Origin of the sequence: Nocardia sp. CA-135398 (assembly GCF_050955845.1) — a bacterium.
GTDB lineage: Bacteria > Actinomycetota > Actinomycetes > Mycobacteriales > Mycobacteriaceae > Nocardia.
This window is the reverse complement of sequence record NZ_CP192084.1, coordinates 7,921,228-8,036,570: the sequence shown is the minus strand read 5'-3', so window position 1 is coordinate 8,036,570 and position 115,343 is coordinate 7,921,228. Positions and strand designations below refer to the sequence as shown.

Sequence of the window (115,343 nt, the reverse complement as noted above, 5' to 3'; positions counted from 1 at the left end):
GAGCAGCGCCGGGTAGTAGTCATTGGAGAACAGTCCGCGCTTACAGCCGATCGGATAGTCGGGGGTGAGCTCGGCGCGCAGTCGTGGATCCGGGACCTGCTTTTCCAGATGCTTCGACGCGATCCGCCCGACCAGCCTTGCGATCCACGGGAATTCGACCAGGCCGAGCGCGATGAATTCGGCGATGGCCCACCAGCCGAAGCGTTCGACGAGCAATGCGCCGGGCAGTCGCGCGAAGAGTTTGTGCTGGATCGGGGTGTAGTCGGTATCGAATTTGGGCAGCACCCAGGCCGGTGTGCGCTGGAACAGCGTGAGGTGTGCGACCTGCGGCTGGATCTGCGGAATGTATTGGATGGCGCTGGCGCCGGTGCCGATGCAGGCGACGCGTTTACCGGCCAGCTCGACGCCGTGATCCCATTGGGCGGAATGGAAGGCCTGACCGGTGAAGGTGTCGATGCCGGGAATGTTCGGCAGGGCTGGTCGGGACAATTGGCCGACCGCGGAGATGAGCACGTCGGCGGTTCGGGCCGTGCCGTCCTTGGTCCGTACGGTCCAGCGGCCGGAAGCGTCGTCGAATTCGGCATCGGTAACTTCCGCGCCGAAATGGATCGCCTCCAGCAGTCGGTGCCGCTGGGCGACCCCGCGCAGATAGTCGTGGATCGCCGCCTGTCCGGAATAGCGCTGCGGCCAGTCCGGCTTGGGCTCATAGGAGAACGAGTACAGCGGCGACGGCACATCGCAGGCCGCGCCGGGATAGGTGTTCTCCCGCCAGACCCCGCCGATGTCGGTGCCCCGCTCCAGGATGGTGATATCGTCGAAACCGTTGCGCCGCAATTCGATTGCCATCCCGATGCCGCCGAAACCGGCGCCGATGATGATGACCGATGGCCGCTCGCCAGCTGTCATATGTGGCACTCCTCACACCGCTGTAGATGAGTTCCACTCTAAGACTGCCGGTCGTACGGGTCGGCATATAGAGATTTTCGGCCATAATGTGCGCTGTGGAGCGGGTACAGGATCCGGGCATCCGCGACTGGAACTTTCCGCGCGGCATCGCCAGCGTGGCACTCATGGTCGGCTATGCCGGCGAGCAGGGCGTGCCGGTCGCGCGCATGCTCGCCGGAACCGGGCTGACCGAGGCCATGCTGCACGATCCGGACGCGCAGATCGACGCGCGCATCGAACTCGCCGTCATCCGCAATCTCGTCCGCGAACTCGCCGATAGACCCGCGCTCGGTGTCGAGATCGGCCGCCGCTATCGGATCACCACCTTCGGCATCTTCGGCTTCGCGTGCGTCAGCAGTCCGACGCTCGGTGAGGCCATCTCGTTCGCGCTGCGCTATCTGGAGCTGAGCTTCACCTTCTGCCTGCCCGTCGCGGAATGGGGGGAGGGCGAATTCATCGCCTGGGTGCACGACGAATCGATTCCGGCCGATGTGCGCCAATTCCTGGTCGAACGCGATGTGACCGCCATGCACCAGGTGATGAGCGATCTGATCGGTAAACAGCTGCCGCTCACCAGAGCCGAATTCCGTTTTCCTGAGCCGACTTACGTCGATCGGATCATGGAGGTCACCCAGGTGCTGCCGCGTTTCGGGCGGCCGCGCAATCTGTTCACCATCGATCCGGCAATGCTGGAACAGCCACTGCCGCAGGCGAATGAGCACACCCGGGCCATGTGCCTCGCGCAATGCCGGGATCTGGTGGACCGCCGCCGCGCCCGCACGGGTATCGCGGCCGAGGTGCGCGAACTCCTGGTGCCCGGTGGTGCGGACGGATTTGCCGCCCCACGCGGAATCGATTCCGTCGCACGCGATCTCAATATGAGCACCCGCACCCTGCGCCGCCATCTCGATGCCGCTGGCACCAGCTATCGCGCACTGCTGGACGAGGTGCGCCGCGCACTCGCCGAGGAAATGCTCACCGCCACACCGCTTTCGGTGAGCGATGTGGCCATCCGGCTCGGCTATGCCGAGTCATCCACCTTCATCTACGCCTTCAAGCGCTGGACCGGCGCGACACCGGCCGCCTACCGCCGCGAACGCGCCGTGCGGCGCTAACTCGGCTGCACGCCGATCCAGCCGTCCATCGCGACATTGCGGAAATGCGTTGTGATGCGGTGGTTTTCTTCGATGACATGCAGCGCGACGGCCGGATCCGGCGCGTAGTCCATGACGCGATGGGGGAGTTCGAGTTCCCACTCCCCGCCGAGTACGGAGGCGGTGCTCGGCGCGATCAGCAGCGGGCGGCCCGCGAAAGTGGTCGCGGCGGCGGAGTGCGCATGTCCGGTGACGACGCCGACAATGCGTTCGTCGGCGGCGACCACCTCGGCCAATTTCTCGGGTTCGGCCAGCGAGATCTCATCGACGACCGGACTGAACAGATGTGCGGGCGGATGGTGCAGTGCAAGCAGTATGGGTGCGTCGGCGGGTGCGGCGAGGAGTACGCCGCGCAGCCAGTCGTAGGTTTCCTCGCTGAGTCGGCCGCCGGGTTCGCCGGGGACGCTCGAATCCAGCAGTGCCACGGTCAGATCGCCGACCCGGTGTGCGTGGTTGATCGGCGCGGTCGATGCGGCTTCGCCGAGGAGGGTCGTGCGGAAGGCGGCGCGGTCGTCGTGATTGCCGGGCAGGGTGTAGACCGGAATATCGGCGTCGAGTGCGACGCGCGCCTCGGCGTACTGCTCGGGTTCACCCGAATCGGTGATATCGCCGGTCACCAGGATGGCATCGGGCCTGCGTCGCAGCTCGGCGAGATAGGCCATGACTCGCTCGGCGCGTTCGGCATTGCGGGTGCCGAGATCGAAATGGGTATCGCTGACCTGAGCCACCAGGATCATCGGCGTTCGCTTTCTCTGGGGGATCGCTCCATTGCGTCAGAGTGTGCCCGCATCGTGTGCCGGCACCTCTTCAGGCTAGATGACCTGCGGGTTCCGCGTCGTCATGAGGCTGGCCACCGGTAGAAGGCCGCGGGGTCGGAAGTGGTCGCGCGCACAACGGGTCAGCTCGACGGGTCGACGACCGAGGCCCACAGCGTCTGCAGGGACCGCAGGAACGACTTGCGATCGGCGGCGGGGAGCTGGGACAGCAGTCGGTTCTCCTGCTCCTGGATATCGCGTTGCGCCTGGTCGCGGCTGGTCCGACCGGCCGGGGTGAGCGATATCAGGCGTGCGCGCCGGTCGGCCGGATCGGGATCGCGGCGGATGAGGCCGCGCTGCTGGAGTTCGTCGAGCGTGCCGATGATGCGCGTCTTATCCGCACGGATCTTCTTGGCCAGCGCGGCCTGGGTGTAGACGGGTTCGTCGCCGAGTCCGAGCAGGACCACATAGCCCCACATGGTCAGGCCGTGCCGCTCGAGTATGGGCAGTTCCGCCGCGGCGAGGGCGCGGCCGAGCGGCGCGATCATCGCGGCGAGATCGGGGCGCTTTTCCGGCATAGATAGAAAATACCGCTTGGATTATGATAGGCATGAGCTTACGATAAGCATGAGCGTATTAATTTGGACGTATCGAGAGGACAGCGATGACCACCGATTCCGACACCGCCGCCGAGCTGCAAACCCTCAAATCGCTGGGGACACAGGTCGATCTGATCGCCCTCGATGCCAAGGCCGTGCGCACCAGCATCGAAGTTGTTTCCCAGCTGACCGCCGCCGATCTGGCCAAGCCGACGCCCTGCGCCGGGTGGACGCTGCACGGATTGCTGGCGCACATGATCACCCAGCACTACGGCTTCGCGGCCGCTTCCCGCGGCGAGGGCGACCTGTCGCTGTGGCGGTTGCGCCCTCTCGGCGCGGACCCGGTCGCGGACTACCGTGCCGCCGCCGAACATGTACTGGCATCCTTCGCCGAGGACGGCGTGCTCGACCGAACCTTCCCACTGCCGGAATTCACCCGCGCCTTCGAATTCTCCGGAGCCGAAGCGGTCAGTTTCCACTTCATCGACTATGTCGTGCACTCCTGGGACGTGGCCCGAACCCTCGGTCGCACAGTGCATTTCGATGACGATCTGCTCGCGGTCGCGCTATCGGTAGCCGAGGTCGTCCCGGGCGGTCCGGCCCGCCTGGCTCCCGGTTCGGCCTTCGGTCCGGTGATCACCTGGTCCGGTGACTCGGTGCTCGACGAGATCGTCGCCATGCTCGGGCGCTCCCCGAGCTGGCCCGCGTAGTCCATGCTCGACTGATGGAATGGCGGTTATTCCGTGCATGTCCCCTGAGACGTGCGCGGTGGTGAACCTGGGCGCGCGACTGCCCCTTCGCTTGCGCTCGGGTGATTGCCGCTCGCGCAGATCCCGCACGCCGTTGCTGCGGCACATCGGCTCGGCGCACCACTGATGCGACGAATATCGGTGCCGCCGATGTCGATTCGGACGGTTAGCGGTCGCGCTACAGGTTGCACGGAATTCGGGTGTTCGGTGCGGTCGGAAAGAGCGTGAGCAGCGCCGGACCGGCTGCCTGAGGACTGCTGCACGTGGCTGCTGTGCCACATCCGGTCAGGCGCATGGGCGGGGTACGGCTGGACGGGGGCCTATTCGGTTGGGGGGAACGGGGATTCGCTTGTGCGCAGCAGGTTGTCGGCGTGTTGGAGGAGGGCTTCGGCGTCGGGGTCGGGTTGGAGCGGATGCCAGAAGTCGAGGGTTGGGGTTGCGCGGAGGGCGAGGGTCGGGGGTGTGCGCCAGGGGGCGGCCAGGGCGAGTTGCCAGGAGTGCAGGTAGGTGCGGTCGAGTCGGGCGGATTTGTCGAATAGCGGGTCGCCGACGATGGGGTGTCCGATCCAGGCGAGGTGTACCCGGATCTGGTGGCGGCGACCGGTGATCGGGCGGACCGCGAGCAGGGTGTGGGTGTCGGTGCGCAGGACCGTTGTGAACCGGGTTGTCGACGGATAGTTCTTGGTGGCCAATAGATCCGCGTCATCGACGAACCAGCGACCCGTCTGCTCGCGAATGGACTCGCGGGGCGCGGCGATCCGCACCCGGTTCTTGCGGCCGACACTGAGCGGCAGCTCGATGACGCCGCGATCGGGCAGGCCGGTCGATTCGACGATCGCCAGATAGACCTTCTCGGCCGTCTGCTTATTGAACTGCCTGGTCAGCTGCCCGTGCGCGCCCAGATCCTTGGCCAGCAGCACCAGTCCGGAGGTCACCTTGTCGATCCGGTGTACCGGATACAGCTTTTCCCCCACCGCGGCCGCAGCCTCGACGATATCGCTGTCGTGCCGCTCCCCGGTGACCGAAATCCCGGCGGGCTTGTTCAACGCCAGCACCGCCGCGTCCTCCTCGATAACGCAGCTCTTCCGCAACTCGGCCCACTCGAACTCCACCGAATGAGCTTAGGTCGTGCGTTACCGGTGCTTGCCGTTGCGCAGCATGTGGGATGCAGGTGGCGAGCTCAGGTGGCGCGTTACCGGTGCTCGCTGTTGCGGCGGAGCCTGTGGGCCGCGGGTGGCGCGTTACCGGTGCTCGCTGTTGCGGCGCAGGGTGCGGGCCGCTGGCGGGAGCTCGGGTCGTGCGTTACCGGTGCTTGCCGTTGCGGCGCAGGGTGTGGGGGCGCAGGCGGTTGAACCCGCGGACGCGCACACTGCGCAGATTGCGAATATCGAATTCCGGATTGCCATCCAGGGCCGCGGCGGCCTCGTCGTCGACGAGTACGGTGCCGGGCCGGGCGACACCGGTGAGCCGTGAGGCGATATTGACCACCGAACCGTACAGATCGCCGAAGCGCTGCAGCACCGGCCCGTATGCCACGGCGACCCGCAGCTCCGGCGTGCCGCCGACCATCATCGTGCTCTCCTGGATGGCCAGCGCGATCCGGGCCGCATCGGTCGGATCCTCGGCCGCGAACATGACCTCGTCGCCGACATTCTTGATGACCCAGCCGCCGTTCTCGGTGATCGCGGCGGTGGTGGTGGATTCGAATGCCTCCAGCAGCATGGACAGTTCGTCCGGGTGCAGATGCCTGGTGAGCCGGGTGTAGCCGACCATATCGGCGAAGCCGACCGCCAACTCGCGCACCGCCTCGCCCGCGGTGGTACCCGGATCGAGGGAACGGGCCAGCGCCGCGGCGAGGTGGCGACGCCACGCATAGATATTGAGCTGTTCGAGCGTGGAGATGGCCGCCTCGGTGGCGGCGCGGGCGGTTTCGGCCGGGTCGGTGCCGGGCGCGGCCTCGGCCATCCGAGCGCTGATTTCGGCGAGCACCATGTCGACCTGCCATTCGGCCAGGCGTGCCATGCCCTGGCCGAGGGTGCGCGCGGTGGCGGCCTGCTGCCGGGAGTCCGCCGAGGCGAGCACATTGAGCGCGCGGAAGTTGCGCACCGCGGCGATATCGGCATCGGCATAGTCGACGGCGGCATCGTCGAGACCGGCCGGGAAACCGAGTGCCATCCACAGCCGCTTGGTCAGGTCGGTGCTGGCCCCGGATTGTTCGGCGACCTCGGTCCGGTTGTAGCGGCGCGGTCCGTCGAGCAGATACGACTCCACGACCGACTCGACCAGCTCGGATATCTCGGTGGGAACCATGATCGGTACCTTACGGGCCGAGCGCTCGCCCATGGCGGCAACGGACCAGGTGACAGTTACCGCGGTCCGGGACTGTGACCGGTCACAATCAGCTCAGGTGCAGCCACTGCCCGGTCGACGGCACACCCTGATCATTCACGACGAACACCAGGTACCAGCCCGGCGGCGCGAGCGCCGGATTCGACGGCAGCGTGATGGTCACCGAATCCGGTGCGGTGCTGGTGAATTCGAGATCGATCAGGCGTTGCTCGTTATCGGAGGAGTGGGTGCACGCACCGGGGCGGACGAGATTCACCTCGCGCAGGGCGGCGGCCGTGGTCGCGGTAACGGTCGCGCCATAGGCGACGGTGTCGGTCGCCAGCGCGAGCTGTGGCCGCCCGCCTTGGAAAAGGTAAGGCGGCCAATAGGTTTCGATGCGCAATTCCTCGGTCTTGCGCGCCGGATTGGAACCCGCGGTGATCACCTTGCCGTCGGGGGTGAGCAGGGCGACGGAGTGGTACAGCCGAGGCACCCGACAAGGTGCGGTGTGCATCCAGGTGCCCATCGCCGGATCGAAGATCTCGGCGTGTGGCGGTGCGTCGTGCGCCATCTCCTCCATGCCGGAACCGCCGGTGGCCAGCACCGTTCGATCCGGGAGCAAGACCGCGCTCAGATGCATTCTGGCATAATCCATCGGCGGCGCCGGTTGGTATTCCGGTGTCGCCGAGGTCAGATCGACGATCCTGGTATCGGCCAAAGCCGGTGCGGGACTGTGCATATCGTATCCACCGCCGCCGAGAATCATGACCCGCTGTTGCTGCGCGGGTGGCAGCAGCACGCTCGCCGACTGATTGCGCGATCCCGGATCGGTGAGACCGGGCACCTCGACGGTGCCGCCCGTTGCCGGATCCCAAATCGACGGCCGCATACCGTTATTCGCACCGTATTGGCTGCCGGTGTAGAACAACCTGCCATCGGCGAGCAGTACGAGATGGCCGTACATCGGGATCGGACCGGGAGATGGCAGCTGGGACCAGGTTTCGGTGGCCGCGTCGAAGAGTTCCGGAATGACGGATAGGAAGTTGTCGGCGCCCAGACCCGATACCGCGACGATATCGCCGCTCGGCAGCGGGGCCAGCGATGGATACCAGCGGCCGAACGCCATATCCGGCTCGGCATTCCAGGTCAGCGTCGCCGGATCGAAGATCAAGGCGTCCTTCAGTCCGTAGAACGGGTCGTAGCGTTCGGTGCCGCCCGCGGCGAGCAGTCTTCCGTCGGGCAGGAATGCCTGGCCGACGCAGAACAGGTCGATCGGTGTCTGGGGTGCGCTCAAGCCCGGTCGCGGGTAATGCCAGACGCGCGTGCGGAATTCGTGCGCATCGTGGCGGTCCGGATCATTGCCGGAACCGGCGAAGAACAGCACGTCACCGGTGTGCAGTACGGCGGCGTGCACCGGGTTGATCTCGGTGCCGAAATCGAGAATGCGCCACAGGCCCAGATGTGGCGCGTGTGTCAGATCGGTTTCCAGCTCGAGCACGCGCAGATAACCGGCATTGACGCCATCGGGTGCGTCGATGGTGAAGACGACCAGTTCTGGAAGTGAGCCGTCGTGCGGTAGCAAAGCCAGTGCCGCGCCTTGGTTTTCGCCGAATCCCCACTCGGTCTCGGTCCACCCGCTCCAACCGTCGACCGCGTGCCCGGACCCTTCCAGGCCCCAGCCGATGGTGTACACACCGGCATTCGCGCCCTCGGGATTGTCCACCGCGAAGACGATCAGTTCCGGCCTGCCATCGCCGTCCAGATCCGCGGCCGTGATGCCCGCGCCCTGGTTCTCCCAGCTGTACCAGTCCGGCACCGTCACCCACGGCGTCCATTCGTCGACCGCGCCGTCCGCGGTCAGTCCCTTGGCCAGCCGGAACTGTCCGCTGTTCTGGCCCGGCGGATTGTCCACCGTCAAGACGACCAGGGTCAGCTGCCCATCGACGGACGTGAGGCAGATATCGGCGCCCTGGTTTTCCCAGCCGTACCAATCCGGCACCGCGGTCCACGGCGTCCAGCCGCCCGTCACGGTGCCGTCGTCGGCCAGATCGCGCCCGATCCGGTAGCGGCCCTGGTTCTGGCCGGGTGGGTTGTCCACGACGAACACCACGAGATCGGGACGGCCGTTGCCGCTGAGATCGCCGATCGCGATGCCAGCGCCCTGGTTCTCCCAGCCATACCAGTCCGGCACCGGCAGCCACGGTCCCCAACTCTTCGTAGAGCCGTCGGGGGCCAGCCCCATGCCTACCCGATACGACGCGGTGTTCTGACCAGCCGGGTTGTCCACCATGAGTACGGCGACATCCAGCGCGCCGTCACCATCGATATCCGCGATCGCGATCCCGCAATCCTGGTTCTCCCAGGCGAACCAGTCGGGTACCGGAACGAATTGTCCTGCCACGCAATACATCGTCGTCCCGAACGCGCCATCTCGCGCGTCGTATGCCGAAGTTGTCCGTTGATGTGGGCTACGGCTGCTGGTAAGGCAGTAGGGATTCCCTGGACCAGGTGAGAGTGCCCGCAGCCAGATCGGCGATAACGGCGTCGAGCCAACGCAATTCGGCCTCGGTGACCGCGCGCTGGTACTCGTCCTCCAGCATCACCACCCTTGGCAGTCGCATCGCGGCGGCCTGCTTCGCATCGGCATCCATCTCGGCGAGCTTGGCGCGCACCGACTTTGCGCGCCGGTCCAGTTCGGTGCGGGCACCCTCGGGGCCGAGCAGCATCAGGAACGACAGTGCCGCAGGGAATTCCGGATACTCGTTGCGTGGTTCGCCGATCATCTCGGCCAGCCAATTCGCGCAGGCCGAACGGCCCGCATCGGTGATCTCGTAGACGGTCCGCTCCGGATATTGCTGGTCGCGGCCGGTTTCGCGGACAGTGACCAGTCCGGCCTCCTGCAGCCTGCCGATCGTTTTGTAGAGCGCGGCGCGTTGGGTGACATTGACGACCTTGTCCTTGCCCCACTCCTTGATCCGTCGCTGGATCGCATAGGGGTGCATCGGTTCGAGATGCAGGATGCCGAGCAGCGCCATCGCCAGGGGCGAGCGCTTGAACTGCGTCGATGCCGTCATATCACCATTCTAGTGGTGCTCCGGCAACTAGGTTCAGAAAAACTAGTTGCAAAGAAACTAGTGTGTATGCCACTATTGGTTCACCAGCGGAAAGCCGCCCGAGAGGATCAAAAAATGACCGCAAAGACCGCCACCCGGATCCACGTCGACCACGAGACCGTCAAGCGCCTCGGCAACTGGACCGCCGCCGATACCTTCGACATCACCGCCCGCTACGGCAGTGTGGTGATCGACCTGCGCTCGCCGCAGATCACCGGCGACGGCGAGATCGTCGTGCACGCCGATCTCGATCACGCCATGGTGAAACTGCTCGTCTCGGATGACGCCGTCATCGACCACACCGAACTGCACTGGACCGGCCGCGGCCGGGTAAAGGATTTCGCGCGGCCACAGGGTGCCGCGGGTCGCGTCATCCGCCTCGTCGGCACCAGCAACCGCAGCGAATTCCGGGTGCACCGTGCGGGCATCGCCGTGCTGTCGGCGATGTTCTCGCGGGAGTTCTTCGAGGATGTGCGGCGGGCGCATCGCGAAGGCACGCATCCGACCGTTGCCGATCCGGCCAACGCCCCGCGTTGATCGGCTTCAATTGCCGAAATCCGGTTGCCCCGACCAAGTGGTTGGGGCACTCGGCATTTCAGGCTCCGTCGAGCCCGATCGTCAGATAGTTCACGAAGAACTCGTTGTTCAGCGCGTAACGCGAGCGCCGCAGCCGGATCAGGGCGATGGCGTCATCGACCGAATGCCCCAGATCCAGCAGCGTCTGCGCGACCACCAAACCCGAGCGGTTGTATCCGTACTGGCAGCGCACCATGACGCAGCGATCGGCACGAACCGCGGCGGCGGCGATCCTGGCCAATTCGCGCGCCGCCGTCAGCTGCTCGGCGCGCAGCTCCGCATCCGGAATGGCCAGGTGATGGTGTTCGACATCCGGTCCAGGCCCGTGTCCGTCGGCCTGGAACAGGCTGATCACCACATCGAATTCGGTCCCGACGATGGCGGGCACCCGCACGCCATCGGCGTTCCCGTAATGGTGCCCACCCATCCACAGCTGTGGCACGATCTCGTGCCACGGCGCATCCGCATCCGGTGTCCGCGCCTTGGGTGGCCGCTCCCACTGGATCCCGGGCGGCCGCTCCAGCTGCACCATTGTCGCCTCCCCGCATTTCGGCCGAACTTCTACCACCGTACCGCCGTCATATGCCATCGCGAAGGCACCGGAAACGCGGACGCGGGCGGTGCCATCCGCTCTCGAGCGCCTGGCAATCTTCGAGTGAACAATGACCTTTAAGTGGTGCGAGTCCGGGTATGCGGCCGGTATGGAGCTTCTATTGGTACTCGTCGTGATACCGGTGGCCGTTGCCATATGGGTGCTACGACGTAAACGCGCAGGGAAACCGTCGGATCCGGAAATGATCACCGGCAATGAAGGGCGGCGCCATGTCGATGGATCCTGATCCGCGGCGCACTCCCGATCTCGAGGCGGGTGGCGGCGTCCGCCCCGGCTCGACTCCGCCGGAGACCGCCCAGACCTCCGGTCTGTCCGCCCCCGAACCGCGCACCAGCCGACGCTTTCCGCCCACCGGAGTCGGCTTCATCGCCATGGGCTCGGTGCTGGCGATCCTGTTCATCGTGGTGGCGGTGTTGCTGGTGATAACACTGCTCTGATCCGATAGAACACGTTCTAGACAGATATAGCATTTTGTCTTACTCTCGGACCATGACGACAGAGTTGTCTCACCGACCGCGTTTCGAATTGAGATCTGCGCAGACCTGGCGCGACCCGTGGCAGATGTATGCCGGACTGCGCGCCCATGACCCCGTGCATCATGTTGTGCCCCAGGATGATCCGGCGAGCGACTACTACGTCCTGTCCCGCTATTCGGATGTGTACGCGGCGGCGCGGGATGTCGCGACCTTCTCCTCGGCGGGCGGCCTGACCGTCGACTACCGCGACCTCGGCGAGATCGGGCTGCCCGAACCGCGGCCGTTCGTCTTCACCGATCCGCCGGATCACACCACCTTCCGCAAACAGGTCATGAAGGGTTTCACGCCGCGACAGGTGCGCTCGGTCGAACCGCAGGTGCGCGCGTTCGTCGTCGAGCGGTTGGAGCGGCTGCGCGCGGCGGGCGAGGGCGATATCGTCGTCGAACTCTTCAAGCCGCTGCCGAGCATGGTGGTCGCGCATTATCTCGGCGTGCCGGAACCGGATCGGCCGAAGTTCGACGAGTGGACCGATCTCATCATGACCGCCTCCGCGGGCGGCAGTCCGCTCGATGCCCAAGAGGCGATCGGCGAATTGATGCAGTACTTCACCCATCTCATCGAACGCCGTCGCGCCGAACCCGCCGACGATACGATCTCGCATCTGGTGGCTTCCGGGCTCGGCGCGGATGGCGACTATGCGGGCATCATCTCGATTCTCGGCTTCGCCTTCACCATGATCACCGGCGGAAACGACACCACCACCGGCAATCTCGGTGGCGCGGTGCAATTGCTGACCGAGCGCCCGGATCAGCGTCGGCTGCTGATCGAGAATCCGGCGCTCATCCCGGACGCGGTCGAGGAGTTCTTGCGGCTCACCTCGCCGGTGCAGGGTTTGGCGCGAACCATGGTGCGCGACGTCGAGATTCACGACACCACCATTCCGGCCGGACGTCGCGTGCTGCTGCTGTACGCCTCGGCCAACCGCGACGAACGCGAATTCGGTTCCGATGCAAGCGAACTCGACGTATTGCGGCGGCCAAAGCAGATCCTGACATTCAGCCACGGCAACCATCACTGTCTCGGCGCGGCCGCGGCACGGATGGTCGCGTGCGTCGCGCTGGAGGAATTGCTTGCACGGTGCCCGGATTTCGTCGTGGATATCGACCGCGTGCGTTATGCCCCCGGCAGCTACGTGCGCTGGCCGGATCGGGTGCCGTTCCGGGTGTCGCGATGACGAAGGCCGCGGGTGGGCCGGGAGATTGGTTGCGCCCCAGGCGCGCCGATATCGCGGCCGAGCAGATTCTCGATGCCGCCGCGCAGCTGTTCGTCGAGCGCGGCGTCACGAATACCGGTATGGGTGATGTCGCGAAGGCCGCGGGTTGCTCGCGCGCCACTCTGTATCGCTATTTCCCGAACCGCCAAGCGCTGCGAATCGCCTTCGTGCATCGCGAAGCTCGTCGGGTCGGCGCCGCGGTGGCCGAGCGGACTCGCGAGATCACCGATCCGAGCGAGCGCATCGTCGCGGTCATGCTCGCATCGTTGCGTGCGGTCCGTGCCGACCCGACGCTGATCGCGTGGTTCACCGCGGGTGATGCTGGCATCGCCAATGAAATCGGTCAATCCTCCGAGGTCATCGAGGCCATTGCCGCCGGGCTGCTGCCGCCGACGGCCGATCCGGATCGTTCCCGACTGGCCCGCTGGTTGGCTCGCATCATCATGTCGCTGCTCACCGCGCCCGGTCGCGACGAGGCCGATGAGCGGGTGATGTTGGAGCAGTTCGTCGCGCCGGTCGTCACGGGCGCGTTCGCGAACTGACCGCACCGCTGCGCACTTGACTTGGAGCGCACTCCAAGTCGTAGCGTCGATGACGAAATCGTCGACCAAGGAGGAAAGCCTCGCATGATTGCGACCAGGAAGCTAGGTCAGTTGACCGTTGGCGCACAGGGTCTGGGCTGCATGGGCATGAGCCAGGCCTATGGCGTGCGCGATAACGACGACGAATCCATTGCCACCATCCACCGTGCGCTGGATCTGGGCGTGACGATGCTGGATACCGCCAATGTCTACGGCCCGGAGACCAACGAGCGTTTGGTCGGCAAGGCCATCGCCGACCGCCGCGACCGGGTGGTGCTCGCGACCAAATTCGGCATCGTGTGGGGCGAGGACGGGAGCATGGGCGCCCGTGGCGACGCCGCGTATGTCAAGCAGAGCTGCGACGACTCGCTGGCCCGGCTCGGCGTCGACCATATCGACCTCTACTACCAGCACCGCGTCGATCCGAATGTCCCGGTCGAGGAGACCTGGGGCGCGCTTTCCGAGCTGGTGCAGGCGGGCAAGGTGCGCTACCTCGGCATTTCGGAGGCCTCGGCGTCGACCATCCGCCGCGCGCACGCGGTCCATCCGGTGACCGCCCTGCAGAGCGAATGGTCGCTGTGGACAAGGGATATCGAGGCCGAAGTGCTGCCGACCTGTCGTGAGCTCGGTATCGGTATCGTGCCCTTCTCGCCGCTCGGCCGCGGCTTCCTGACCGGCGCGATCACTTCCACGGCCGATCTGCCCGCCGACGATATGCGCCGCCGCCTACCGCGATTCGCCGATGACAACCTGGACAACAACCTCGCCATCGTCGCGGCGCTGCGCGAGTTGGCCGCCGAAAAGGGCATTACCGCAGGACAATTGGCGCTCGCCTGGGTGCAGAGCCGTGGCGCGGATGTGGTTCCCATTCCGGGCACCAAGCGCCGCACCTACCTCGAGGAGAATGTGGCCGCCGCCGAGATCACGCTGACCGCAGACGATCTCGCCCGCATCGATGCCGCCGCCCCCGCGACCGCCTTCTCCGGCGCGCGCTACCCGGAGCATCTCGCCAAGGCCGCTGGGCGCTGACATCGGCGGGCCGCGCAGAGCGTCCGCGCACCTCGCATAGCGACGCACCGGATGAAATGCCGTGCCTCGAATACGAGGGTCTGCGACGGCACTATTCGTCGGGGGGTACGCCCATGACGAGGCGGACCAGGGTGCGGGGGAAGCCTTGGAGGCGTTCGGGGGGATAGTTGACCGGGTCGCTGACTGCTAGTCGGCCGAGCATCTCGGCCACGGTCAGCAGCGAATTGGCGAGCAGCGCGGCATCCACACCGGCCCACCGGGGTTCGAGCGCCAAGCCCATGCGCACCAATGCCTCGGCGTGCTCGAGAATGATGGCGCGCGAATTGCGTAGTGCCTCACGATATTCCCGGGGAGCCCCGCCCGGGGTGGCGAGAATCAGCCGCCACCGGGTGGGATTCTCCAGGGCCATTCCGACGAATGCCTCCACCGTCGCCGATGCGGCAACGACGGGGTCGGAGCCGATCAGATCGGTCGGCATGGCCTCGACAACCTGGTCCAATCCGCGCTCGCGCTCGCGTTCCAGCAGCGCGGCGACCAACTCCGCGCGCGTCCGGAAAACGGTATAGAGCACCGGCTTTCCGACGCCCGCCTCTTGGGCCACCGCCTCCATGCTCAGCTCCGGCAATTCGATGCGGTGCAGCACTGCGAAGGCGGCATCGAGCACCTGGACGCGCCGCTGTTCGGGCGGTAGGCGCGGTGCATAACGTCGCTTCGGTCGGTTCGACGCGGTTCGCGATGTCGCCACTACCGCCTCACCTCCACCGGTTCATAGTGGCAGATCTTGTAAGTTATGTGGAATCGGTTCGACCGCACTACTTTTGGTGTCGAGAAGAAACATACCTGTTGTATTCGGCGGGGGAAATTGCTACGGTTGCGTTGTATTTGCTGCGACAGTGTACGGCGGCGGGCGCCAACGACGGTAGCCGCTCCCGACCTGTGTGGATCGAGCATCGGAAGATCTGGTACACGACGGAACGAGGCAAGTCGATGAGGCCGACGCCGACCGCGATCGGATACCTTCGTCAGGACGTGTCAGGCGATGCGATGGACTGGGACATTGCCCAGATCCGTAAGCTGGCAGCGCGATATGGATACGACCTCGCCGAAATCGTGCAACTGGACGGCGCGGGCACGCATATTCTCGCGGCATTGCGCGAAGTCATCCGCGAGACGGAAGCGGAAGCGGTGATCACGCCGAATCTCGCGCATTTGGACGATCGACCGGAAGAACTTGTGCGGGCGTGTGACGTAATCACCGTCAATCCGACGAATACCTATGCCCGGCGTGCATTTCCCGGGGAACGGGTGTGGGCTGATTAGCCTGCGCCGGACTCGGCGTTTACGATCTTCGCGTTTGCTTGTCGTCAGCTGCTCCATCAGATCAAGTTCGATCAAAAGGAGAAGGTATTCGTCATGGCAATTTCCCGGAAGATCGCGACAGCGTCGATCGCGCTCGCAGCGCTCGCCCCCGCATTCGCCGGTACTCAGCAGGCCGCGGCCGATCCGATTGCGGGAGGCTGCTCCGGCGGCCAATTCAGTTACAGCACAAGCCCGCTCGGTATGTCGGTCGCTCCGACCACCGCCACTTGGAACGGCAACCTTACCGGCTGCACAGGTACGCCCGCGGCCGGGGCGACCGTGAGCGGCACCTTCAACGGAAGCGGTAGCTGCGCCGATGTCGACGGGCAGATCGATGGCAAGGTCAACTGGTCCAATGGTGCGGTCAGCCGGATCAGCGGGCCGTGGCATGTGCCCGGTGGTGTCGGCACGGCGATGTCCAACACCGTGACCATTGTCGACGGGCCCGGTGCGGGTGGGCATATGGTCATCGAACAAGGTCCGATCGGCAATGTCATGGCCATGGCTGGGGCGTGTATCGCGGGCGAGGCCCGCGGTGCCGACGTGCCGATCCTCGCGGCGCGTTTCAGCTGAACCAACGGGTACCGGGCGCGCGCGCCCGGTACCCGTTTTCGCGCAAGCTCAGAAGCAGTAGGGGAACTTGCAGGTCGAGGGGTCGTTCGGGCCGAAGATGATCGCGATCAGCCCATTGATGACGGTGTCCGCAACGCCCGATCCGGTGCTGATCGCCACCTCCTGGGCGGTAGCAGACTGGTCGACGACGGCCACCTCGGCCGAGGCCGTCACGGGTGTGCTGATCAGGACACCGGCCGTAACCGCCAGCAGAACCTTCCGGATCATATTGCTACCTTTCGCTTTTCGGCTCATTACCCCCGCAGCCTATCGAGGACGTCGAGAAGACGAATCCCCGCCAGCGGTGGAGCGCTGCCGATCGAGCAGTGTCCGTTGGCAACCACGGGCCGCCGACGAATCCGGGTGGTGGACGGGGCGGTGGCCATTTCTGCGGTAGTATGCATTTCGTTGGGTAGTAGCCAACAATATGCATAGTTCCGGAGGTGGTGCTGGTGGCTGGGCGTCGCAGTACACCGCTGCCCAGTGAGCTCTGGCGGGCACCGCTTCGAACTGTGCGGCCCCAGGACTTGGCCGACGTCTACGCCCAACCGCGGCCCGAGATCGCGCGGCTCGTCGATCGGGGAGTGCTGCACCGCATCGCTCACGGCTACTACATCATCGTCCCACCGGACTACGTCGGCCGGCCCTGGCTGCCCGGTCTCGAGGCGGCGGCCGCGGGTATCGCGTCAACGATTTACGGGGCGGATCAGTTCGTCGTCATGGGCATCAGCGCGGCCCGCCTGCTGGGGGCCATACCTCGTGCATTGGCGACTGCGGTTGTCGCGGTTCCGAGTCAGCATCGGCCGATCGCATTGACCGATCGTTCGGCACGGGTTCGGTTCGTCCGCCGAGATACCGACGCACTCGACGCCGAGCGTATCGAAACTTCACTGGGGCCAGCGTTGGTCACAACTCCGGAACAGACGGTGCTCGATCTTGCCCGGCGCCCGGAGCTGGGCAATGCCGAGGCCGAGGTCCGTTCGGCGATCGAGACGCTCTACCGCCGGTGTGATTCGGCGAGACTCGCACAGCTCGCTACTGATCAGCGTCTGGGTGTGGCGCTTCGACGTGCGGAAAGTTGGGGCGGAGTATGAGCATCGGCGAACGTGACAGTGTCGCAATTCAATTCGGAGTTTCTCCGGAGCAGGTCGAGCGCGACTATCTGATCTCCCATCTGCTGGCTGCAGTCAGCCGAGGGTTCGGTGACCGGTTGCACTTCATCGGCGGAACTGCTCTTGCTCGTACGCATCTGGTGAGTGGCAGGCTCAGTGAAGACATCGATCTGGTTGCGTTGGACAATCGAACGGTACTGGCAGCCGAACTCGACGCAGCTTTGCCGCGATCCGTCGCGCGGAGCTACGGTCGGCTGGAATGGTCGCCGTCGCTGAGCGATGTCTCGGACACGGGGTGGCGGGCCCCGGGCGAAGACGACTGGAACACGCAGTTGGCCGGGCAGACCCGGCTGGTGATTACGGCTGAGACTGCGCTGGCCGCGGTTCGAGACGCCTGGGCCCGAGTTGCGGAATGACCGGTGCGTTCGACCAGCATCGGGAATGAGACTCGTGCGTCGGGGAGATTGATCCGTATCGCTGTCCCAACCTTTCGAGTCCCAACACGGTTGATCCCACTATCAGCACGTTCCCGAATCGGACGGGGGAGTGGCAACAGCGCTCGTGGATCGAGGCCTTCCGTGCGCGCCGAGGTCCGTTCGGTCCGAGGGGAATTCCGTTCTCCGATCCCTTGTCCGTGCTCACCGACGATTCCTTCACGCCATCAACGGATTTGCTACGCTTGCCGAACTTCCTGGGGAGGGTTCGACGCGTGCAAGAGATTGCGGAAACCGGTCGGCTCGGCTGGGCCTCAGTGCGGATTCTAACGCCCACCGGCGATGTGGTCGGCGCGGGATTTCTGGTGCGGTCCACTCTGATTGCGACGTGCGCGCACGTCGTATCGGCGGCGCTGGGTCGGGAACCGACGGACGAGAATATGCCCGAAGAGCCTGTGGCCGTGGACTTTCCGTCGGCCGATGCCGCAGTTCCGATACTCGCCCGGATCCGGCACTGGTCCCGCATCCGCGAGGACGGCCGCGGCGATATCGCCATCCTGGAGCTCCTCGCTTCGCCCCCCGATTCCATTGCGCCGCTGCCGTTCTGGCCCGCAGGCCAGCCTTGGGGTGGCGAGTTCCGGATGTTCGGCTTTCCTGCCGAGATGCCCGGCGGCGTCTGGGTGTCCGGTGAGTTTCGAGCCCCGCAAAGCCAGGGCTGGGTGCAACTGCAGGCAGCGACCGGCGGGCAGCCGATCACCGAGGGGTTCAGCGGCGCCGCCGTTTGGGACATCGAGGCGCATGCCGTGACCGGAATGGCGGTCGCCGCCGACCGTCGCCGCTACACCCGCACCGCGTTCATGCTTCCCATCGACGAGGTGCTGCGGCTGAATCCGGCGCTGCTGTCGAGCCCGTATCGCGGTATGGCGCCGTTCGACGAGGAGCACGCAGAGTTCTTCTACGGGCGGGAGGACGATATCGCGCGGGTACGGGAGACGCTGCGGCAGAGCGGTTTCGCCGCGGTGGTCGGACGTTCCGGTACCGGGAAGTCCTCGTTGATCCGAGCCGGGGTGATACCGCGATTGCGGCAGCAGGGGTGGCAGGTCGCCGCATTCCGGCTCAGCGGCGACGCCGCGACGGAATCCGGTGTGCGCGCGATCGGCTCCGGCATCGCCGCGGATGAGCCACTGTCGACCTGGTTGATCGAGCAGGCCGCGCCGGCGCCCGACGCCGATGACGTGGCCGTACTGCTGCGACAACTTCCGCCGCAAGGCACGGTGTTGTTCGTCGACCAGTTCGAAGATCTGGCGGTGGCGGCCCCGCGGCAGGCCCGTGCGCTATTGCAGGCGTTGCTCGAGCTCACCCGCGCCGACACCGAGGGACTCCTGGCGATCGTGCTGACGTTGCGTTGGGACGCACTGGACGACCTACTCGACGCTGAACTCGCCGAATTCCTCAGCAGCACAACGGTTGCGGTGGCCCCGCTGGGCCGTAGCCAACTGCGCGACGTGATCAGCCGCCCCGCCGCGCGTGCCGGAGTGGTGCTGGACGATGCGGTGGTGCAGCGGCTGATCGACGCTGTTTTCGACCAGCCCGGCGGGTTGCCGTTGCTGGCGTCGGTGCTGTCGGATCTGTGGGTTCGGCACACCGGCGGCCGGATCACCCTCGCCGATTACGAAAACGTCGGCAGCGTGGAGGTTTCCATCGCCCGCCGGGCCGAGCAGGTCATGGCGCAGTTCACCGATCCCGCCGAGCGGGCCGACGCGGAACGGCTCCTGAAGCTGCTCGCGGTGCCGACCTCGAGCGGCGCCGGATTCCTCCGAGTGGTGCTGCCGATGCGGGAGTACCCCGAACTCCGTGGTGTGGCCGGGCGGCTGGCGCTCGACCGCCTGGTCGTCGTCGGCCGCGACAAGAACGGCGCGGACACCGTCGAGCTTGCGCACCAAGCGCTCATCGACAACTGGGAAAGGCTGCACGACCTGCTGCAGTCCGACCGCGACTTCCGTGCCTGGCAGCAACACCTCGCGCAGGACCTGGACAACTGGGAACGGCGCGGTCGCGAGCACGACGCGTTGCTGCGCGGTACCGCTCTCGAGACCGCGGAGGACCAGCTCGAGGCTCGGAAATCCGATGTACCGCAAGCACATCGGGAATTCATCGCGGCCAGCCGCCGACTGCGTGGGCGGGAGGTGCGGCGCCTGCGGTTGGTGGCCGCAGCGCTCACCGTTCTGGTGGTCGTGGCCACGTCGATGGCGGTGGTCGCCTACCGGAGCAGTGCGGCTCGTGCGGCGCAGTTGCGGTTGCAGGCGGCGCGCAGCCTCGCGGCGGAATCCATGCGGGTGGCCGACTCCGACCTGGACAAGGCGCTGCAATTCGCGCAAGCCGCAGCGCGGTATGCGCCGGACGACGACATGGTGCGGACGGCACTGCTGAATCAGCAGGTGCGGTTGTCGTCCGTGACGGATTACCGGACCGGGCTTTGGCACGACGCGACATTCGGGGCGGCAAGTGGCGACGGGGCCGAGGTCGCGGTCGCCGAGGGCCGCGACGTCACAGTCTGGGCCGGTCTGCTCGGTGATGAGCCGATGCCGTGGCGACTTCCACCGACCGCCGGGAAGGTCGCCTCGCTGAACCTGAGCCGGAACGGGTCCGCACTCGCCGTGGTGACCGATGATGGTGCGGTCGCCGTCTGGGATGTTCGAAACCGCACCGGTCCTGCGTTGGTCCGTCCGCCGGAGCCTGCGCCACTGCTGCCCAATAGCGTGTCGACCGGCTGGGATCAGAGCGGGCGCTGGCTCGCGGTGCGACTCAACCGAGCGCAGGTCCAACGGGCAGAGCTGCAGCAGGTCCAGCACACCGACCTGCTGGAGGTATACGACATGGCGGGTGCCGGGCCCGTTCTGGTCTCTTCCCCGCCTCCGCTGGCGGATTTCGCCCAGTTTCCGGACTATGTCGACCCGACCGGCACCATGATCGCGATGCGCGAGTTGAAAATCGGGGTCACGCGCAACGTCGTGCGCGACGCCAAGACCGGACAGCCGATTCGGGAATTGCCGGCCGGTAAGATCACCTCGACCGGCCTGATCGCCGGATGTTCCGATGACCAACTGGTCGTCTCGGACGCGCTGACGGGGGCCGAACGTCTGCGGACGCCGCGCGGTTCCGGCTCGACGAGCGAGAACTGCAAGTGGGCCGTCGATAGCAGTGGGCGGTACGCGTGGTCGACGAGTATTCTCGCCGGCGATACGCTCGGCCAGACTCACCTCATCGACCTACGGACCGGCCAGGCCTTCGTCGTCCAAACAGCCAGCCTTCGGGACATGTCGGCCACAGTACTGGTCATCCCTGCCGACGACGGCCCGAGGCTGGCCCAGTTCACGCCGAGCGGCCTGCTCCGCTTCGCGCCTGCCGTGGCGATCTCGGACATGAACGTGTTCGCCGGATCGGTCACCGAACAGCGGATTGTCCAGTGGGGCCCCAACGGCTCGTTCGTTGTGGAAGTCGAATGCGGCCCAGAAGATGAGAATGCGACGGTGCGCGTCGTCGAAATGACCCCCGTCATAAGGGAAGTCGGGCGCATGACGGTCGGCCTTGCCGTGCGTGGGTCGATTCCGCCCGCGTCCGCCTACCGCATCACTGCCGACGGGAAGCATTTCGTCCTGTCGGGTGCGACGGGTGTCATGACCATCTTCTCGTTGCCCGGATTCGCTGTCGAGCAACGTATTTCGCTACCTGTCCCGCCCGAACTCGGACCTGGTCTGCGGCGACCGACATCCATCATGCAGCCCGGCGACGACGAGTTGGCCTTCTTCCATGCGGGCTCGGTCACCCGGTGGCGGATCAGCGATGGGAAACAGCTCGGCCAGACCGTGCGAACTTGGCGCGACACCGACGAATTGGTGTGGATGGTACGGTCCGGCGCGCAGGCGGCCCTCGTCCCGACGCACAACGACCAGCTCTTCACCGAGAACATCGACGGCGATACTGTCCGGGCCCTGGATGACGGACGAGTGCTCCGCACAGTACCCGTCACACCGATCGATCGCGGCAAGAGACAGGATGCCTTCGTCAGCCCTGCCGATCCACAGATATACATCAGGTACGAGTCCGGGGACGACGCCGTGGAGAATTTCGACAGCGGTGTGGAAACTCGTGCCGCACAACCGTTTCCGTCGGGCAATGGGGTCGGACTGACCGCCGATGGTCTGCTGGTGGTCGACAACGTCGGGACACTGGAGATCTGGGACTTCGATCGCGCCGCGAAGATCTTCGATGTGAAGATCTCGGACCAGCAGTACGAGGATATCTCCGGAGATACGCTGTACGCGCTGAATCCCGGTAGGTACTCCGGCAGTGGAGGTGTCGCGCGGTACTCGATCAATCTCGACCGCGATGGCGTACTGGGACGGCTCTGCGCGATCAGTGACCGCGAGTACACCCAGGCGGAACGGGACGAGCTGCCGGTGGGTGCCGAAACCACCCCACCCTGCCGCGGGATCTGACGATCATGCGACTGCCTCTTCGAGGTATTTTCGGACGCGCAACAGCCCGTCGTGGACGTATCCCTTGACGGTGCCCTCCGCCACGCCCATGACCTGAGCGGTCTCTTTGTAGGTGTTTCCCTCGTAGGTGTAGATGATGACCGCCTGGCGTTCCCTCGGCGGCAGTGCGTCCAAGAGCCGGATCAGCATGTCCCGCAAGGCGATCATGTCGTCGAACGGCAGGCCGGCATCGTCGGCGAGGACCGAGAGGCGTTCGTGTCCATCGGAATCCAGCCGTTCCCGGTCCTTCGCGGCCCGGACCATGGCATCCTTCACCAGGTTTTCCGCCGTGGTCCACAGGTACTTCCGGAGCCCTTCGACGTCGGTGATGTGGTCCGGCCAGCGCGCGTACACCCGCATGAACGCGGTCTGCACTATGTCGTCGGCGTCGGCACCGTTGCGCGTCAACTTGGTGATGCGGGCCAACAGCATCTCGCTTGCCGACTCGTATGCCTCCACCAGCATTTCGGTGAATGCTTGCTCCCGCTGCTCACCACCGCGGGCGATTCGGATGACGGCCGGTTCGGTATCGGCGGTGAGCAGCGTGAGTGGAGCCTGCGCACATTCGTGCAACACCACACGCAGCAAGGCGGCAAAGGAAATATCTCGGGCCTTGGCGGGATCGAGTGGCGCGCTCATGTGGTCTGGCTCCCTGTCGTCGCTCGGTATCTTATGCCCGATACGCGAGCCACCGCGTGGTCGAGGTCGCCGAGGTCAGGATGATCGTGGCGATCGGGAACACGGCCACGAATATGGCGAACAGCGGGCTGCCGACCACACCGTAGTCATCGGAGGCTCCGGCAACGGCAAGCACGACCACTGCCTCGATGATGCAGTAGGCGATGTCGACCGCAGAGCCGATGACGATCAGCCGACGGGCCGAGGCACGCTTGCGAAACATCTGGATGCCACCGGCGAGCAACATTGAACCGGCGAGCAAGAAGATCGGGATCGAGACCGCGAAAAGCAGTTGCGCCCCATTGGTTTCGCCCTCCGCGTCGAGATCGCTCAACATCGCTATCCCGGCGATGAGCACAAGAACACTCAGCAGCCGGTGCGTGCCGCCGAGGCAGGCGAGCACCCCGGCTGTGATGGCGGTCCCGCCGCTGGGCGGCGGCACCGGGTGTGAATGGGCAAAGTCGCCAGGGGCGGTGGGGCTCTGCATCATGGCGGATTCCTCCTTATCGAACTGGGTGTTCGTAGGGATCAACTGCCGTGGGTCACGAAACGTTGGGTGCTGCCGGTCTGGAGCTGTTATCCGGTCTCGGCGGATCTGCGTGATCGCTCGTCTGAATCCCACCTGGGTGATGTGGTCGTCGACGAGTCGGAGGGTCCTCATCCGATATGGTGGGGATGGAGGACCCTCCCGTCGGTAGGGGGTCAGCTCACGCCGCGGCCGCGGCTCATTGCGCAGGCGCCAGCACCGGGCTGTTGTGATAGGCGGCGATCAGCCACTGGCCGTCCCGCTTCTCGAAGACCCAGGTCGCGTTGACCTTTCGTGCGTCGTCCGGAACCTCGGTCTCGCCGGCGAACAAGATGGCGGATTCGCTGATGACGATCGCGGCGTCCCTACCGACGAAGCGGATGCTGAGCTGCTTGTTGTAGGTCGAACTACCCGCGAGTGGTCCCTCGAAGGCCAGGGCCATGTTCTGACGGATCACGTCCCGGCTGTCGCGGAGCGAGCCGGTCATGATGGCGGTCGCGTCCGCGGTGTAGTTGGCGACCATGCCATCGGCGTCGCCGGCTTCCCACGCCTTGTAGGAATCAACCAGTACGGCCTGGATTGCGGCAACGTCGGCCTCGCGACTGTTCGACATCGGATTCTCCCTTGTGACCGGTTCGCCCGAGGTGTTCGGGCGAACTCGTCAATACATACCGGCGGCGGGGTCGGAACTAATCGCGCCCGGCGGCAAGAGATCTGGAGGTGCGCTCGAGCGAGAGGCTGCCGCAGCAGCGGCCGCGTCAGCCCCCGATGGTCAGCCCCTGAGAGTCGAGGCGGGCTGCCAGACCGAAGACCGCGAAGACCTCGGAATCCTGGAACACCGAATTTCGGCTGATGCCCTCGGCCGTGACGGTGAAGATTTGGAGGGTGTGCAGCTGGTATCCGTCACCGACGCGCTGATAGGCGGCGAATCCGGGCTGACCGCCATTGGCCACGACTTCCCTGAGAAGCCAGTCCTTCCCGGCGACTTCGAAGACCCAGTTCATGAACAGGCCATAGTTGCCGCGGCCGGCGAACCAGTTGAGCATCGGCGGCATCTCCATGATGACGTCATCGGTGAGCAGCCGTTTGAGGGCCTCGACGTCGGCGAGCTCGAATGCCTTCATATAGCGCTCGACCCACGCGCGCTGTTCGGCTTCGGACGGCTCGCTGACCCCTTCCTGCCGGACCTCGGCCTCCTTCATGCGGGCGCGCGCCCGCTGCAGGGAACTGTTCACCGATACGACGGTGGTGCCGAGGATTTCTGCGGTCTCGGCTGCGGAGAAGCTGAGCACGTCACGCAGGACCAGGGCACCGCGCTGACGCGCTGACAGGTGCTGCAGGGCGGCGGCGAACGCCAAGCGCAGGCTGCTGCGGTCGATCACGGTCCCCGCCGAATCGCCCACGGCCAGCGACGAATCCGGCAAGGGCTGGAGCCAGGCGGCGTGCTCCCCCTGCACGAGCGGCCCGAGCGGATCCGACGCGGCCACCAATCCGGACGGCAGCGGTCGCCTCCCGCGCACCTCCAGGGCGGTCAGGCACGTGTTCGTCGCGATCCGGTAGAGCCAGGTGCGCAGTGAACTGCGAGTGTCGTCGTATTGTTCCCGCGCCCGCCACGCTCGCAGGAACGTGTCCTGGACCAAGTCCTCTGCGTCGTGAGCCGAGCCGAGCATTCGGTAGCAGTACGCCACCAGCTCCGCCCGGAACGTTTCGATCCGACGATCGAAACCTTCTTCCTCAGTCATCACGCACGCCCCATCTCCACTGTCGCCAGAATGACCATACGTAGCACGAGTTCCATGAAAGTGCCTCAGGTCTGACCGGCCTTGCCCGCCAGCACCTTCAGCCCAGCCTTCCGCCGACGCTTCAGTCAGTCCCCGCGACATCCGCCAGGGGTGAGTGGGAACCATTGACCCCGTTCATTGTGCGTGCGGGCGAAGGTGTGATCCCCTTCGGCAGTGGCCGCCTCGCCTGGTGCGGCGGCCCGTCGGTCGATGCATACTGGCGCCCGTGCAGTTCGGGATCCTGGGACAGGTGGAGGTGCGGGGAACCGATGGGACTCCGGTCGCGGTTGGCGGGCCGCAAGTACGGTCGCTGCTGGCGGTTCTGGTGTCGCAGGCCGGGCGGGTGGTGTCGCGGGATCGATTGATCGACGACCTCTATGGGCAGGAGCCGCCGGGCGATGCCGGGCATGCGCTGCAGTCCCAGGTGTCGCGGTTGCGGCGCGCGCTGCGCGCGGCGGGAGCCGATGGTCTGGTGGAGTCCTCGGCGGCGGGCTACCGGCTCGCGGTCGATCCGGAGCTGGTGGATATGCATCGGTTCCTTCGCCTCGCCGAGGAGGGGCGAACCGCGTTGCGCGACCGGGATTGCGCTGCCGCTGTCGCGCTGCTGGACCAGGCCGCCGGGACGTGGCGTGGCGCGGCGCTGGCCGATGTGCGGGACGCGCCGTTTGCCGCCACGGTGGTCGCCCGCCTCACCGACGCGTGGCTGGCGGCCCAGGAGGATCGTGCGGAAGCCGCACTGGCGCTGGGTGATCACCGGGCGGTAGTCGCTACGCTGCCGGAACTCGTTGCCGCGCATCCGCTTCGGGAGCGAGCCAGGGCGCTGCTGATGCGCGGGCTCTACGCCGGCGGGCGGCAAGGCCAGGCATTGGAGCTGTTCGAGCAGGGCCGGCAACTGCTCGCCGACGAACTGGGCACCGACCCCTCGGCGGAGCTGACGCAGGCGCACTTGACGATCCTGCGTGCGGACACCGTCGCCGCTGCCGCGGTGCGCCGCCTACCCGCCCAGCTCACCAGTTTCGTCGGCCGAGACGACGAGCTGGAGCAGGTCGCGTCGTTGCTTACCCTGGCTCGCCTGGTCACGCTCACCGGTCCGGGCGGTACCGGTAAGACCCGGTTGGCGATGGAAGCCGGCGCTCGGGTTCGGGGCGATGTTTGTTTCGTGGATCTGTCGCCATTGGTGGACGGTGCACAGGTGGCGCCGGAGATTGCGGTGACGCTCGGTGGTCGCGCGACCGGCGACCATGAGGATGCCGAAGCCCGGGTGCGCGCCATGCTCGCCGACCGGTCGCAGTTGATCATTCTCGACAACTGCGAGCATCTGGTCCTCGATGCGGCCCGGCTGGTGCACCGACTGTTGCGTGACTGTCCGGGCTTACGGGTGCTGGCGACGAGCCGGGAAGCCTTGCGCATCACAGGCGAGACCGTGCTCGCGGTCGGGCAGCTGCCGGTTGCGGCCGCGGAGGCGGCACTGGCCGACCAACTCGGCTGCACCGCGGTCCGCCTGTTCGCCGATCGTGCCGCCGCCGCGCGGCCGGGATTCACCGTCGACGCGGGCACAATCGCGGCCGTGCGGCGCATCTGCGAGCGGCTGGACGGGCTGCCGTTGGCCCTGGAACTCGCCGCCGCCCGGCTGCGCACCATCGACATCGGCGAGATCGACGCGCGGCTCGCCGATCGGTTCCGGCTGTTGGCGCGCGGGGATCGCACTGTCGAACCACGACACCGGACCCTGCAGGCGGTGGTGGAATGGAGCTGGGAACTGCTGGAACCGTCCGAACGCCTCCTGGCCCGACGCTTCGCCGTCTTCGCGGGCGGGGCCACCGCCGCCATGGTCGCATCCGTTTGCGAACTCGACGACGCCGACGAACTATTGGACAGTCTGGCCGATAAATCGCTGGTGAAAGCGCACAACGGCCGTTACCGGATGCTGGAGACCATCCGGGCCTACGGCTTCGCGCGGTTGACCGAGGCCGGTGAGCACGAACGGTTGCAACGTGCACTCGCCGTTTTCTTCACCGAGCTGGCCGAGCGGGCTGATCCGCTGCTGCGCGGGCCCGAGCAGCTCGACTGGCTGGCGCGGCTGACGGCCGAGCACGACAACGTGCAGGCGGCATTGCGCTGGGCTTCGAGCATGGATCCCGCACTGGCACAGCGGTTCATCGCCGCTCATGCGTGGCACTGGTGGCTATGCGGTTATTCGGGCGACGCCGTCGAACTGGCAGGCAAACTGCTGCCCGCCCTCGACCCGGCGGCGGACGTCGAAGAATACGCCTTCTGCGTAGCGGTCGCCGCGCGCGCCGGAACCGGGCCGCCGGTGCCGGTCACCCGGGCCGCCGCGGCCCTGTCCGGCCTCGAAAGACCTTTGCGGCGACCACATCTGGTTTTCCTGCTGGCAACTGCCGGTGGACTGCTCGACCTGCCGCCGCAGCGGCAGCGTGTGCTGTTCGGTCCTGATCGCTGGTCGCAGTCATTCCTGCGGCTCGGTACCGGACTGCGGCATCTGCTGTCCGGCGAGCCGCTGCAGGCCGAGCCCGAATTACACTGCGCCCTAGCGGATTTCCGCGCGACCGGCGACCGGTGGGCAATCGCGACCACGCTCGACAAACTCGCCGCGGTCGCCGACTGGCGTGGTGAACGAAAGGCCGCCCTCGACCTCATAGACGAGGCCGTAGTCCTGCAGACCGAGCTGGGCGCCGGCGATGACGCCGCTGACCTGCTCAACCGGCGCGGTGACATTCTCGCCCGCGGGTCTGCCGCGTGTCGTGACGATGCGAGTGTCGCCTACCACCGCGCCGCCGAACTGGCCCGCGCAACAGGCGCAACGGATATTTACGCGAACGCACTACGTGGGCTCGGCGATCTGGCCCGGGTAGCTGGTGATCTGTCCGTCGCCCGGGAGTACTACGCCACCGCCATCGCTCTGCCCGGCAACGACACGTTCGGCATGGCCGAGGCCCGGGCCCGTAGCCTCATCGGATCGGGTTGGATCTGGCTCGCCGAGGCGAATATCGAGCGTGCACTGGCGGCGCACCGCGAGGCGTTCGCACTGACGCGCGACCGGTCCCGTCCGGTGGCCGCGGCAGCGGTAGAGGGCATGGCTGGGATCGCGGTGGCACTCGGTGCGCCGGCGCGGGGTGCGCTGTTGCTCGGCGCTGCCGACTCGCTGCGCGGCATTCCCGGGGTACGCGACGGTGCGGCGGCCGCCACCGCCGCACGGTGCCGAGCCGAACTCGGTGAACCGGAATTCCGTGCCGCCCTCGAGCGCGGCGCCCGATACTCGGCCGAGGAGGTCACCGAGTTGCTCGGTGAGCGGTGGTGAGCCGATGGTGAGGGCACGGTGATTGCCGTGCCCGACGCTGTGTGCATGACAACGAGACAGCAGTTCACCAGCAAGACCGTCCTCATCTCCGGCGCCAGTGTCGCCGGGCCGGCGCTCGCCTACTGGTTGGCCCGTTACGGGTTCACCGTCACCGTCGTCGAACAGGCGCCCACTCTGCGCGAGGGCGGCTATAAGGTCGATATCCGCGGTGCGGCGATGGAAGTCGTCGACCGAATGGGTCTGATGCCGCAAATCCACGAAGCGTCTACGGCGATGCGGGGCGGTGCCTGGGTCGACGGTGTGGGCAAGGCGCTGGCAACGCTGGGACCCGAACTCATCGGCCTGCGCTCACCCGGCGATGACGAGGTCTTGCGCGGCGATCTCGCCCACATCCTGTTCGACGCAACCAAAGGCGAGGTCGAGTACCTGTTCGGCGACTCGATCACCGGCCTGGTGCAGCAGGCCGATGGTGTGACGGTGCGGTTCCGCAACTCCCCGCCACGCGTATTCGACCTGGTGATCGGGGCCGACGGCATGCATTCGGCGGTGCGCAGGCTGACATTCGGTCCGACCGAGCAGTTCGCGCGGCACACCGGCATGGCGGCCTGTGTGATTTCGGTGCCCAACTACCTGAACCTCGACCACTGGGAACTGGTGCATCCCACACCCGGGCGCGTGGTGCAGGTGTACAGCACCCAGCGGACCACGGCCAAGGCCCAGTTCATCTTCCAGGCGCCGGAACAACTGCCGGACCGGCGCGACCGGGCCGCCCAGCAGCAGCTGGTGACCGACGCGTTCGCCGATGCCGGTTGGGAGACACCGAACCTGGTGCGCGCCATGCCGGAATCCCCGGATTTCTACTTCGATTCGGTCAGCCAGATCCATCTGGACCGGTGGTCCGAGGGCCGCGTCGCGGTCGTCGGTGACGCCGCCTACTGCCCGTCGCCACTGTCCGGGCAGGGCACGAGCATGGCACTGGTCGGAGCGTATGTCCTTGCGGGCGAACTGAAAGCGGCCGCCGGTGATCACGTCGTCGCTTTCGAGCGCTACCAGCGCGCTATGCAGGATTACGTCACCGAGAACCTGACCCTGGGCTGGAACAATGCCACCCAGATGGTGGCCGCCGACCGTCGTGCGATCCGGACCCAGACCACCATGTTGCGCATGCTGCGGCACATGCCGTGGAAGGGGCTGGCCCTGCGGCCGATCATCAAGCCACTGGAGCACGCGGCCAATGCCATCCGGCTCGCGGATTACTGAACCCGTGCCACCTGCGCTGTTCCCGCCTGCGGGACCGCATCCCCAACTGATGTGTGAGGAGTACCGAAATGAGTATCACTTCCGGCCCGATCTTCCAGGTGGCGTGGGTTGTCCACGACTTGGACGCAGCCGAACAGGAATTCACGAACAGCTACGGCGTCGAAAACTGGGTCCGCATGCCCCGCATGCATTTCGGCCCGGAGTCGTGCAGTTATCGCGGTGCGCCCGCCGACTACACGATCGACACCTCGCTCGGCTATGCCGGCGGACAGCAACTGGAATTGATCGCGCCGGTCTCGGGCACGAATCTGTATACCGAAACGCTCGCGCGGTCGGGCCAGGGACTGCACCATATCGCTTGGGTACCAGACGATTTCGATGCCGCTCTGGCAGCGGCGCGAGCACGGGGCACCGAGATCGCGCAGCATTGCACCGTTGCCGAGATCGGCATGGAGTTCGTTTATCTCGACGGTGGTCCGCTCGGCTCGTACATCGAGTTGCTGCGGCTGCCCACGGACGCACGCGCGATGTTCGACAGCATGATTCCGTTCGGATACCGCAACCCGTGGGCGCACGGATAGCCGCCGGTGTCGATGGCGAATATCGTGCCGTCGATGACAGCGACCACTCCATCCGATGTGGCACGTCGTGATTCTCGTTGCGACCTGGGTGACGCCGTGGCTGATGCGGCGCGTCGACGTCGCGAAGAACCTGGACCAGCTTCGTATCGGCTGGCTTGCGGATTCGGACACGCCGAAACGCCCGGTAGCCGCTGACAGGGTGGTTGTCCCCTGATCACCGAGTGTTTGGCCGGTTGGATTTGTGTCGGGGTACCGACACGGCGGGCATCAATCGTGGTAGCGGCGGCAGCGGCGCGGACCTGGGGGAGGCCTCGAACGCTTGGATCATGAGTGCGGCGAAGCGCCGGGAGGCCGCGAGGCGTGCTGCCGGCGTGCTCGCGTGGATGCCGTTGTTGGCCATGACCATCAGGATGATGTCGTCGAGCATTATGTCGGGGCGCAGGCGCCCGGTGTCCTTGGCGCGGCGGATCAGTTCGGTGGCGGCGGTCAGCGAGGATGTGCGTATCGCGGCGAAATCCAGCGCGTGGGGAGGCACAACATATCCGACGACAGCGCCGTCGAGTTGCGCGCTGTTCCCGCCATCGCTGCGGCCGCGATCACCGAGCTCGTCGACGCCACCGACAGCGTCACCTGGCTGCAAGGCGCGCTCGGAGAACTGTATGCGACCCTCCTCGCCCACCACCTGCCCCGACTGGTCCGGTCGGCGGGATCCGCGCTCGGAGTCGATCGCGTTGCAGCAGAAGGTCACCGAACTCAGCGCGCGCCAAGCCGAAGCACAGCGGGCCTACGCCGCGAACCTGGCCGATGCGATCGCGAAGAATGTGGCCCAGAAGACGGAGAATGAAGATGTGCCCTCGGCGGGGCACATCGAACATGGGAACGGGGATGAACTGCGGTTTTCGGGTGGGCGGTTGGTGATCGAAGCGGACTATCAGTTATAGGCGGGTGGTGCCATCGTCTTGCTGGGCCGCTTGCCATCGTGCGATCTCGTGGAAGATGTTGGCCTGTTGCCGGGCGAGTGTCTCCTCCTCGGCTCCGTCGGCGAAGATGATTTCGAAGTCTGCTTCTGGTCCGTTTGTTCGTCGAGGCTGGCGGTCGGCATGGTGTGGCTCGACAGTTTCGGGTTGCACCGGCGGCATGCGGGGGAGTATCTCGTATCAGCTGGTTTGCGAGGAAGGACACGCTCGAACACTCGGTAATGCCGAGTTGAGTGAATTCGGCTATGAGTGTGACGGATCCGTCCGGCGCACTGACTTCGGTGGCGGGCAGTGTCCACTCACGGACAGGTTTAAGCTCGGGCTATGGCGCCGTGAGTTCCATTTTCGACAATCGGTCCTCGTCCGCGACCGCGTCGATCCCTGCTATGCGCTCGCCCGCGAATCGGATAGTCATCACCAGCATCAGTGTGCCGCGCGGGGCCAGCACTAGGCCCGGCTCGCCGTCGAGCATGATCGCGCGAGCAACCTGCGCCTTTCCACAGAAGTTTTCGGCCAGGACTCGACCACCGTCGAAGTCGGTCCCCGCCCCCAGCAAGCGTGCGGCCTCGTCCGTGCGGTAGGTCGCGTCGGGGTCGAGCATCGCCAGCAGCTCCTCGAACTCGCCGTTTTGTGCGGCGCGCAGGAACACCTCGACGGCGCGGTATCGCCGCATGCGGTCGTCGCTGCCCGTCCCGGAGTTGCCGCGCACTCGTCCACGCGCCCGGCTGGCGATCCGTTGTGTCGTCTCTGGGCTGCGGTCGACGATCGGGGCGATGTCGGTGAACGATACGGCGAACAGGTCGTGCAGGACGAAGGCGATCCGTTCGGTCGGCGAGAGCTTGTCCAAGACCACCAGCAGCGCCAAGCCGACAGAGTCCGCCAGCAGAGCCTCCTCCTCGGGATCGGTCCGAAGGCGCTTCTGGAGACCTGCGCCGTGTTCGTCGAGGGAGTCCTCGCGGCGCGATTCGCGGGACCTGAGCATGTCCAGGCACACCCGGCTCACCACGGTCGTCAGCCAGCCAGCCAGGTTCGAGACGCCACCGGTGTCTGCCCTGGCGGCCTTGAGCCAGGCCACCTGGAGGGCGTCGTCGGCCTCGCTGAGCGAGCCCAGCATCCGGTAGGCCACCGCCCGCAGGTGGCTTCGATGCTCCTCGAAGCGCGTCGCGAGCAATTCGTTTCCGTTCATCTGTCTGGTTTCCTCGCCGTCACGCGTCAGAGAAGCAGCAAGCCATTCCGACATGAATAGTGGAGGCAGTCAATCATGAACGTCGCTCTGTGGATCGTCACCGGGTTGCTGGCAGCCGTGCTCCTTGCCAGCAGCGCCAAGATCGTGGTCCCCAAAGAGAAGATTCTGGCCGCCGGCAAATATGCGACGTGGGCCGACGCTTTCAGTCCGACCGCTCTGAAAGCTCTTGGGGTCGTAGACCTTCTGGGCGCGGCGGGGTTGATCTTGCCCGCCGTGCTCGACATCGCACCGATCCTGGTACCGGTGGCGGCGACCGGCACGGCCCTGCTGTTCGCCGGGGCGATCATCGTGCGGATCTGGCGCGGTCTGTGGGCCACGGCCGTCGCCGAGGTGCTCTACCTGGCCATGGCCGTCTTCGTGGCCTGGGGGCGTTTCAGCCTCGAACCCTTCGCCTGACTCAGCTTCGATCCGACACCCGGCCGCGCGCCTTCGTGCGGGAACCATCACAAAGGAGAAACCATATGACCTCGCAACCGACCTCGGCGCTCATCACCGGAGCCAACAAAGGGCTAGGTCTGGAGACCGCCCGCCGACTCGGAGAAAAAGGCTGGACGATCTTTCTCGGCTCGCGTGACCCCGGACGTGGACACGCAGCCGCCGACCAGTTGACCGCCTGCGGCATCAACGTGACCATGATCCCGCTGGACGTGACCTCGGACCAGTCCGTGGCCGATGCTGTGGACCTCGTCCGCCAGCACACCGACCGACTGGACGTACTCGTCAACAACGCGGGCGCCGCAGGCAACATCGTCACCCCCGCTGAGGTAACGGTCGAAGAAGTTCACGCCGTCTACAACACCAACGTCTACGGCCCCATCAGGGTCACCAACGCGTTCCTGCCCCTGCTACGAGTGACCGACCACCCACGAGTTGTGATGGTGTCCAGCGCCATTGGATCCATGACGATCGCGACCGACCCCACACAGCCCCCCACCAAATTCCACGAGCTCGCCTACAGCTCCTCGAAAGCAGCACTGAACATGATCACCATCAGATACGCCAAAGCCCTCCCGGAGATCAAATTCAACCTCCTCACCCCCGGAGAAATCGCCAACGGCAAATACACCGCCACCGACATCAACAATCACACCGGCCAACTGACCGTCACCGAAGGCACCGACCCGATCATCGAACTCGCGACTATCGACGCCGACGGACCGACCGCGACCTTCATCGACCGCCTCGGCCCCATTCCCTGGTAACCAGTCCCTCACCCGCACTGTGCGCACCCCGCATCGACGGAGTGCGCACAGCGACTCATCCACTGCCAGTGGCTATCCAAACGGTCTTTGTAGTTCGTCCGTCCCGGGACCCTCGTCATTCGAGGCTCTGATCGAATGAACCGACAAGCACGGCCCTGCCGATCGCAATCGAGCTGAGACGCTCTCGTGCAACGCACGCTCATGCCGCTGGGCGCGCGATCGGTGGCGGTCGAGAGCGCAGGTGAGTAGAAGCCCGGCGCGGCTCAATGTTGTTGTTTTGTAACAAGATGTGCCCTACAAGAGCCGCGTCTGACCTGGGGTTTCTCAATGCGGCTATTCCGGGATTGTCCGGAAAATCCTGTTGACCTGCGGAAACGCTGTCGCAGGTCGGTGCCCTCGGCAGGATTCGAACCTGCGACACCCGCTTTAGGAGAGCGGTGCTCTATCCCCTGAGCTACGAGGGCTGAACTCTGGTGCCGGGGGCACCGATTGGGACGTCGGGGAGTCTACCGGGTCGGTGGCGGGTGGGCCGCATCGATTTGGTCGGGCGCCGAGAAAGGGTAGGGTTGACCGGGAGCGGTTGCTGTCTGAGACTGTTGGTGGGCTTGTTGGTTCGGGAGGTCGGCGGGCATGCGTAAACGCAGGCTCGGGAAGTGCGTCGAGTGTTCGACTCCGGAGATGTCGACCCCGCGGTCGCCTCTGGGGCGGAGCCGACCTCCGTCAGGCGTCGGCCCCTGGCGTGAGGTCGGCTTCTGCCATTCGTTTCGCGAACCTTTCGGGTTCCGAGAGGATGCGTCAGGACCGTTTGATGGGCCTCTGTATCGCTAATGAACTGCATCCTGCAGCTCCGTCGACAGCCCCGGATCGGTGTGGAAGCCGATCAGCGCTTATTCGCATGGTGCGGCCAGTATCGCCGCGATGGAACGGCATCGGGTGCGTTGAGTCGCCGTGGTCAGACCGAGTAGCGGCGTCGTCTCAGACAGTTGAACTCGAGGGCTCGGTTAGGCCGCTCGAATCGGTTGGGCGGTCAGAACCCGCCGTCGAACCCGCCCCCGTCGAACCCGCCCCCATCGAACCCGCCCTCATCGAACCCGCCCCCATCGAACCCGCCCCCATCGAACCCGCCGCCGTCGTAGCCGCCGCCCGAGTCGAACCCACCGCCCGAGTCGTACCCACCCTGATCGTCGGAGTACCCACCCTGATCCCCCGAGTCGTATCCCTGATCCGGACCCGCCGTATCGAGCGCGTCCTGATACCCCTCGCCGTAACCACTTTCGAACCCCTGCACGTCATATCCCACCCCGGACATCCCGGAGAACAGTGACGAGAACAGCAGCGCCGACCCCAAACCCCAAGCGCCGCCGATCAATGCGGGCCGCCACCACGGCTCGGAGTACCAGCCCGCGGGCACCGGTCGTCCCGCGACGCGCCCGCCCGGGTAGTAATTCGGCGTCTGCGCGGAGGGGTTCGGCGATGCGGCGACCTCGCGGCCCTCGTATTCGACGACCCGCTGCTCGGTGACTCGACCGGCGGTGTCCTGACCGTCCAGTGCCGGAATCACCGGACCCGGATCCATCAACATCGCGGTGCGTGCCGCCCGGATGTAGTACATGCCCTCGACCGCGGTCTGCTTGGCCAGCCGCGCCTGGGCGGGCGTGCGCGCCTGCTCGATCTGCGAGCCCGCCGCGATATGCCGCTCGGAGGCGTCGGCGAGTGCCTGCTTCGCCGCCTCGTTGCTGCCGTTGAGGTTGTAGACCTGACCCGCGAGTCGCTCGATCATCTGCCTGGCGTCGGCGGCCGCATCGTCGAACTCGCGTGCGGCGCGCTGCTTGGTCTGTTGCGTCTGGTAGATGACGTAGGCCGCCGCGAGCAGGATCACAACGCCTATCAGTATCCACAGCATCGCGTGCGCCCTTTCGTCATCGACCCAGGTCAGCCCGAGTTTACTGGGGGCTTGCTGAGACTCGGCTGAGCTTCACGGCGGGCGGTGTCCGCCGTGTCTATTGTCCGGCGAGCTGGCGGGCGATGACCAGACGTTGGATCTGATTGGTGCCCTCGAAGATCTGCATGACCTTGGCCTCGCGCATATAGCGCTCCACCGGGAAATCCTGGGTATAGCCGTAGCCGCCGAAGACCTGCACCGCGTCGGTGGTGACCTTCATCGCGGCATCGGTGGCGATCAGTTTGGCGACACTGGCCTGGCGCGAGTAGGGGAGTCCGGCATCGCGGCGGCGGGCGGCGTCGAGGTAGGTCGCGCGCGCCGAATCCACGGCGGCGGCCATATCGGCGAGCACGAAGCCGAGGCCCTGGTGGTCGATGATGTGGCGGCCGAAGGCCTCCCGTTCCTTGGCGTAGGCGACGGCGTCGTCGAGGGCGCGCTGAGCCAGGCCCGTCGCGACCGCCGCAATGCCGAGCCGACCCGAGTCCAGAGCACTGAAAGCGATCGAAAGTCCTTGTCCCTCAACGCCTATCAGTCTTTCGGCGGGTAGAAAGGCGTCATCGTAGGCGGCGGTGGTGGTCGGAATCCCGCGCAGGCCCATCTTCTCCTCGGGCTTGCCGAAACTCAGGCCTTCGGTGTCGGCGGGCACCAGAAAACACGAGATGCCGCGCGACCCCTCGCCGGTTCTGGCGAAGAGGGTGTAGAAGTCGGCGCGGCCGCCATTGGTGATCCACGCCTTCGAACCGTTGATCCGGTACCCGCCCTCGACCGCGGCGGCCCGACAGCGCAGTGCGGCCGCATCGGATCCGGCATGTGGTTCGGAAAGGCTGTAGGCGCCGATGGTTTCGCCCGACAGCATGGTCGCGAGCCAGCGCTGCTTCTGCTCGTCGGTGCCGAAGGCGAACAGTGGATGGCAGGACAGGCTGTGCACGCTGACCGCGACGGCGACCGCGGCCCACCGGCTGGCCAACTCCTCGAGCACCTGCAGATACACCTCGTAGGGCTGATCGCCACCGCCGAATTCCTCCGGATACGGCAGGCTCAGCAGCCCCGCCGCGCCTAGTGCCGGGAAGACGCCGTCGGGAAACGTTCCGGTCTTCTCGGATTCGACCACGCGCGGCTCGAGCACCTTGTCGGCGATATCGCGAGTGAGCTCGATCAGGTCGCGGGCCTCGGGCGTCGGCAGCATCCGGTCAACAGGCATGTCACCTGTCTACCCGGTCGGTGTCGGATCGCGACAGGGTGGTCGGGTGTGTCCAATTGGACACAGCTTCGCCGCCCACATCGCGCACAACGCACGCGCGCGCGTAAATGGCCCGTCGGCAATCAGCGGTAATTCATCTTCGCTGTGCGAAACTTGGCCCCGCCACAGTTATGCACTCCTCACCCTCGGAGGATTGTCCATGAAGAATTCTGTTGCGCTACTGGAGCTACCCGAGCCGTTGGTCATAACGCTCGGCAATCTCAAAGGCGGCGTCGGCAAGACGACATCAGCGTTTTTCTTGGCCGCATATTTCGCGCAGGTCCACGAATTGCGTGTGCTCGTCATCGATGCCGACCCGCTCAGTCAGACCGGATATTCCTGGTATCGGCGCCTGCTCAGGGGCGGGATCGAGGTGCCGTTCAAGCTGATTGCCTTCCCGTCGCGACATGTCGACGACTGCATTACCGACAATGCCGGGAAATTCGACGTGATCATCATCGATGCCGGTGGTGAGTCGGCCGAGATATTCAAGGCGGCCATTCCGCAGAGCGATGAGCTGATTCTGTTGACCAGCGTCAGCCCATCGGAGGTCAAGCGGGTGCCGAGCACCTATAAGGCCGCCGAGGAGGCTGCCGCCGATAGCGGCCGCGAGATCCGGGTGCGGGTATTGATGACCAAGGTGCCGGTGACGATGAAGAACGGCGTGAACGTCTCGACCGAATACCGTACGCAGCGTGGAAATCTGGAGGATGCGGGCTATGACGTCTTCGCCTCCTATTTGAGCGCGTGGAAGTGGTATAGGGAGGCGGCCGATGGGGAGGTCAGTGAGGGCGCCGAGAATCCGATCGTGGACCTGGGCGAATATCGGCAGGTCGGCGAGGAGTTGGTGAGTCCGTACCGGGTCGCGGTGGAGGTGCCCGCCTGATGCCTCCGCAGCGTAGGAAGGGTTCCATCGGTAAGGGGTCGATCGGCGGTGCGAATCCGCTGGCCGACAGCGCCGAGCACACGCCGCCGGTATCCCCGCTGCGGGATGCCGAATGGCGAACGGTCCCGCTGAGCGCGGCGTCGCTCGAGGTGATCGCGCCGCCTGCCGAGGCGAATGTCTTGACGATGCCGCTGCCCGCGCCGAATGAAACCGAGCCGGACGGTCCGCTCGACGAGCGCGAGCAGGCCCAGTTGACGGCGTGCGAATCCTCGATCGACGGCCTGCGGGTCGCCTTCTGGTCGGCCGGACGCGCGCTGCAAATAGTGCGCGATGGTCGGCTGTATCGGGCTCAGTACGCGAGCTTCGACGAATATGTGGAGCAGCGCTGGGATATGCAGCGCTCGTACGCGCACAAGCTGATTCGGGCCTGGCCGCTCGCCGCCAAATTGCATCCGGTAGCGCCCGCCATCAATGAGGGACAGGTTCGCGAGTTGCTGCCGGTGGCCGCACAGCACGGCGAAGACGCGGCGGTCACCGTGTACACCACGATTGCCGGTGTCGACGATGTGAAGGTCACCGCGGGCAAGCTTCGCGAGGCCGTCGCGCTGCTGCCCGAGCGATTCGACAAGGCCGAAGTGGTCGAATTGCTGCAGGCGTGGCTGCGCGGGGATTTGCGCGACCGCTCGAATGAGCGGGCGGTCGACCTGTTCGCCGCGGTGGAATCGCGGTTCGCCGCGCTGACCCGACGAGTTGTCAAGGGCTCGAACAATGATCCGGCGGCGGCGCGCGAATTCGCCGCGAAACTGCGCACTCTCGCCGAACAGATCGAGGAGCAGATCATCGCCTGAGCCGATTCGAAGGTCCGGAATGCCCCGTCGCGGAAGTGGTTCCGCTGCGGGGCATTTCATTTTAGTTACACTTTTGTTATCGTTAATGCGCGTGTCGTGTCGTGTAATTGGTGATTATTGCGCGAAATATGGCGATCGGATCCGCTGGACTACAGATCACCGTGATGGTTTTCGAATTCATTCGAGGTCTTGGTGAAGTCCTACACGCCAATGCAGTTCGGCGTCGCACGGCCAGCCAGGAACTTCGATACGAGCATCGGAGGACCGGATCATGGCATCAACTACGGAGGGTCGATATTCTCGTTTCCTGCGGCGCGCGCTCCCATGGGCCGTCGGCGCGGGAGTCATCGCAGGCGCGGCAATCGCCGCGACACTGCTCGCAGGAGGTCAGGCGTCAGCGCAACCGCTGACCATTCCGGGTGTCGGGACATTCGAAGTCTCGGACCAGTTTCCGATTCCCAGCACAGCGGTCCCGACGGATGGGCGAGCGTTGCCCGCACCGATTCCCGCGCTAGCGGATTCCGTCGCGCTCTCGGAAATCGCGCCCGCTGAAGTTCTGGGGAAGGAACTTTCGGCACCCCCCAACGTTCCCGATGCGGAACTCGATACTCCTCTCGGGGTTCCGGGTAATGAACTTTCTATTCCACCAATGATTCCGGGCGCGAAGTTCTCGACGCCCCTTGCATTTTTGAATATCGAGCGTTCGGCACTTCCATTGGTTTCCACTATTGAGTGTGTTCCTTCGAGTGAGGCACCGGTCCCGATGCGGGGCAAGGAGCTTTCGGAGCCGCTGGCTGTTCAGAGGCCTGCGTTCGCGGTGCCGCTGCGGGCTCTGGGTGTTGAGCGTTCGTTGCTTCCGTTGATTCCCGCGGTCGAGAATTCGGTTGTTGCTTCGAGTGAGGCACCGGTCCCGATGCGGGGCAAGGAGCTTTCGGAGCCGGTGGCTGTTCCGGGTCCGGAATTGGGGGTGCCGCTGCGGGCTCTGGGTGTTGAGCGTTCGTTGCTTCCGTCGATTCCCGCGGTCGAGAATTCGGGTGTCGCGCCGGTTGTGGTGCAGGGCAAGGAGCTTTCGGAGCCGCTGGCTGTTCCGGGTCCGGAATTGGAGGTGCCGCTGCGGGCTCTGGGTGTTGAGCGTTCGTTGCTTCCGTCGATTCCGGCGATCGAGCATCCGCTGGCTGTCTGGGAGGTCGCGCCTGTTGAGGTCCGCGGGAAGGAACTTTCGATTCCGCTGGCGATTCCGGGTGCGGAAATCTCGATACCCCTGGGTGTGCTCGGGTTGGAGCGGTCGGCTCCGCTCGCGATACCGGGTCCGGAACGGTCCGCGCCGCATGCGGTTCCAGGAGTGGAACGCGCACTGCCCTTCGTGATTCCGTGGGGCGAACGTTCCTCGTCTCCGGCGCCCAATGGGGTTCCCGGAGCCGAGCTTCCAGCGACCATTCCGGGAACCGGGATTACGGTGCCCGCTGAGTTCCGCGCCGAACTTGCCTACCTCACCGGAGTTCTCGGCATCAAGCCGCCTGGCACGACACCCGCGCCCACGGTGTCGCCGGAACGCACGCACGGCGCGGTCGCCGTCGACGCGGCACGCGGCAAGGTCGGCACCGCGTACATCATGGGCGCGACGGGGCCGGATGCCTTCGACTGCTCCGGGTTGGTGCAGTGGTCGTATCGGCAGGCCGGGGTGAAGGTGCCGCGCACCAGCTATGAGCAGCTGTCCTCGGGTACCCCGGTTTCCCGGGACGAGCTCGAGCCCGGTGACGTGGTGTCCTTCTACGGCGGCGGCCACTCGGCCCTCTATGCCGGTGACGGGAAGGTCATCCACGCATCCACCTATGGGACCGGCGTGATCATGTCGCCGATGTCCTCGATGCCCTACGCGGGCGCCCGTCGGTACTGACGCTGAATCAATGAGCTGGGGCGGACCGGTCTGTCGGCGATCGTGCAGGGGTGTCGCTGTCGGGCCGGTCCGAAGGTGACAGTTCCATCGAAGGCGGCATAGTTCTATTATCTGCGTATGAATGCAGATAGTGAGCCGCTGCGACCGCCCATCGCGGAGGACCAGGTCGGGCTGGTCGTCGAGGTCTTCCGCATGCTGGCCGACTCGACCCGCGTACAGATCCTGTGGGCGCTGGTCGACCGGGAGCTCTCGGTCAACGATTTGGCCGATCACATCGGCAAACCCGGCCCGTCGGTATCGCAACACCTGGCCAAACTGCGCATGGCTCGGCTGGTCCGGACCCGCCGTTCCGGAACCACCATCTTCTACAGCCTGGAGAACGAACACGTCCGCCAGCTGGTCGTGGATGCGGTGTACAACGCAGAACACGCAGGTCCCGGCGTACCCGCACATCACCGCGGCGAGGGTTCGGTACGTCAACTGCCTACCCGCGATCAGGCGGTGGCGGAATGAGTCACGAACGCAATCCCGAACGCTGGCAGAGCATTTCGCACGATCAGCACCATCGCCATACCCCCGGCGCTGGCGACGCCAACGGTCACGCGCACGGCGTGGGCGATGAGTATGGGCACTCCCGCCGTGCGGGCGATGACCGTGGATATGCGCACGGTGCGGGCGATGATCACGGGCATGTGTGGAGTGCGGGCAATGATCACGCGCACGGCACGGGCGATGACCATGGACTCGCGCACCGCGCGGAACATGACCACGGTGCGGACCATGATCACGGGCACGTGCAGGGTGCGGGCGATGACGGTGGACATGCGCTCGGCGTGGGCCATGATCACGGGCACGTGCACGGTGCGGGCGATGACCGCGGGCGCGCGCAGAGCGCGGGCGATGACCATGGACTCGCGGGGCTCACGGACCATGATCACGACCACGGTTCGGGCCATGGCCACGACCACGCGCACGGTGCGCACCATGACCACGATCATCCGGGGGGATTGCGGGGTGCGCTGCGTGAGATTTTCGTGCCGCACAGTCACGATGCCGCCGATAGTGTCGACGATGCGTTGGAGTCGAGCGCTGTCGGGATCCGCGCGGTCAAGATCAGTCTTGCGGTGCTCGGGCTGACTGCGGTGCTCCAGGTTTTGATCGTGGCGGTTTCCGGTTCTGTTGCGTTGGCGGCGGACACCATTCACAACTTCTCCGATGCGCTGACCGCTGTTCCGCTGTGGATCGCATTCGCGCTCGGTCGGCGGGCGGCGACGCGGCGGTATACCTATGGGTTCGGGCGGGCCGAGGATCTTGCCGGGTTGTTCGTGGTCGGGATGATCACGCTGTCCGCGATCATCGCCGGATACGAGGCGGTGCGCAGGTTGATCGATCCGGTGCCGATCCAGCATCTCAGTTGGGTTGCCGCGGCGGGGGTCATCGGGTTCGTCGGTAACGAGACCGTCGCGCTGTATCGGATCAGGGTCGGGCGACGGATCGGCTCGGCGGCACTGGTGGCCGACGGATTGCATGCGCGGACAGATGGTTTCACCTCATTGGCGGTGCTGATCGGTGCGGGCGGTGTCGCGCTCGGTTTCCCGCTCGCCGATCCCATTGTCGGACTGCTGATTACGATCGCGATTGTGGCTGTGCTGCGCACGGCGGCGCGAGATGTGTTCCGCCGCTTGATGGATGGCGTCGAGCCTGCGCTGGTGAGCACCGCCGAGCGGGCCCTGGTCGCCGAACCCGGGGTGCTCGGCGTGCGCAGCCTGCGAATGCGCTGGATCGGCCACCGTCTGCACGCGGATGTCGAATTGGATGTCGCTCCGACCATTACCTTGGCCGACGCCCACAGCCTGGCCCACGGCGCCGAGCACACCCTCACGCACGCCGTGCCCAAGCTCGACAGCGCCCTCGTGCACGCCTACCCCGCCCATTCCGCCGTCTGACCGGCCGTTGAGCGTAGTCGAAGGGGCTGCCGTTCGACTCGCCTCGCGAGATCGGGCAACTGATGGCGGCTGCCTTCTGATGGTATCGGCCGTCAGCGCAGTTCCGCGCCCTACTCTTGGGTAGCATCCCGGTGTGATGTGGCTCATGGTCGGCAGGCCGCCGTAGCCACCGAAGAAAAGGAGTACCGATGTTGAGCACCATGCAGGACGAGCCGTTGTCGCTGGCGACGTTGCTGCGCTACGCATCGACGTTCATGGGCGATTCCACCGTATCGACCTGGACCGGCACCGGCGTACGCACCATGACCTACCGCGAGCTCGGCGCCGAATCGGCTCGCCTGGCAAATGCGTTGCGCGGCTTGGGAATTGGTGATGGCGACCGGGTCGGCACCTTCATGTGGAACAACAACGAGCATATGGTCGCCTATATCGCGGTACCCGCGATGGGCGCGGTGCTGCACGCGCTCAATATCCGGCTCTTCCCGGAACAGCTCGTCTTCGTGGCCAATCACGCCGAGGATCAGGTGGTGATCGTCGACGGCACGCTGGTGCCGATGTTCGCCCAGTACCTGCCGAATCTGAAGACCGTGCGCCACGTCATCGTGGCCAATGGCGATGCCGCCGCGCTGCAGGCGCCCGAGGGCGTGCAGGTGCATTCCTACACCGAATTGCTGGCCGCGCAGCCGGATACCTTCGACTACCCGGAGATCGACGAGCGAACCGCCGCCGCAATGTGTTACACCTCCGGCACCACCGGTGACCCCAAGGGCGTGGTGTATTCGCACCGCTCCAACTGGTTGCACGCCATGCAGGTGTGCCAGCCGACCAGCATGGGCTTTTCCAACCGCGACTATGTGCTCGCCATCGTCCCACTGTTCCATGCCAATGCCTGGGGGCTGCCGTACGCGGCGCTGATGTCGGGCGCGAATGTCCTCATGCCCGACCGTTTCCTGCAGCCCGGTCCGCTGCTGGAGATGATGGCGGCCGAGAAGCCGACCTTCGCCGCTGCCGTCCCGACCATTTGGGGCGGTGTACTCGCCGGACTGGCCGCCAAGCCGCAGGACATCTCGCATCTGCGCTCTGTGGTCGTCGGCGGTTCGGCGGTGCCGCCGTCGATGATGCGCGCCTTCCAGGAAAAGCACGGCGTGCGCATCCTGCACGCCTGGGGTATGACCGAGACCTCCCCGCTCGGCAGTGTCGCGCATCCGCCCGCCGGTGTGGAGGGCGAGGATGAATGGGAGTACCGCTTCACTCAGGGCCGTTTCCCGGCGAGTGTGCAGGCCCGCCTGATCGGCGATGACGGCAGCGTGGTCCCCAATGACGGAGAGTCGCTGGGCGAGTTGGAAGTTCGCGGGCCCTGGATCACCGGGTCGTACTACTCGCCGGACGGCGCAGTCATCGATCCCGATAAGTTCGACAATGGCTGGCTGCGCACCGGCGATGTCGGCAAGATCAGCCCGGACGGCTACCTGACGCTGGTCGACCGCTCCAAGGATGTCATCAAGTCCGGCGGCGAATGGATCTCCTCGGTCGATCTGGAGAACGCGGTGATGGGGCATCCGGCGGTCGCCGAGGCCGCGGTTATCGGTGTGCCGGACGAGAAGTGGGATGAGCGCCCGCTGGTCGCGATCGTGCTCGCCGAGGGTGCCGAGACCAAACCGGAGGAACTGCGCGACTTCCTCGCCGACAAATTCGCCAAATGGCAACTGCCGGAGCGGTGGACCTTCATCGCGGAGGTTCCCAAGACCAGCGTCGGCAAATTCGACAAGAAGCGCCTGCGCGCCCAGTACGCCGACGGTGACCTCACCGTCACCACGCTGTCCTAGAACGATAGGCCCCGCGTCACCACTTCAGCATCGGCAGTGGTGACGTGGGGTGCGTCCGGATTCGTTTCGCGGCCAGCTGGACCAAACGGCGGTGGAAGCCTTTGTCAGGGTAGCGCTTCGCCAATTCGCGGTAGGTGGAGCGAGGTATCCCGAAGCGACCGAGCAGGCCGTATTCGACATCGATCGCATCGGCCCGACGGAAGATTTCGATCGGGTCGGTGGGCGAGCCCGCGGATCGGATTTTGTGGTGCTCGTCGATCATCGCGACGACCAGGTCCGCCAGGTCTGCACGGTCGATCTGGTCGAGCCATTGCAGGGCTAGGTCGGCGGATGGCGCCAGATAGTCGAAGGTGCCCGCGGTCCAGATGCCCAGATCATGGAAGGCCGCGGCGGTGCGGAACTCCTCGCGGGTGCTGGGCAAGGCGCCCGTGCCGCCGTCGAGCAGATCGCATAGCTCCAGCACGCGTAGCACATGGTTGGTATACGCACCGCGATCCGAGCCGAGTTGTGGCAGCCAGGGTTTCAGCCGCCGATCGATCTCGTCGCGAAGATCGTTGCCGCTCATGTCCGCTCACACTACGCGCGGAATCGGGTGCGACGTTCTTCCACTTCGAGGATCGAGAAGTCGATCTCGTCGTTCGCGACCAAATGACCAGACACACGTCGGCGCGACCGAAATCTCGGCCGCGCCGACCCGTGCGCTGATCAGCAGTTGCGGAGTTCGGGGCTCTGGTTCAGCAGTTGGGCGCGAGTCCCGATGAAGGTGGTGTAGGTTTCGCCGCCGACGGCCGCGATCGGGAAGGCGGCGACGCGGTGGCAGTTCTGGAAGGCGAGCTTCACCTTGAAGTGGCGTTCCAGACCGCCGCGGATGGCATCGGAGGCCATCGCGCGCAGCAGTTGTCCGCGGGCCACCTCATCGGGCGGCGGAACGACATTGTCGGCGAATTCGGCTGTGCCGGAATGCAGCTCACCGGTCACCCGGCTGACGACCTCCCAGGCGTACGGGAGGGAAACCCGCACTACCTCGACGAAGTCGGCGTCGTCGACCTCGCCGCGTTCGGCGCGTTCGAGTAAGGCGGTGGGAACATCGAGGGACATAGCGCTCTCCTGACCTGGATGGCTGGTGCGATGCCTCTCGATTCTAAACGGAAACTGTTGTCAACAAGACTGGATTCGTCCCGAAAGTGCTGTGGTCAGCGCGGTTTTCGCATCTGCGGCCAAGGTGCGGACCAGTTCACCAGCCGGTAGCTCCGGTGCCAGCGTGTGGGTCTGGCCAGCCCACATGTTCACATCGTCCGGATTGCCCGCTGCTCGCGCGGCGGCCCGCAGCGGCGCTGTGGCGTAATGGATTTCCGGATAGGCGACCGGTGCCGTCGCGGAATGTTCGTCCATGAACCGATTGCGCAGGCCGCGCGCCCGGCGGCCGGTGAAGGCGCGGGTCAGCATGGTCGGGGTGTCGGCGCCCTGTGCGGCGTGTTGGAGCGCGGCGCGATGCACCGGATTGGTGCCCGCCTCCGGCGAGCGCAGGAAGACCGTGCCGAGTTGCACGGCGGTCGCACCGGCCGCGAGCGCCGCCGCGATCCCGGCGCCGGTGGTGATGCCGCCGGTGGCCACGATCGGCCGGTCGACGGTCGCGCGCAGAATCTGCAGCAGCGCGAGCAGGGTGAGTGGATCGGTGGCGTCATCATCGACGCGATCGATGAAGGTGGCCCGATGTCCACCGGCTTCCGCGCCTTGCGCGACCAGCACATCGGCACCGGCCGCGACCGCGATGCGAGCCTCGGCGGCCGAGGTGACCGTCACCCACACTTCCGAACCGACCTCGTGCAACCGCGCGACCTCGGCCGCGCTCGGACAGCCGAAGGTGAAGGTGACCGCCGCGACCGGCGCTTTGACGAGCAGCTCCAGCTTGGCGTCCCAATCATCGGTGTCGTACTTCGGGTTGCCGATCTCGTGGGTGTTTCCCAGCTCGGCGAGGTAGTCGGCGAAATCCTCTGGTGCGGTGGCCGGACCCGGGGTGAACAGGTTCACGCCGAACGGCGCGGTGGTCAGTTCGCGGGTGGCCGCGAGTTTCGCGGCGGTATCGGTCGCGGTCAGATATCCGGCGGCCAGCAGGCCGAGCCCGCCCGCCGCGGAGACCGCCGCCGTCAACTCGGGCGTGGACGGCCCGCCCGCCATCGGCGCGAGCACGATCGGAACACTCAATTCGTTGAGGATCACCGGTCCAGTGTGGCGCATCGGTCACGGCTCGGCGATCGCGGCCTAAGGGTCTGACCAGGCCCTAAACAGCGATTTTTGCCGAGAAGGTTGCGGAATGGTCACGACGCGGTAGAGTTCCCGTCACAACGGATGCCGAAACGTTACAAACGCCGAGGCCCGTTCAGCCACTGTAGGTCGAGCGCAAGGACCAGCTTTGTCGCAGCATCGGGTAGGCCCCAGTTCCATAACCGTCATGAGCCTCATCGGCGACGGCGTTGCGGGTCGGCCGACGCGGCATCGCGCCGAGCCGACGACCACCGAGCGGGTGAAGATCGCGGCCGGTGTCGCCGTCGCCACCGGCGCCCTCATCGGCACCGCGGCCCAGGTCGCGCCCGCCATTGCCGCCCCGCTCCTGCCGGGTGCGCACGACGGGGACGAGGAAGCCGCCGCGCCCATCACGTTCCAGGGCACGGCCGAGTTACCAGTCGAAGAGATCAAGGCCGCGGCGCCGATCGCCGCAGCCGCGCAGGCCGACGCGGTCACTCCGGTGGCCGCGCCGATCGCGGACGCGGTCGCCAATCCGTTCGGCATCAGCAATCTGCCGCCGGAGATCGCGGGCCCGCTGGCTCAGGTCGAACAGATCCTCAAGGGCGCGCAGCAGCAGTTCGCCCCGGCACCGGCGGTGCGTCCGGTCGCCGGCGAGATCAGCTCCGGATTCGGTTCTCGCTGGGGCGAATTCCACTACGGCCTCGACTTCGCCGATCAGCTCGGCGCGCCGATCCACTCGGTGAGCAGCGGCACCGTCATCGAGGCGGGCCCGGCCTCCGGCTTCGGCCTGTGGGTGCGGATCCAGCAGGACGACGGCACCATCGCGGTCTACGGCCACGTCAACGAGATGTTCGTGCACGCCGGGCAGCATGTGAACGCGGGCGATGTCATCGCCACCGTCGGCAACCGCGGCAATTCGACCGGACCGCATCTGCACCTGGAGATCTGGGATCAGGGCGGCAACAAGGTCGACCCGATGCCGTATCTCGCGGCGAAGGGTGTCCCGCTGCAGTGGGGCCCGTCGGCGCACTGATTTTCTTGCCCGGCTTGATATTCCGACAATCAACAGTCCCCCGTGGGGACCGTACGGTCGTTAGGCTCGGTTCGTGACTTCGCTGGGCGATATCTTCGAGCCTGGATCACCGCATGGGCGCACCTACGCCGTGCTGGTGCATCATCCGCGATCGAGCCTGGGCGAGGTCGCCGAATATCTGGGCGTCTCCAAGGAGACCGCTGCCACATCGCTCGAGGTTTTGACCGAACTGCAGGCCGCGGTCAGTCAGCTGTCCGTCGATGGCGAGGCCATCTGGGACGCGCACGCCCCCGAATCGCTATCCGAGGCGGAGGCGCGACGCAGGCAGCACGAAATCAACCAGATGCACGCCGCGGCCGCGCGACTGAGCGAAACGTTCCGCTCGGTGCGCCGCTCACCGCGCGCCAATGGCGCGATCGTGCCGGTGTTCGAACGCCTGGAGATGCTCGCGGATTTCGAGGAGGTCCAGACCTCGGCCCGGAACACGGTCAAGGTGATCGAACGCGGCCCCTACCTCAGCGATCCGGAACGCGAGCGACAGCTGTTCCTGCTCAAGCGCTCTCGGATCGGTGACGGCATCCGCTACCAGACGCTGTATCAGGACACTATTTACCAGGATGCTGAAAGGTTGCAGCACGCGCTGTCGACCAATGCCAGTGGGGCGCAGGCGCGCACCCTGCCCGAGCCGCCGTTCAAGCTGATCATCAGCGATGACGAGCGGGCGAGCCTGGTGCTGCACGCGGACGAGCGCCGCCCGGATCCGATGGGTTTGCGCATTACCGGGTCGCCCGGATTGCGGTTGCTGGTGAAGACTTTCGATGTGCTGTGGTCGCTGGCGGCGCCGATTTCGGTGAATTCGGCCGCCGACGAACTCGACGAGCGGGATAAGGCGATTCTGACCCTGATGGGCCTGGGTGCGACCGATGACACCATCGCTCGCCGACTCGGCATGTCCCGTCGAACCGTGGTCCGGCGCACCGCGCGGCTGCTGGAGCGGCTCGGCGCGAGCACCCGGTTCCAGGCGGGTGTGCAGGCGACCAGGCGTGGATGGCTGTAGCTCGGACAGGTGAACGCTCGAGTGGACAACATGGGACGAATGCTGAACGATCAATGTCCCGGGAAGTTTGAGGGCTTGTGTCACAACGGATTCGGAGCTAGCACCGTGCGCTCCGTGTTCGCGGATAGTTAGCTCTCTTGAAGACGATTACCCGATTGCATTGCGCGGGAGCGAATGCGCCGGCGGAATTCCGTGCGTGGCGGTTCGACCCTGTCGTATGTTCGATGTGAAAGGCGAATGGTTGAGAATGGATAGAGCGAGTCGATCTGTTCGGACCAACCGTCGGCGCCGTGCCAGCGCCCCACTCTTCGGCCAACTGCTAACCGCCGCCGTCGAATCCGCCGCCGACGCGGTCGCGGTTCGCTTCAACCCGACCGGTGATCCGGCCGACCAGCGCGAGTTGACCTATCGCGAATTCGACGAGGCGTCCTCGCGGCTGGCCTGGGAATTGATCGCGCGGGGCATCGGGCCCGGTGACATCGTCGCGACCGCGTTGGCCCGCTCGGTCGAGTCCGTCCTCGCGGTGTGGGCGATCGCGAAGACGGGTGCGGCCTATGTCCCGGTGGATCCGGCCTATCCCGCGGAGCGGATCGCGCATATGGTCGCGGACTCCGGCGCTGTGCTCGGCCTGACCACCGCGGCGCATCGCTCGACGTTGGGTACATCGGTCGATTGGATCGAGCTCGATGATCCGGTGGTTGCCGGGCAGATCGCCGCGCGGCCGGAGCGCCCGGTCTCCTATGCCGATCGGGTGCGGCGTCTGGACGAGCGGCATCCGGCCTATGTCATCTACACCTCTGGTTCCACCGGGCGGCCCAAGGGTGTCGTGGTGACCCATGCCGGGTTGGCCGGGTTGGCCGCGATCGGTCAGCGGTATGCGCTGACCGGAGATTCGCGGGTGACGCATCTGAGTTCGCCGAGCTTCGACTTCTCGCTGATGGAGCTGCTTTTCACGTTCTCGGCGGGTGCGACGCTGGTGATCGCGCCGCCGACGGTATTCGGCGGTGCCGAGCTCGCGGATCTGCTGCGCCGGGAACGGGTAACCCATCTGCTGATCACTCCGGGTGCGCTGGAATCGGTCGATCCGACCGGGCTGGACGAACTGCGGGTCGTGGTGGCCGGTGGCGACAAGCTCGGTACCGAACTCGTCGAGCGCTGGGGGCGGGACGGGCGGGCCGTTTTCAATGCCTATGGCCCGACCGAGGTGACGGTTATGGTCACGACCGGTCAGATGGAACCCGGTGCACCGGTCACCCTCGGCGGCATTGTCGCCGGGGTCGGGGCCTTTGTGCTCGATTCGCGCTTGCGGCCGGTGCCATCGGGAGTGGTCGGCGAGTTGTATCTGGGCGGACCCGCGCTGGCACAGGGCTATCTCGGACGTCCAGGGCTGACCGCGGAAAGGTTTGTTGCCAGCCCATTCGGCGCGGAAGCCGGTGCGCCGGGAGCTCGGCTGTACCGGACCGGAGATCTGGTGCGGCGCAACGAAACCGGTGTGTTGGAGTATCTGGGCCGATCCGATTTCCAGGTGAAGATTCGCGGTCTGCGCATCGAACTCGGCGAGATCGATAACGCGCTCACCGCGCATCCGGATGTGGATTTCGCGGCCACGGTCGGCAAGACATTGCCTTCGGGCACGACCGCGCTCGTCTCCTATGTGCTGCCACGCGCCGATGCCGTCGTGGATACCGCCGAACTCGTGGCCACGCTGGAGCGAAAGCTGCCCAGGTACATGGTGCCCACCGCCATTGTGGTGCTCGACGAACTGCCGTTGACGCCGGTCGGCAAGCTGGATCGTGCCGCGCTGCCCGATCCGGTTTTCGAGGCGCGGGAATTCCGGGCGCCGTCCACGCGGGAAGAGCGGATCGTCGCCGAGGTGTACGCGGACCTATTGCGCGCCGACGGTGTGCAAGTAGGTGTCGATGACGATTTCTTCGAACTCGGCGGCAACTCGCTGCTGGCCGCGCAGGCCGCCGCGCGCATCGGCACCGCGCTGGGCACACGGGTTCCGGTGCAGTTGGTATTCGAGGCGCCCGGAGTTGCCGAACTCGCTCAACGGGTGACGGTACTTGCGACGGCAGGACATGCTTTGCGCGCGCAGCGGCGCCCGGATCGGATTCCGCTCTCGTACGCGCAGCAGCGCATGTGGTTCCTCAACCGTTTCGACCCGACCAGCGGTGTCAACAACATTCCGCTCGCGGTGCGGATGTCCGGGGTGCTCGACATCGAGGCGTTGCGTGCGGCGGCCCGCGATCTGGTGGCGCGGCACGAGGTGCTGCGGACGGTGTATCCGGAGATCGATGGCGAGGGCATCCAGGTCGTCTTGCCGATCGATGATGTTCGTGCGGTGCCGGAGCTCGAGATCGTGTCGGCGAGCGCGGACGAGTTGCCCGAGCTGGTCATCGCCGCGGCGGTCGCCGGTTTCGATGTCGCCGTCGCGCCGCCGATCCGGCTGCGATTGGTACGGCTCGATGCGACCGAGCAGGTGCTGGTGTGCGTGGTGCACCACATCGCGGCCGACGGTTTCTCCATGGCGCCGCTGGCGCGGGATCTGATGTCCGCCTACTCGATTCGGGTGGGCGGTGCGCTGCCGCAGTGGCAGCCGCTCGACGTGCAGTACGCCGATTACGCGATCTGGCAGCGGGCCGTGCTCGGCGCCGAGGACGACGCGCAATCGCTGCTGGCTCAGCAGATCGCCTTCTGGCGCACCGAATTGGCGGGACTGCCCGAGCACTTGGCGCTGCCCACCGATCGGCCGCGTCCGGCGGTGCTGTCCAGTCGCGGCGCCGTCTTCGCCTTCGAAATCGATGCCGGAGTGCATACCGCACTCGAACGGATTGCCCGCGAACATCATTCGACGCTGTTCATGGTGGTGCACGCCGCGCTCGCGGTGCTGCTGTCGCGGCTGGCCGGAACCACCGATATCGCGGTCGGGACACCTGTTGCCGGTCGTGGGGATGCCGCACTCGACAATGTGATCGGAATGTTCGTCAATACGCTGGTGCTGCGCGGCGAGGTCGACCCCGAACTATCGTTCGACGACTTGCTGCGCAACTTCCGGCGAGCCGATGTGGCCGCCTTCGGACATGCGGATGTGCCGTTCGAGCGACTGGTCGAGCTGCTCGATCCGGCGCGTTCGATGGCGCGGCATCCGCTGTTCCAGGTGATGTTGACCTTCCAGAACATGGAGCGCCCCGAGCTGGAGCTGCCCGGCCTCACCGTTTCCGGTATCGATCTGGGCGTTGTGCAGGCGAAGTTCGATCTCGAGCTGACCGTCGTGCCGCGCGAGGACCATGGTGCGGCGAACGGTCTCGCGGCCTCGTTCACCTATGCCACCGACCTTTTCGACGAGGCTACGGTGGCCGGTTTCGCGCAGCGCCTGAATCGGGTGCTCGCGGCGGTGGCCGACGATCCGCAGCGGGTGGTCGGGGAGCTCGAACTGCTCGCGCCCGCGGAACGGCAGCGGATGCTGCGGGACTGGAACGACACCGCGCACCCGGTTGTCCCGGAACTGCTGCTGGACGGATATCGCCGTGCCGTTGCGGCACATCCGGATGCGATCGCGGTGGCCTACCAGGGCGCCGAACTTACCTATCGGGAATTCGACGAGCGCGTCAATCGGCTCGCACGGCTGTTGATCCAGCGCGGCGTCGGTGCGGAAGCCCTGGTGGGACTGGCGGTTCGGCGTTCGATCGACCTGGTCGTCGGCATGTACGCGATCGTCACGGCCGGTGGTGCGTATGTGCCGCTGGATCCGGATCATCCGAGGGAGCGGATCGCGCACATCCTCGAAACCGCCGCACCCGTCTGTGTGCTGACCACGACCGCGGATGTCGTCGAGGTATCGGATACGCCGCTCGTTTACCTGGATACCGTTGAGCTGACGTCATTCTCGGGCGCCCCGGTGCTGCCGTCGGAACTGCTCCGGCCGATTTCCGGGGACAATCCCGCCTACGTCATCTTCACCTCGGGTTCCACCGGTCGTCCGAAAGGTGTCGCGGTCACCCACGCGGCCATCAATAACCAGATCGAGTGGATGCTCGCGCACTACCCGCTCGGTCCCGATGACGTATATCTGCAGAAGACCGCCACCACATTCGACGTATCCCTGTGGGGATACTTCATGCCGCTGCGCGCGGGCGCGAAGCTGGTCGTCGCCACGCCCGACGGTCACCGCGATCCGGCGTACCTCGCGGAAACGATTGCCGCGCAACGGGTTACCGTTACCGACTTCGTGCCGTCCATGCTGACGGTATTCGCCGCACATCTGACCCCGGGGTCCTGCCCGACGCTGCGCGACATCTTCGTGATCGGCGAGGCCCTGCCGCCGGAGACGGTGACAGCGCTGCGTGCGGTATCGGATGCGGCGGTGCACAACCTGTACGGGCCGACCGAGGCGGCGGTGTCGATTACCGCGTGGCGCGCGTCCGCGATCGAGCAGACCACCGTGCCGATCGGCCTGCCGCAGTGGAATTCGCAGGTCTACGTGCTGGATTCGCGATTGCGGCCGGTGCCCGCCGGTGTGGTCGGTGAGCTGTATCTGGCGGGGACGCAGCTGGCGCGCGGGTATGTCACCCGACCGGATCTCACGGCCGATCGCTTCGTCGCCGACCCGTTCACCGCGGGGGCGCGGATGTACCGCACCGGTGATCTCGTTGTATGGCGCGAAGATCCGCGCCGATTGGAGTACTTGGGCCGCAGCGACTTCCAAGTGAAGTTTCGCGGTCAGCGCATCGAACTCGGCGAGATCGAAACCGCGCTGCTCGCCCAGTCCGCGGTCAGCCAGGCGGCGGCATCGGTCGCACAGTCGGCGACCGGTGATCAGCTGGTCGGATATGTGGTGCCGCGGCCGGGACAGCAGGTCGAGGCGCAGGAACTGCGGACCGCCGTGGCAGAAGTGCTTCCGGCGTATATGGTTCCGGCCGCCATTGTGGTGCTGGACGCATTCCCGCTCAACACCAGCGGCAAACTGGATCGCAAGGCACTGCCAGCGCCGACCTTCACCGCACGCGAGTTCCGCGCCCCGATCACCCCGACGCAGGAGATCGTCGCCGCCGTCTTCGCCGAGGTGTTGGGCATCGAGCGGGTCGGCCTCGATGACGACTATTTCGAACTCGGCGGTAATTCACTGCTGGCCACTCGGGTCGTCGCGCGAATCAACGATGCGCTGGATACGAATGTCGCCGTGCGCGATCTGTTCGAGACCTCGACCGTCGCCGCACTTGCCGCCGGAATCATCCCCGGTGCGGGCCGTTCCGCTGCCGCGCGGATACCGCTCACCCGAACCGAGCGCCCCGAGCTGGTGCCGCTTTCCCTTGCGCAGCAGCGCATGTGGGTGCTCAACCGGATCGATCCGGAATCTCCGGCATACAACCTGCCGTTCGCGATCAGGTTGACCGGCGAACTCGATGTCGCGGCATTGCGTCAGGCGGTCGAGGACGTGTTGGCTCGGCACGAAGCGCTACGCACCCGGTTCCCGACGGCGGAAACCGGCGGGCAGGCGTATCAGGAGATTCTGCCCACCGCCGAGGTACTTCCCAACGGACTCGAGGTCGAGACCGGCACCGATGTGCTCGGTCGGGTCGTCGAGCTGGTATCGGCCGGATTCGATGTGACCGAAGAGGTTCCGGTGCGGGCGCGACTATTGGCCGACGGGGACGAATATGTGCTCGTTGTGGTGGTGCACCACATTTCGGCAGACGGCGCCTCGCTCGCGCCATTGGCCCGGGATCTGGTGGCCGCGTATCTCGCCCGGGTCGGCGGTGCGGCCCCCGGCTGGTCGCCACTGCCGGTGCAGTACGCGGATTTCGCACTCTGGCAGCGCAAGGTCATCGGCACCGACGACGAGGAAAACTCGGTGGCCGCAGCGCAATTGGCGTACTGGCGGCAGCAGCTCGCCGGTCTGTCGAGTGCACCGGTGTTGCCGCTGGATCGTCAACGTCCGGTGGTTGCGTCGGGCCGTGGCGCGTCGGTCGGCTGGACCGTGCCGGCCGACGTGCACGAGGGTCTGGTCCGGATCGCGCGCGAGCATCGGTCCTCGGTGTTCATGGTTGTGCACGCGGCGCTGGCCGTCTTGCTCGCCCGACTGTCGGGTGGTTCGGATATCACCATCGGTACGCCGATTGCCGGACGTGGTCAGCGGGCGCTGGACGAGTTGGTCGGCATGTTCGTCAATACGCTGACGCTGCGCACATCGGTCGAGCGCGGCATGGCATTCGACGAATTGGTCGAGCAGACGCGGGCGACTGATCTTGCCGCATTCGCACATGCGGACCTCCCGTTCGAGCGGGTCGTCGAGGTGGTCGCTCCGGGGCGGCCGTTGTTCCAGGTGATGCTCGTCTTCCAGAATCTCGAACAGCCCAGTCTGGAACTCCCGGGGCTGACCGTCGCGGCATTGGATGCGGGCGATGTCGTCGCGAAGTTCGACTTGCAGGTGGTGGTCGAACCGCGGCTGCGGGGGGACGGGACGCCGGACGAGATGGTCATGGTATTCACTTACGCCACAGACCTTTTCGAGGAATCGACGGTGCGTGGTCTCGGGCGCATGCTGGAGCGCATTCTGACCGCGGTGGTGGCCGATCCGGGTGTGCGCATCGGCGGCATCGATATTGTCGACGAGCAGGAGCCGGTTCGCGCCGCGACCGATGCCACGACGGCCACCGACGGCACCGAGCTGACCCACCTGTTGACCGCCGCGGTGGAGGACGATCCGGACGCGCCCGCGCTGGTGTGGGGCGAGGAGGAAATGCCCTACCGGAAACTCGATGCCAAGTCGTCTCAGCTGGCCAGGGTGCTGATCGGGCGTGGTTGCGGTCCCGGGACGGGTGTGGCGATCCGGCTGGACCGCGGCGCCGACTGGGCGGTGGCCGCGTGGGCGGTGCTCAAGGCGGGGGCGGCGCTGGTGCTGCTGTCCGCGGCGGAGTCCTCGATACCGGCTGAGCCATCGGTGCGGGTCGGGCTGACCACCGGTGCGAGTCCGATCGGTGACAGCGTCGAATGGCTGCGCCTCGACGATGCCGCGACCAGCGCCGAAATCTCCGCGCAATCACTGCGACCGGTCAACCACGCGAATCGGACCGGGGTGCTCAGCGGGTCCGATCCGGCCCTCGTCATTGCCGCGACCGGGGTGCGGATGAGCTACGACGAACTGGCCATCGCGGCCGATCGGCTGCGGGTGCGCACCGGCCTGACCTTCGAATCGCGCACCTTCCAGCACGGCCGGTCCGATTCGGCGGCGAGGCTGCTCGAGGTGGTGAGCGCGGGTGCGACCGGGGCCGGGCTGATCGTCGTGCCGAGTGCCGAAGACTTGGGGGCGTCGCTCGCCGATGAGTGGGTGACGCATCTGATCGTCGATCGGGTCGCGTTGGCCGCCATCGATACCGCCCCGCTGGCGGATCTGCGGGCCGTGGTGCTCGAGCAAGTCAGCTCCGCCGAGGTCGTGGTGCCCGAATCGGCCGAGATCGTGCCGTTGGATGAACTGCTGCCGGTGGTGTCGAGCTGAGTAGATGACGGTGCATTGGGGGGTGGTTGAGATGTAACGACAAACGCTAGGAAGTAGTCCCGGAAATGCTCGGCTTGTTCGAAGGTGTGTTGGCGTTCGCGCGCGGTGCGCGACAGGTGTTCGGCGCATGACGCGGCCGAATCGCGAGCGGCCCAACCGGACTCGACGCCCGCGGATCAAGACCCTGCCGCAATTGCTCACCACCGCCGTGGAGGCCAATCCGGCCGGACCCGCGGTCGTGTTCGCGGATGCCACGACCACGTTGGCGCGGTTGAGTTACGCCGAACTCGACGATCGGTCGAACCGCTTGGCGCGCTTGCTGATCGAACGCGGTATCGGCCCGGAGGATCTGGTCGCGGTCGGTATTCCGCGATCGGTGGAATCGGTGGTCGCGGTGTGGGCGATCGCCAAGGCGGGTGCCGGATTTGTGCCCGTCGACCCGAACTATCCCGCCGATCGCATCGCCCACATGCTGTCGGATTCCGGTGCGGCGCTGGGGCTTACCGTCGCTTCGGTGGATCTGCCCGACGGCCCGGAGTGGCTCGCCATCGATACCGCAGACATCGCGGCATATTCGCCGGAACCGATCACCTACGCGGACCGGATCGGGCAACTGCGTGCCGAGCATCCGGCCTATGTCATCTACACCTCCGGGTCGACCGGGACCCCCAAGGGTGTGGTCGTCACCCAGGCCGGGCTGTCGAATTTCTGTGATGAGCAGCGCGAACGCTACACACTGACCTCCGATTCGCGCACACTGCATTTCGCCTCGCCCTCGTTCGACGCGTCGGTATTGGAGTTGCTGCTCGCGCTGAGTCGGGGCGCCACCATGGTCGTCGCCGCGCCGACGGTGTACGGCGGCGCGGAACTGGCCGCATTGCTGCGCCGGGAGCGGGTGACGCACGCCTTCATCACTCCGGCCGCGCTCGCCTCGCTGCCCGTCGACGGGCTGGACGAGCTGCGCGTCGTGGTCGCGGGCGGTGAGGCCTGTCCGCCGGAGTTGGTGCAGCGCTGGGTATTGCCGATCGTGGATGGCCGAATCCGGGAATTCTTCAATGGCTACGGCCCGACCGAGACCACGATCATGACGAATATCAGCGCACCGCTGGTGCCGGGCGAACCGGTGACCATCGGTGGGCCGATCCGCGGGATCACCGAATATGTGCTGGATGAGGAGCTCACGCCGGTGCCGGGCCGGGTCGTCGGCGAACTCTATATCTCCGGTGCGCAGGTGGCCCGCGGCTATCACGACCGACCGGGACTGACCGCCGCTCGGTTCGTGGCCGATCCGTTCGGCGAGCCGGGCTCGCGGCTCTACCGCACCGGCGATCTGGTGCGCTGGACGGCCGAGCGCGAGTTGGAATACCTGGGGCGCAATGATTTCCAGGTGAAGATCCGTGGTTTCCGCATCGAACTCGGTGAGATCGATGCGGTGCTCGCCGCACATGACGGCGTCGATTTCGTGGTCACCATCGGACACGAACAGGACAGCGGCGCAACGATTCTGGTGTCGTATGTGCGTGCCGTCGATGGATTCGCCATCGATACGACGGAACTGACCCAGTTGGCCGCGAGCAAACTGCCAGCCCATATGGTGCCCAGCGCCATTATGGTGCTCGACGAGATCCCGCTGACCCCGGTCGGCAAGTTGGATCGTCGGGCACTGCCCGCGCCGCAGTTGCGCACCAAGACTTTCCGCCCGCCGTCGGGTGCTATCGAGCCGGTAGTCGCCGAGCTCTTCGCCGAGGTACTCACGCTCGAAGTGCCGGTCGGTGCCGATGACGACTTCTTCGAACTCGGCGGCAATTCGCTGATCGGCACCCAGCTGATGGCGCGCCTCGGTGCGGCGCTGGATGCCCGAATTCCGGTGCGTCTGCTCTTCGAGACGCCGACCGTCGCCGGGCTGGCCGCCGCGGTGGCGCGACATGCCGGTGCGGGTGACCGCAAGGCATTGGTTGCCGGTCCGCGTCCGGCGGCGATTCCGTTGTCGCTGGCTCAGCAGCGGATGTGGTTCCTGAACCGGTTCGATACCGGATCGGCGGCCTACAACATTCCGGTCGCGGTGCGGTTGAGCGGTGCCCTGGATGTCGCCGCGCTACGGGCGGCGGTGGCGGATCTGGTTGCGCGACACGAGGTCCTGCGGACGGTGTATCCCAACACCGATGCTGGCCCGGTGCAGCTGATTCTGCCCGCGGATGAATCGGTGCCCGAGCTGACGGTCCGGGCAGTCGCGGCCGAGCAGCTCGAATCCGCTGTGCGCGAACTGCTTTCGACAACGTTCGATGTGACCGCCGAGGTGCCGCTGCGGGTCGGCTTGTTCGAGGTCGAGGACGCGCCTGCCGAATTCGTACTGGCACTGGTGGTGCACCACATCGCCGGTGACGGCAGCTCGATGGGGCCGTTGACGCGCGATCTGATGACCGCCTACGCCGCTCGGTCGGCCGGTTCCGCGCCGGACTGGGCGCCGCTGCCGGTGCAGTACGCGGACTACAGCATCTGGCAGCGCGAGCTGCTGGGCAGTGAGGACGATCCGCAGTCGTTGACGGCCGGGCAGATCGCCTACTGGCGCGACGCACTCGCCGAGCTGCCCGATCAGCTGGAGCTGCCGACGGATCGGCCGCGGCCACCGGTGCAGTCCTTCGCCGGTGGCAAGGTGCCGGTGCATATCGATGCCGAAACCCACCGCGCGCTGGTCGAATTGGCGCGTGCCGAGGGTGCGACGCTGTTCATGGTCGTGCACGCGGCCTTGGCGGTATTGCTGGCTCGGTTGTCGGGCACCGATGACATAGCTGTCGGTACGCCCATGGCCGGTCGCGGTGAGGCGGCGCTGGACGAGCTGATCGGCATGTTCGTCAATACCCTGGTGTTCCGGACCCGGGTCGATGAATCCGCGCCGTTCACCGAATTGCTCGCACGGCAGCGTGAGACGGATCTCGGCGCCTACGCCAATGCCGATGTGCCGTTCGAACGACTCGTCGAGGTGCTGAATCCGGTCCGCTCGACCGCACGGCATCCGCTGTTCCAGGTGGGATTGTCGTTCCAGAATCTGGCCGCGACGAGTCTGGAGCTGCCTGGACTGACCGTATCGGCGGTGGACTTCGATGCCGCGGTATCGCAGTTCGATCTGCACTGGATCATCGGTGATCAGTACGACGAGACGGGTCGGCCCGCCGGTATCCATGGTGCTGTCACCTATGCCCATGATCTGTTCGACGGTCCGACGGTGCAGGGCTTCGTAGCTCGGTTCGCGCGCCTGCTCGGCGAGATCGCCGCCGCACCGGGCACGGTCGTCGGTGAGCTGCGATTGCTCGACGCGGTGGAACGGACCGAGCTGGTGTCCGGCCGCAATGCGACCGACCATGCGGTGGATGCGACGGCGACGCTGGTATCGCTCTTGGATGCGACCGTGGCCGCGACACCGGGCGGGGTGGCGCTGATGGGCGCGGACGGCGAACCGGTGACCTATGCCGAGCTGGATGCCCGGGTGAACCGTCTTGCGCGGCACCTGATTTCGCGAGGTGTCGGTCCGGAGTCGCGGGTGGTGCTCGCATTCCGACGGTCGGTGGATCTGGTTGTCGCGATGTACGCGGTGGCCAAGGCCGGTGCCGCATATGTGCCGGTGGATCCGGACCAGGCGGCGGCGCGGACCGACTACATTCTGGGTACCGCCGCACCGGTCTGCGTATTGACCAATGCGGTAGCGGGTTTCGAAACCGAGCTGGCACCGGTGGTGCGCCTGGACCGGCTCGATCTCGGTCGGCTTGCCGAGACGCCGATTACCGATAGTGAGCGGGTGCGGCCGCTGCGCGCGGCGAATACCGCGTATGTGATCTTCACGTCGGGTTCGACCGGGCGGCCGAAGGGTGTCGCCGTATCGCATGCCGCGATCGTCAACCAATTGCTCTGGAAGACAGCCGAATTCGCACTCGGTCCGGGCGATGCGGTGTTGTTGAAGACCGCCGCGACCTTCGATCTGTCGGTGTGGGAGTTCTGGTCGGCGGCCGTATTCGGCGGGCGATTGGTACTTGCCCAACCGGACGGGCATCGGGATCCGGCCTACCTGAACGATCTGATGGCGCGGGAGTCGGTGACGACACTGCATGTGGTGCCGTCGATGCTGGACGCGCTGTTGACCGGACGGCTGCCGTTCACCTTGCGGCGGGTGCTGGTGATCGGTGAGGCGCTGCCCGCGGGGCTGGCACAGCGATTCCGGGAGATCTATCCGCAGAAGGAACTGTTCAATCTGTACGGTCCGACCGAGGCGGCGGTGTCGGTCACCAACCATCGAGTGACCGACGCGGATACGGCCTTGGTGTCGATCGGTGCTCCGGAGTGGAACAGTCGCGTCTACGTGCTGGATTCGCGGTTGCGTCCGGTGCCGGTGGGTGTTTCGGGTGAGTTGTATTTGGCCGGTGCGCAATTGGCGCGCGGATACTTCGGGCGGGTCGATCTGACGGCGGAACGGTTCGTCGCGAATCCGTTCGAGTCGGGTGCTCGGATGTACCGCACGGGTGACCTGGTGGCCTGGAATGCCGCCGGTGAATTGGAGTATCGCGGTCGCACCGACTTCCAGGTGAAGATCCGTGGGTTCCGGATCGAGCTGGGGGAGATCGAGGCGGCCTTGATCGCGCTGCCGGAGATCGCGCAGGCCGCGGTGATCGCCGATGTCGATCGGCGGACCGGTGATCGGATCGTCGCATATCTGGTTGGCGTCGATATCGATGTGGCACAGGTGAAGTCGGCGCTGGCCCGTGCGCTGCCGTCCTATATGGTGCCCGCCGCCTACGTGGTGCTGCCCGCGCTGCCGCGCAATGCCAATGGGAAGCTGGATCGAAAGGCCTTGCCCGCGCCGGAGTTCGAGACCCAGGTCTTCCGTGCGCCGACAACGCCGATCGAGGAGATCGTCGCCGGGGTGTTCGCCGATGTGCTCGGTTTGGATCAGGTCGGGATCGATGACGATTTCTTCGCGCTCGGCGGCAATTCGCTGATCGCCACCCAAGTGGCGGCGCGGCTGGGCGCGGCGCTCGATACGCAGGTGCCGGTGCGGGTGTTGTTCGAGGCGACCACCGTCGCGGCGCTGGCGGTTCGGGTCGAGCAGCGGGTCGGCTCCGGTCGACGGCCGCCGTTGACCGCGGGGATGCGACCGGACCGGGTGCCGTTGTCGCTGGCACAGCAGCGAATGTGGTTCCTGAACCAGTTCGATACCGAATCGGCCGCTTACAACGTGCCGGTTGCGGTGCGACTGACCGGTGCACTGGATATCGATGCGCTGCGATCGGCGGTCGCCGATGTGGTGGGCAGGCATGAAGTGCTGCGCACCGTGTATCCGTCTCGCGACGGTATCGCGTACCAGGTGATTCTGCCTGTGGGACAGGCGGTTCCGGATCTGACTCCGGTGGATGTCGCTGCCGATGAGCTGCGGGATCGAATCGTCGAGCTGGTCGGTGCGGGTTTCGATGTCACCGCCGAAGTGCCGGTACGCGCGGAATTGCTGTGCTGCGACGGCGAATACGTGCTGGTGCTCGTGGCCCATCACATCAGTGCCGATGGCTGGTCCATGGGTCCGCTGACCCGTGACCTGATGCTGGCCTATATCGCGCGCACCGGCGGATCCGCTCCGACGTGGACGCCATTGCCGGTGCAGTACGCCGACTTCGCGCTGTGGCAGCGGGCCGTTCTCGGCTCGGAATCGGATCCGGATTCACTTGCCGGACAACAGGTGTCCTATTGGCGGCAGGCCCTGGCCGAGCTGCCGGATGAGCTGAACCTGCCCTCGGATCGGATTCGGCCCGCGGTCCCGTCGTTCATCGGCGGCCGATGCGATATCCCGATCGATGCGCAGTTGCACGCGGCGCTGGTGCGATTGGCCCGCGAGCACAATGCCACCCTGTTCATGGTGGTGCACGCCGCGCTGGCGGTACTGCTGGCGCGCCTGTCGGGCACCGACGACATCGCCATCGGTACGCCGGTCGCCGGGCGTGGCGAGGCCGAACTCGACAATGTCATCGGCATGTTCGTGAATACGCTCGTGCTGCGCACCGAGGTATCGGGCGGCAGCACCTTCGCCGAACTGCTGGCCCACGCCAAGGATGTGGACCTCCAGGCCTTCGCGCACGCGGATATTCCGTTCGAGCGTTTGGTGGATCTGCTCGAACCGGAACGCTCGACGGCACGGCATCCGCTGTTCCAGGTGGCGCTTACGTTCGAGAATCTGCCGGACAATTCCTTCGAGCTGCCCGGCTTGCAGGTCGCCCCGGTGGATTTCGATCTCATTATCGAGAAATTCGATCTGTCCCTGGCGATTCGCGAGTCGAGTTCGGGCATGTTCGCGGCGTTCACCTATGCGCGTGACCTTTTCGACGGCGAAACGGTGCGGGTATTCGCGGATCGGTTCGTGCGGCTGCTCACCGCGATCGTCGCGAATGCGGAAACTCCGGTGGGTGATCTGCCGCTGCTGGCCGAATCAGAGGTCGAATTCCTGACCCGGGTGCAGCCGGATCAGGTGATGGCGGGTGGGCTGCTGCCCGATCTGCTGTTGCGCGGGTTGCGCCTGGGGGCGGACCGGGTCGCGATCCGGTATGCGGGCCGCTCGATCAGCTACCGCGAACTCGACCGGTACTCGTCGCGGTTGGCCAGGGTGCTGATCGAGCGCGGCGTCGGCCCGGAAAGTCTGGTCGCGCTGGCCTTTCCGCGCTCCTACGAGATGGTTGCCGCTGTGCTGGCCGTCGCGAAGGCCGGTGGCGCACATGTGCCGATCGATCCGAACCATCCGCTGGAACGGATCCGGTACCTACTGACCGACTCGGCCGCGGTCATCGGACTGACCTCGGTCGGACACCTCGGTGACCTCCCCGATGACGTGCCGTGGCTCGCACTCGGCGATCGCGCGACGGAGGCGTTGTGCGCCAACCGATCCGCCGCCCCCATCACCGATGTCGACCGGATCGCCCCACTGCGCCTGCACAACCCGGCCTACGTCATCTACACCTCGGGTTCGACCGGTATGCCCAAGGGCGTCACGGTGACCCACGCCGGACTCGGCGGTCTACTGGAACACGCGATCGAGCTCTACCGTTTGGCGCCCAACCGCCGCTTCCTGCATATCTGCGCGCCGAGCTTCGACCCGTCGGTATTGGAATGGCTGTGCACCTTTTCGGTCGGCGCGACCCTGGTGATCGTGCCGTCCACCGTTCCGGGCGGGCACGAACTCGGTGATCTGCTGCGCACCGAACAGGTCACGCACGCGATCATCACACCGGCGGTCCTCGGCACGGTCGATCCGACCGGCCTCGAACATCTCGAAATGCTCTCCGTCGGTGGCGATGTCACCACACCCGAACTGCTGGCCAAGTGGCAGCCCGGTCGCAGGTACTACAACGGCTACGGCCCGACCGAGACCACCATTATCTCGTCGTATGCGAAATTGACCGCGGGACAGCACATTACGATCGGCAGTCCGGTACGCGGCATGTCCGCACTGGTGCTGGACACCCGGCTGAATCCGGTACCGCCCGGGGTGACGGGTGAGCTCTATCTGGCGGGCGGTGCACTTGCCCGCGGTTACCGCAATCGAGCCGGACTGTCCGCGGAACGTTTTGTGGCCAACCCGTGGGGCGAGCCGGGTGCCCGGATGTACCGCACGGGCGACCTGGTCCGCTGGTACGCGACTCCGGCGGGGCGATGGGAGCTGGATTATGTGGGGCGCAGCGACTTCCAGGTGAAGATACGCGGCTTCCGTGTCGAACTCGGGGAGATCGACGCGGTGCTCGGCGGCCACGAGGATGTCGAATTCGCGGTAACCCTCGGGCGCGAAACCGCCGCTGGCGCAACGGTGCTGGTGTCGTATGTGCTTCCGGTGGCCGATCGGATCGTGGACCCGGACCGACTCACCGAATTCGCGGCGCGCGTGCTGCCTTCGCATATGGTGCCCTCGGCCGTCGTCGTTCTCGACGCGGTGCCGCTGACCAGCAATGGCAAGCTCGATCGCACCGCGTTGCCCGAACCGCATTTCACCGCCACGGTGTCGCGGGCACCGTCCAGCCCGTTGGAATCGCGGATCGCGGAGCTGTTCGCGCAGGTGCTCGGTGTGCGGCAGGTCGGAGCCGATGACTCCTTCTTCGCCATCGGCGGCGACAGCATCGTTTCGATCCAGTTGGTTTCCCGGGCCAAGGCGGCCGGAATCGGCTTCACCCCGCGCGATGTCTTCGAGCAGAAGACTGTGGCCGGATTGGCCAGGGTCGCGGTGCTCGGCACGGATCCCGCGCCGGTCGTGCTCGCCGAGTTGCCCGGTGGCGGTGTCGGCGATATCCCGCTCACACCGGTGCTCGCTGGCTTCCTCGAGAACGGGTCGTTCGGCCGATTCGCGCAGACCCTGGTGCTCACGCTGCCGGAGGGTATCGATCGCAGCGGATTGGCCGCCACGCTCGCTGCCGTACTCGACCACCACGACATGTTGCGGGCCCGGGTGTGGCAGGTCGACGGCCGATGGTGGCAGCAGGTGGCCGCGCCCGGCACCCTGGACGTGTTGTTGTCCGAGGTCGACGTGCCCGACGAGGCCGAGCTCAACCGAATCGGCAATGCCGCTGTGGCTTCCGCGCTGGCGGAATTGGATCCGGCCGCGGGCCGGATGGTCGCGTTCAGTTGGCTGCGCAGGTCGAACGCACGCGATCTGCTCATTGTCGCGGCGCACCACTATGTGATCGACGGGGTGTCGTGGCGGATTCTGATCCCGGACCTCATCACCGCATGGGCCCAGCGCTCCGCCGGGATGGCCATTGCCTTGCCGCCGGTCGGAACATCGTTCCGGCGATGGGCGCACGGTCTGGTCGAGGCGGCTGGTTCGCCGTCGCGGATGGCCGAACTCGACTACTGGCGCACTGTGCTGGCCACACCCGATCCCTTGCTCGGTTCGCGTGCGCTCGATCCCGCCGTCGATACCCACGCGACGGTGCGACAGTTGACGGTCGAGGTGCCGGTCGATGTCGCCGATGCGGTACTGACCACGGTGCCCGCGCTGTACCGGGGCGGTGTCAACGACGGTCTGCTCGCGGCGCTGGCCACGGCGGTGCGCACCTGGCGGGCGCGCCGCGGTATCGACCTCCCGGTCACCAGGATTCGACTCGAGGGCCACGGACGCGAGGAAGCGACCGTGCCCGGCGCCGATCTGACCCGCACGGTCGGCTGGTTCACCAGCGTGTATCCAGTGGCGCTCGATCTCACCGGCGTTGCCGACGAGACCGCGGCGGTACTGCGGTCGGTGAAGGAGCAGTTGCTCGCGGTTCCGGATCGGGGTATCGGCTTCGGGCTACTGCGCCAACTGAATTCGGGTCTGGGTGGTGATATCGGGCAGATCGGTTTCAACTATCTGGGCCGGGTAACCACCGGTGGCGCGGCGGAGTTGACCGATCCGGCCTGGCTCCCGTCCGGCGAGCTGGGTGATCTCGAGGACGGCCAAGATCCGGCACTGCCCGCCTCGGCCGTGGTCGATATCAATGCGGTCGTCGTCGATACCGATGCCGGACCACGGATGGACGTGGTGTTCAAGTACGCCGGTGAAATCCTCGACGCGGCGTCGGTGCGGGAACTGGCCGACGACTGGCTCACCGCGCTGACGGCGGTGGCCCGGCATGTCGCTGACCCGAACGCCGGTGGTCTCACCCCGTCGGACGTGCCGCTCGTGTCGACCACCCAGCACGAACTCGACATCTGGCGGGCGAACTACCCAGGCCTGGTCGAGGTACTGCCGCTGTCGCCACTGCAAACCGGCCTGCTGTTCCTGATGGAAATGCTGGAGTCGGTCGACCCCTATGTCATTCAGGTGGCCGTCGAACTCTCCGGCGAATTCGAACTCGACCGCCTGCGCCGCGCCGCACAGGCGGTGCTTGACCGGCACGCGAATCTGCGCAGCGCCTTCACTTTCGGCGCGAACGGCAAACCGGTGCAGCTCATCGCCGACGGTGTTCGGGTGCCGTGGCGCTTGGTCACCGAGGTGTCCGACGCCGACCTGCCCGAGCTGCTCACCGCCGACCAGCGCACCGGATTCGATGCCGCCTCGGCGCCGCTGCTGCGATTCACGGTGTACCGCACCACATCCGGGCGTACACACCTGGTGCTGACGGCGCATCACATCCTGCTCGACGGCTGGTCCATGCCGCTACTGATGAAGGATCTGCTGATCCTGTACGCGACCAGGAGCGATACCGCGCTGCTGCCCGCCGCGCGGCCGTATCGCGACTATCTGGCGTGGCTGTCGCGCCAGGACCGCGAAGCCACCCTGCGCGCGTGGGAAACCGCGCTGGCCGAGGTCGCGCCGACACTGCTCGCGCCCGCGCTGGTGCGACCCGCGGTGCCGGACAATGGATTCGGCAGGTCGGTATTCGAACTGTCGGCGACCGAGACGGCCGCGCTGACGTCCTTCGCGGCGGCCACCGAGGTCACTGTCAATACGGTGCTGCAGGCGGCGTGGGGCGTGGTGGTCGCCGGTATCACCGAACGCGATGATGTCGTCTTCGGCGTCACCGTTTCGGGACGTCCACCGCAGCTCGACGGTGTCGACGCGATGGTCGGACTGTTCGTGAACACCATCCCGGTGCGCGTCCGATTCGATTCGGCCACAACGGTTTCGCAGTTGCTCACCGAGCTGCAAGGTGAGCAGGCGGCGCTGCTGGAGCATCACTATCTCGGGCTGGCCGATGTCCAGGCGATCGCGGGCGGCAGCGAGTTGTTCGACACGCTGGTGGCCTACGAGTCGTATCCGATCGATGCCGATGGTCTGCGGCAGGCGGGCAGCGCTGTCGACGGGCTGGTGGTCGGCGGAGTGAGTTCGGTCGACTACACCCACTATCCGGTGACCGTACGGGCCGAACTGGGGGCCGAGCTGCGGGTGGAGGTGCTGTATCGCGGCGATGCCGTCGCGGATTCGGCGGCGCGGGCGCTGACTCAGCGGTTGCGCTCCGCGCTCGGTGCCTTCGTCACGGCGGATTCGGTTGCGGCCGTGCGTGATAGTGCGGAGTCGGACGTACTCACCCAGGTTCGATACTGGCGCAGCACGCTGGCAGGACTGCCGGACGAGTTGACGTTGCCGATGGATCGTCCGCGCTCGACCGTACCTTCTTATAACGGCGGGCAGGTCGAGCTGAAGATCGGTGTGCACCTGCACCACGAACTGCGTCGGCTTGCCGAGGCCAGGAATACCTCGATATTCGTGGTGGCGCATGCGGCTTTCGCGGTGCTGTTGGCGCGATTGTCCGGCACCACCGATATAGCCATCGGCGCACCGGCCTCGGGGGCAACCTTCGACAACACGGTGATGCCGCGCACCGATAGCAATCCGACCTTCGGTGAACTAGTTGCCGCGGTCGATCCGACCGACGCGGCCGGGATCTCTGGGACAACCTTCAACAACGCGGTGATGCCGCGCACCGATAGCAATCCGACCTTCGGTGAACTGGTCGCCGCGGCCGGTCTGACCGACGCGGCTGCGGTCTCTGGGACAACATTCAACAACACCGTGGTTCTGCGCACTGATTACCACCCGGGTGCGACCTTCGATGACCTGCTCGCCTCGGTCGTCGCGGCCGATGCCGCCGCATTCGCGTCCGCCGATGTGCCATTCGCGCAACTCGTCGAACTACTCGATCCGGTCCAGGTGCCCGGCAGGCATCCGCTGTTCCAGGTCGCCATGGGGCACCACACAACGGATCCGTTCACGGTCGATCTGCGGCTTTCGCTGAACGAGCGGATCGGTCCGCGCGGTGAGACCCAGGGCGTGCGGGCCGAATTCACCTATGCGACAGACCTGTTCGACGCCGTGACGGTACAGGGCTTCGCCGATCGGTTCGCCCGCATTCTCAGCGCGGTCGTCGCCGATGCCGCGGTGACCGTCGGCGATATCGAACTGCTCGGACCGAACGAGCGCACCAGGGTGCTGCACGAATGGAATTCGCGCGGTGCGTGGGTGCCCGCCGCGACACTGCCCGAGCTGATCGCCGATCAGGCCCGGCGCAGGCCCGATGCGGTGGCGGTTCGCTTCGGCGATACCGCGCTGAGCTTCGCGGAACTGCGGCGGCGGGCGAATCGGGTGGCCAGGGCGCTGATTGCCGCCGGTGCCGGACCGGAATCACTGGTGGCCGTCGCGGTTCCGCGCACCGAAGCGCTGCCGGTCGCGTTGCTGGGTGTGCTCACCGCGGGTGCGGCGTATCTGCCGATCGATATCACCTATCCGGCGCAGCGGCTGGCCTTCGTGCTGTCGGATGCGGTGCCGGTCTGTGTGCTCACCACGGCGGAACAGCGTGCCGATGTGCCGGTCGGCGAGCTGCCGGTGATATTGCTCGACGAGACAATGGAATTCGATGATCGCCCGGTCAGCGATGCCGATCGCATCGCACCGCTGTTACCCGATCACCTCGCCTACGTCATCTACACCTCGGGGTCGACGGGTGTGCCGAAGGGCGTTGGGGTGGCGCATCGCAATGTGGTCGAGCTGTGCGCGAATACCCAGCCGCTGTTCGGTTTCGACGAGACGGATGTGTGGACGCTGTTCCACTCCTTCGCCTTCGACTTCTCGGTGTGGGAGCTGTGGTGTGCGTTGGCCACCGGCGGTGCGGTGGTCGTTGTCGACTACGCGACCTCGCGGGCACCGGAACTGTTCCGCGAGTTGCTGATTCGCGAGCAGGTCACCGTGCTGAACCAGACGCCGTCGGCCTTCTATCAGCTCATCGAGGCCGATCGAGCGGCCGATGGGGATCGCGAGTTCGCGCTGCGGCATGTCGTATTCGGTGGTGAGGCATTGGATCTGCGGCAGTTGCGGCGCTGGTACGAGCGCCATGACGCGGATGCGCCGCGCCTGGTGAATATGTACGGGATTACCGAAACCACGGTGCACGTGTCGTTCCTGGCGCTGGACAAGCAGATCGCGGACAGTCCGGACAGCCTGATCGGACGTGCGCTGCCCGGTTTGGACGGCTATGTGCTCGATGAGCGCTTGCATCCCGTGCCGGTCGGGACACCAGGGGAGATCTATGTGGCCGGAGCCCAGCTGTCCAGGGGATACCTCGGCAGGCCTGGACTTGCGGCGGCGCGTTTCGTCGCGAATCCCTTCGGCGCGCCCGGATCTCGCATGTACCGCACTGGTGACCTCGGACGTTGGGGCCATTCCGGACTCGCCTACGCCGGGCGCAGTGATCAGCAAGTTCAGTTGCGCGGCTTCCGAATCGAACTCGGCGAGATCGAATCCGCGCTGCTGCGCTGTCCCGGTGTGAGCCAGGCGGTGGTGCTGGTGCGCTCGAGCGAACGTCTCGGTGATCAGCTCGTCGGCTATGTGGTGCCTGCGGCCGGTGCCAGCATCGATTCAGATGAGTTGCGCGTCCAGGTGGCCGAATTCCTCACCGGCTATATGGTTCCCGCCGCCATCGTGGTGCTCGATGTCATGCCGCTGACGCCGAACGGCAAGCTGGACCGACGCGCACTGCCCGAACCCGCATTCGAGGCACGGCAGTACCGCGCACCGGCGACGCCGACCGAGGAAACCGTCGCCGCGGCCTTCGCGGAGGTGCTCGATCTCGACCGATTCGGTATGGACGACAACTTCTTCGAGCGCGGCGGCAATTCGCTGATCGCCACGAAGCTGACCGCGCGGCTGAGTTCGCTGCTCGGCGAGAAGATTCCGGTGATGCGGATATTCACCGCGCCGACCCCGACGGGCTTCTTGGCCGAGCTGGCCCGCCGGGCGAGTGGGCAGGTCGAGGGCGAGGCGGCCTTCGATGTGGTGCTGCCACTGCGTGCGACGGGTACCGCTGATCCGCTGTTCTGCATCCATCCGGTCTCCGGGATCGCATGGTCGTTCGCGGGGCTGGCGGCCTATCTCGATTCCGACCGGCCGATCTACGGCATCCAAGCGCCGACGCTGGCCGCATCGGCGGCGCTGCCGGACACGATCGAGGAGTGGGCCGCGATCTATGTCGATGCGATCCGCTCGGTCCAGCCGAAGGGGCCGTATCACCTGATCGGCTGGTCGATGGGCGGTGTCTTCGCGCACGAGATCGCGGTGCAGTTGCAGCGGGCCGGTCAGCGGGTGGCCACGCTCGCGGTGATGGACAGCTATATGGCCGATCCCCCCGACGAACGCGCGCAGGGCGCGGGCTCACCCGTGCCGGTCGCCGAGCTCATCGGCGGCCTGCTCGGCGAACAGGCCGGTGACCTGGGCTTCGCCGCCGATATCGACCTGGCGCAACTGGCCGAGCGGCTGGTCGAGCTGCCGGAACCGTTCGCCTCCTTCGGCTCCGACCGGTTCACCCGGGTGCTCGATACGGCCGTGCATTCGGTGGTGCTGCGCAATGACTATCAGCCCGTTCGATTCCACGGCGACGTCATCTACTTCACCGCGGCGTCGGACGATGCCACCGGTTCGATCGGTGCGTCGATCTGGGCCGACGTGGTCGACGGCACGGTAGACAACCGTGCCGTACCGACCACCCACTGGCAGATGACCGCCGCCCCCGGACTCGCCGAAATCGGCAAGGTGCTGATAGACGTCTGGCGGAAACCCGCAATGGAGACTGATGACTGAAACATGCCGCGTGTCAATGCATGTCGTCGGGTAGCAGCCGAAAATGCACATGCTCGTCAAGTGGGCGCATGGCCCGAAAGTCGCGCCGGTCCAGGGTGAGGATCGCGTCGGTTTGGTATTCGGCGGCGAGGCACACATTGAGCGCGTCGGCGAAGTCGAGTTGCAGGTCGGCATAGCGCCTCTCGACCATCCGTGCGGCGCGCAGCACCTCGATCCGGGTTTCGGGGATCGCGAACCTGATGCGTTCTACCTGCGTGAACAGGTAATCCATGAGGGTGTTGCGTGCGTGGTATCCGAAACGTTTGCGAGCCAGGTGATCCACTTCGGTCAGCACCGGCGCGGAGACTACGACCAGGCTCGCGGTGTCGAGCACCTTACGGCAGAGCGCCGATTCGGGCGCATTGCGGTCGGTGGCCGCGATGATGCCGGAGGTGTCGGCAATGACGATCAACGCTCGCCACTGTCAGACATGGCGTCGGCAATATCGTCTCGGGTGACGGGCGTACCTGGTCCGTCGAAGGTGGGCCAGTTCAGCGGTTCTGTCCACACCCGCGTGCTCATCGCCGCCAAGTGAATGCCGTGGCGAATGATCTCGGCCTCCGAGATGCCGCGTGCGGCGGCCGCCTGCTTGATCAACGCCAGGTCAGCCGGGTCGGCGTATACGTTAGTCCTCTTCATCGACATGTACCAATGCTACTACATGTACCTACATCGGCGAGATCGCGGTAGGAGTTTGCTGGCCGCCCTCTGATGCCGTACCCGGCTTACCTTCCGCAGTCAGGGTTCGTGAGAGACACCTGGTGGCAGTGCCTTTGCTGTGCGCCAGACTCGCGGTGTTCAGTCGCCGAACGTGGCACCAGACTAATTGTTGGCGCGTTGGATGGAGCGTCGGACCAGGCCGCGGATGCCGGGGAGCTGGATGGCGCGGAGCATCAGTTCGCCGGCCCAGACATGTGTGCGTGACGGCGGGGCGAATCGGCTGATTCCTTTCCGGGCCAGTGCCTGTCGTTTGTGTACTTCCGGGCGCAACGCCCTCTCCCAGGTGTCGAGTGCGGTGGGAATGTCATCGCCGTGTGCCGCTACGGCGGTGCCGAGCTGGTCGGCGCCGTCGAGGGCAAGGGCGGCACCGTAGCCGGCGAATACCGTTACGCACCATGCTGCGTCGCCGAGCAGGACGACTCGGTCGTGACTCCAGCGGTCCATCACGATTTGGCCGACCGAGTCGAAGTAGGCGGGGGCGGGGGCGGCCTCGAGTTGGTGGAGGGCGTCGGCGACACCGCCTCCGAGGTCCCCGAACGCTCGGGTGAGGGCGGGTACGGCACCGAGAGCCAGTTCGGCGGGCGGGTCGGGGCAACGGTAGGTGAAGAACGACGAGGACCGTTGCGGTCCCAGGTTCATTACCGCGGCCGTGCGTCCGGGGCCGATAAAGGTGGTGCCGACGCCTTCGGGTACGTGGTCGGGAACTGTTTCCAGTGGAAATGCGCCGACCATGTGGCCCAGGTCCACGAAATATTCTGGCTCGGCGCCGAATACGAGCTCGCGGACTCGGGAGTGCACGCCGTCGGCGCCGACGAGGAGTTCGGTGTGCAGGTGGGTGCCGTCACTGAGGGTGACCACGACTTCCCCCGGGGTCTGGGTGACGGCCTGCACAGTGGTGCCGAAACGGATCTCGGCGAGGTCGGCCACGGCGTCGTATAGTGCCGACTCCAAGTCGCCGCGGAACAAGCTCAGTGCCCGTTTCCCGACAGCAGCCTCGGTGACAGCGGCTGGAATCCTGAACTTCTCCCGACCGTCCGCGTGGACGAGCTTCGAGGTGAAGAATCCGATATCGCGCGGAGTCAGCGCCGGTACCAGCCCGAGCCGCTCGGCGGCGGCATATCCGGGTCCGTGCAGGTTCACCAGGTAGCCGCTGCTGCGACGAGTCGGCGCGCGTTCGACCACGATGACGTTCCAGCCTTGCTGTTGCAGCCGCAACGCGGCGGCCAAACCAGCGATACCGGCGCCAACGACCGTCGCTCGCCTGCCCGGTGTCTTGGCGCGCTGGTGCGCGGCGTTCTCGAGAGCTTCCATGTGCAACTCCTGGATCGATCCATTGTCGGCGAAAGCCATCCACGAGCTATCACCATGCCGTCAACTAATAGTTGACGAACATGCGATCGTCAACCTATGGTTGACGCATGGATCGGCAGGTGCCACTACGCGACGTGATCGTCACGATCGAGCGGGCCCACCCCGATAGCAGCCTGGATCAGTTGGTAGCAGCAGTGATTCACGCTGCGCATTGGTTGCGGCTGGCCGATCAGCTGCTCGACTATTTCGTGGACCAAGCCCGGTCCGCAGGCACGTCCTGGGTGGAAATCGGCGCCCGCCTCGGCGTCTCCAGACAGGCCGCGCAGAAACGATTCGCGCCCCGCGTCGCAGAGCGCCATGCGGCTACCACGCGGCCGTGACGAGCCGAATCATGGTGGCGCGGCGGACAGGAGGAACCAAGATGCCAGAAGCACCCATTGTTACCGGCGCCGCGGCCAGCCGTGGTGTTGTCGCCGGTCCGGTCCGGCTGGTACACAGTGTTGACGACTTCGACGCGGTTCGGCCGGGCGATGTCATTGTCTGTCGCACGACCGATCCGTCGTGGACAGTGCTTTTCGGCGTCGCCGCCGCGGTGGTGACCGAAACCGGGGGAATTCTGTCCCACGCGGCAATCGTCGCCCGCGAGTTCGGGATTCCAGCCGTGGTGGCGGCCAAGGGAGCGATGGAGGCCCTGGCGAATCATCAGATCATCTCGGTCGATGGAACCAATGGACACGTTCATGCCGCTCGCTCAACCCAACATTGATGTCGCTTCACCAGGCATGGCTACTCCACACGAAAGGGAGGTCCGCGATGACGCAAGTTTCACACAGTTCGTTGCTCGCGCTGCACGCAATCCGCCTCGGCGGATTCGTTGATACGCAGGCGGTGGGCGACAGATACCGAATGCCTGTCGGGCTCGCCGAGTCGCACGTGCGGGACTTCCGGGAGTGTGGTTGGATCAGCCGCTTCCGTTTCGGGACGGACGCAGGGTGGTCGCTCACCGAGAGCGGACGTGCGGAGAACGAGCGGCAACTCGCCGACGAGCTTTCCGAGTGTGGGGCAAAAGCGTTCGTGGAAGACGTCTATCGCATGTTTCTCCCGCTCAACGCACGGTTGGTGCAGGCTTGCACCGCCTGGCAGTTGACCATCCTTCCTGATGGCAGCATGCAGGACAACGACCACCAGGACGCGCAGCGGGATCGGCCGATCCTGGCCGAACTGGAAAGCCTCGCAAAGGAATTGGCTCCGCTGACAATTCAGCTCACCGAACGACTCGCCCGGTTCTCCGGTTACGACACTCGCTTCGCCGCGGCCCTCTCCCTGGCCGCCGACAATCCCGAGATGGTTACCGGCACCAAACACGATTCCGCCCACCGAGTTTGGTTCGAACTGCACGAAGACCTGATTGCCACCCTCGGTATCGACAGGGCACTCCCCTCCTACCCCTAGCCAGGTTCTCCCAAGCCCGGTGGTTCGGGCTGTAGGAAAGTGAGCAGCCGTGCTCTGGAACGGCACCATCGGCACAACTCCTCTCCGACGCAAAGCGCCCCGGTTGATCGCCAGGAGGAATGCCGAGGGCGGCCAGACACAGCCCACGGCGATTGCTGCGGTCACCGCACGAGCCGAATGCCCATTGGTCTGTAGAGAGCGGAATCTCAGAATGACGGCGGATCCGCCACGTCACCGCCGATCATTCTGAGATTCCGCCACGAGTTCTGAGACCCTACATGGGAGGGGTGAGGTTATGCGGGGTGGTTGAATTCGCCAGTCTGGATGCTGGTGGTGAAGGTGTCCCACTCGGCGGGGGTGAAGATCAGGGCGGGGCCGGTGGGGTTTTTGGAGTCGCGGATTCCGACGTGACCGGCTGCGAGCCAGGCGACTTCGACGCAGTCGTTGGCCGGACCGCTGCGCGACGACTTGAACCACTGTGCGCCGGTCAGGTTGATGGTCACGAGCCGTATCTCCTTGCTACCTGCCTGAGCAGGTCCCTCGATGCTTGCTCATCCAGTGTGGCACGCAGGAGGGCTTCGTGAATGTCCCGGTATCGCCGCACGTCAGCGGCGTCCTCGAAGAACATTGAGCCGATAGGGTTTTCGCAGTAGACGACAGGTGGCTCCGCGTCGAAACCTCGACCCGTTACCGGGAAGTCCAGGATGGTGTACGGCTGCACCGGAATCCCCGCCGCCGGAAACCCCGCAGAGGACGGCAGTATCCGCAATGTGATGTTGACCCGGGTGCTCATGTCCGCCATGTGTCGGCATTCGTTGGCCATCACGGTGCGCGATCCCACGACCGTATGCAGGACACTCTCGTGGAGGATGAAATCGGCGGGGACGGGATTGCGCTGCCGAGTCAGGATTGCTGCCCGGCGCAGCCGCAGGCTGACACGGCGCTCGAGATCTTCTGGTGTATCACTCGGCAGTTGGGGTTGCTCGATAGCTCGCGCGTAATCGGCCACCTGCAACAGGCCAGGGACGATCAAGGGCTGATACGAGAACAGTTGTGACGCTCCAGATTCAAGCCCGATATATGTGCTGTATCTCGGCAGAATCAGGTGGCGGTCTGCTTGCCACCACGATTTCGTCGCCATCTGCTGCGCAAGGGCTTTCAATTCATCGATCCGTTGATCGCTGAGGCCGTAAAGGCGGCCGAACCCGTCTACGTCACGCTGCTTGACTTTCTCGTTGTGCCCCTTCTCGATTCGTATTACGGAGGTCTTGCCTATCTCCATCTCGCGCGCGGCCTGCTCGAGCGTGAACCCGGCACCCTCGCGCGCATCACGAAGTGCTCGCCCCAGTTGCCGACGCGGCAGCGTCGAGTCCGGCTGATCATCCCTCGGCATTGGTTCCCCTTCCCCTGCTTAGTCCGAAACGGCCCAGGTTCCGGTCCGGTTCGGACGTAACTCCAGATGTAATCGGTCCGGATACTGCGGGTACGGACGATTTCAATCGGACTGTCCGTTCGAGACTCGGCGGTGCCGTGTAGGGGAGCAACATAACCACATGGTCGAGCAACACGGAAGCTTCAACAACGCGAAACGCCCTGGCTGCGAAGGTATTCGGGCTCGGGAAATCGAGAGTGCGAAGCAATCGCGCCCGATACTCGTCACCGTGCCGCCGCTGTGCGATGCCGTGGACGTGACGTTGGCGCACGAGCTATGGCAACGGCATTGCGCGTGTCGAATCAATCGGTGCGTGTGGAAGTCGGCGGCATATCAGACGCTGGTTCTTGCCGGACGGCTGGTTCCGCAGTCGATGAGCCCGCGTGAGCGCGCCGCCGCCAGGGGGATCGATTTTCCGAGAGCGCCCGCAATCGACGCGCTACCGCCTCTCGGCCATTCGGCGGGGACCTTGCGTGAGGTGCTGGACAGGCTGGAGTCGCTGGCATGCGATCCGTACGGGCAGGGGGAGGTATGGGCGAGCGCCGCACCGAGGTAGACGGCTGGCTGGCGGAGTGGCGGATAGACCACCACGACATTCGAATGATGCTGGTACGCAACGGGTCCGAGGAACCTGTGCTTTCGTGCACCGCGGCTTCGGCGCCGGATCTGGCACAGATGCGAGAGCGATTTCCGGAGCTGTCTCGGCTGTGGGACGCGATTCGGCACGAATACTGGGCGGAATTCACTCCGCCTCCGAGAAATTCACGAGGACGGTTCGGCTAGTGGACGACGACAGGCGGCTTCGATCGGTGCCGACCGAACCTACGGCGGTGCGGATTCGACAACTCACCGCGCGAGCGAGGCGCGGGGGATATCGGCTCGAACGCGCTTCCAAGGCGCCCTACGACTGGATGCTCCTCGACGCCGAAGACGATACGACCATCTACTCGGCCGCGGACCTCGATCAGATCGAGCGGTGGCTGGACGAGTGAGGCCGGAAAGTCCGAGAATGTGACGTAAGTCACATCGATCTGGCCGGGCCGCAACATCGACCGTCTGAGACCGATACACAGCTGTGACGTCTGCGTCCTCTGGGCGGAGGCGTGACAGCGCGTGGCTTATATGATGACTCGGACTGGTTTGGCCCCCGGCGCACGACGCCTTTGGCGGGGTCGGGGGCAGGTCTTAGCTCGACCCGAGAGGTGATTGCACCCGAATGGAAACTGCTCGTCGTTCCGCCCGAGGTAGTCGCCGACGTAGGTCGGGCAGCCCGCTGTTGGCTCAGCTGCTCACGGCCGCGGTGGAGTCCGCGGCCACCTCGGTCGCACTCCGGTTCAACCCCACCGGTGATCCCGCGGATCAGCGTGAACTCACCTATCGCGAGCTCGATGCCCGCTCGTCACGGGTCGCGCGGGAACTGATCGATCGCGGGATCGGCGCGGGCGATTACGTGGCGATGGGCATTACCCGCTCGGTCGAATCGATCGTCGCGCTGTGGGCGATCGCGAAGACGGGTGCGGCGTATGTGCCGGTCGATCCGAATTATCCGGCGGAGCGGATCCAGCACATCGTCACCGATTCGGGTGCCGCACACGGCCTGACCACCTCGGCGCATCGCGCCAAGCTCGGCACCTCGGCCTATTGGATCGAGTTGGACGATCCGGTGGTTTCCGAGCGCATCGCCGTCCGGCCCGATCACCCGGTCTCCTATGCCGATCGGGTGCGGGCGGTCAACGAAAACCATCCGGCTTATGTCATTTACACATCGGGTTCCACCGGTAAGCCGAAGGGCGTCGCGGTCACCCACACCGGTCTGGCCGGGCTGGCGGCGATCGGCGAGCACTATCTGATCGACGCGGATTCCTGCGTCGCACATCTCAGCTCGCCCAGTTTCGACTTCTCGATGATGGAGACGCTGTTCACCTTCTCGGTGGGCGCGACGCTGGTCATCGCGCCGCCGACGGTATTCGGCGGGGTCGAACTCGCGGATCTGCTGCGTCGGGAACAGGTCACCCATCTGCTGATCACTCCGGGTGCGCTGGAATCGCTCGATCCCGCCGACCTCGATGACGTGCAGGTCGTGGTGGCGGGTGGGGATCGGCTGCCAACGGAATTGGCGGCGCGCTGGGCGGATAGCGGCCGCGCGGTATTCAATGCGTACGGGCCGAGCGAGGCGACTGTCATGGTCACCACCACCGAGGCCATCGCGCCCGGTGAGCCCGTCACCATCGGCACCGCCATCGCGGGCGTCGGCGCCTTCATCCTCGACGCGCGGTTGCGGCCGGTGCCCGCGGGTGTCGTCGGTGAGCTCTACGTCTCGGGTGCGGTGCTCGCCCAGGGCTATCTCGGTCGACCGGAGCTGACCGCGGAACGCTTCGTGGCCAGCCCGTTCGGTGCGGAGGTCGATAATCCGGGTGCGCGCCTGTACCGAACCGGAGATCTGGTGCGGCGCACCGAAACCGGCCAGCTGGAGTACCTCGGGCGGTCCGATTTCCAGGTCAAGATCCGCGGCCTGCGCATCGAACTCGGCGAGATCGATAACGCGCTCAGCACCCATCCGGATGTCGACTTCGCGGCCACGCTCGGCAAGACGCTGCCCTCGGGTACAACCTCGCTGGTCGCATACGTGCTTCCGCGTGACGGCGCCACCATCGATACCGGTCAGCTCGCCGCGCATATCGGAGAATCGTTGCCGGACTACATGATTCCGGCCGCCATCATGGTGTTGGACGAGATTCCGCTGACCCCGGTCGGCAAGCTGGACCGGGCGGCACTGCCCGAACCGGTCTTCGCCGCACGTCAGTTCCGTGCTCCGGCAACGCCGGTCGAGGAGATCGTCGCCGATGTCTTCGCGGCACTGCTGCTCGGTGCCGGTACCGACGCGCGTGTCGGCGTCGATGACGACTTCTTCGAACTCGGCGGCAATTCGCTGCTGGCCACCCAGGCCGCCGCGCGCATCGGTTTCGCACTCGGTCTCCGGGTGCCGGTGCAGCTGATCTTCGACGCCTCGAAGGTATCGGTACTCGCCCAGCGTGTCGAGCAGCACGCGGGTTCGGCGGTCGGCCGAGCGCTCACGGCGCAGATCCGGCCCGATCGGATCCCGCTGTCGTATGCGCAGCAGCGGATGTGGTTCCTGAACCGTTTCGATACGGCCAGCGCGGTCAACAATATTCCGCTCGCGGTGCGGCTGTCCGGGCGACTGGATATCGCGGCGCTGCGTGCGGCGGCACGCGACCTGACCGAGCGGCACGAGGTGCTGCGCACCATCTATCCGGACATCGATGGTGAGGGCTTCCAGGTCGTCCTGCCTGTGAGCGATGCCCGCGCCGTGCCGGAAATTCCGGTGACCGCCGCTGTGACACAAGAACTTTCGGATCTGATCCGGGACGAAGTGCTGGGCGGCTTCGATGTGACGACCGCGCCGCCGGTGCGCCTGCGGCTGTTCCAGCTCGGCGAATCCGAGTATGTGCTGGTGTGCGTGGTGCACCACATCGCGGCGGACGGCTTCTCGCTCGGCCCGCTGGCCCGCGATCTGATGGCGGCGTACTCCGATCACGTGCGCGGCGGCCGACCCGAATGGCCGCCACTGGCGGTGCAATACGCCGACTACACCATCTGGCAGCGCGAAACCCTCGGCAGCGAGTTCGATCCGGAATCGGTGTTCGCGCAGCAGATCGAATTCTGGCGCGCCGAATTGGCCGCGCTGCCGGAACAATTGGATCTGCCCGCGGATCGGCCGCGCCCCAACACGGCATCCAACAACGGTGCCGTCGTCGCCTTCGATATCGATGCCGAGATCCACGGCCGACTCGATCGACTTGCGCACGAACACAATTCGACGCTGTTCATGGTCGTGCACGCCGCGCTCGCGGTACTGCTCGCCCGGCTGTCGGGCACCCGCGATATCGCGATCGGCACCCCGGTGGCGGGTCGCGGCGAGGCGGCGCTGGACGATCTGATCGGCATGTTCGTCAACACCCTGGTGCTGCGGACCGAGATCGATCCCGCCATGACCTTCGACGACCTGCTGCGTGCCGTGCGCAAGGTCGATGTGGCGGCCTTCGGACACGCCGATGTGCCGTTCGAGCGGCTGGTCGAGCTGCTCGATCCGGTGCGCTCGGCGGCGCGGCATCCGCTGTTCCAGGTGATGCTGGTCTTCCAGAATCTGGCGCGCACCGAACTGGAGTTGCCCGGGCTGACGGTCGCGGGTGTGCAGCACGGGGTGTCGCTGGCCAAGTTCGATCTGCAACTCGAGGTCGCGGAGAAGCCTGCGGCGCAGGGCATGTCGGCGACGTTCACCTACGCCACTGACCTCTTCGACGCCGCCACCGTGCAGGACTTCGCCGATCGCTTCCTGCGAGTGCTTTCGGCGGTGGCCACCGATTCCGATGCGGTGCTCGGCGATATCGATCTACTCGCCCCCGGCGAGCGTGATCTGGTACTGCACGAATGGAATTCGGCCGGGGCCACCGTGCCGGATGTGACGCTGCTCGATCTCATCCAGACACAGGCGCGCCGCCGTCCGGATGCGATCGCGGTTCGATTCTGTGATACCGCACTGAGTTTCGGTGAACTCCAGCGGCGCGCGAACCAGGTGGCGCGGGCGCTGATGGCGCGCGGTGCGGGCCCGGAAGCGCTGGTCGCCGTTGCCGTCGGGCGATCCGAGCAGTTGCCGATCGCCCTGCTCGGCGTGCTCACCGCCGGTGCCGGATATCTGCCGATCGACATCACCTATCCGGCGCAGCGACTCGAGTTCATGCTCACCGACGCGCGGCCGACCTGTGTGCTGACCACCTACGATCTGCTGGGCGACCTTCCGTCGGCGGACCTCCCGGTGGTGCTGCTCGACGAAACCGCGGGCTTCGGCGAATCGCCGATCACCGATATCGAGCGCACCTCCCGGCTGCGTCCGGACAACCTGGCCTACGTCATCTACACCTCGGGCTCCACGGGTGTCCCGAAGGGTGTCGGCGTTTCCCATCGCAACGTGGTGGAGCTGTTCGCCAACACCCAGTTGATGTTCGAATTCGACGAGACCGATGTGTGGACGCTGTTCCACTCTTTCGCCTTCGACTTCTCGGTGTGGGAACTGTGGTGCGCGCTCGCCAACGGCGGCACCGTGGTCGTGGTCGACTACCTGACCTCCCGGTCCCCGGAACAGTTCCGCGACTTGCTGATTCGCGAACAGGTCACGGTGCTGAACCAGACGCCATCGGCGTTCTACCAGCTCGCCGAGGCCGATCGCGCCTCACATGCCGGAGGCCAGGGCAAATTCGCGCTGCGCTACGTCGTATTCGGTGGTGAGGCACTGGATCTGCGGCAGTTGCGGCGCTGGTACGAGCGGCACGCCTTCGATACGCCGTGGCTGGTCAATATGTACGGCATCACCGAGACCACGGTGCACGTGTCGTTCCTGGCACTGGATGAGCAGCTCGCCGAGAATCCGGCCAGTGCCATCGGTCGTGCGCTGCCCGGCCTGGAGAGCTATGTGCTCGACGACCGGCTGCATCCGGCTCCGGTCGGGGTGGCGGGCGAAATCTATGTCAGCGGTGGCCAGCTGTCCCGTGGTTACCTCGATCGGCCCGGGCTGGCGGCGACCCGCTTCGTGGCGAATCCGTTCGGGGCGCCGGGCTCTCGCATGTATCGCACCGGTGATCTCGGTCGCTGGGCCGGTTTCGCGGGCCATGCGAATCTCGAATACGCCGGACGCAGCGACCAGCAGGTGCAGTTGCGCGGCTTCCGCATCGAACTCGGAGAGATCGAATCGGCACTGCTTGCCCAGCCTTCGGTCAGCCAGGCCGTCGTGCTGGTGCGCTCCGACGAGCACGCCGGTGACCGCCTGGTCGGATACGTTGTGGCCGAAGCGGACGCACAGGTTCATGGCGCGGACCTGCGCGCCACAATCGCCGAATTCCTGCCCAGCTACATGGTTCCGGACGCGATCGTCGTCCTGGACGCGTTGCCGCTGACCCTGAACGGCAAACTGGACCGAAAGGCGCTGCCCGCACCGGAATTCGTCAGCAGCGCCACCTTCCGCGCTCCACAGACCCCCATCGAGCAGGCCGTCGCCGGGGTATTCGCTGGACTGCTCGGGGTCCGCGATGTCGGTCTGGACGACGATTTCTTCGTCCTCGGCGGTAACTCCCTGCTGGCCACCAGGGCGGCCAGCCGGATCAATGAGGCATTGGACGCGAATGTCTCGGTGCGCGAACTGTTCGAGGCATCGACCGTTTCGGCACTGGCCGGGCGAATCGTGCCGGGCTCCTCGACCGGAACCCGTGCCCCGCTGGTCGTCGCGGCGCGCCCGGAACGGGTGCCGCTGTCGTTGGCGCAGCAGCGCATGTGGGTGCTCAATCAGTTCGATACCCGCTCGGCGGCCTACAACATCCCGCTCGGCATCGGCCTGACCGGTGCGCTCGATGTGCAGGCGCTGCGCGATGCCATCGCCGATGTGCTCGAGCGGCACGAGGCGCTGCGCACCCGTTACCCGTCGACCGGACCGGGCGGGCTGCCGTACCAGGAGATCCTGCCGGTCGCCGAGGCCTGGCCGGGCGGGCTCGCGGTCGAGTCGAGCACCGATCCGATCGTCCGCATCACCGAGCTGATGTCGACCGGATTCGATGTGACCCGCGAGGTTCCGGTGCGCGGTGTGCTGCTGCGCGGGAACCCGGAGCGTCATCTGCTCGCGATGGTGGTGCACCACATTTCCGCCGACGGCGCCTCGATGGCACCGCTGGCCCGTGACCTGATGCTCGCCTATGCCGCGCGCTGTGCCGGTGATGTCCCGACCTGGACGCCGCTCGAGGTGCAGTACGCCGACTTCGCGATCTGGCAGCGCGAGGTCATCGGCACCGATGACGACGAGAACTCCATCGCCGCACAGCAATTGGCCTACTGGCGCGAGCAATTGGCCGGACTGTCCGGTGCGCTCGAGCTGCCGCTGGACCGGCCGCGCCCCGTCGTGCCGTCCATGCGCGGTGCGTCGACCGCCTTCACGCTTTCACCCGAGGTGCACGCCGGACTGATTCGCATTGCCCGGGAACACAATTCGTCGCTGTTCATGGTCGTGCACGCGGTGCTGGCGGTGCTGCTGGCGCGGCTGTCCGGCAGTTCCGATATCACGATCGGCACCCCCATCGCGGGCCGAGGTGAGCGCGCGCTCGACGATCTGGTCGGCATGTTCGTCAATACTTTGGCGCTGCGCACCACGACCGAATCGGGCACCACCTTCGACGCACTCGTCGAACATGTTCGCGAGACCGATCTTTCGGCCTTCGGCAATGCCGATATCCCGTTCGAGCGGGTGGTCGAGGTGGTGCTGCCGAACCGCGCGACCTCGCACAACCCGCTGTTCCAGGTGGTGCTGTCCTTCGACAATCTCGAGCCGCCGAAGCTGGAACTGCCCGGTCTGACGGTCGCGGCACTCGATACCGGTGCGGTCGCGGCGAAGTTCGATCTGCAGCTGACCGTCGAGCCGCGCCACGGCGCGGACGGCACGCCCGGCGAGCTGGTCGCGGTATTCAATTACGCCACAGATCTTTTCGACGCGTCGACGGTGCAGGCATTCGGCCGCAGGCTGACCAGGATCTGCACCGCCGTCGTGGCGGACCCACAGGTCAGCGTGGGCGATATCGATATTCTCGATGCCGACGAACGCGATCGCGCGCTGGCCGCGCCGGAGAGCGCGCCGCAGCCCGCCGCCGACGGTGTGCCGGTTACCAGCGGCGCGGCGCTGACCCAGGCGCTGGCCGCCGCGGTGGAGGAGGATCCGGACGGGCCCGCGGTGGTCTTCGGCGAGGACGCGGTGTCCTTCCAAGATCTCGACGCGCGGTCATCCCGACTGGCGCGGGTGCTGATCGGCCGCGGCTGCGGTCCGGGCACCGGTGTCGCGATCCGGCTGGATCGCGGTGTGGACGCGGTGGTCGCCACCTGGGCGGTGCTCAAGGCCGGTGCCGCGTTGACCCCGGTGTCCGCGCTCGACGGACCGCTGCCCGTCGGCTTGGAAGTCAAGGTCGGACTGACCACGGGTGCACGGCCGGCCTATCGCGACAGCATCGACTGGGTGGTCTTGGACGATTCGGACGTGCTCGCCGAGATCGCCGCCGAATCGCCGCGACCGGTGACCTACGCCAATCGGACCCAGGCGCTGCGCGGCGAGGATCCGGCCTTCGTCGCCGGGGTTATGTTGTCCTACAACGATATTTCCGTAGCGACCAAGCGGCTGCGGGCGCGCACCGAGCTCACCTTCGAGTCGCGGCTGTTCCGGCACGGCCGCGCGGATTCGGCGGCGGCGCTGCTCGAGGTGGTCGCGGCCGGTGAGAGCGGCGCGTCGGTGGTGGTGACCGCCGGTGACCTGGACAACGTAACGCTTTCGGCATTGTTGGCCGACGAATGGGTGACGCATCTGTTCATCGATCGGGCCGGGCTCGGGCCGGTCGATGTGACGGGGCTGGAGGATCTGCACGCGGTGGTGCTGGATTATGGCGCGCCCGCACCGGAATTCGGGGCTGTCCCCGTTGTGATCGACCTCGGAACACTATTGGACGTCCAGGACCCGAGTTGATCTTCCACCCGGAGGTTCCCGCGGCCGGTGCTCGCACGGGCCGTTATCGGTGGCAACCGGTCCGGGTAGTGACGATGAACGAGGGGAGGAAAGTTCCTATGCCGGGATACCGGTCAGTGGGACAGGATCGGGCGCGGCCGCGCGGTATCGGAGGGGGGTCCTTCGCGTGACCCGGCCACCCCGGGGCCGTCCGGCCCGGACCCGCCAGTCGCGGGTCCCCACGTTGCCGCAGCTGATGGGTGCCGCGGTCGAGGCGAATCCGGACGGTATCGCCGTCGTCTTCGCCGATACCGGCGCGACCCTCGGCCAGCTCAGCTACGCCGAACTCGACGACCGGTCCAGCCGGTTGGCCCGGTTGCTCATCGAGCGCGGTGTCGGCCCGGAAGACCTTATCGCCGTCGGTATTCCGCGCTCGCTGGAGTCGGTGATCGCGGTGTGGGCGGTGGCCAAGACCGGTGCCGGGTTCGTACCGGTCGACCCGAATTACCCGGTCGAGCGCGTCGCGCACATGGTGACCGATTCCGGTGCGGTGCTCGGGCTCGCGGTCGCCGAGGTGGCGCCCCAGCTGCCGGATCGGGTCGAGTGGCTGGTCATCGATACACCCGAATTCGCACTGCGCCTCGCGGCATACTCCGGCGAGGCGATCACCTATGCGGACCGGATCCGCGCGGTGCGGGCGGAGAACCCGGCCTATGTCATCTATACCTCCGGCTCCACCGGCAAGCCGAAAGGTGTCGTCGTCACCCAGGCCGGACTGTCCAGCTTCTGCGATGAACAGCGCGAGCGGTATCGCGTCACGAACCAGTCGCGCACACTGCATTTCGCGTCGCCGTCCTTCGATGCGTCGGTGCTCGAGCTGCTGCTCGCACTCGGTGGTGCCGCGACCATGGTGGTGGTCGCGCCGGATATCTATGGCGGCGACGAGTTGGCGACGCTGCTGCGCAGGGAGCGGGTGACGCACGCGTTCATCACCCCGGCCGCGCTCGCCTCGGTCGATCCGGCGGGCCTCGACGACTTCCGGGTCGTCGTCGCCGGTGGTGAGGCCTGTCCGCCGGATCTGGTGCGGCGCTGGGTATTACCGATCGCCGACGGTCGAATCCGCGAGTTCTTCAACGGCTACGGGCCGACCGAGACCACGATCATGACCAATATCAGCGCGCCGATGACACCCGGTGCGGTGGTGACCATCGGCGGCCCGATCCGCGCCATTACCGAATACGTACTCGACGACCGGCTGAACCAGGTACCCACCGGCGTGGTCGGCGAACTGTATATCTCGGGTTCGCAGGTGGCGCGCGGATATCACGACCGGCCCGCGCTGACCGCAACGCGTTTCGTGGCGAATCCGTTCGGCCCCAGTGGTTCTCGGCTCTACGCCACCGGTGATCTGGTGCGCCGGACGGTCGTCGGTGAGATCGAATATGTCGGCCGCAACGACTTCCAGGTCAAGATCCGCGGCTTTCGCATCGAACTCGGCGAGATCGATGCGGTGCTCGGCGCGCACGACAGCGTGGACTTCGTCGTCACCATCGGACACAAACTCGATACCGGCGCAACCATTCTCGCGTCCTACGTGCATCCGGCGGGTGATGCCGTGGTCGATACCGATGAGCTGACCGCCTTCGCCGAACGCTCGCTGCCCGCGCATATGGTGCCGACCGTCATTACCGTGCTCGATACGATTCCGCTGACCCCGGTCGGCAAGCTGGATCGCCGGGCACTGCCCGCACCGGTGCTGGAAACCAAGCAGTACCGTGCGCCGGAGACGGAAATCGAACAGGTCATCGCCGAGGTGCTCGGCGAGGTGCTCGGTATCGAACGCATCGGTCTCGACGACGACTTCTTCGCACTCGGCGGCGACAGCATCACCTCCATCCAGGTGGTGTCGCGGGCCAGGGCACGCGGGGTGATCTTCACGCCCCGAGACGTTTTCGAAACGCGCACGGTCGCGGCCCTCGCGCCGATCGCCACCCAGGGTTCACCGGTCGATACCGGCGCGCAGGGTCCGCTGGTCGAGCTGTCCCAGGCCGATCACGACCGGCTGGCGAGGCAGTATCCGAAGCTCGCCGAGGTGTGGCCGCTGACCCCGCTGCAGTCGGGCATGCTGTTCCACGCGCAATTGGCCGAGTCTTCGGTCGACGCGTATATGACCCAGTTCATGGTCGATCTCGGCGGCGATGTCGATGTCGAGCGACTACGCGCGGCTGCCGTTGCCGTGGTGGGTCGGCATGTGAATCTGCGGGTGGCCTTCGCCGAGGATGGTGCCGGCAATCCGGTGCAGGTCGTGCTCGACGAGGTCGAAGTGCCTTGGCGTGCGGTCGATCTCACCGATCATGTGGACGCCACCGGCGAGTTGCGGCGGATCATGGCCGCAGAACTGGCCGACCATTTCGATATGCGGAGCGCGCCGCTGCTGCGGTTCACCCTGATCCGTACCACGGCCGAGGCCTATCACCTGCTGGTCACCAGCCATCACATCCTCATCGATGGCTGGTCGATGCCATTGCTGACCCAGGATCTGCTGACGCTCTACGTGCTCGGTGGTGACGCGAGCCAGTTGCCGCAGGCCCGCTCCTACCGTGACTATCTGGCCTGGCTCAGTGCGCAGGATCACAGTGCCGCGCGCAAGGCTTGGCGCGAGGTGCTCGACGGTATCACCGAGCCGACACCACTGGCTTCGGTCGATCCGGCTCGCCAAATCGCCTCGGGTGTAGGCGAAGTCGCGTTCGAACTGTCCGAGGCGGAGACCAAGAAGCTGAGCCGGTTGGCCGCCGACGCCGGGGTGACGGTCAATACGGTCATACAGGCGGCCTGGGGACTGTTGATCGGCCGGAGTGTGGATCGCGACGACGTCGTCTTCGGCGCCACCGTTTCCGGGCGGCCGCCGCAGCTCGATGGCATCGAGACCATGGTCGGGTTGTTCCTCAATGCGATTCCGGTCCGGGTCCGGCTGGATGCGAACGACACGCTCGCCGGATTGCTTCGGCAGTTGCAGTCCGAACAGGCGGCGCTGCTGGACCACCACTACGTCGGCCTGAGCGAAATACAGGAAATCGTCGGCGTGGAAGGCCTTTTCGACACGTTAGTGGTGTTCGAATCGTTCCCGGTCGACGAGCAGGCGCTGACTGTGGCGGCAGGTGCGCTCGATGGCATGAGCATCGAGGGCGCGGTCGCGGTGAACGGCACGCACTACCCGGTCACCGTGGTGATCGTGCCCGGCGCTCGCATGCACTTCACCCTGAAATACCTGCGCGATGTCTTCGATGCGACCGCGGCACAGGCACTGGCCCAACGCTTCTCGACATTGATCGGCCGATTCCTCAGCGATCCGTTCGCCAAGCTCGCCGAGGTCGACGCGCTTACCGATGCCGATCGCGTCGCGCTCGAAGCTGTCAATGCCACCGAAGTGGCCGAGCTGCTGGATGATTCGACACTGCTGACGCTGTTCGACGCGCAGGTCGCCCGCACCCCGGACGCGCCCGCGGTGATCTACCGCGATACCACGCTGAGCTACCGCGACCTCGATGCGCGTTCGCAGGAGTTGGCACGGGACCTGGTCGGTCGTGGCGTCGGCCCGGAATCGCTGGTGGCGGTGGCGATGCGGCGCGGTATCGAGATGGTCGTCGCGATCTACGGCGTGCTGCGCGCCGGTGGGGCGTATGTGCCGATCGATCCCGACCATCCGGCCGAGCGCAGTGAATATGTGTTGTCCAGCGCGGCTCCGGTATGTGTTCTGACCACGACCGGGACCGGCTTCCACACCGAGACCGACGCACCGCTGGTCTATGTGGACGCTGACCTTTTCGAGCGAGCCGCAAGCATTCGCCACGCCGCGATCTTCGGTGACCCGCCGACCGACACCATCGCACCGCTGCCCGACAGCACCGCCTATGTCATCTACACCTCCGGCTCGACCGGTCGGCCCAAGGGCGTGGCGATTACACACCGGCAGATGGCGAACCAATTCCGTTGGGCCCAGCGGACCTATCCGCACGGTCCAGGCGATGTGGTCCTGCACAAGACGCCGATCACCTTCGATATCTCCACCTGGGAACTGTTCTGGACCTTGCAGACCGGTGCGGCGGTGGTCATCGCCGAACCGGACGGCCATCGCGAACCCGCGTACCTGGCTCGGGTGATCGACGAATACGCGGTCAGCACGGTGCATTTCGTGCCGTCCATGCTCGACGCGTTCCTCGATGGCGCGCCCGCTGGGGCGGACGCGTACCCGTCGTTGCGGCGGGTCTTCGCCGCTGGTGAGGCATTATCCGCGGACACCGCCGCGCGGTTCAGCACCTTCCTGCCGAATGCGGAACTGTACAACTGGTACGGCCCCGCCGAGGCCACCGTCGTCACCGCCTGCCGGGCCGAAGTCGATGGGCGGGTAGCGATTCCGATCGGCACCGCGGTCGCCAACACCCGGGCGCATGTGCTCGACCGGCAGCTGCGGCCGGTTCCGCTCGGCGCGATCGGCGAGTTGTATGTCGCCGGTGTGCAATTGGCGCGCGGCTATCTGAACGCACCTGCTCTGACCGCCGAACGGTTCGTCGCGCACGCCGGTGGTGCGCGGCTGTATCGCACCGGCGATGTGGTGCGTTGGGTGCCGGGTCGCGATGGTGAATATGCCCTGGAATACCTGGGGCGCAGCGACTTCCAGGTTAAGCTGCGCGGCCAGCGCGTCGAACTCGGTGAGATCGAGACGGTGCTGCTGGGTCTGGACGCCGTGCAGCGCGCGGCGGTCGCACTGGTCAAGGCGAGCACCGGTGATCGGCTGGTCGCGTATGTGGTGGCCGCGCCCGGTACGCAGATCGATGACGATGCCCTGCTCGAGCACGCGCGCGCGGCGCTGCCGTCGTATATGGTCCCGTCCGCGATCGTGCATCTGGATGCCTTGCCGCTCAACGCAAGCGGAAAGCTCGACCGCAAAGCGCTGCCCGCACCGGAGTTCATCGGTCGGCCCTACCGGGAGCCGTCGACAGGGCTGGAATGCACCGTCGCCGAGGTATTCGCCGATGTGCTCGGCATCGAACACGTGGGTGCGGACGACGACTTCTTCGACCTGGGTGGCAATTCGCTGGTCGCCACCCGCGTGGTTGCCCGACTAGGTGCCGCCATCGGTAGCCGCGTCCCGGTGCGCGCCGTCTTCGAGGCGCCGACGGTGTCGGCTCTGGCCGCAGCGGTCGCGCCCGGTGCGGGCCAGCGCCGCCAGGTCCCGCTGGTGGCAGGTCCACGGCCGGACCGGATTCCGCTATCCCTGGCACAGCAGCGGATGTGGTTCCTCAACCAGTTCGATACCGAATCGGCGGTGAACAATCTGCCGGTCGCGGTCCGGCTGACGGGTGCGCTGGATGCCGACGCGTTGCAGCAGGCCGTCGCCGATCTGGTCGAGCGGCACGAAACCCTGCGTACCGTCTACCCGGCCGACCGGGATGGTGTCCCGCATCAGGTGATCGTGCCCGCGGCACAGGCGGTTCCGGATCTGACCCCGCAACGCGTCACGCCGGATGCGGTGCGTGCGAAGGTCGTCGAGATCATCGCCGCCGGATTCGATGTCACCGATCAGGTGCCACTGCGCGGTGCGCTGTTCCAGGTGGTCGCGCCTGAAGACGAGTACGTGCTCGTCTTCGTGGCCCACCACATCAGCGCGGACGGCTGGTCGATGGGACCGATGACCCGCGACCTCATGCTCGCCTATGCCTCGCGCGCGGCCGGTACACCGCCTACCTGGCAGCCGCTGCCGGTGCAGTACGCGGATTTCAGTCTCTGGCAACGGGAAGTGCTCGGTTCCGAGGACGATCCGCGGAGCCTGATCACCGCGCAGGCCGAGTTCTGGCGCACGGCGCTGGCCGGACAGCCCGACGAGCTGAACCTGCCCGCGGACCGGCCACGCCCCATGACACAGTCGTTCGCCGGTGGCACGGTGGGTTTCACGGTCGATCCGCAGGTGCATCGCAGGCTGCGGGAGATCGGCCGCGCACAGAACGCGACGATCTTCATGGTCGTGCACACCGCGCTGGCGATATTCCTGGCGCGTCTGTCGGGGACCGAGGACATCGCGGTGGGCACACCGGTCGCCGGTCGTGGGGCGGCCGAATTGGACGATGTCATCGGCATGTTCGTCAATACGCTGGTGCTGCGGACCCCGGTGCGCGGCGGCGTGACCTTCACGGAATTGCTTTCAGTGGTGCGGGATGCTGACCTGCAGGCGTTCGCGCATGCCGATATTCCGTTCGAGCGGCTGGTCGATCTGCTGAATCCGGAGCGGTCCACGGCGCGGCATCCGCTGTTCCAGGTGGCGCTGTCGTTCCAGAACTTGCCGGACAATTCGTTCGAGCTGCCCGAATTGCGGGTCGACGCGGTCGATCTCGATATCGATACCGCGAAATTCGATCTGTCCCTGGCGATTACCGAGCTGCCGCGCGCGACCGAGGGCATGTACGCGGTGTTCTCCTTCGCGCGTGACCTGTTCGACGAGTCCACCGTGCGGGTGTTCGCGGATCGGTTCGTGCGCTTGCTCGAGGCGATCACTACCCGGCCGGACCTGCCGGTCGGTGATCTGCCGCTGCTGGCCGAATCCGAGGCGAAATTCCTGACCCGGGTGCAACCGGATCATGTGACGGCTGCAGGGCTGCTGCCCGATCTGCTCACGCGCGGGTTGCGTCGCGGTGCGGATCGTACGGCCATTCGCTACCAGGGCCGGTCGATCAGCTATCGCGAACTCGATGAGTACTCGTCGCGGTTGGCCAGGGTGCTGATCGATCGCGGTGTCGGTCCGGAAAGGCTTGTGGCACTGGCATTTCCGCGCTCATATCAGATGGTGGCCGCGGTGTTGGCGGTGTCGAAGGCCGGTGGCGCGCATGTGCCGGTCGACCCGAATTACCCGGTGGATCGGGTGCGGCACATGCTGACCGATTCGGGTGCGCTCGTCGGCCTCACCGCTGCCGAATACCTGGCGGAGCTGCCCGCCGATGTGCAATGGCTCGCGCTCGACGATGCCGCGACCGATGCCCTGTGCGCCGCCCGATCCGCCGCGCCGATCACCGACGCCGACCGGATCATGCCGCTGCGACCGCATCATGTGGCCTACGTGATCTACACCTCGGGCTCGACCGGTATGCCCAAGGGCGTATCCGTGACCCACACCGGACTCGGCAGCCTGGTCGATCACTCGGTCGGCCTGTATCGGCTGCAGCCGAAGCACCGGCTCCTGCATATCTGTTCGCCCAGCTTCGATGTGTCGGTGCTGGAATGGCTTGTCGGACTTTCGGTCGGCGCGACAGTGGTGATCGTGCCCGCGGCCATCATCGGCGGTCCGGAACTGGGTGATCTGCTGCGCGCCGAGCAGGTCACGCATTCGATCATCACCCCTGCGGTGCTCGGCTCGGTGGATCCGGTCGGGCTCGATCAGCTCGAAATGCTCATGGTCTGCGGCGATGCCACCACACCTGAGCTGCTCGGCAAGTGGCAGCCGGGCCGCAGGTACTACAACGGCTACGGCCCGACCGAGGCAACGGTCATCGCTTCCTACGCGCCACTGCGCGCGGGTGAGCCGATCACGATCGGCACACCGGTATACGGCATGTCGGCGCTGGTGCTGGATGCCCGGTTGAACCCGGTTCCGCCGGGCGTGGCGGGGGAGCTGTATCTGTCGGGTGGCGCATTGGCGCGTGGGTATCAGAACCGTCCGGGGCTTTCCGCGGAGCGTTTCGTGGCCAATCCGTGGGGCGAGCCGGGGGCGCGGATGTACCGCACCGGTGACGTGGTGCGCTGGTTCGCCGAACCGGAAGTACGGGCGGGCAATGCGGCGCTGCCATCGATACCGTGGGCGCTGGACTACGTCGGTCGCTCGGACTTCCAGGTGAAGATCCGCGGCTACCGCATCGAACTCGGTGAGATCGATGCCGTGCTCGGCGGGCACGCCGATGTGGAGTTCGTGATCACCGTTGGCAGGCAGAGCGACGCGGGTGTCACGATCCTGGTGTCCTATGTGCTGCCGGTGTCCGGCCGGGTCATCGAGCCCAGCGTGCTCGTCGAGCATGCGGCGCGGCGGCTGCCGCCGCATATGGTGCCGTCCGCGATCGTCGTGCTCGACGAGATCCCATTGACGCCGGTCGGCAAGTTGGATCGAAAGGCGCTGCCGGAACCGGTCTTCGAGCAAGCCGCCTTCCGTGCGCCGAAGACCCATACCGAACAGATCGTGGCGGGCATCTTCGCCGCGGTGCTGCGCGTCGGTGGTTACCTCGGCCTGGACGACGATTTCTTCGCACTCGGCGGAAATTCGCTGCTGGCAACGCAATTGGTGGCGCATCTCGGTGCGGCACTGGATACCCGGGTACCCGTGCGGGTGCTCTTCGATGCATCCACGGTCGCCGAACTCGCCGCCGAAGTGGACCGGCTCACCGGTACCGGCGGACGCAAGGCATTGACGGCGGGCGAACGGCCGCAACACATTCCGCTGTCGCTGGCCCAGCAGCGGATGTGGTTCCTCAACCGGTTCGACACCGACTCCTCGGCCTACAACATTCCGATCGCCGTCCGACTCACCGGCACCCTCGATGTGGCGGCGCTGCGCCAGGCGGTCGCCGATGTGGTCGAGCGGCACGAGATCCTGCGCACCATCTATCCACAGACCGACGCGGGTCCGGTCCAGCTGATCCTTCCTTCGGATGGGGACGTGCCGACACTGGAGGTACGCGAGGTCGCGCCGGATGAACTCGAATCCGCTGTCGTGGAGCTGACTTCGACGATCTTCGACGTCACCAGTGAGGTGCCGGTCCGGGTGGTGCTGTTCGATGTCGCAGGTGCCGATGCGGCGGGAGCAGCGGGTCCGCTGGTGGAAGCTGGTGCGGCCGCGCAGGGCGTTGTGGATGCAGTTGGCGCTCCGGCGGCTCCTGATGCGGAAGCTGGTGTGGCTGCGCGCGGTTCTGTGGATGCCCTCGTCGGTACACCGGGTGCGGCGGGTCCGGATGCGGGAGCTGGCGTAGCGGCGGGCTCTGTCGATGCCGTCGTCGGTGCTACTGCTGGTGCTGCGGCTACGGCAGGTGCCGTCGGAGCGGTTGGTGCGGCGGGTGCGCTTGGTGCTGCCGGTGTGGCGGGTGCCGCAGGTGTGGCGGGTGCTGCCGGTGCCGTTGGTGTCGCCGATGCGGAGGCGGCAGGTGGCGTGGGTGCGGGTGCTGTCGCTCGCGTGGCTCCAACGGGCTCCACAGACGTCCCCATCGAACACGAATATGTGCTTGCCCTGGTGGTGCATCACATCGCAGGTGACGGTTCGTCGGTCGCACCGTTGACCCGCGACCTGATGCTGGCTTATGCGGCCCGCTGCGCGGATGCCGTGCCGGGCTGGGCGCCGCTGACGGTGCAGTACGCGGACTACAGCATCTGGCAGCGCGAAGTGCTCGGCAGCGAGGACGATCCGGAATCGCTGGCGGCCGAGCAGATCGGCTACTGGCGTGACGCACTGGCCGATCTGCCCGAACAGCTGGATCTGCCCGCGGATCGGCCGCGTCCAGCGGTGCAGTCCTTCGCTGGCGGCACCGTCGAGGTGCGCATCGGTCCCGAAACGCACGGTGCCCTCATCGAATTGGCCCGTGCCGAGGGTGCGACGTTGTTCATGGTCGTGCACACCGCGCTGGCCGTCCTGCTGGCGCGGCTCTCGGGCACCGATGACATTGCCATCGGTACTCCGATGTCCGGTCGCGGTGAATCCGCGCTGGACGATCTGATCGGCATGTTCGTCAATACTCTGGTGTTCCGCACCCGAGTGGACGCAGGTGTGAGCTTCACCGAGCTGACCGCGCGTCAGCGAGAAGCCGATATCCGAGCGTTCGCGCATGCCGATATCCCGTTCGAGCGGCTGGTCGAGGTGCTCAACCCGGTCCGCTCGACCGCGCGGCATCCGCTGTTCCAGGTCGGACTGTCCTTCCAGAATCTGGAGCAGACCAGCCTGGAACTGCCCGGCCTCACCGTCTCCGGTGTCGGCATCGACATCCAGGTTGCGCAGTTCGATCTGAACCTCATCGTGAGCGACGCATACGATGCGAACGGCGTGCCGGCCGGTATCGCCGGTCAATTCGTCTACGCGAAGGACCTTTTCGATCAGGCGACGGTCGAGGGCTTCGCGGAACGCTTCACCCGCCTGCTCGACCGGATCATCGCCGCACCGCGCATCCCGGTCGGCGAACTCGACCTGCTGGCACCGGCCGAGCGGCAGCGAATCCTGTTCGAGTGGAACCAGACCGCCGATCCGGTGGCCCCGGAGCGGCTGCTGGACAGCTATCGCCGAGCGGTCGCGGACCATCCCGACGCGATCGCCGTGGTCTACCAGGACACCGAGATTGCCCACCCGTCGCCCGACCACCACCTCCCATCGAGTCGCTGCGCGACGCTGACGTATCGCGAATTCGATCAGCGGGTCAACCGTTTGGCACGGCTGCTGATCGAGCGCGGCGTCGGCACGGAATCCCTGGTGGGCTTGGCGATCCGGCGCTCGCTGGAGCTGGTCGTCGGGATGTACGCGGTCGTGACCGCCGGTGGCGCGTATGTGCCGCTGGATCCGGATCACCCGGCGGAGCGGATCGCGCACATTCTGGATACCGCCCGGCCCGCCGCCGTGCTGACCACCACCGCGGATGCCGTTGCCGTGCCAGCTGGTACGCCGGTACTGCACCTGGATGCGTTGGAGCTGGACGGATTCGACGCGAATCCGGTGCGCGCCGATGAACTGTTGCGTCCGGTGCGTCCGGAGAACCCGGCCTACGTCATCTTCACCTCGGGCTCGACCGGTCGTCCCAAGGGTGTGGCGATATCGCATGCGGCCATCCACAACCAGATCACCTGGATGCTGGCGGAGTATCCGCTCGACGTCGGCGATGTGTACTTCCAGAAGACCGCGACCACCTTCGACGTCTCGCTGTGGGGCTATTTCATGCCGCTGCGCGCGGGCGCGAAACTGGTCGTCGCCAGCCACGACGGCCACCGCGACCCGGCATATATCGCGGAAACCATTGCCGCACAGGGCGTCACGGTCACCGACTTCGTCCCATCGATGCTGACGGTCTTCGCCGCGCACACCCCGGCTGGATCCTGCCCGACGCTGCGGGACATCTTCGTGATCGGCGAGGCGCTGCCGCCGGAAACCGTAGACGCGGTGCGCGCCATATCGAATGCCCGCGTGCACAACCTGTACGGCCCCACCGAGGCCGCCGTCTCGGTGACCTACTGGGAGGCGCGCGGCAATGACCGCCCCAGTGTCCCGATCGGCCTGCCGCAGTGGAACACCCAGGTATATGTGCTGGATTCCCGACTGCATCCGGTGCCGGCGGGCGTGGCCGGTGAGCTGTACCTGGCCGGTGACCAGCTGGCCCGCGGCTATGTGCGCCGCCCCGATCTGACCTCGGACCGGTTCGTTGCCAACCCATTCGGCGAAGGCACCCGCATGTACCGCACCGGTGACCTGGTCGTCCGGCGCGCGACCGGTGTGCTCGACTACCTCGGCCGCACCGACTTCCAGGTCAAATTCCGCGGCCAGCGCATCGAACTCGGCGAAATCGAAACCGCGCTGCTGGCCCAGGCTTCGGTGAGCCAGGCCGTTGCCGTCGTGCTGCCGTCGGCGCTGGGCGACCAGCTGGTCGCGTATGCGGTACCGACCCCCGGTCACCGGATCGATCAGACCGAACTGCTGACCGCGATCGCGGGAACCCTTCCGGCATACATGATTCCGGCGGCCATTGTGGCGCTCGACTCGCTGCCGCTGAATACCAGCGGCAAGCTGGATCGCAAGGCGCTACCGGAACCCGCCTTCGCCAGCCGTGAATTCCGTGCTCCGGCAACACCGGTCGAAGAGATCGTGGCAGGCGTCTTCGGCGATGTACTCGGCTTGGCGCGGGTCGGCGTCGACGACGACTTCTTCGCACTCGGCGGCAATTCGCTGATCGCCACCCAGGTGGTGGCTCGGCTCGGTGCCGCCATCGGCGGCCGGGTGCCGGTGCGCGCCATGTTCGAGGCGTCGACGGTGGGCGGGCTCGCGGTCCAGATCGAGAAGCATGCCGGATCCGGTGGTCGCCGCGCGCTGACCCCTGGGCCGCGTCCGGAGCGGATCCCGTTGTCGATGGCACAGCAGCGGATGTGGTTCCTCAACCAGCTCGATCCGTCCTCGGCGGTGAACAATATTCCGGCCGCGGTGCGGCTGACCGGTGCGCTGGATCCGGTCGCACTGAAGCTGGCCGTCGCGGATGTGATCGAGCGGCACGAGGTACTGCGCACCGTTTATCCACAGACCGATGACGGCCCTGTGCAATTGATCCTGCCCGCCGAACATGCGGTGCCGGATCTGACGCCGGTGCCGGTCAGCGTGGCCGACCTGCCCGTGCATGTCATCGCGACCGCCTCGGCCGGATTCGACGTGACCGCCGAGGTTCCGGTGCGGGCCAAGCTCTTCCGGGTCGAGCCCGACGAGCATGTGCTAGTACTGGTCGCCCATCACATCAGCGCGGACGGCTGGTCCATGGGACCGCTGACCCGCGATCTGATGATCGCCTACGCATCCCGCTCGGCCGGTGCGACACCGGCCTGGGCGCCGCTTCCGGTGCAGTACGCCGATTTCAGCATCTGGCAGCGCGAGGTGCTCGGGTCGGAAGCCGATCCGGACAGCGTCATCACGGCCCAGGCGAACTACTGGCGCAACACACTCGCCGGCATGCCGGACGAGCTGAATCTGCCCGCGGATCGGCCGCGTCCGACGACGCAGTCCTTCCGCGGCGGTCGGGTGGTCTTCTCGATCGACACCGAATTGCACCGTGGGCTGCAAGAACTCGCACGTGCGGAGAAGGCGACCATGTTCATGGTCGTGCACACCGCACTCGCGGTCTTGCTCGCGCGGTTGTCCGGCACCGATGACATCGCCATCGGCACCCCGGTCGCCGGTCGTGGTGCGGCCGAACTCGACGATGTGATCGGCATGTTCGTCAATACCCTCGTGCTGCGCAGTGCGGTAGTCGGCGCTCTGAGTTTCGATGCGCTGCTGGCACATACGAAGGACGCCGATCTAGAGACCTTCGCACACGCGGACATTCCGTTCGAGCGACTGGTCGACTTGCTGAACCCAGCGCGCTCGACCGCACGCCATCCCCTGTTCCAGGTCATGCTCTCGTTCCAGAATCTGCCGGACACCTCGTTCGAACTGCCCGGATTGCGTATCGGCGCGGTCGATCTGGAAATCGATGCCGCGAAATTCGATCTCTCGCTGACCATTCAGGAGGCGGCACAGAATGCCGGTATGGTCGCCGAATTGTCGTTCGCCAGGGATCTTTTCGACGAGGTCACGGTCCGGGGATTCGCGGATCGGTTCGTCGGCCTGCTCGGGCAGATCGTGGCCCGGCCCGACGCACTGGTCGGCGATATCGATCTGCTCAGCGATTCCGAACGGGCCGAGGTGCTGTGGCGGTGGAACGACACCAGCCGTGATCTGGGGGCGGTCGGCACGCTTGTGGATGAATTCGCTCGGCAGGTGGCGGCGACCCCGGACGCGGTCGCGATCGTGGATCCGGCGAGCGGAACTTCGTTGACCTATTCGTTGCCCGACCACTACCCATCATCGAGTCGCTCCGCGACGCTGCCCCACCCGACGCCCGACCACCACCCCTTATCGAGTCGGTCCGCGACGCTGACATATGCCGAATTCGCTGCGCGTGTGCACCGATTGGCGCGGCGGTTGATCGAGGCGGGTGTGGGTCCGGAAAAGCTTGTCGCCCTCGGCCTGCGGCGTTCGGTCGATTTCGTGGTCGCCGCCTACGCCGTGCAGGAGGCCGGTGGCGGTTATGTGCCAGTCGACCTCGAACAGCCCGCCGAGCGGATCCGCTATGTGCTCGAGTCGGCCGCACCGGTGTGCGTGCTGACCACCTCGCGCGACGACTTCGCTACCGAGCTGCCCACTTTCACGATCGATGAACTGGACCTTTCCGGCCACTCGGACGAGCCGGTCACCGACGCCGAGCGGATAGCGCCGCTTCGGCCGAGCAACCCCGCATACGTCATCTTCACCTCCGGTTCGACCGGTCGGCCGAAGGGGGTGGCGGTACCGCATTCAGCGGTGGTGAACCAGATCCGTTGGATCACCGATGAATACGGCATCGGTGCCGATGACATCGTGCTGTTCAAGACGCCTGCCACATTCGACGTGTCCGTCTGGGAGCTGTTCGGCCCGTTGTCCACCGGCGGCCGAATCGTCGTGGCCAGCCCGGATGGCCATCGTGACCCGCAGTACCTCGCGGAAGTCATTGCGGCCGAACAGGTCACCATGACCTCGTTCGTCCCCTCGATGCTGACCGTCTTCGCGGGCGCGGTCGACGCCTCCACCCTCGCATCGCTGCGTACTCTGCTGATCGCCGGTGAGGCATGCTCCGCCGACGCGGTTCGAACAATCCGCAAGGTCAGCTCGGCCGAGCTCTACAATCTTTACGGACCGACCGAATTCGCCGTTCACGCGACCCACAGTCCGGTGGCCGCCGATATCGAGGGCGCGGTGCCGATCGGTCTGCCGGTCTGGAATGCCCAAGCGTACGTGTTGGATTCCCGACTGCACCCGGTGCCATGGGGTGTGGCGGGCGAGTTGTACTTGGCCGGTGCACAGTTGGCGCGCGGTTACGCGGGCCGCACCGATCTGACATCGGATCGGTTCGTCGCCAACCCATTCGGTGCACCCGGTTCCCGGATGTATCGCACCGGCGACCTGGTCACCCGCAAGGCCGACGGTGCGATCGTCTACCTGGGCCGCACCGACTTCCAGGTCAAGCTGCGCGGTCTGCGCATCGAACTCGGCGAGGTCGAAACCGCCCTTACCGCACACGATTCGGTGGCACAGGCAGTGGCGGTGGTGCGTTCGGATCAACTCGTCGCTTACGTCGTAGCCGCGACCACGGTCGATGCCGAGGCACTGGGGACCCATGTCGCCGAACACCTTCCGTCCTATATGGTTCCGGCCGCCATCATCGAACTCGATGCCATGCCGTTGAACCCCAACGGCAAGCTCGATCGCCGAGCGCTGCCCGAACCCGTCTTCGCGCCACGGGAGTTCCGCGCACCGACGACCCCGCTCGAATCGACCGTCGCCGATGTCTTCGCCGAGGTGATCGGCGTCGACCGGGTCGGCCTCGACGACGACTTCTTCGGCTTGGGCGGTAATTCACTGCTGGCCGCCCAGGTGGTCAGCCGACTGCGCAAGGTGACCGGTGCGCAGATCAAGGTCGCCTGGTTCTTCACCGAGCCGACGGTGCTCGGCATCTCGAAGCAGATCACCGCGGCGCTCGACCGCGGACACGATTACGAATCCAGCTCGGCGGCCGCGCTCGGCGTGATCCTCCCGATCCGTGCCGCGGGCAGCAGGCCGCCGCTGTTCTGCGTGCACCCGCTGGCCGGACTGTCGTGGTCCTATGCCGGACTGGCCCGAGTCCTCCCGGCCGACCAACCGATCTACGGCATCCAGACGCCCGCGCTCACCGAGGACGACTACCACCCGAACTCGATGGCGGAGATCGTGCGCCGCTATGTCGCCGAGATCCGTGCGGTGCGGCCCGAGGGACCGTACCGGATACTCGGTTGGTCGCTCGGCGGCAAACTGGCCCACGCGGTGGCGACCGAATTGCAGACCGACGGCGCGCAGGTCGAGTTGCTCGCGATCCTGGACGCCTACCCGGGCGGCGACTTCACCGATTTCCGGAACCAGATCCGCGAGGCCTTCACCGAATTGGGTCTGGATGCCTCGGCACTGCCCGCGGCGGAAAACCTGCAGGAAATCGGCGACGAGGCCGTGGCAGCGCTGCACGCGATGGCCGTCGGCCAGGGCGTGGACGTGCTCACACCCGAACGACTGCGGCTGATCTACCGCGCCGCCATGCGCACGGTCGAGCTGGAGTCGCAGTACCGGCCGGGGGTATTCGAGGGGACGCTCGAGTTCTTCCGCGCGACGGTAGACGCCGAGGCCCGAGGCGATCGCACCCCCGCCGACTGGCAGCCTTTCGTCTCCGATGAGATCATCGATCGCCCGATCGGGTCGACGCACGAGTTGATGACCTCTCCCGAAGCGTTGGCCGAGATCGGTCCCCGGCTCGCTGAGCTGCTCGAAACCCCCGAGCGGTAGCGATCGGCCGGGGAACGCAGGCAGATCGTCGGCGGGAACAAGCGGCCATTGCGGTTACGATCGGCGTCTGACCATGCGATGCTTCTGAGCAAGCGCTGGGAGGGGAGCACTTTTTAGGGATTACAGGGTAGGTGAGCTCCTTCATGTTTCGGGTGGTTGCACAACGTCGGCATGAGGAAGCTGGGTTGTTTCGAGCGACCTGCGCGCAGTCGCAAGCGGTGACCAGGTGACGCGCCAGGCTCGGGTGCGGCCGGCTCGGACACGGACGCAGCGGACGCGCGTCATCACCCTGCCGCAGCTGATGGCGGCCGCCGTCGAGGCGAATCCCGGCGGCCTCGCCGTGGTATTCGCCGATGCCGATGCCACTTCCGGCGGGCTGACCTATGCCGAGTTGGATGAGCGTTCGACCCGGCTGGCCCGGCTGCTCATCGATCGTGGTGTCGGACCGGAGGATCTGGTCGCGGTGGCCGTTCCGCGCTCGGTGGATTCGGTGCTCGCGGTGTGGGCGGTGGCCAAGACCGGCGCCGGATTCGTGCCGGTCGACCCGCACTATCCGGCGGATCGGGTCGCGCACATGCTGACCGACTCCGCGGTGAGCTTCGGCCTGACCGTCGCCGCGGTCCGCCGCGGCCTGCCCGACTACACAGAATGGCTGATCCTCGACGACCCGATCACCGCGCAACTGCTGCAGCGGTATCCGGTGGACCGGGTGACCAATCAGGATCGGGTGCGACCACTGCACGGCGCACATCCGGCCTACGTCATCTACACCTCGGGCTCGACCGGCGTCCCCAAGGGCGTGCTGGTCACCCACCAGGGATTATCCGGCTTCTGCGATGAGCAGCGGACCCGCTACCGGGTGACGAGCGCCGCCCGGACACTGCATTTCGCCTCGCCGTCCTTCGACGCGTCGGTGCTGGAACTGCTGTTGGCACTCGGCGGTGCGGCCACCATGGTTGTCGTCTCGCCGACCGTCTACGGCGGCGCGGAATTGGCCGCGGTGCTGCGGCGCGAGCGGGTGACCCACGCCTTCGTCACGCCCGCGGCCCTGGCCTCGGTCGAGCCCGACGGACTCGACGAACTACGGGTCGTGGTGACCGGCGGTGAGGCCTGCCCGCCGCAGTTGGTGCGGCGCTGGGTATTACCGATCGCGGGCGGGCTGCTGCGCGAATTCTTCGATGCCTACGGTCCGACCGAGGCCACCATCGCCACCAATATCACCGCGCCGATGGTGCCGTGGGAGCCGCTGACGCTCGGCCCGCCGATCCACGGCATCGCCGCCTATGTGCTCAACGATCGGCTGGTGCCGGTGCCGAACCGGGTGGTCGGCGAACTGTATGTCGCCGGTGCGCAACTGGCGCGCGGTTATCTCGGCCAACAAGCTCTTACCGCGGCCCGATTCGTGGCCAATCCGTTCGAACCGGGCACCCGGCTCTACCGCACCGGCGATCTGGTGCGCTGGACCGCGACCGGTGAACTGGAGTACCTCGGCCGCAACGACTCCCAGGTGAAGATCCGCGGCTTCCGCATCGAACTCACCGAAATCGACGCGGTACTCGGCTCATACGATCGCGTGGACTTCGCGGTGACCGTCGGGCACGAACTCGACAGCGGTACCACCGTATTGGCCTCCTATGTGCACCCCATCGACGGGCATAACGTCGATATGGCGGAACTGAAGGCCCTGGCAGAGCGGAAATTGCCGGCACATATGGTGCCCGCGTCCATCACGGTGCTCGATACGGTGCCGCTGACGCCGATGGGCAAACTGGACCGCAAGGCGCTGCCCGCACCGGTATTCGAGGCCAAGGTATTCCGCGCACCGACCACGCCGGTCGAGGAGATCGTCGCGGGCACCTTCGGCGATGTGCTCGGTGTCGCGCGCGTCGGACTCGATGACGACTTCTTCGAGCTAGGCGGCAATTCGCTGCTGGCCACCCAGGTGACCGCGCGACTGGATGCGGCGCTGGATACGCAGTTGGCGGTCCGCGATCTGTTCCACGCCTCGACGGTCGCCGCCTTCACCGCCGTGGTCGAACGCACCGCCGGATCCGGCCGGAGTCGGCCGCGGCTGGTCGCGGGGGAGCGGCCCGAGCTGATTCCGCTGTCGCTGGCGCAGCAGCGGTACTGGTTCCTCAACCAATTCGATACCGAGACCTCGGCGGTGGACAATATTCCGCTCGCCGTGCGGCTCACCGGTGAGCTGGATGCGGCGGCGCTGGGGCTGGCCATCGGCGATGTGCTGTCCCGGCACGAAGTACTGCGGACCACCTATCCAACCATCGGGGGGCGGCCGCACCAGGTCATCCATCCGGTGCCGGATACCCGGTTCGCCATGGTGCCGGTCGATGTGACCGAGGACGAACTGGTGTCTCGGCTCATCGACTTCGCGGTGCTGACCTTCGATGTGACCGTCGAGGTTCCGGTCGCGGTCGCGCTGTTCCGCCTGGCACCGCGCGAGCATGTGATCGCCCTGACCGTGCATCATGTCGCGGCCGACGGCGCATCGTTGGGACCGCTCGCCCGCGATCTCATGGTCGCCTACGCCGCGCGGATGCACGGGCAGGCGCCGCAGTGGCAGCCGCTGCCGGTGCAATACGCCGACTACGCGCTGTGGGAGCGCGAGGCGCTCGGCGACGAGGATGATCCGGAATCGCCCGCCGCGCAGCAGATCGCGTACTGGCGGCGGACCCTGGCCGGGTTGCCGGACCAGATCGAACTGCCGACCGACCGTCCGCGGCCCCCGGCCCAGTCGTTCCAGGGCAGGTCGGTGCGATTCGAGATCTCGGCGGATCGGCACGCGAAACTGCATGCGCTGGCGCGGGCCAATCACGCCTCGCTGTTCATGGTCGTGCATGCGGCGCTCGCGGTGCTGTTGGCACGGCTGTCGGGCACCGACGACGTCGCGGTCGGTACGCCCATCGCAGGACGTGGCGAGCGCGAACTCGATGATCTGATCGGCATGTTCGTCAACACACTGGTGTTCCGGACGCGAGTACGTCCCGGTGATACCTTCGCCGCTCTGCTCGCCGACGTGCGCGAGCGTGATCTCGAGGCCTTCGCCAATGCCGATGTGCCGTTCGAGCGAATCGTCGAGGCGCTGAATCCGGTTCGCTCGATTGCCCGCAATCCGCTGTTCCAGGTGGGTCTGTCCTTCCAGAACCTGGCCGAAACCACCCTGGAGCTGCCCGGACTTTCGGTCGCGACGGTCGATTTCGATCTGCGGCTGGCCAAGACGGATCTGCACATCTCACTGGCCGACCGCTACACCGACGACGGTGCGCCCGCCGGAATGGTGGCCGACTTCGGCTATGCCACCGATCTATTCGACGAGCCGACGGTGCAGGGCTTCGCCGACCGATTCGTCCGGGTGCTCGATGCCGTGCTCGCCGACGCGGCGGTGCGGGTCGGTGAGATCGAACTGCTTGCCAGGGACGAGAGTTCGCGGATTCTGGCGGCTTGGAACGACACCGCGCACCCGGTCGATACGACGGCGACCTTGGTGTCGCTCCTGGATGCGACGGTGGCCGCCGACCCGGATGCGGTGGCGGTGGTATCCGATCAGCCGGGACGCAAGCTCAGCTACGGCGAACTCGATGCCAGGGTGAATCGGTTGGCGCGGTATCTGATCGAGCGCGGCGTGCGCCCGGAGGACCGGGTGGCAGTGGGCATCCGCCGGTCGGTCGATCTGATCGTCGCCATGTACGCGGTGGCGAAATCCGGTGCGGCGTATGTGCCCATCGATCCGGACCAACCCGCCGAACGGGTCGAGTACATCCTGCGGACCGCGGGACCGGTCTGCCTGCTTAGCTCGGTACACGACGGCTTCCACACCGATGCCGTCGATTCCGTGACGATCGATGAGCTCGACCTGTCGCACTATCCGGACGCTCCGCTCACGGCGCGCGAACGTCGCGGTGCGCTGCTACCGGGGAATACCGCGTACGTGATCTACACGTCCGGTTCGACCGGCCAGCCGAAGGGGGTGGCGGTTCCGCACTGTGCGATCGTCAACCAGTTGCTCTGGGAGACAACCGAATTCGGTCTCGGTGCCGATGATGTGGTGCTGCTCAAGACGGTGGCCACCTTCGATCTGTCGGTCTGGGAGTTCTGGACAGCGGCGGTATGCGGTGGCACGGTGGTCATCGCCGAACCGGATGGTCATCGGGATCCGGCCTATCTGAACGAATTGATGGCGCGCGAGTCGGTGACGACCCTGCATGTCGTGCCATCGATGCTGGACGCACTGTCGACGGGGCACCTGTCCCGATCGCTGCGCCGGGTGCTGGCCATCGGTGAGACGCTACCGGCCACCACCGCACAGCGATTCCGTCAAGGCAATGGCGCGGACCTGTTCAACCTGTACGGCCCCACCGAGGCCGCGGTGTCGATCACCAACCACCGGGTGACCGACGCCGACGCGGTAACGGTGCCGATCGGCGCGCCGCAGTGGAACAGCCATGTCTACGTACTGGATTCGCGCCTGCGGCCCGTGCCGGTCGGCGTATCCGGCGAGTTGTACCTGGCCGGTGCGCAATTGGCGCGCGGCTACTTCGGGCGGACCGATCTGACCGCGGAACGGTTCGTGGCCAACCCGTTCGAATCCGGTGCCCGCATGTATCGCACCGGCGATCTGGTGTCCTGGAACGAGCACGGCGAACTGGAGTACCACGGCCGCACCGACCTCCAGGTGAAGATCCGCGGTTTCCGCATCGAACTCGGCGAGATCGAGACCGCGCTGCTGGCCCGGCCCGAGATCGCGCAGGCCGCTGTGCTCGTCAAATCCGATGCGCGCATCGGTGATTGGCTGGTCGCCTATGTCGTACCGGTCGACGAGATCGTGGTCGCCGAACTGAAGGCGGCACTGGCCGCGGTACTGCCCTCGTACATGATGCCCAATGCTTTTGTGACGCTGACGGCCCTGCCACGCAATGCGAACGGCAAGCTGGATCGCGCCGCGCTGCCCGATCCGGAGTTCGAGACCCAGGTCTTCCGCGCGCCCGCGACACCGGTCGAGGAGATCGTGGCCGGTGTCTTCGGCGATGTGCTCGGCGTGCAGCGGGTCGGGCGCGATGACGATTTCTTTGCCATGGGCGGTAATTCGCTGCTGGCCACCCAGGTGGCGGCCAGGGTCGGCGACGCGTTGGACACCAAGGTGCTGGTGCGCTCGATCTTCGAGACACCGACCGTGGCCGGACTCGCCGCCAAGGTCGAAGCTCATGCCGGTTCCGGTCGACAACAGCCGCTGCTGGCCGGGCTACGCCCCGAACAGGTTCCGCTGTCGCTGGCGCAGTTGCGGATGTGGTTCATCAACCAGTTCGATCCCAGCTCGACGGCCTATCACATCCCGGTGGCGATCCGGCTGTCCGGCGAACTCGATATCGCCGCATTGGGTTCGGCGGTCGAGGATCTGGTGGCGCGGCACGAGGTACTGCGCACCGTCTACCCGCAGACCGCCGACGGTCCGGTGCAGGAGGTACTCGCACCCAACGAGGTGCCGATCGATCTGGTCCCGATACCGATCGCGGAATCGGAGGCGGTTGAGCAGGTACAGCGGATCGTCGCGATGGGCTTCGATGTCACCGTCGATGTGCCCTTCCGCACGGCTCTGTTCCGGCTCGATACTGGCGATCACATCCTGGTGTTCGTCGCCCATCACATCGGCGCCGACGGCTGGTCGATGTCGCCGCTGGTCCGTGACGTCATGCTGGCCTACTCGGCGCGCAGCGCGGGCGAGGTTCCCTCGTGGTCACCGCTGCCGGTGCAGTATGCGGATTTCAGTGTCTGGCAACGCGCCGTGCTCGGCTCCGAGGACGACCCGGCGAGCCTGATCTCGGCCCAGGCCGAATACTGGCGCAGCGCACTGGCCGATCTGCCCGACGAACTGAACCTGCCCACCGACCGACCGCGCCCGGCGCTGCGGACCTTCACCGGCGGGCGCACCGAATTCGAGATCGACCCGCTGGTGCACGCCGGTCTGGTGCGCCTGGCCCGCCGACACAACGCCACCATGTTCATGGTGGTGCACGCCGCGCTGTCGGTATTCCTGGCGCGCATGTCCGGCACCGACGATATCGCCATCGGCACCCCGGTCGCAGGTCGCGGCGCGGCCGAACTCGACGACATGATCGGCATGTTCGTCAACACGCTGGTGCTGCGGCTACCGGTGCCCAACGACCGCACCTTCGGTGATCTGCTCGCCCATGCCAAAGACACCGATCTACAGGCCTTTTCGCATGCCGACCTGCCGTTCGAGCGGCTGGTCGAACTGCTGAACCCGCCGCGTTCCACGGCTCGGCACCCGCTGTTCCAGGTGTCGATGTCGTATCTGAACCTGCCGACCAGCACCTTCGAACTGCCCGGATTACGTGCGGAGACCTTCGATTTCGCCGTCGACACCGCGAAATTCGATCTGTCGCTGACCGTGTGGGCGTCGGGCACCGCCGCGGAAAGTCTGCGCGGTGAGTTCAACTTCGCGCGAGACCTGTTCGACGACAAGACGATCGAGATGTTCGCGGCCCGGTTCACCCGGCTGCTCACCGAGATCGTCGCCCGCCCGGACGCCCCGATCGGTGACCTGCGGCTGCTCGGTGCGGCCGAGGAGCAGGCCCTGACACCGGTGCGGCGTGGCGAGACGCCCGTCGTCCGGCTGCTGCCGGACCTGTTGACCAGCGCGGTCAGCGTCGATCCCGAACATGTCGCGGTGCGCACGGCCGGTCGCTCGATCTCCTACCGCGAACTGGACGAATACTCCTCGCGACTGGCTCGGGTGCTGATCGATCGCGGCGTCGGCCCGGAGCGCCTTGTCGCCCTTGCCTTCCCGCGTTCCCTGGAAATGGTCGCGGCCTTCTGGGCCGTCGCCAAGGCCGGTGGTGCGCATGTGCCGATCGACCCGACCTATCCGACGGACCGGATCCGGCACATGGTCACCGATTCCGGTGTCGTTCTCGGCATCACCACCTCCACCTATACCGAGCGGCTGCCCGAGGAGTCGACCGCAACCAGCTGGCTACAGCTCGACGATCCCGCGATCCACGCGGCCGTCGCGAGTAAGTCGCCCGCGCCCATCACCGATGCCGAGCGGCTGGCGACACTGCTGCCACAGCATCCGGCGTACGTCATCTACACCTCCGGCTCGACGGGCACCCCGAAGGGCGTCACCGTCACCCATGTCGGCGTCGGCGGCGCCGTCGCGAACGCCAGCGCCGTTTTCCAGCTCGGTCCGCAGCATCGGTTCCTACATCTGTGCTCGCCGAGCTTCGATCCGTCGATTCTGGAGTGGCTGTGCACTTTCCACAACGGCGCGACGCTGGTCATCGTGCCGTCCACCACCCTCGGCGGACCGGATCTGACCGCCCTGCTGCGCACCGAGCGGGTCACCCACGCGATCTTCACCCCCGCCGTGCTCGGCACCGTCGATCCGGCCGGTCTGGACGAATTCCGCTACCTGTGCTGCGGTGGCGAGTCCACCTCGCCCGAGCTGGTCGCCAAATGGCAACCGGGACGGCACTTCATCAATGGCTACGGACCGACCGAGGCCACGGTGGCGGCGTCCTGGAGCGAGATGATCGCCGGACAGCGCATCACCATCGGCGGCCCGGTGCCAGGAACGTCGATGGTGGTGCTGGATTCGCGGCTGCGTCCGGTGCCGCCCGGCGCCGTCGGCGAGCTGTATCTCGGTGGCGCCGCGCTGGCCCGCGGCTACCACGACCGTCCGACGCTGACCGCGGAACGCTTCGTCGCCGATCCATGGGGACCGCCCGGTGCGCGGATGTATCGCACCGGCGATCTGGTGCGCTGGGTCGGCGAACCGGGCGAGTGGGAGCTCGAATACATCGGTCGCACGGACTTCCAGCTCAAGATCCGCGGACTGCGCATCGAACTCGGTGAGATCGACGCGGTGTTCAGCGGTCACGACGATGTCGAGTTCGCCGTCACGATCGGTCGGGAAACCCCAACGGGGGAAAAGATTCTCGTCGCCTACGTGCTTCCGGTGCCGGGGCGGTCCATCGATACCGGTGCGCTCACCGAATACGCCGCGCGCAGCCTGCCTCGACATATGGTGCCCTCGGCGGTGGTGGTACTCGATATGGTGCCGCTGACCCCGGTCGGCAAGCTCGACCGCGCGGCGCTGCCCGCACCCGAACTCGCCCCGCGCCCCTACCTCGCGCCGTCGACCGCGCAGGAACAGGCCGTCGCCGACGTATACGCCGAGGTTCTCGGCATCGACCGGGTCGGCTCCGACGACGATTTCTTCGCACTCGGCGGCAGTTCGCTGGCCGCCATGCGTGCGGTGCACAAACTGCGCGAGCTGACCGGTATCGCGGTTCAGGTGCAGTGGTTCTTCACCGATCCGACCGTCGCGGCGCTCACCCAGCGCATCATGGACGCCGACGAAACCGAGGTATACGAATACGGATTGAACGCCGAGGCCGCACTCGACGTGCTGCTGCCGATCCGGCACGGTACCGGCGAGGCGCTGTTCTGCATCCATCCGATGGCCGGATTGTCCTGGTGCTATACCGGTCTCGCGCAGTACCTGCCCGCCGACCGTCCGATCTTCGGTGTGCAATCGCCCGCGCTGTCCGAATCGGACTTCCGGCCGGATTCGCTGGATGCCATCGCCCGGCGCTATGTCGAGGAGATCCGCGCGGTGCAGCCCGAGGGGCCGTATCGGTTGCTCGGCTGGTCGCTCGGTGGTGCGCTGGCGCATGCGGTCGCGGTCGAATTGCAGTCCGCGGGTGCGCAGGTAGCCCTGCTCGCCATGCTGGACAGCCGCACCGGCGGCAATATCGCCGACTTCTGGGCGGAACTCCGCTCGGCCTTCGCCGAACTCGGCATCGGCCCGGACATGCTGGGCGACACCAATATCCGCAACCTCACCGAAGAGGCGCTCGCGGTGCTGTACGCCAACATCCCGCCGGAACTGGCACTGCTGACTCCGGAACGGCTGCGCCAGAGCTACCGTGGCGCGGTGCGCTCGGTGGAACTCGGAATCAACCATCAGCACAAGGTTTTCCACGGCACGCTCGAGTTCTTCAGCGCCACCGGCCACACCGCCGAATCCCGCGCCTGGCGGGCGTATGTCGACGGCACGATCAACGAGCATCCGGTCGCGGCGACCCATGAGCTGATGACCTCGCCGGCGGCCTTCGCCGAAATCGGACCGGTCCTGGCTGCTCTGCTCGCCGAGCCCGAGTCGCCGATCGAGAATGTGGAGCCGACCGAAGTCGAGGCCGAATACGCGCACGCGCCGGAGGGATACGAGTACGCGGCACCGCTCGCCGATCCGGCCGCGTTCGACCACGACTATCCGACATCGGTGCTGGTCCCGATACCGATCGATGCCCCGGAACCGACCGAGGACACGGCAGTGGCCGATGACCTGCCCCCGACGGTCGAGGCCCCGGTACTGGAACTCGACGACGACGAACCCGAGATTGTCGATGAACCCCAGCGGGTCCCATTCGCGGTCATCCACGACGACGACCCGATCGAATTCGCCGTCGCGCACCGTCCCGACGAACCCGACGACGCCCCCATCTCGCTGTCGCTGACCCCGAATGCCGTGCGGCTCTTGGACTCCGGCGTCGAACTGCGCGTGCTCACCCTGGAGATCCCGCCCAACTACTCACCGGAAGCGGTGCAATTCGCCGTCGATACGGTGCTCGAACAGCATCCGATGCTGTGGGTGCGGCTGCATCGTGACGGTGCGGGCGCCCCGGTCTTCGAGATCCCGGCCGAGGCGCAGCGTCTCGACGAGGCCTTCCTCGGCCTGGAGTACGGCATCGACCAGAGCCCGCCGCCGGTCGACGATGTGGTGCGCGCGGTCGCCTCCGAACTCGATCCGGCACGCGGCCGCAATATCCGCTTCGTCCTGGTCGGCGGCCGCGAGGTGCCCACGACCATGGTCATCGTCGCCAATGGCCTCGTCGTGGACGACACCTCGTGGCGCACCATCATCGACAAGCTGTCGCTGGCCTGGTCGCGCGGCAGGCACCGCACGCCCGCCGTGCCCGAGGCCGGGCTGTCCGACTTACTGAGGGTGCTGTCCGAGGGCGCGAGCGGCCCAGCAGCAATCGAGGAAGTGGCGTGGTGGCACCACACGCTGAGCGCGGTTCCCGCCGCCAAGGCCGGTGCCACGAACAATAACCTGCGCGCGCGGCGCCGGGTCTCGCTGACCATCACCCCCGAGGGCACCGCCGCCGTCGTCGCGGCAGCCGCCGCGCACCGTGCCAGCGTCGACGAAGTACTGCTCACCGCCCTCGCGCTCGCCCAGATCACCTCCGCGGGCGAAACCGTCACCGAGGCCATCGGCCCGGTGGTCCGGCTGCCCGCCGATAGCCGGGCGATGGCCGAGACCGATACCCTCGTCGGCGCCTTCACCACCGATTACCCGCTTCCGCTGCGGCTGGAGGGGGTGAACATCGAGGAGGCGCTGATCGGTGGTCGCGCCGCGGGCGTCGCGATCGAGCAGGTCAAACGGCTCACCGATGCCGTGCCGTCCTACGGCGTCGGTTATGGCCTGCTGCGTTATCTCAATCCCGATACCGCCGCCGCCCTGACCGCACTCCCCACCGGCCCGTGCGCGTTGCGCTATCGCGATCTGCGCCCGGCGCGCGTGCACACCGACGCACCGGCCACGGATCTGCTGCTCGATATCACCGCCGACGCCACCGCCGACGGCCTGCTAGTGCGCTTCGACTACGCGGCCGAAGTTTTCGGTGGCGACGAGGTCAAGACCTTCGCCGAACACTGGATCCGGGCGCTCGGCGGGCTGGCCGAATACGGTCAGCGATATCCGGGGCGACCGTGATCACATTCCGGCCCTTCAGGCATGATGGAGCAACATTGTGGTAACGATGTCCACTATCGTCACGACTAAATAGGCCGTATGGTCGGCCGCGGTGCCCGCGGCAATGGGAAGCCCTCCCGTAATCACGATACGAAGTGAAGGTGTGAAATTGATGCGTAGTCTGATCCGGCGTCGCGGCACACGTGCGGCGGCGGTGATCGCGGCAACCGCGGTATTTGCGGGAGTCATGTCCGGTTTCGGCGCATCTACCGCGACGGCAGACCCGATCATCGATTCCAAGACGCTGTTGGCGAATCCGGTCGCGCCGGACGGCTCGAAGATCACCAAGGCCGAGTACAAGGACGACCGCAGCATCCGCCTCTACGTCTACTCCGCGGCCATGGACCGGACCTTCCCGGTCGACGTGCAGCGTCCCGCCGACGCCTCGGCGCCGCGTCCGGTGCTCTACCTGCTCAATGGCGCGGGTGGCGGCGAGGACAGCGCGTCCTGGGTGGCCAAGACCGATGCGCTGAAGTTCCTCGGCGACAAGAACGTCAATGTGGTGCAGCCGATCGGCGGCAAGTGGAGCTACTACACCGACTGGATCAAGGATGATCCGGTACTCGGCCGCAACAAGTGGAAGACCTTCTTCACCGAGGAGCTGCCGCCGCTGATCGATGGCGCGCTCGGCACCAACGGCACCAATGCCATTGCGGGCCTGTCCACTTCGGGCACCACCGTGCTCGCGCTGCCGATCGCCAAGCCGGGCCTGTACAAGGCCGCCGCGGCCTACAGTGGCTGCGCCCAGACCAGTGATCCGGTCGGCTCGGAGTTCGTCAAGCTGACCGTGGAGACCTGGGGCGGCGGCAATGTCGACAACATGTGGGGCCCTGTCGGTGGGCCGGAGTGGGTGGCGAACGACCCCTATGTCAATGCCGAGGGTCTGCGCGGTACGGATCTCTACATCTCGACCGGCAACGGTCTGCCCGGCCCGTACGACACCCTCAACGGTCCGTACACGCTGCCCGGCCCCGGCGGTCTGGCCAATCAGATCCTGATCGGCGGTGTCATCGAGGCGGGCACCAACTACTGCACCAACAACATGAAGACGAAGTTGGACTCACTCGGCATCCCCGCCACCTTCAACTTCCGTCCCAACGGCACCCACTCCTGGGGCTACTGGAACGACGAGCTGCACAACTCCTGGCCGACCCTGGCCAAGGGCCTCGGTCTCTGACCTGATTTCCCACTGACCGCCCCGATTGTGACCTTATGCACAATCGGGGCGGTCTGTTTTATGTAGATACTGCTAAACAAAAAGTTCGGGAAGCCGTAAAATTCTGTTCTATGAGTACAACCCTGGCTGAGTCGGCGCGGAACGCGACGACCCGGGCGAGATCCGTCAGTGTCTTGCTCGGCCCGGCCTTCGTCGCGGCCATCGCCTATGTCGATCCCGGCAATGTGGCGTCGAATATCAGCGCGGGCGCCCAGTTCGGCTACCTACTCGTATGGGTCATCGTGATGGCCAATGTGATGGCCGGACTGGTGCAGTTCCTCTCCGCGAAGCTGGGGTTGGTCACCGGTATGTCGCTACCGGAGGCGGTGCGGTCCAAGTCGAGTCGTCCGGCGCGCCTTGCCTATTGGGTGCAGGCCGAGACCGTGGCGATGGCCACCGATCTGGCCGAAGTGGTCGGCGGCGCGATCGCGCTGAAGCTGCTGTTCGACCTGCCGCTGCTGCTCGGCGGGCTGATCACCGGTGTGGTCTCGATGGCGCTGCTGCTGGTGCAGAACCAGCGCGGGCAGAAGCCGTTCGAGCGGGTGATCACCGGTCTGCTCGCCATCATCGCGATCGGCTTCCTGGCCAGCGTGGTGATTTCGCCGCCCTCGGTCTCCGGCACCGTCGGTGGCCTGCTGCCGCGGTTCCAGGGCACCGAGAGTGTGCTGCTCGCGGCGGCCATGATCGGCGCGACCGTCATGCCGCACGCGGTGTACCTGCACTCCGGACTGGCCCGGGACCGCCACGGTCAGCCCGAGGTCGGTCCGCTGCGGACCCGGCTGCTGCGGATCACCAGATACGACGTCGGACTGGCCATGGTGCTCGCGGGCACGGTCAATATGGCCATGCTGCTGATGGCCGCGAATACGCTGCGCGGCCGGGAGAATGTCGACACCCTCGAGGGTGCGCACGCCGCCGTCGGTGATGCGCTCGGCCCCATCGCCGCACTGCTGCTCGCGATCGGCCTGCTGGCCTCCGGTCTGGCATCGACCTCGGTCGGCGCGTATGCCGGAGCGATGATCATGGAAGGGTTGCTGAACCGCAAGTTTCCACTGTTGGTCCGACGCATGGTCACCTTGATCCCGGCCATCCTCATCCTCGCGGTCGGCATCGATCCCACTCGCGCACTGATCATTTCGCAGGTAGTGCTGTCGTTCGGCATCCCCTTCGCCCTGATCCCGCTGGTCCGCTTCACCAGCGACCGCATTCTGATGGGCGCCGACGTCAACCACCGAGTGACCACCAGTCTGGCCTGGCTCGTCGCCATCATCATCAGCCTGCTGAACGTGGCCCTGATCTACCTGACCGTCACCGGCGACTAGGCGAACAGCATGCGCTGGGCATAGCCCGTATCGAAATACTCACGGGCCTCGGCGATCTTGCCGTCCTCGACCCGGAAGACGATCGCCACATTATTGACGTACGGTTCGCCCGCCTCGGTGGTCGCGCGGGTGGTCCATTCGGCGACCGCCTGCGCGCCGTCGGCCAGCACGGTCCGCACCTCCTGGCCGATCGGCTGTGACACATCCATCCGCTCGATCATCTGCGCGACGAATTGTCCGAAGATCTCCTCCGGTCCGGTCCAGGTGCGCGCGGTCGGCAGATCGCCGAACAGGGTCCAGGTCGAAGTCGGCGTGAAGAACCCGGCGGCGCGTTCGGCGTCACCCGACCCGAGTGCCTCGATATAGGCCAGGATGGTGGCGCGGGTCTGCTCGGTGGTCGACATGATCGCTCCTTCAGGCGTCGATGGTGAGGATCGCGTTGCCGCGGATCCGGCGGTTGTTCAGATCGGTGAGCACGCTCGCTGTTTCGGCCCAGTCGGCGACCCTACCGAGCTCCGGATGCAGGCGGCCGGTGCTCGTCAGGTCGACCAGTACGCGCAGATCCTCGGCATCGGTGGTATCGGCGACCCAGTGCGGGAAATGCCGCAGCGTGAACGGTGTGACCGTGAGGTATTCGAAGAAGCTGAGCCGGATCGGTTGCAGGCTCGCCTGGCCGAACCACAGCACGGTACCGCCGGGTGCGATCCGGGCGAGCGCGGCCGCGAAGACATCGCCGCCGACCGATTCGAAGATGACATCGAAGCGACCGTCGGCATCCGCGACATCATGGACGACGGCTGTCGCGCCGAGTTCGGCCAGCCGCGCGCCGCGTTCGGGCGAAGCCGCCACCGCGGTCACCGAAATGCCTGCGGCCGTTGCCAATTCCACCAGGTAGTGACCGACACCGCCGGATGCGCCGGTCACCAGTGCCTGCTTGCCCGCCGGAGCCTCGACGTGCCGGAGCAGACGTAATGCGGTCAAACCCGGGAGTGGCAAGGCAGCCGCGCTGGTGGCGGTGAGGGTGTCGGGCAACTCGGCCGATGCGGAGGTCGGGACGGCCACCCGCTCGGCCCACCCGCCGCCCTCGACATGGCCGACCACACGGGTGCCGACGGCGGGCCCCGAGCCGTCGGCGGCGGCCGCGACGACCCGGCCGACGACGTCCTGTCCCATGACCGTGCCCGGTGCGGTCGGCGTGCCGTAGGCGCCGGTCATGGCTAGAATCTCGCCGCGGTTCACAGAGAACGCCTCGACCTGAATGACTGCCGCATCGGCGGCGGCCGTGGGTTCGGCGACCTCGGCGAACCGTACGAAGGTCGGATCACCGGTTGCTGCAAGGGCTTTCATTTGACTACCTCCTGGTCGTAGCGACGAAAACGACACTAAGAGGGTTGGTTTCCGGATGAAAGAAGGCAGTAATTAGTGGTATAGGTACCTGGTGGATACCAACGATCCCATGGCATACGACATCTTCAACCTGAACTGCCCGTCCCGCGCGG

Annotated in this window: 69 protein-coding genes, 1 tRNA gene and 1 pseudogene (2 of these 71 only partly in view); 40 read left to right on the top strand and 31 right to left on the bottom strand. The window is 66.2% G+C overall.

What is annotated here, in order from left to right; translation table 11 throughout:
* Positions 1-906 carry the 5' portion of a flavin-containing monooxygenase gene (locus ACQP1T_RS35680; RefSeq protein ID WP_433757381.1) on the bottom strand. Its footprint begins 561 nt before the window's first position, so the window shows 906 of its 1,467 coding nt (coding positions 1-906); it begins with the start codon at positions 904-906; its stop codon lies off the left edge, out of view.
* 95 nt (positions 907-1,001) lie between these two features.
* Between ACQP1T_RS35680 and ACQP1T_RS35675 the strand changes: the two genes are divergently transcribed.
* Positions 1,002-2,060, top strand: a complete 1,059-nt coding sequence (locus ACQP1T_RS35675; protein WP_433757380.1) for an AraC family transcriptional regulator — start codon at positions 1,002-1,004, stop codon at positions 2,058-2,060.
* Here the strand turns inward: ACQP1T_RS35675 and ACQP1T_RS35670 are convergent.
* Together ACQP1T_RS35670 and ACQP1T_RS35665 are read right to left on the bottom strand one after the other, a co-directional pair.
* A complete protein-coding gene (locus ACQP1T_RS35670; protein ID WP_433757379.1) occupies positions 2,057-2,836 on the bottom strand; it encodes a metallophosphoesterase in 780 nt (259 codons plus the stop codon). The two genes, ACQP1T_RS35675 and ACQP1T_RS35670, sit on opposite strands and share 4 nt — an antisense overlap.
* Positions 2,837-2,997: 161 nt before the next feature.
* The gene (locus ACQP1T_RS35665) at positions 2,998-3,432 is read right to left on the bottom strand and encodes a MarR family winged helix-turn-helix transcriptional regulator (protein WP_433757378.1); all 435 of its coding nucleotides are present in this window, start codon (positions 3,430-3,432) and stop codon (positions 2,998-3,000) included.
* A gap of 86 nt (positions 3,433-3,518) precedes the next feature.
* Here ACQP1T_RS35665 and ACQP1T_RS35660 point away from each other — a divergent pair, with 86 nt between their 5' ends.
* Positions 3,519-4,163, top strand: coding sequence for a TIGR03086 family metal-binding protein (locus tag ACQP1T_RS35660; RefSeq protein ID WP_433757377.1), 645 nt, complete (start codon positions 3,519-3,521; stop codon positions 4,161-4,163).
* Between the two features lie 359 nt (positions 4,164-4,522).
* Here the strand turns inward: ACQP1T_RS35660 and ACQP1T_RS35655 are convergent, their stop codons facing one another.
* The 4 genes from ACQP1T_RS35655 to ACQP1T_RS35640 form a co-directional block, all read right to left on the bottom strand.
* Entirely contained in the window at positions 4,523-5,314 is a 792-nt protein-coding gene (locus ACQP1T_RS35655; RefSeq protein WP_433757376.1) for an RluA family pseudouridine synthase, read from the bottom strand.
* Between the two features lie 190 nt (positions 5,315-5,504).
* Complete coding sequence (locus ACQP1T_RS35650; protein WP_433757375.1) at positions 5,505-6,512, bottom strand: adenylate/guanylate cyclase domain-containing protein; 1,008 nt, start codon at positions 6,510-6,512, stop codon at positions 5,505-5,507.
* A gap of 88 nt (positions 6,513-6,600) precedes the next feature.
* Positions 6,601-8,931 carry a galactose oxidase-like domain-containing protein gene (locus ACQP1T_RS35645; RefSeq protein ID WP_433757374.1) on the bottom strand — a complete coding sequence of 777 codons (2,331 nt, stop codon included), beginning with the start codon at positions 8,929-8,931 and terminating at the stop codon, positions 6,601-6,603.
* A gap of 67 nt (positions 8,932-8,998) precedes the next feature.
* Positions 8,999-9,604 carry a PadR family transcriptional regulator gene (locus tag ACQP1T_RS35640; protein ID WP_433757373.1) on the bottom strand — a complete coding sequence of 202 codons (606 nt, stop codon included), beginning with the start codon at positions 9,602-9,604 and terminating at the stop codon, positions 8,999-9,001.
* A gap of 114 nt (positions 9,605-9,718) precedes the next feature.
* Here ACQP1T_RS35640 and ACQP1T_RS35635 point away from each other — a divergent pair, with 114 nt between their 5' ends.
* Entirely contained in the window at positions 9,719-10,180 is a 462-nt protein-coding gene (locus tag ACQP1T_RS35635) for a hypothetical protein (RefSeq protein ID WP_433757372.1), read from the top strand.
* A gap of 58 nt (positions 10,181-10,238) precedes the next feature.
* Here ACQP1T_RS35635 and ACQP1T_RS35630 read toward each other — a convergent pair whose 3' ends face one another.
* Positions 10,239-10,751, bottom strand: coding sequence for a protein-tyrosine phosphatase family protein (locus ACQP1T_RS35630; protein ID WP_433757371.1), 513 nt, complete (start codon positions 10,749-10,751; stop codon positions 10,239-10,241).
* A 290-nt stretch (positions 10,752-11,041) separates the two neighbouring features.
* On the opposite strand from ACQP1T_RS35630, the gene ACQP1T_RS35625 reads away from it, so the two are divergent.
* The 4 genes from ACQP1T_RS35625 to ACQP1T_RS35610 all read left to right on the top strand — a co-directional run bounded on the left by ACQP1T_RS35625 (position 11,042) and on the right by ACQP1T_RS35610 (position 14,191).
* The gene (locus ACQP1T_RS35625; protein WP_433757370.1) at positions 11,042-11,269 is read left to right on the top strand and encodes a DUF6480 family protein; all 228 of its coding nucleotides are present in this window, start codon (positions 11,042-11,044) and stop codon (positions 11,267-11,269) included.
* Positions 11,270-11,321: 52 nt separating this feature from the next.
* A complete protein-coding gene (locus ACQP1T_RS35620; protein ID WP_433757369.1) occupies positions 11,322-12,542 on the top strand; it encodes a cytochrome P450 in 1,221 nt (406 codons plus the stop codon).
* Positions 12,539-13,123 carry a TetR/AcrR family transcriptional regulator gene (locus tag ACQP1T_RS35615; protein WP_433757368.1) on the top strand — a complete coding sequence of 195 codons (585 nt, stop codon included), beginning with the start codon at positions 12,539-12,541 and terminating at the stop codon, positions 13,121-13,123. The genes ACQP1T_RS35620 and ACQP1T_RS35615 overlap by 4 nt, the downstream gene beginning before the upstream one ends.
* A gap of 84 nt (positions 13,124-13,207) precedes the next feature.
* Positions 13,208-14,191 carry an aldo/keto reductase gene (locus ACQP1T_RS35610; protein ID WP_433757367.1) on the top strand — a complete coding sequence of 328 codons (984 nt, stop codon included), beginning with the start codon at positions 13,208-13,210 and terminating at the stop codon, positions 14,189-14,191.
* Between the two features lie 91 nt (positions 14,192-14,282).
* Here ACQP1T_RS35610 and ACQP1T_RS35605 read toward each other — a convergent pair whose 3' ends face one another.
* A complete protein-coding gene (locus tag ACQP1T_RS35605; RefSeq protein WP_433757366.1) occupies positions 14,283-14,936 on the bottom strand; it encodes a TetR/AcrR family transcriptional regulator in 654 nt (217 codons plus the stop codon).
* 47 nt (positions 14,937-14,983) lie between these two features.
* On the opposite strand from ACQP1T_RS35605, the gene ACQP1T_RS35600 reads away from it, so the two are divergent.
* Both ACQP1T_RS35600 and ACQP1T_RS35595 read left to right on the top strand, forming a co-directional pair.
* On the top strand, positions 14,984-15,511 hold the full coding sequence (locus ACQP1T_RS35600) for a hypothetical protein (RefSeq protein ID WP_433757365.1): 528 nt from the start codon (positions 14,984-14,986) through the stop codon (positions 15,509-15,511).
* A gap of 93 nt (positions 15,512-15,604) precedes the next feature.
* Entirely contained in the window at positions 15,605-16,123 is a 519-nt protein-coding gene (locus ACQP1T_RS35595) for a hypothetical protein (protein ID WP_433757364.1), read from the top strand.
* A 48-nt stretch (positions 16,124-16,171) separates the two neighbouring features.
* Here ACQP1T_RS35595 and ACQP1T_RS35590 read toward each other — a convergent pair whose 3' ends face one another.
* A complete protein-coding gene (locus tag ACQP1T_RS35590) occupies positions 16,172-16,390 on the bottom strand; it encodes a hypothetical protein (protein ID WP_433757363.1) in 219 nt (72 codons plus the stop codon).
* A 224-nt stretch (positions 16,391-16,614) separates the two neighbouring features.
* On the opposite strand from ACQP1T_RS35590, the gene ACQP1T_RS35585 reads away from it, so the two are divergent.
* From ACQP1T_RS35585 to ACQP1T_RS35575, 3 genes are all read left to right on the top strand, one after another.
* On the top strand, positions 16,615-17,256 hold the full coding sequence (locus ACQP1T_RS35585) for a type IV toxin-antitoxin system AbiEi family antitoxin domain-containing protein (protein ID WP_433757362.1): 642 nt from the start codon (positions 16,615-16,617) through the stop codon (positions 17,254-17,256).
* The gene (locus tag ACQP1T_RS35580) at positions 17,253-17,690 is read left to right on the top strand and encodes a nucleotidyl transferase AbiEii/AbiGii toxin family protein (RefSeq protein WP_433757361.1); all 438 of its coding nucleotides are present in this window, start codon (positions 17,253-17,255) and stop codon (positions 17,688-17,690) included. Before ACQP1T_RS35585 ends, ACQP1T_RS35580 begins: the two co-directional genes overlap by 4 nt.
* A gap of 293 nt (positions 17,691-17,983) precedes the next feature.
* Positions 17,984-22,207 carry a trypsin-like peptidase domain-containing protein gene (locus ACQP1T_RS35575; RefSeq protein ID WP_433757360.1) on the top strand — a complete coding sequence of 1,408 codons (4,224 nt, stop codon included), beginning with the start codon at positions 17,984-17,986 and terminating at the stop codon, positions 22,205-22,207.
* Between the two features lie 3 nt (positions 22,208-22,210).
* On the opposite strand, the gene ACQP1T_RS35570 is transcribed toward ACQP1T_RS35575, so the two are convergent.
* From ACQP1T_RS35570 to ACQP1T_RS35555, 4 genes are all read right to left on the bottom strand, one after another.
* Positions 22,211-22,885, bottom strand: coding sequence for an RNA polymerase sigma factor (locus ACQP1T_RS35570; protein ID WP_433757359.1), 675 nt, complete (start codon positions 22,883-22,885; stop codon positions 22,211-22,213).
* 31 nt (positions 22,886-22,916) lie between these two features.
* The gene (locus ACQP1T_RS35565; protein ID WP_433757358.1) at positions 22,917-23,414 is read right to left on the bottom strand and encodes a hypothetical protein; all 498 of its coding nucleotides are present in this window, start codon (positions 23,412-23,414) and stop codon (positions 22,917-22,919) included.
* A 235-nt stretch (positions 23,415-23,649) separates the two neighbouring features.
* A complete protein-coding gene (locus ACQP1T_RS35560) occupies positions 23,650-24,063 on the bottom strand; it encodes an SgcJ/EcaC family oxidoreductase (RefSeq protein WP_433757357.1) in 414 nt (137 codons plus the stop codon).
* Between the two features lie 145 nt (positions 24,064-24,208).
* The gene (locus tag ACQP1T_RS35555; protein ID WP_433757356.1) at positions 24,209-25,192 is read right to left on the bottom strand and encodes a sigma-70 family RNA polymerase sigma factor; all 984 of its coding nucleotides are present in this window, start codon (positions 25,190-25,192) and stop codon (positions 24,209-24,211) included.
* Between the two features lie 265 nt (positions 25,193-25,457).
* Between ACQP1T_RS35555 and ACQP1T_RS35550 the strand changes: the two genes are divergently transcribed.
* From ACQP1T_RS35550 to ACQP1T_RS35535, 4 genes are all read left to right on the top strand, one after another.
* A complete protein-coding gene (locus tag ACQP1T_RS35550) occupies positions 25,458-28,550 on the top strand; it encodes a BTAD domain-containing putative transcriptional regulator (protein WP_433757355.1) in 3,093 nt (1,030 codons plus the stop codon).
* A gap of 45 nt (positions 28,551-28,595) precedes the next feature.
* Entirely contained in the window at positions 28,596-29,810 is a 1,215-nt protein-coding gene (locus tag ACQP1T_RS35545; protein WP_433757354.1) for an FAD-dependent monooxygenase, read from the top strand.
* Between the two features lie 68 nt (positions 29,811-29,878).
* Complete coding sequence (locus ACQP1T_RS35540) at positions 29,879-30,391, top strand: VOC family protein (RefSeq protein WP_433757353.1); 513 nt, start codon at positions 29,879-29,881, stop codon at positions 30,389-30,391.
* 67 nt (positions 30,392-30,458) lie between these two features.
* Positions 30,459-30,605, top strand: a complete 147-nt coding sequence (locus ACQP1T_RS35535; protein WP_433757352.1) for a hypothetical protein — start codon at positions 30,459-30,461, stop codon at positions 30,603-30,605.
* On the opposite strand, the gene ACQP1T_RS35530 is transcribed toward ACQP1T_RS35535, so the two are convergent.
* Positions 30,606-31,070, bottom strand: a complete 465-nt coding sequence (locus tag ACQP1T_RS35530) for a hypothetical protein (protein WP_433757351.1) — start codon at positions 31,068-31,070, stop codon at positions 30,606-30,608.
* Here ACQP1T_RS35530 and ACQP1T_RS35525 point away from each other — a divergent pair.
* Positions 31,051-31,332 (top strand): hypothetical protein, encoded by a 282-nt coding sequence (locus ACQP1T_RS35525; protein WP_433757350.1) that lies wholly within the window; start codon positions 31,051-31,053, stop codon positions 31,330-31,332. The two genes, ACQP1T_RS35530 and ACQP1T_RS35525, sit on opposite strands and share 20 nt — an antisense overlap.
* Here the strand turns inward: ACQP1T_RS35525 and ACQP1T_RS35520 are convergent.
* Both ACQP1T_RS35520 and ACQP1T_RS35515 read right to left on the bottom strand, forming a co-directional pair.
* Positions 31,327-31,530: a hypothetical protein gene (locus ACQP1T_RS35520; RefSeq protein ID WP_433757349.1), complete on the bottom strand. Its 204-nt coding sequence runs from the start codon at positions 31,528-31,530 to the stop codon at positions 31,327-31,329. The two genes, ACQP1T_RS35525 and ACQP1T_RS35520, sit on opposite strands and share 6 nt — an antisense overlap.
* Positions 31,531-31,690: 160 nt before the next feature.
* The gene (locus ACQP1T_RS35515) at positions 31,691-32,554 is read right to left on the bottom strand and encodes a sigma-70 family RNA polymerase sigma factor (RefSeq protein ID WP_433757348.1); all 864 of its coding nucleotides are present in this window, start codon (positions 32,552-32,554) and stop codon (positions 31,691-31,693) included.
* Between the two features lie 75 nt (positions 32,555-32,629).
* Here ACQP1T_RS35515 and ACQP1T_RS35510 point away from each other — a divergent pair, with 75 nt between their 5' ends.
* The gene (locus ACQP1T_RS35510) at positions 32,630-33,010 is read left to right on the top strand and encodes a DoxX family protein (protein WP_433757347.1); all 381 of its coding nucleotides are present in this window, start codon (positions 32,630-32,632) and stop codon (positions 33,008-33,010) included.
* A gap of 65 nt (positions 33,011-33,075) precedes the next feature.
* Positions 33,076-33,816 (top strand): SDR family oxidoreductase, encoded by a 741-nt coding sequence (locus ACQP1T_RS35505; RefSeq protein ID WP_433757346.1) that lies wholly within the window; start codon positions 33,076-33,078, stop codon positions 33,814-33,816.
* A gap of 391 nt (positions 33,817-34,207) precedes the next feature.
* Here ACQP1T_RS35505 and ACQP1T_RS35500 read toward each other — a convergent pair.
* The 3 genes from ACQP1T_RS35500 to ACQP1T_RS35490 form a co-directional block, all read right to left on the bottom strand.
* Positions 34,208-34,280 (bottom strand) — tRNA-Arg (locus ACQP1T_RS35500).
* Positions 34,281-34,843: 563 nt separating this feature from the next.
* Positions 34,844-35,719: a DUF1542 domain-containing protein gene (locus ACQP1T_RS35495; protein ID WP_433757345.1), complete on the bottom strand. Its 876-nt coding sequence runs from the start codon at positions 35,717-35,719 to the stop codon at positions 34,844-34,846.
* A gap of 97 nt (positions 35,720-35,816) precedes the next feature.
* The gene (locus ACQP1T_RS35490; RefSeq protein ID WP_433757344.1) at positions 35,817-36,959 is read right to left on the bottom strand and encodes an acyl-CoA dehydrogenase family protein; all 1,143 of its coding nucleotides are present in this window, start codon (positions 36,957-36,959) and stop codon (positions 35,817-35,819) included.
* Positions 36,960-37,158: 199 nt separating this feature from the next.
* Between ACQP1T_RS35490 and ACQP1T_RS35485 the strand changes: the two genes are divergently transcribed.
* The 4 genes from ACQP1T_RS35485 to ACQP1T_RS35470 all read left to right on the top strand — a co-directional run bounded on the left by ACQP1T_RS35485 (position 37,159) and on the right by ACQP1T_RS35470 (position 41,142).
* Complete coding sequence (locus ACQP1T_RS35485) at positions 37,159-37,884, top strand: ParA family protein (protein WP_433757343.1); 726 nt, start codon at positions 37,159-37,161, stop codon at positions 37,882-37,884.
* A complete protein-coding gene (locus ACQP1T_RS35480) occupies positions 37,884-38,732 on the top strand; it encodes a hypothetical protein (RefSeq protein WP_433757342.1) in 849 nt (282 codons plus the stop codon). The genes ACQP1T_RS35485 and ACQP1T_RS35480 overlap by 1 nt, the downstream gene beginning before the upstream one ends.
* 940 nt (positions 38,733-39,672) lie before the next feature.
* Positions 39,673-40,629 (top strand): NlpC/P60 family protein, encoded by a 957-nt coding sequence (locus ACQP1T_RS35475; RefSeq protein WP_433757341.1) that lies wholly within the window; start codon positions 39,673-39,675, stop codon positions 40,627-40,629.
* 117 nt (positions 40,630-40,746) lie between these two features.
* On the top strand, positions 40,747-41,142 hold the full coding sequence (locus tag ACQP1T_RS35470) for an ArsR/SmtB family transcription factor (RefSeq protein ID WP_433757340.1): 396 nt from the start codon (positions 40,747-40,749) through the stop codon (positions 41,140-41,142).
* Here the strand turns inward: ACQP1T_RS35470 and ACQP1T_RS35465 are convergent.
* Positions 41,124-41,678: a hypothetical protein gene (locus ACQP1T_RS35465; protein ID WP_433762584.1), complete on the bottom strand. Its 555-nt coding sequence runs from the start codon at positions 41,676-41,678 to the stop codon at positions 41,124-41,126. The genes ACQP1T_RS35470 and ACQP1T_RS35465 overlap by 19 nt on opposite strands.
* Here ACQP1T_RS35465 and ACQP1T_RS35460 point away from each other — a divergent pair.
* Both ACQP1T_RS35460 and ACQP1T_RS35455 read left to right on the top strand, forming a co-directional pair.
* The gene (locus ACQP1T_RS35460) at positions 41,637-42,575 is read left to right on the top strand and encodes a cation diffusion facilitator family transporter (RefSeq protein WP_433757338.1); all 939 of its coding nucleotides are present in this window, start codon (positions 41,637-41,639) and stop codon (positions 42,573-42,575) included. The genes ACQP1T_RS35465 and ACQP1T_RS35460 overlap by 42 nt on opposite strands.
* A gap of 188 nt (positions 42,576-42,763) precedes the next feature.
* A complete protein-coding gene (locus ACQP1T_RS35455; protein ID WP_433757337.1) occupies positions 42,764-44,401 on the top strand; it encodes a long-chain fatty acid--CoA ligase in 1,638 nt (545 codons plus the stop codon).
* Positions 44,402-44,417: 16 nt separating this feature from the next.
* Here the strand turns inward: ACQP1T_RS35455 and ACQP1T_RS35450 are convergent, their stop codons facing one another.
* From ACQP1T_RS35450 to ACQP1T_RS35440, 3 genes are all read right to left on the bottom strand, one after another.
* The gene (locus ACQP1T_RS35450) at positions 44,418-44,966 is read right to left on the bottom strand and encodes an HD domain-containing protein (RefSeq protein ID WP_433757336.1); all 549 of its coding nucleotides are present in this window, start codon (positions 44,964-44,966) and stop codon (positions 44,418-44,420) included.
* A 140-nt stretch (positions 44,967-45,106) separates the two neighbouring features.
* Positions 45,107-45,499 (bottom strand): SCO5389 family protein, encoded by a 393-nt coding sequence (locus tag ACQP1T_RS35445; RefSeq protein WP_433757335.1) that lies wholly within the window; start codon positions 45,497-45,499, stop codon positions 45,107-45,109.
* A gap of 60 nt (positions 45,500-45,559) precedes the next feature.
* Positions 45,560-46,639 carry a nitronate monooxygenase gene (locus ACQP1T_RS35440; protein ID WP_433757334.1) on the bottom strand — a complete coding sequence of 360 codons (1,080 nt, stop codon included), beginning with the start codon at positions 46,637-46,639 and terminating at the stop codon, positions 45,560-45,562.
* A gap of 214 nt (positions 46,640-46,853) precedes the next feature.
* Here ACQP1T_RS35440 and ACQP1T_RS35435 point away from each other — a divergent pair, with 214 nt between their 5' ends.
* From ACQP1T_RS35435 to ACQP1T_RS35420, 4 genes and pseudogenes are all read left to right on the top strand, one after another.
* Complete coding sequence (locus tag ACQP1T_RS35435) at positions 46,854-47,681, top strand: M23 family metallopeptidase (protein WP_433757333.1); 828 nt, start codon at positions 46,854-46,856, stop codon at positions 47,679-47,681.
* A gap of 73 nt (positions 47,682-47,754) precedes the next feature.
* Complete coding sequence (locus ACQP1T_RS35430; protein WP_433757332.1) at positions 47,755-48,738, top strand: DNA-binding response regulator; 984 nt, start codon at positions 47,755-47,757, stop codon at positions 48,736-48,738.
* A 247-nt stretch (positions 48,739-48,985) separates the two neighbouring features.
* The gene (locus ACQP1T_RS35425; RefSeq protein WP_433757331.1) at positions 48,986-56,236 is read left to right on the top strand and encodes an amino acid adenylation domain-containing protein; all 7,251 of its coding nucleotides are present in this window, start codon (positions 48,986-48,988) and stop codon (positions 56,234-56,236) included.
* A gap of 181 nt (positions 56,237-56,417) precedes the next feature.
* Positions 56,418-70,802, top strand: a pseudogene (locus tag ACQP1T_RS35420) (amino acid adenylation domain-containing protein); the annotation flags it as partial.
* A 13-nt stretch (positions 70,803-70,815) separates the two neighbouring features.
* On the opposite strand, the gene ACQP1T_RS35415 reads toward ACQP1T_RS35420, so the two are convergent.
* The 3 genes from ACQP1T_RS35415 to ACQP1T_RS35405 form a co-directional block, all read right to left on the bottom strand.
* A complete protein-coding gene (locus tag ACQP1T_RS35415; RefSeq protein WP_433757330.1) occupies positions 70,816-71,253 on the bottom strand; it encodes a PIN domain-containing protein in 438 nt (145 codons plus the stop codon).
* Positions 71,250-71,486 carry a CopG family transcriptional regulator gene (locus tag ACQP1T_RS35410; protein WP_433757329.1) on the bottom strand — a complete coding sequence of 79 codons (237 nt, stop codon included), beginning with the start codon at positions 71,484-71,486 and terminating at the stop codon, positions 71,250-71,252. Before ACQP1T_RS35410 ends, ACQP1T_RS35415 begins: the two co-directional genes overlap by 4 nt.
* 177 nt (positions 71,487-71,663) lie before the next feature.
* Positions 71,664-72,872, bottom strand: a complete 1,209-nt coding sequence (locus ACQP1T_RS35405; protein WP_433757328.1) for an FAD-dependent oxidoreductase — start codon at positions 72,870-72,872, stop codon at positions 71,664-71,666.
* A 107-nt stretch (positions 72,873-72,979) separates the two neighbouring features.
* Between ACQP1T_RS35405 and ACQP1T_RS35400 the strand changes: the two genes are divergently transcribed.
* From ACQP1T_RS35400 to ACQP1T_RS35390, 3 genes are read left to right on the top strand one after another with little or no spacing between them, the layout of a single operon-like run.
* Complete coding sequence (locus tag ACQP1T_RS35400) at positions 72,980-73,252, top strand: hypothetical protein (RefSeq protein ID WP_433757327.1); 273 nt, start codon at positions 72,980-72,982, stop codon at positions 73,250-73,252.
* A gap of 41 nt (positions 73,253-73,293) precedes the next feature.
* On the top strand, positions 73,294-73,638 hold the full coding sequence (locus ACQP1T_RS35395; protein ID WP_433757326.1) for a PEP-utilizing enzyme: 345 nt from the start codon (positions 73,294-73,296) through the stop codon (positions 73,636-73,638).
* A 47-nt stretch (positions 73,639-73,685) separates the two neighbouring features.
* Positions 73,686-74,324 (top strand): hypothetical protein, encoded by a 639-nt coding sequence (locus ACQP1T_RS35390; protein WP_433757325.1) that lies wholly within the window; start codon positions 73,686-73,688, stop codon positions 74,322-74,324.
* A 293-nt stretch (positions 74,325-74,617) separates the two neighbouring features.
* On the opposite strand, the gene ACQP1T_RS35385 is transcribed toward ACQP1T_RS35390, so the two are convergent.
* Positions 74,618-74,827: a DUF397 domain-containing protein gene (locus ACQP1T_RS35385; protein WP_433757324.1), complete on the bottom strand. Its 210-nt coding sequence runs from the start codon at positions 74,825-74,827 to the stop codon at positions 74,618-74,620.
* A complete protein-coding gene (locus ACQP1T_RS35380; protein WP_433757323.1) occupies positions 74,824-75,717 on the bottom strand; it encodes a helix-turn-helix domain-containing protein in 894 nt (297 codons plus the stop codon). Before ACQP1T_RS35380 ends, ACQP1T_RS35385 begins: the two co-directional genes overlap by 4 nt.
* 160 nt (positions 75,718-75,877) lie before the next feature.
* Between ACQP1T_RS35380 and ACQP1T_RS35375 the strand changes: the two genes are divergently transcribed.
* From ACQP1T_RS35375 to ACQP1T_RS35345, 7 genes are all read left to right on the top strand, one after another.
* Positions 75,878-76,312, top strand: a complete 435-nt coding sequence (locus ACQP1T_RS35375; protein WP_433757322.1) for a hypothetical protein — start codon at positions 75,878-75,880, stop codon at positions 76,310-76,312.
* Positions 76,313-76,586: 274 nt separating this feature from the next.
* Positions 76,587-76,748, top strand: coding sequence for a hypothetical protein (locus ACQP1T_RS35370; RefSeq protein ID WP_433757321.1), 162 nt, complete (start codon positions 76,587-76,589; stop codon positions 76,746-76,748).
* Positions 76,749-76,972: 224 nt separating this feature from the next.
* Positions 76,973-84,319 (top strand): amino acid adenylation domain-containing protein, encoded by a 7,347-nt coding sequence (locus tag ACQP1T_RS35365; protein WP_433757320.1) that lies wholly within the window; start codon positions 76,973-76,975, stop codon positions 84,317-84,319.
* Positions 84,320-84,485: 166 nt separating this feature from the next.
* Entirely contained in the window at positions 84,486-100,451 is a 15,966-nt protein-coding gene (locus ACQP1T_RS35360; RefSeq protein WP_433757319.1) for an amino acid adenylation domain-containing protein, read from the top strand.
* A gap of 226 nt (positions 100,452-100,677) precedes the next feature.
* A complete protein-coding gene (locus ACQP1T_RS35355; protein WP_433757318.1) occupies positions 100,678-111,267 on the top strand; it encodes an amino acid adenylation domain-containing protein in 10,590 nt (3,529 codons plus the stop codon).
* Between the two features lie 151 nt (positions 111,268-111,418).
* Complete coding sequence (locus ACQP1T_RS35350; RefSeq protein WP_433757317.1) at positions 111,419-112,483, top strand: alpha/beta hydrolase; 1,065 nt, start codon at positions 111,419-111,421, stop codon at positions 112,481-112,483.
* Between the two features lie 53 nt (positions 112,484-112,536).
* Positions 112,537-113,844, top strand: a complete 1,308-nt coding sequence (locus tag ACQP1T_RS35345) for an Nramp family divalent metal transporter (protein WP_433762488.1) — start codon at positions 112,537-112,539, stop codon at positions 113,842-113,844.
* Here the strand turns inward: ACQP1T_RS35345 and ACQP1T_RS35340 are convergent.
* Entirely contained in the window at positions 113,841-114,248 is a 408-nt protein-coding gene (locus ACQP1T_RS35340; RefSeq protein WP_433757316.1) for a nuclear transport factor 2 family protein, read from the bottom strand. The genes ACQP1T_RS35345 and ACQP1T_RS35340 overlap by 4 nt on opposite strands.
* A 10-nt stretch (positions 114,249-114,258) precedes the next feature.
* Positions 114,259-115,191, bottom strand: coding sequence for a zinc-binding dehydrogenase (locus ACQP1T_RS35335; protein ID WP_433757315.1), 933 nt, complete (start codon positions 115,189-115,191; stop codon positions 114,259-114,261).
* 109 nt (positions 115,192-115,300) lie between these two features.
* Here ACQP1T_RS35335 and ACQP1T_RS35330 point away from each other — a divergent pair, with 109 nt between their 5' ends.
* Positions 115,301-115,343, top strand: partial view of a winged helix-turn-helix transcriptional regulator gene (locus ACQP1T_RS35330; protein ID WP_433757314.1) — the 5' portion only. Its footprint extends 314 nt past the window's final position; 43 of the gene's 357 nt are visible here — the first part of the coding sequence; the start codon lies at positions 115,301-115,303; its stop codon lies beyond the right edge, outside the window.

Excerpts from the sequence above, each read along its gene's own strand:
- ACQP1T_RS35570 (WP_433757359.1), bottom strand. The coding sequence starts at position 22,885 with ATGAGCGCGCCACTCGATCCCGCCAAGGCCCGAGATATTTCCTTTGCC.
- ACQP1T_RS35515 (WP_433757348.1), bottom strand. The coding sequence starts at position 32,554 with ATGAACGGAAACGAATTGCTCGCGACGCGCTTCGAGGAGCATCGAAGC.
- ACQP1T_RS35425 (WP_433757331.1), top strand. The coding sequence starts at position 48,986 with ATGGATAGAGCGAGTCGATCTGTTCGGACCAACCGTCGGCGCCGTGCC.
- ACQP1T_RS35480 (WP_433757342.1), top strand. The coding sequence starts at position 37,884 with ATGCCTCCGCAGCGTAGGAAGGGTTCCATCGGTAAGGGGTCGATCGGC.
- ACQP1T_RS35590 (WP_433757363.1), bottom strand. The coding sequence starts at position 16,390 with ATGATCCGGAAGGTTCTGCTGGCGGTTACGGCCGGTGTCCTGATCAGC.
- ACQP1T_RS35620 (WP_433757369.1), top strand. The coding sequence starts at position 11,322 with ATGACGACAGAGTTGTCTCACCGACCGCGTTTCGAATTGAGATCTGCG.
- ACQP1T_RS35390 (WP_433757325.1), top strand. The coding sequence starts at position 73,686 with ATGACGCAAGTTTCACACAGTTCGTTGCTCGCGCTGCACGCAATCCGC.
- ACQP1T_RS35440 (WP_433757334.1), bottom strand. The coding sequence starts at position 46,639 with ATGCGCCACACTGGACCGGTGATCCTCAACGAATTGAGTGTTCCGATC.
- ACQP1T_RS35455 (WP_433757337.1), top strand. The coding sequence starts at position 42,764 with ATGTTGAGCACCATGCAGGACGAGCCGTTGTCGCTGGCGACGTTGCTG.
- ACQP1T_RS35490 (WP_433757344.1), bottom strand. The coding sequence starts at position 36,959 with ATGCCTGTTGACCGGATGCTGCCGACGCCCGAGGCCCGCGACCTGATC.
- ACQP1T_RS35650 (WP_433757375.1), bottom strand. The coding sequence starts at position 6,512 with ATGGTTCCCACCGAGATATCCGAGCTGGTCGAGTCGGTCGTGGAGTCG.
- ACQP1T_RS35510 (WP_433757347.1), top strand. The coding sequence starts at position 32,630 with ATGAACGTCGCTCTGTGGATCGTCACCGGGTTGCTGGCAGCCGTGCTC.
- ACQP1T_RS35670 (WP_433757379.1), bottom strand. The coding sequence starts at position 2,836 with ATGATCCTGGTGGCTCAGGTCAGCGATACCCATTTCGATCTCGGCACC.
- ACQP1T_RS35545 (WP_433757354.1), top strand. The coding sequence starts at position 28,596 with ATGACAACGAGACAGCAGTTCACCAGCAAGACCGTCCTCATCTCCGGC.
- ACQP1T_RS35640 (WP_433757373.1), bottom strand. The coding sequence starts at position 9,604 with ATGACGGCATCGACGCAGTTCAAGCGCTCGCCCCTGGCGATGGCGCTG.
- ACQP1T_RS35565 (WP_433757358.1), bottom strand. The coding sequence starts at position 23,414 with ATGATGCAGAGCCCCACCGCCCCTGGCGACTTTGCCCATTCACACCCG.
- ACQP1T_RS35615 (WP_433757368.1), top strand. The coding sequence starts at position 12,539 with ATGACGAAGGCCGCGGGTGGGCCGGGAGATTGGTTGCGCCCCAGGCGC.
- ACQP1T_RS35350 (WP_433757317.1), top strand. The coding sequence starts at position 111,419 with ATGCGTAGTCTGATCCGGCGTCGCGGCACACGTGCGGCGGCGGTGATC.
- ACQP1T_RS35450 (WP_433757336.1), bottom strand. The coding sequence starts at position 44,966 with ATGAGCGGCAACGATCTTCGCGACGAGATCGATCGGCGGCTGAAACCC.
- ACQP1T_RS35660 (WP_433757377.1), top strand. The coding sequence starts at position 3,519 with ATGACCACCGATTCCGACACCGCCGCCGAGCTGCAAACCCTCAAATCG.
- ACQP1T_RS35630 (WP_433757371.1), bottom strand. The coding sequence starts at position 10,751 with ATGGTGCAGCTGGAGCGGCCGCCCGGGATCCAGTGGGAGCGGCCACCC.
- ACQP1T_RS35610 (WP_433757367.1), top strand. The coding sequence starts at position 13,208 with ATGATTGCGACCAGGAAGCTAGGTCAGTTGACCGTTGGCGCACAGGGT.
- ACQP1T_RS35470 (WP_433757340.1), top strand. The coding sequence starts at position 40,747 with ATGAATGCAGATAGTGAGCCGCTGCGACCGCCCATCGCGGAGGACCAG.
- ACQP1T_RS35555 (WP_433757356.1), bottom strand. The coding sequence starts at position 25,192 with ATGACTGAGGAAGAAGGTTTCGATCGTCGGATCGAAACGTTCCGGGCG.
- ACQP1T_RS35495 (WP_433757345.1), bottom strand. The coding sequence starts at position 35,719 with ATGCTGTGGATACTGATAGGCGTTGTGATCCTGCTCGCGGCGGCCTAC.
- ACQP1T_RS35335 (WP_433757315.1), bottom strand. The coding sequence starts at position 115,191 with ATGAAAGCCCTTGCAGCAACCGGTGATCCGACCTTCGTACGGTTCGCC.
- ACQP1T_RS35380 (WP_433757323.1), bottom strand. The coding sequence starts at position 75,717 with ATGCCGAGGGATGATCAGCCGGACTCGACGCTGCCGCGTCGGCAACTG.
- ACQP1T_RS35405 (WP_433757328.1), bottom strand. The coding sequence starts at position 72,872 with ATGGAAGCTCTCGAGAACGCCGCGCACCAGCGCGCCAAGACACCGGGC.
- ACQP1T_RS35625 (WP_433757370.1), top strand. The coding sequence starts at position 11,042 with ATGTCGATGGATCCTGATCCGCGGCGCACTCCCGATCTCGAGGCGGGT.
- ACQP1T_RS35520 (WP_433757349.1), bottom strand. The coding sequence starts at position 31,530 with ATGCCGCCGGTGCAACCCGAAACTGTCGAGCCACACCATGCCGACCGC.
- ACQP1T_RS35445 (WP_433757335.1), bottom strand. The coding sequence starts at position 45,499 with ATGTCCCTCGATGTTCCCACCGCCTTACTCGAACGCGCCGAACGCGGC.
- ACQP1T_RS35540 (WP_433757353.1), top strand. The coding sequence starts at position 29,879 with ATGAGTATCACTTCCGGCCCGATCTTCCAGGTGGCGTGGGTTGTCCAC.
- ACQP1T_RS35595 (WP_433757364.1), top strand. The coding sequence starts at position 15,605 with ATGGCAATTTCCCGGAAGATCGCGACAGCGTCGATCGCGCTCGCAGCG.
- ACQP1T_RS35365 (WP_433757320.1), top strand. The coding sequence starts at position 76,973 with ATGGAAACTGCTCGTCGTTCCGCCCGAGGTAGTCGCCGACGTAGGTCG.
- ACQP1T_RS35505 (WP_433757346.1), top strand. The coding sequence starts at position 33,076 with ATGACCTCGCAACCGACCTCGGCGCTCATCACCGGAGCCAACAAAGGG.
- ACQP1T_RS35485 (WP_433757343.1), top strand. The coding sequence starts at position 37,159 with ATGAAGAATTCTGTTGCGCTACTGGAGCTACCCGAGCCGTTGGTCATA.
- ACQP1T_RS35410 (WP_433757329.1), bottom strand. The coding sequence starts at position 71,486 with ATGTCGATGAAGAGGACTAACGTATACGCCGACCCGGCTGACCTGGCG.
- ACQP1T_RS35665 (WP_433757378.1), bottom strand. The coding sequence starts at position 3,432 with ATGCCGGAAAAGCGCCCCGATCTCGCCGCGATGATCGCGCCGCTCGGC.
- ACQP1T_RS35525 (WP_433757350.1), top strand. The coding sequence starts at position 31,051 with ATGCGACCCTCCTCGCCCACCACCTGCCCCGACTGGTCCGGTCGGCGG.
- ACQP1T_RS35375 (WP_433757322.1), top strand. The coding sequence starts at position 75,878 with ATGGTCGAGCAACACGGAAGCTTCAACAACGCGAAACGCCCTGGCTGC.
- ACQP1T_RS35400 (WP_433757327.1), top strand. The coding sequence starts at position 72,980 with ATGGATCGGCAGGTGCCACTACGCGACGTGATCGTCACGATCGAGCGG.
- ACQP1T_RS35340 (WP_433757316.1), bottom strand. The coding sequence starts at position 114,248 with ATGTCGACCACCGAGCAGACCCGCGCCACCATCCTGGCCTATATCGAG.
- ACQP1T_RS35560 (WP_433757357.1), bottom strand. The coding sequence starts at position 24,063 with ATGTCGAACAGTCGCGAGGCCGACGTTGCCGCAATCCAGGCCGTACTG.
- ACQP1T_RS35580 (WP_433757361.1), top strand. The coding sequence starts at position 17,253 with ATGAGCATCGGCGAACGTGACAGTGTCGCAATTCAATTCGGAGTTTCT.
- ACQP1T_RS35395 (WP_433757326.1), top strand. The coding sequence starts at position 73,294 with ATGCCAGAAGCACCCATTGTTACCGGCGCCGCGGCCAGCCGTGGTGTT.
- ACQP1T_RS35635 (WP_433757372.1), top strand. The coding sequence starts at position 9,719 with ATGACCGCAAAGACCGCCACCCGGATCCACGTCGACCACGAGACCGTC.
- ACQP1T_RS35435 (WP_433757333.1), top strand. The coding sequence starts at position 46,854 with ATGAGCCTCATCGGCGACGGCGTTGCGGGTCGGCCGACGCGGCATCGC.